The following is a 115,343-nucleotide window of genomic DNA, read 5'->3' as shown; positions in this document are numbered from 1 at the left end:
CGGATGGCTGGATTCGGTTGCACACCAACGCGCCGCACCATCGTCAGGCCGCACTCGCCGTGCTTAAAAACGCCCCCGAGCGCGACGCGGTCAGTCAGGCCGTGCTGCGCTGGCAGGCCAGTGATCTGGAAAGCGCGGTGGTCGCTCATCAAGGCTGTGCCGCGGCGATGGGCAGTGCGCAGGCCTGGCGCGATCATCCCCAGGGGCGCGCCGTGGCTGGCGAACCCTTGCTGCATCGCACGGATACGCCAGTGGGACCGGCTTCAGCCGGGAAGGTCTCAACTGCGTCAAGCCGTACACGACCCGAATGGATCGTCCCCCGCGAACGTCCCTTGCACGGAATCCGCGTGCTCGACCTCACGCGGATTCTGGCCGGCCCGGTGGCGACGCGTTTTCTCGCCGGTTTCGGCGCCGAGGTGTTGCGCATCGATCCCCCTGGCTGGGACGAGCCCGGCACCGTGCCCGAAGTGGTGCTCGGCAAACGTTGCGCGCGGCTGGACCTGCGCGACCCTGTCGATCGTGCGGTGCTGGAGCGCCTGATCAGCGAGGCCGACGTGATGATCCACGGTTACCGCGCCGACGCCCTCGCGCGCCTCGGCCTCAGCGCCGAACGCCGCCGCGCGCTCAATCCCGGTCTGGTGGATGTATCACTGAACGCCTACGGCTGGACCGGCCCATGGCGGGAGCGACGGGGTTTCGACAGCCTGGTGCAGATGAGTTGCGGCATCGCCGATGCCGGCAGGGTGGCCGCGGGAAGTGACAGGCCCGTGCCGCTGCCGGTGCAGGCGCTGGATCACGCCACCGGGTATTTGATGGCGGCCGCAGCGGTGCGCGGCCTGACCGAGCGACGGATCACCGGACAGGGCGTTCAGGTGCAGGCATCCCTGGCGCGCACCGCGTTATCGCTGATGTCGATTGCCCCGACCGAGGCTCAGCCTGCAGCGCTGCTACCGCTGAATTCGAGCGATTACTCCGCCGCCATCGAGCACACCGCCTGGGGCCCGGCGCTGCGCCTCAAACCCGCCGGGCAGATCGACCACACGCCGACCCACTGGGATTTACCGGCGAACGCACTGGGCAGTAGCGACGCGAAATGGCTGTAACGCGCGCTTGCTCCAACCCGTTTCACACACCCGCGATCATCAAATCCAGGTTCTGCACCGCCGCCCCGGCCGCGCCTTTGCCCAGGTTGTCGAACACGGCCGCCAGCAACACATGCCCGTCGTTCTCGAACACCATCAGCCGCAGGTTATCGGTGCCGTTCAACTGACGCGGGTCGATCCCGGTCAGCGCGCGCGATTGCTCCATCGGCATCACTTCAACAAACCCGCTGCCCTGATAATGCTCCGCCAGCGCGGCATGCAGCCTCGTGCCGGTGACGCCGTGGGGCAGCAGCCGTGTTTGCAGCGCGATGGTCAGCACGATGCCCTGACGAAACGCGCCATACGCCGGAACGAACATCGGCCGCTCGCTCAACCCGCTGTACTGCTGGATTTCCGGAACGTGCTTGTGCGCAAGGCTCAGACCGTAGACCTGAAACGGAATCGCCTGGGCAACATCCGGCCCCTCAAATTCGTCGACACCGGCGCGGCCTTTGCCCGAATAGCCCGACACCGCGTTGATGCTGATCGGGTAATCGCGCGGCAGCAGACCCGCCTCCAGCAACGGCCGCAACAAACCGATAGCCCCGGTGGGGTAGCAGCCCGGGTTGCTGACGCGGCGGGCGCTGGCGATGGTTTTTTTCTGGTCGTCGTTCATCTGCGCGAAGCCGTAGACCCAGTCGGGGTGAGTGCGGTGGGCAGAACTGGCGTCGATCACCCGCACGTTCGAGTTGGTGATGCTCGCGGCTGCGTCCCGGGCGGCGTCGTCGGGCAGGCACAGCACGGCGATGTCGCAGGCGTTGATCGCGGCGGCGCGGCTTTCCGGGTTCTTGCGATGCTCGGCGGGCAGCGTCACCACCTGCAGGTCGGTGCGGCCTTGCAGGCGCTGGTGAATTTGCAGGCCGGTGGTGCCTTGGTCGCCGTCGATAAAGATGATGGGCTGTGACATGGGTTTAGGTTTCCGCAGAAGGTCGTCAATGACCGCCATCTTCAAGTGCACTCGTTGATAGAGAAAGTTGAATTTATTGACGGTACACTGCAGTTTTTCTGAAGGAGAGGCCGATCCGTGCGAGAAATCAGTCTGGATCGTTTGCGCACCCTGGTGGCCATCGCCGATCACGGGTCGTTTGCCGAAGCGGCGCGGGTGCTCAATCTCGCGCCGCCGACCGTCAGCCTGCACATTGCCGACCTGGAGCAACGGGTGGGCGGCGTGTTGCTCTCGCGCACCCGCGGGCGGGTTCAACCTTCGGCCATCGGCGACACCCTGATCGAGCGCGCGCGGCGCCTGTTGGCCGATGCCGAGCAGGCGCTGGAAGACGTCGAGCGACAGGTCAAAGGTCTGGCCGGACGGGTGCGACTAGGGGCGTCAACCGGTGTCATCGCGCAATTGCTGCCCCAGGCGCTGGAAACCCTGGCGCAGTTGCACCCCGGCATCGACGTGCAGGTCGCGGTATTGACGTCGCAACAGACGTTGCAAAAGCTCGCGGATGGCAGCCTGGACATCGGCGTGATTGCGCTGCCCCAGGCGCCGGTCAAGGGCTTGTCGATTCAGCCCTGGCGGCGTGACCCGGTGATGGCGTTTCTGCCGGCGCGCTGGGACTGTCCGCTGGTCATCACGCCGACGTGGCTTGCCAGTCAGCCGCTGATTCTCAACGACGCCACCACGCGGCTGTCCCGCCAAGTGGCGGAGTGGTTTGCCGGCGAAGGGCCGCAGCCGACGCCGCGCATTCAGCTCAATTACAACGACGCGATCAAGAGTCTGGTGGGGGCGGGCTATGGCGCGACGTTGCTGCCCCATGAGGCGTCCACGCCGGTTCCGGAAAGCCGCATCGTCATGCGCCCGTTGCTGCCGGCGTTGTGGCGGGAATTGGGCATTGCGCACCGGGCCGGGAGCGTCGAACGCTCGACCGGGTATGTGCTGGAGGTGTTACAGGAGCTGGAGGCGTTGTAGCTCAACGGGATGTAAAAACAGACGTGTCGCCGACCGGCGCCTGACCCTCTCAGGCGCCTGGTCGGCTACATGTTGGAAGTCATGCCATCAGAATTTGAACGCCTGGCGCCCGATCAGCAGCCACTGGCCTTTCTGTTTCTGCCAGACCTGAAAGTTTTCGATCTCGGTCGGCACTACCTTGCCACTGTTCACGGCCTCGGCCGAGAAGTGGTTGCGCACCAGGGCGACGTCGCCATTCATGTTGATTTTCTGGTTTTTCATTTCCAGGGTGTTGAAGCCGCTGCGCCCGGTTTCGATGTCGGCGATGAACTCTTCCTTGTTCTGGACTTTGCCGCTGGAGTGTCCGTAGGTGACGTTGTCTGAAGTCAGCGCGCCCAGGGCCGCGACGTCTTTGTGCAGCATCGCCTGGGTCATTTTGTCGACAGCTTTGGCGACGTCTTGCTCATCGGCAGAGGGTGCGGCGGCGACGAAGCCTGAAAACAGGCACAAGAAGCCGAGGGTCAGTTTGAGTCTGGTCATGGGTGCATCCCTTTTTTATTGTTGATGGAGGCGTCAAGCAGAGGCCATTTTTCGATGAAAAGTGGCTTTGTACGTCGTCGTACAACTGCGCCGCTCAGGCTAGCCCACAACGGGCGTGTTGGAAAGGGAGCGTTTGAAAGTGGGGTGCTGTTGCAGCGCAGCTTGATACAGGCGGGCGAAATACTGCTTTACTGAGGGCTCGGCGCGGCACCTTCAGGCGGCGCTTTCGCGCCTGTGGCCGCTGAAACTCGATGAGGATGCGTACAGATGACCCGTCTCACCGCCAAAGACTTCGCCCCGGAACTGCTTGAGCTTTACGACTACTACGTTCACGGCAAGATCAATCGCCGGGAGTTTCTCGATCGCGCGGCAGTGTTCGCCGTGGGCGGGCTTGCCGCGACGACGATTCTGGCCTCGCTGAGCCCCAATTACGCGCTCGCCGAGCAGGTCGAGTTCACCGACCCGGACATCATTGCTGAATACATTTCCTACCCGTCGCCCAAAGGGCACGGCCAGGTGCGCGGGTATCTGGTGCGGCCGGCGAAGGCCGATGGCAAAGTCGCCTCGGTGATGGTGGTGCATGAGAATCGCGGTCTGAACCCTTACATCGAAGACGTCGCCCGCCGGGTGGCCAAGGCGGGTTTTATCGCGTTGGCGCCTGATGGTTTGTCCTCGGTCGGCGGCTATCCGGGCAACGACGATAAAGGCCGGGATCTGCAGGCGAAGGTCGATCCCGAGAAACTGATGAATGACTTTTTTGCGGGCATCGAGTGGCTGATGGCTCATCATGCTTCCACCGGCAAGGTCGGGATCACTGGGTTTTGTTATGGCGGGGGTGTCTGTAATGCTGCTGCCGTGGCTTATCCGGAGCTGGCGGCGGCGGTGCCGTTTTATGGTCGCCAGCCCAAGGCCGAAGATGTCAGCCGGATCAAGGCGCCGCTGTTGTTGCATTACGCCGAGCTGGACAAGCCGATCACCGATGGTTGGCCGGCGTATGAGGCGGCCTTGAAGGCGGCGGGGAAGACTTACGAGGCTCATATCTATAAAGGCGCCAACCACGGTTTTCATAAAGACTCTACGCCGCGGTATGACGACGCTGCGGCGACATTGGCGTGGAACCGGACGTTGGATTGGTTCAAGAAGTATCTGGTCTGAGGTGAGGCTGGGAGAAGATCAAGAGCGTCTGCCTGGGGGCAGACTGTTTCGCCTTCGGCGACTTACTTTTGAAAAGCACCAAAAGTAAGCAAAAGTGCCTGCTCCTGGTTGGGCCCGACTTCGTCGGGTTCCTTCACTCCGGTCTCTCTCCGTGGGCCCGCGCCGAACGGACATCCATGTCCTGACGGCGCTCTCGCCGCATCCATGCGGCTCGGCCCACTGCGCGAGACCTGCGTTCAGCCTGCACCCAAGTCGCGTTTGGCGGTGACTGGACTTTTTGCGTAGGAAGATCAAAAGCGCTTTTAAAGCAGATCAAAGGCTTCCCGGCTAAAGCCGGTCCTACAGTCGGAGCCGATCCCACTGGATGCACGCGATGCTTTTTGTGGGACCGGCTTTAGCCGGGAAGGGGCCAGTGTGTTCGCCATCACTTTTTTGATCGTTCCTCACGCTCCGCGTGGGAATGCATCCCCCTGACGCTCCGCGTCACCGGTCTGGCTGGAGGAACGCGCGCTCATTGTAGGACTGGTTTCAGCCGGGAAGAGGCCGGTGTGTTCGCCATCACTTTTGTGGTGTGCCGCCGAATGTCTTCCCGGCTGAAGCCGGCCTCACTGTGGGATCGCGGTGTGCGAGCCGGCACCAAAACCCTGCACGCGGTGCATCTTTGAGGCGCACGCGAACCTGCGAATTAAACCGCAAAATCCGTAATCCCCAAGCAATCCGGACCTTCCCCCCAATGGCCCGGCTTTTGCTTTTGTTGAATCCTAACTTGGATACAAGATGGATGCCTCCCATGCACGACCTCCAAAACCCTCATATCGGCTGGACCTTCAACGAGTGGCTGACGGCCTATCAGACCGGGCAGTTGTCGCCTGACGTGCTGCTGTCGCTCGCCAGCGCTTACCCGGAAACCGACACGGCGTGGATCGCCCGGGCCAGTCAGGCGCAGATCAGTGAGCAGCTCGATGCCCTGGCTGAGCGTCTTGCTGCAGTCAATGGCGACATCACCCAATTGCCGTTGTACGGCGTGCCGTTCGCGATCAAGGACAACATCGACGCAGCCGGCTGGCCGACGACGGCGGCGTGCCCGGAATTTGCCTACACAGCGAGCAAAGACGCGACCGTGGTTGCCCGACTGCGCGCAGCGGGGGCGATTTTGATGGGCAAGACTAATCTCGATCAGTTCGCCACCGGCCTGGTCGGCACCCGCTCGCCCCACGGCGCTGTGCCCAACAGCTTCAACCCCGATTACGTCAGCGGCGGTTCGAGCTCTGGCTCGGCGTCGGTGGTGGCGCGGGGGCTTGTTGCGTTTTCGTTGGGCACCGACACCGCTGGCTCGGGCCGGGTGCCGGCCGGGTTCAACAACATCGTTGGGCTGAAACCCACCAAGGGCCGCTTGCCGAATACCGGGCTGGTGCCGGCGTGCAAGACGGTGGACTGCATTTCCATCTTCGCGCTGACCGTAGCAGACGCCCAAACAGTCGCCGGCCTGGCCGAAGGCTTCGATGGCGATGACGCCTATTCCCGCCACAACCCGGGCACGGCGCCGGTGGGCTTCCGCGCCGCGATGAAGCTGGCCGTGCCGGATACGCTGGAGTTCTTCGGTGATGCGCAGAATCAAGCCGTGTTCGAGCAGGCACTGCATCGTTTGAGCGGCATGGGCGCCGAGATCACGCGCATTGACTTCGCCCCGTTCAAGGCCCTGGCCGAGCAGTTGTATTACGGCCCCTGGGTCGCCGAACGCACCGTCGCCCTGACCTCGATGCTGGAAACCAACCCCAACGCCATCAACCCGGTGGTGCGTGGCATCGTCGAAAGCGGCCTGGCTTACAGCGCCTGTGACGCCTACCGCGCCGAGTACCTGCGCGCCACGCTGAGCCGGCAGATCAACGACGCGCTGGCCGGGTTCGACGCTTTGGTCGTGCCCACTTCCGCGACCCTGCGCACCCAGGCGGAAATGGCCGCAGAGCCGGTGCTGTACAACTCGCAGTTCGGCTTCTACACCAACTTCACCAACCTGGCGGACCTCTCGGCCCTGGCATTGCCTGCCGGTATGCGCGCCGATGGCTTGCCGTCGGGGATCACGCTGATTGCGCCGGCCTGGCACGACACAGCGCTCGCTCAATTCGGCCAGCGATGGCAGGAAAGCGTCGGCTTGCCGATGGGCGCAACCGGCCGCGCAATGCCAGCGTGGCCAGCGCCGACAACTTCGTCAGCGACTGCACCGCGCGGTAGTGTTCGCGTTGCCGTGGTGGGCGCGCACCTCACCGGCATGCCGCTGAACGTCCAGCTGACCAGTCGCGATGCCGTGCTGGTCGAACAGACCCTGACGGCGGGCGATTACCGGCTCTACGCCTTGCCCGGGACCGTGCCGCCCAAACCGGGGCTGGTCAAATCCGCGGGCGGTACGTCGATCATCGTGGAGCTGTGGGACATCCCGCTGGCGCGCTTTGGCGAGTTCGTTGCCGAGATTCCCGCGCCGCTGGGCATCGGCAACCTGACGCTGAACGACGGTCGCAGCGTCAAGGGCTTCATCTGCGAACCCTGGGCAATTGATGGCGCGCTGGACATCACCGCTTTCGGCGGCTGGCGCGCGTACATCGCCAGCCTGAAACAAGCCTGACCCAACGCCTGACGCGGCCCCAGAACGCCGTCGCGTCAGGCGCACAGATCACCTGCCGGAGCACCCAGGCCATCATCCCTTCACAGACACCCAAACGGCGCCCGGACAACATGGCCGAGCGCATCTATCAGCAGCTCAAGGACGACATCTTCGCGTTCCGCCTGCTGCCGGGGGATCGCTTCAGCGAAGGCGAGGTGGCCGAGCGCGTGCAGGCCAGCCGCACGCCGGTGCGGCAGGCGCTGTATCGGCTGGAGCGCGAAGGCTATCTGGAGGTGTATTTCCGCAGCGGCTGGCGGGTGAGGGCGTTCGATTTCAATTATTTCGAAGAGCTTTACGACGTGCGCATCGTGCTGGAATGCGCGGCGCTGGCGCGTCTGGAGGCACTGGATCTGGAGCAACATTCGGTCATCGCCGAGCTGAAACGCACTTGGCTCGTCGCGCCTTTCGAACGCCTGCAAGACGCCCAGCAGGTGTCAGCGCTGGACGAGCGGTTCCATTGCGCGTTGCTGGAGGCGGCAGGCAACACCGAGATGGCGCGCCTGCACCTGGAGATCACCGAGAAGATCCGCATCATTCGCCGCCTGGATTTCACCCAGGCGGCGCGCATCGAGGCGACCTATGACGAGCACGGCGAGATTCTCGACGCCGTGCTCGATCGCCAGACCGGGCAGGCCCAGCAGTTGCTCACGCGGCACATCGAAATCAGCAAGCAGGAAGTGCGCAAGATCACGCTGCACCGGCTTCACGTCGCCCGGCCATGAGCTGACGGCTGCACCTCACATCAACGGCAGGCCAAAGAGCACTCAGCGCGGATTGCGTCGCTCCGCCACTTCGGCCAACACCGCCAGGTCCATCTCGCCCTGACCGTGGTCGATGGCGTCCTGCAAGTGGGCGCGAATCATCTCGGCGCTCGGCATCTGCACTGAAACCTGGCTGGCTGCGGCTAGCACCAGATCCACGTCCTTGAGCCCGAGCACCGCCTTGAACGCGGCCGGCTCGTACGTGCGTTCGCCGATCAACGCGCCATAACCGGCGTACACCGGGCCGGGGAAGATCGTTCCCGACGCCAGCTCCACCAGATCGGCGGATTTCAGACCGTGGCGGGTGACCAGCACGGCCGCCTCGCTCATCGCTTCGATGGCCGAGACCAGCATGAAATTCATGGCCAGTTTCATGGCGTTGGCGCTGGAGGGTTTGTCGCCGATGCGCCAGGTCTTGCTGCCGATCAGGTCGAACAACGGCTGCACCCGGTCGATGGCCTGGGCAGCGCCGGCGGCCATGATGTTCAGCTTCGCGGCGGCGGCCATGTTCGGGCGGCCCATCACCGGCGCGGCGATGTAGTCGATGCCCTGTGCGGCGTGCAGCTCGGCCAGCTCGTCGGCGAAGGTCACGGAAATGGTCGCCATGTTGATGTGGATCAGCGGACCCTTGAGTGGCTTGAGCAGACCGGAATCCAGCAGCACGGCGCGCAGGGCCTTGTCGTCGGCGAGCATGCTGAACACCACGTCGGCGGCGAATGCCTGCGCAGGCTCGGTGACTGCCGTGGCGCCTTGCTCGACCAGTGGCTGCGCGGCCTCGGGGGAACGGTTCCAGACCAGCAGTTCATGACCGCCTTTCAACAGATTGCCAGCCACGGCCTGACCCATATTGCCGAGGCCCAAAAAGCCGATTTTCATGGGGGTGCGCTCCAGTAGAAGGTGGGAGTGGGGCGCACACTCGTACCATCAAACCGGGAGCCATTCACTTAAATTCTTGGCCCGTATGTCGGAATTGATGCGCTGCAACTGGTGCAGATCAAGGGTGCCCAGTGGCTTATCTCCCGAGTACTCGGCCACTTGAGCCGCCATCTTCTGCATGAACATTGCAGTCTGCGATGCGTCCAGGTACTGGGCTTTTTCACTCCTCTGGGTCTTCACGCGCACCACCAGATCGGCGGGCAGGTCGACACCTTTGATGGCGCAGCCCAGGCAGACCGTGGCGAAATCATCCAGGCCTCGCACTTCCATCTCCTTCAACTTGCCGCCGTTTTCCGGGCTTCCCGACAACGGGTGCTCCTTGTTCTGATAGGAATATTGCTTGGTGTCGGAGGGGTACTGAATCGCATGGGTGGACAGGTTGTTGATCTTCTCGAAACCGAACACCAGCGGTACGACGCCGCCCTGATTCAGCAAGCTCAGGTACGGGGCTTTGCCATCTTCGAGGGAGCGCAGCAGCTCACTCGCGGCCTGGTGATAGAAACGGTTCAGGTCTTCCCCCCTTAGCTCATTACGCTGTCCGCCAGACCGCAAGGCGATGGAACCCGGCAATTTCAAGTCACCCACATGTTCATCGAGCGGCGCGCCGATGAACTTTCGCCCGACAGGCTTGAGGATGTAGTTGGCGTGTAGAAAACGCTGCAGCCATGCGGCACCTTCGGCAGGCACTTGCTCGGCATCGGCGACGTCGATTGATGGCGCCATGGCATTGGGCGGCAGCGCTTTGCCGGTGTTGAGGGCATGGAGGATGACCTGCGCCATGCGGTGTTGCAGCGCCCGTGATTGCGCGTTACTGGTGTTCACCCCTTTGCCCAATGCATAGGTGCGGGCCTTGCTGCGCAGGTTCGGCCGGGTGGTCGTGTCGGTCGAGCTCTCCCGGGTGCGATCAGAGAAAAACACTTTACCTTCCAGAGACTGGCTGCCTCCTTTTGCATCATTGACGCCGCCTTTGAGCGCCCCTGATTGCAGGATTTCCAGCCCCCACGGCGTTCCGTGCAGCGCTTCAGGCTTGGCATAGGCCAGGGGCGCCGTCGGGTTGAGTGACTGCAGCAACGCCATGCGCAAACCGGAGCGGCTGCGCTCGTCGATGTCGCGCATTTTGTCGAGCACATCCAGCGGTGAATGGCCTTCGGCGTTCAAGGTGTTGGCACGCTGGCCGTCCTTGCGCAGTCGCGCCAGAGCCTCGGCGTCGCGATTGGCAACGGCCGCGTGCAGCGTCGGGCTGGCCTCGGACGTTTCTGTGGTTGGCGAAGGGCTGGGCGGGATGAAAGGCGAAGAAGGTCGGATAGGGGTCATAAGGGCGCGCTTATGGTTAAAAACGCCTGAGTGGACCCTACGCGCCTAACGGTTCCACATCACCCGTGCTACGCCGCCTGCCGCGCCTCGCCGCGTATCACCAGACCGATGCCGACCCCCGAGACCGCCATGCCCAGGGCCATCAGCCAGGAAAGCGATTCGTCGAACATGGCCCAGGCCAGCAGCAGCGTCAGCGGCGGGCTCAGGTAAAGCACACTGGCGACCCGCGTTGGCGTGGCCCGGCGCAGGCACATCCAGTACAGGCCGTAACCGCCGACCGTCGACACCGACGTCCACAGCACACTCATCGCGAAGCCTGCATTGGGGACGGGCGCGAGACTTCCGTGCAGTCCGGCAATAAGGGTAAAAACGAAGGTCGAGACGAGGCACTGCACCCACAGGTTGGACAGCAGGCCCAGCGCCTGCGGGTCGGGGGAATGTTTTTGCCACAGCGTGGCGACCGCCAGCGACAGCATGCCCAGCACCGGCAGGGCGTAGGCCCACGGGGGTGCGCTGCCCCAGGCCAGCGCATCGTGAGTCGCCAGCATCACGCCCGCCAGGCCGATCAGCAACCCGACCCATACGCCGCGGGTCAGTCGCTGGCGCAGCACCATTGCCGCCAGCACGGCCATGCCGATCGGCAGCAGATCGGCGAACAGCGCCGCCAGCCCGGCGGGCACCCCAAGGGCAATGCCCTCGGTCACGCCGAACAGATAACCGGCCATGGCGAGCAGGCCGATGCCGGCGTTTTTCAGCAGCACGGCGGGTGGCGTCTGGCGCAGTCGCCGGGCAACAAAGGGGAAGAGAATCAGCGTAACCAGGAGGCTACGCCAGAACACCACCAACGATGCGGGCGCGTAATCGATGGAGAAGCGCGCACCAATGAAGCCCGAACTCCAGATGATCACCAGCCCGGCTTCCAGCAGCGGCAAGGGGATCGTCCGGCGTCGGGACGGAAGGGGAAAGGTCGCGTTGGTCAGTTCGTTTGAAGTGTTCATGGACCCAACGTACCCGTCCGCCGTAATCTAATAAATCAAAATAAACGACAGCAGTGCTTCGGGATCAGTAAACCATGAGCGCCATTCTGGATATCGAACAGGTCCGTACCTTTCACGCCGTGGCGCGCATCGGCAAGTTCAGCGCGGCGGCGCAACAGCTGCACAAAAGTCCGGCGGCGGTCAGCGTGCACGTGCAGCGGCTGGAAGCGCTGGCGGGCGGACGACTGCTCAATCGCGACAATCAGTCGGTGTCGCTGACGCCGCTGGGCAAGCGTTTTCTGACCTCCACCGCTGCGCTGCTGAGCACCCATGATCAAGTGTTGGCCGAACTGCAGGGCACGCAACTGGCGGGGCGCATCACGCTGGGCGTGTCGGACGAGTACGCGTCGCACCTGATTCGCGACGTGCTCCCGGCGTTTGTGGCGGCATGGCCGAACATCGTGCTTGAGCTGAAGACCGCGCCCAGCTACACCCTGCGCGATCAGGTGCAGCGGGGTCGTCTTCAAGTGGCGATCATCGCCCAGCTTAAAGACCAACTGGGCACTGATGATCAACTGCTGGTATCCACCACGCCGGTGTGGGTCGGCGCCGCGCATCAATCGGGGGAATTGCCGGATCCGTTGCCACTGGCCGTGCATGCCACCCAGTGCCCGTATCGGCACGCGATGATCGAGTCGCTCAAGCGCAGCGGTCATCGCCTGCGAATCGTACTGGAAAGCCCGTCCAATCAGGCGGTCAAGGCCTGCGTCGAAGCCGGGCTGGGGATCAGCCTCATCGACCGCGCCCGGGTCACCGACGGCATGCGCATTCTGGACGGCCTGCCGCGGATCGCCGACCACGACATCATCGTCGTACGCTCGTCAGCTTCTCACGGCGATGATGCAGTTGACCTGCTGCAGCGGGCCATCGGGCAGTATTTCCGCCTGTGACGACGGCGTCGTTCAGTCCTCGGAGCGCTCGCAGAACCGCAGGCGATTGCCGAACGGGTCGGCGATTTCCATGACCTTGCCCCAGTCCAGGTCCTGAATGCCGGGGCGTGAATAGCCGTAGTTTTTTGCCAGCAGTTCGCGCTGCAGTTCGGCGATGTCGCTGACCGGCACGAAGATCGTCGAGCCTGGTGTTGCGTCGCCGTGGTGTTCGGTCAGGTGGATGACGAGCTGGTCGCGGCGGGCCTGGGCATACAGCGGCAGGCCCTCCTCAAAGCGGTGCTCCCACTCCAGGCTGAAGCCGAGAAAATCGACGTAGAACTCTTTCGCCTTGGCTTCGGAAAAAATACGAATCAGCGGTATCGCCGGGGACATCTGCACAGGTGCTCACTCCTTGATGATCTGAGCGGGCGATTCTAGCCCAGACCTCAGAAGTGTGGTGCTCACACAGGCCACTTCCCGGCTGAAGCCGGTCCCACTGATGGATCGCGTGCACCTGTAGGACCGGCTTCAGCCGGGAAAACGTCGGATGCCACGCTGCAAAATTGAGGGTGTGTACACAGGCCTCTTCCCGGCTAAAGCCAGTCCCACTGATGGATCGCGTGCACCCGTAGGACAGGCTTCAGCCGGGAAGGCGTCGGATGCCACGCTGCAAAATTGAGGGTGTGTACACAGGCCTCTTCCCGGCTAAAGCCAGTCCCACTGATGGATCGCGTGCAACTTGTGGGACCGGCTTCAGCCGGGAAGGCGTCGGATGCAACGCTGCAAAATGGTGGGTGTTCACACGGGCCTCTTCCCGGCTGAAGCCGGTCCCACTGACGGATTGCGTGCACCTGTAGGACCGGCTTCAGCCGGGAAGACGTCGGATGCCACGCTGCAAAATTGAGGGTGTTCACACGGGCATCTTCCCGGCTAAAGCCGGTCCCACTAACGGATCGTGTGCACCTGTAGGACTGGCGTCAGCCGGGAAGGCGTCGGATGCCACGCTGCAAAAATTGATGGTGTGTACACAGGCCTCTTCCCGGCTGAAGCCGGTCCCACTAACGGACTGCGTGCACCTGTAGGACTGGCTTTAGCCGGGAAGGCGTCGGATGCCACGTTGCAAAAATTGATGGTGTGTACACAGGCCTCTTCCCGGCTAAAGCCGGTCCCACTAAGGCGATGCTTAGAGCCTGTCGCCCTCAGATGGCAAAGCGAACGCGAAACCGGTAGGAGCCGAATAGGTCATTGGGAGGGTAAGCGGTGCCAGGGGTTTGCGCGCTCTGAGGCAAGGCAAGAACGGCGCCGTGCTGAAGATCAGCCACGGCGCGCGTCAGGGAAGCGGGGGTTAAAGCGGATTAACTGCGCAGGTCTTTCTTGATTTCGTCTTCATCTTTGTGAGGCGCCGCTTTCGGCAGCTCGGCAGGGTAGAACTCACCCTTGAGATTCAGTGCAGCGATGCGTGCCTTGAGCTTTTCGATGACCAGGTCGATGTCCTTTTGATCATCGAGGTCGTCCACACGCAGCCACAGGTGCGGAAGGTTCTCAAAATACACGCCGTCGATTTCCACATCACCCGTCAGTTCGCGGTCCTGGCGCCACAGGCACTTGCGGTGAACCGTCGCCGGGTCCTGTGGCCAGGTTTCCGACGTGGTCAGCCAGACCTCGTGATAGTCCTGCAGATCAATTTCTTCAACTTTGTCCAGTGGGATAAAAGTATTCACATATCACCTGTCAGCCAAGGGGACCGGGCAAGGTCGTTGCGCTGCTGACTGCCCCTGGTCCAATACCGTTTCAAAAAGCGCACACCACTATGGCCGCCGTTTCGCTGACGAGTTCAACGCCCGCGCGCTATTGCCGCACGGCTAAGCCCCTCAACGCAGCGACGTTAATGCAGCGCTGGTTCGCGACTGAACGCGTCAACCGCCCGCACCAGCCCTTTGGCCGCCAACGCCACCAGCTCCGCGCCTTTTTCCGGAGTGGCCAGCGCAGGGTCTGAGCCCATGCGGCCATCGGGGAAGCGCGCACGAAAATCCTTCGCCTCGCGGATCGGCCCGGACGGTGCTATCTGTGGCGAGTAGTCCGCTGATTTGATGGACTCCGGATAGGCCCACTGGGTCACCGCGATCTCGGACGGCGTCGCGTGGGAGCCGTGGCCCACCGGAAACTGCCGGTGCGCCAATTCGCTAACGCCTTCCAGGTCCCACCAGTTGGTCAGCTTCAGCGCGAAGCCGGCAGAACGCCCGGCGAAACTGGCCTCGGCGTACAGCTCGGAAAATGCCGCCTCGATTGACGCGATATTGCCACCATGGCCATTGAGAAAGAGGATCTTTTCGAAGCCGTGGCCCGCCAGCGAGCGCGTCCAGTCACCGATGGCGGCGATGAACGTCGAGGGGCGCAGCGAGATCGTCCCGGGAAAGCCCAGATGGTGCTGCGCCATGCCGATGTTGAAGGTCGGCGCAATCAGGATATCGGCGCTCTTCTGCGCTTCGTGGGCGATGATCTGCGGGCACATCCAGTCGGTGCCGAGCAGGCCGGTGGGGCCATGTTGTTCGTTCGAGCCGATCGGCACGACGACCGTGCGGCTGCGCTTGAGAAACTGCTCGATCTCGATCCACGTGGACTGGTGCAGAAGCATGTCAGGTCCTCTCTTCAGGAAAATGGGTTAACAGCGAAAAATGAGTGTGTGCGAGGGCGCCAAAGGATGAACGAGCGCCGGACCCGGCAGCGGGCTCTCACGCTTGTGGCGCAGAAGGAAAACGCGCGATGAAGCAGGTGCCTAGCTTCTCCGATGAGCTCACGGTCAAGGTGCCGTCATGGGCAGTGGCGATCTGCGACGCGATGTACAGCCCCAAACCCAGGCCTTCTCCGCGCCCGCCCGCTTCGGAACGGGTGAACGGCTCGAACAGCAACGGCATCAGACGTGGCGAAATGGGCGCGCCGTGGTTCATGACGGAAATGATCACCTGGCCACACTCCTGCCGGACGTGAACTTGAATTGGCGTGGTGGTTGCCCCGTGGGTCACCGCGTTGCCCAGCAGATTGGACAACAACTGACTGATGCGCAGCGGGTCGCAGTAGACGCTCCCGGTGAGCTCGATGGCTTCGTTGAATGTTGCCTGAGGCTGGGAGGCGCGGATCTCGTCCACCGTCGCTTTCAATACGCCGGCGAGATCGTCGTTGGCTTGGCGCTTCACCGGAATCCCACCCCCCATACGGCCCCTGGCGAAATCCAGCACGTTCTCGATCAGCGCGCCCATGCGGATCGAACTCTGCCGTATGGCAGCGACCAGTCCCTGCGAGCGCTTGTCTTCGGTTTTGGTCGCCAGCAGGTCGGCGCTCATGCGGATCGCGCTCAACGGCGTGCGCAGGTCATGGCCCAGCACCGCCATGAATTGCTCGCGCAGTCGGCCGTTTTCATTGGCGTCGGTCAGCTCGGCGCGGGCGCTCTCCAGGTGACCCTGGGTGTCCAGGCTCATGGCGATCAATTGCGCGAACAGGGTCAGTGTCTTGACGATGGCGGGATCAGTGAGATCGGCCGGCACCGAATCGATCGCGCACAGCGTGCCGAAGAAGCGGCCATCGGCCAGAACGATCGGGATCGAGATGTAGCTTTCCAGGCCGTAGGTGAGCGCTGTGTGGTGGGTGGGGAGGTGCGGGTCGGCGCTGGCGTGGCCGAACACCACGGGCTGGTGATGCTGCCTGATCTCGTGGCAGATGGTCGATTCCAGCACCAGTTCACCGCCCGGCTTGAGGCCGAAGTTGATCGAGTCATCGACGGCGCAGGCCACCCAGTGACGCTCCGTGACCCTGGCGATCGCCGCGAAGCGCATGCCGGTCATGTGCTTGACCATACTCAGAATGACGGGCACTGCCGGGATCGCGCGGATCGCCTCAACATCCAAAGCAAACTCTGGGCGGGTCATCGGATCTGGCTCTGGGATAACGGGAAGGCAGCGTATCTAAAATCCGCCAGCATGGCTAACCCGTCGGCCCTGTGTCCGAGGTGTCGGCGCAGATTATTGAACCCTGACGCCCATGTCGGGGTCGTTTTAATGATGCCTCAAGGGCAAATGTCATTTGCGTCCCATGCGCTGTTTGTTGTCGTTCGACGTGGCGATACTTGTCAGCCTTATGTCCCTCGAAGCCTATGCTTCTCTGAGCTCTCTGTTTCTCAGCGCTTTTTAATTCTTAAAACAATGGGCCCATGGATGGCCGCCGCGAGGTTGAACGATGATTGCGATGCACCGATTTGCACTGCTGATGACCACTGCTGCGATGCTCAGTGCCTGTGGCGAAACCGCCAAGCTGCCGTTCCAGGCCGGCGTTGGCGCGCAGCCGCAACTGCCCGAGCCGAACAGCACGCTGATCCCGACCGTCAAGGTCTCAAAGGCCGTTGGCTGGAAGGGCACCGACACGCCCAAGGCTGCCGAAGGCTTCAAGGTCAGCGCACTGGCCGAGAACCTCGATCACCCGCGCTGGCTGTACAGCCTGCCCAACGGCGATATCCTGGTGGCGGAAAGCAACAAGCCGCCGAAGCCTGAAGGCGCGACGGACGGCGGGCCGGGGGTGATGGCGTGGATCAAGCGCACCGCCACCGGAATCGTCATGAGCCGGGTCGGCGCCGAAGCCGAAAGCGCCAACCGTATCAGCATCCTGCGCGATGCCGATGGCGATGGCCGCGCGGAAATGAAGAAGGTATTCATCAGCGGCCTGACGTCGCCGTTCGGCATGGTGCTGGTGGGCAATGACCTGTTCATCGCCAACGCCGACGCCGTGGTCAAGGTCCCGTACAACGACGGCCAGACTGAAAGCACCGCCACGCCGGTGAAAGTCACCGATTTGCCGGCGGGTATTAATCACCACTGGACCAAGAACATCATCGCCAACCGCGAAGGCACCAAGCTGTACGTCACCGTGGGCTCGAACAGCAACGTGGCCGAGAACGGTCTGGAAGCCGAAGAAGGCCGCGCGGCGGTCTGGGAAGTGGACGTCAAGACCGGGCAGAAACGCCTGTTCGCCAGCGGCCTGCGCAACCCCAACGGACTGGCCTGGAAGCCGGGCAGCAACGAGCTGTGGACGGTGGTCAACGAACGTGACGAAATCGGCAGCGACCTGGTGCCGGATTACCTGACCTCGGTCAAGGACGGCGCATTCTACGGCTGGCCGTGGAGCTACTACGGCAACCACGTCGACAGCCGTTTGCAGCCGCCGCGCCCGGACATGGTCGCCAAGGCTATCGCGCCGGATTACGCCCTCGGCACCCACGTCGCGCCGCTGGGCCTGACCTGGTCCGACCCGCGCGGCATGCCGGCCAAGTTTGCTGACGGCGTATTTGTCGGTGAGCACGGCTCGTGGAACCGCAATCCCCAGGCAGGCTACAAAGTCGTGTTCGTCGGCTTCCAAAACAGCCGGCCGACTGGCATGCCGGTGGACGTCCTGACCGGATTCCTCAATGCCGACGGCGACGCACAGGGCCGACCGGTCGGTGTGATCCTCGACAAGCAGGGCGCGTTGCTGGTCGCAGACGACGTGGGCAATAAAGTCTGGCGTGTCAGTCAGGCCAAGTGATGGCTTAGCGATGAAATGGAAAATGCCGGTGATGATCACCGGCATTTTTCGTTTGGGGGCAACTGGGCAAGTGGTTAGGGTCAGCGTGAAAACCGCCGCGCGCCCGCCACGCACGCGATCACCCCGACGGTCACCCCCAGCATGCCCACGCTGACGCTTTCATGCAGCAGCGTCGCGGCCAGGGTCAGGCCGAAAAAAGGCTGCAGCAACTGCAGTTGTCCTACCGCCGCGATTCCGCCCTGGGCGAGACCTCGATACCAGAACACGAAGCCGATCAACATGCTGAACAGCGACACGTAGCCGAGGCTCAGCCAGGCCGGCAAGCTGATTTGAGACAGCGCTGGCGGCGCGCTGAACAGGGTCAGGAGCAGCATCAGCGGCAACGCCAGCACCAGCGCCCAGCAGATGACTTGCCAGCCGCCGAGCGTTCGGGACAGCGTGGCGCCTTCGGCATAACCCAGGCCGCAGACGATAATCGCCAGCAACATCAGCAGATCGCCCGCCGGCGACGCCGACAGCCCTTGGGCACAGGCAAACCCCACCACCAGCGCACTGCCCAGCAACGAGAACGCCCAGAACACCGGACGTGGCCGCTCGCCGCCACGCAGCACGGCGAACACCGCGGTCGCCAACGGCAACAGGCCGACAAACACGATGGAGTGCGCCGACGTAACGTATTGCAGGGCCAGCGCGGTGAGCAGCGGGAAGCCGACCACCACGCCGCTGGCAACGATCAGCAGCGGCATCAGCTGGTTGCGCTGCGGGCGCTTCTCCCGCAACACGAGCAGCAGGCAGACCGCGACCAAACCGGCGATCGACGCTCTGGCGACGGTCAGAAACAGCGGCGTGAACTCCAGCACGGCGATGCGCGTGGCAGGCAGAGAGCCGCTGAAAATGATCACACCGATCAGGCCGTTCAGCCATCCCGCGCTGGAGGGTTTTGCATCAAGGGGCTCAGTCTCTAAAGAGATGTCCATGGGGTCGGGCTCCTGAGGTGCAAGGGTGGGACGCTTCTGCCAGTTGATGTTTTGTGGCCGATTGGCCGATTGCCGTCAGGGCAGCGTACGGCCCAGAATCAGCACAATCAAAAAATTGTCATGGATACAGCGCCTATGCCCCGCGCCCGCTACAAAACCCTCGTCGACCGATTCGCCGCGCAGATTGCAGCCGGTGAGTTACCGCCCGGGACGCGCCTGCCGACCCATCGTCAATTGGCAGCAGATGAAGGCCTGGCGCTGGTCACGGCGTCGCGGGTCTACGCCGAGCTGGAAGCCATGGGCCTGGTCAGCGGAGAAACCGGGCGTGGCACCTTCGTTCGGGAAATCGCCCTGCCGCTCAGCCATGGCGTCGATCAGCAGACCAGCGCGCCCGGTGTGCTCGACCTCAATTTCAACTACCCGACGCTGCCAGGGCAGGCCGAGCTGTTGCGCGACGGCCTTCGCCAATTGGCGTTGTCGGGTGATCTGGAAGCACTGCTGCGCTATCAACCCCATGCTGGCCGAAGCCATGAGCGCGCTTGCATCGCTCGGCACCTTGCTGCTCGGGGCTTAACCGTCGAGGCCGACGAGGTGGTGATTGTCAGTGGCGCGCAGCATGGCCTGGCGGTCACGGTGCTGGCGTTGCTCAAACCGGGCGATGTGGTGGCGGTGGATGCGCTGACCTATTCGGGCTTCAAAGTGCTGGCCGACGCGCACCGGCTGGAACTGGTTGCGATCCCCCATGGCGATGACGGCCCCGATCTGAACGCGCTTGAAAAGCTCTGCCAGCGCCGACGGATCAAGGCGGTCTACACCATGCCGACGCTGCACAACCCCATGGGCTGGGTGATGGACTTGCCGTGGCGCGAAGATCTGGTGCGCATCGCTCGGCAGCATGGGTTGCTGTTGATCGAAGACGCGGCGTACGCGTTTCTGGCTGATGACCCGCCGCCGCCGTTGAAGGCCCTGGCGCCGGAGCTGACCGTCTACGTCTCCGGGTTCTCGAAGAACGTCGCGACCGGGCTGCGGGTGGGTTACGTGGTGGCGCCGCTGCAATGGGTTTCGGCCATCGAGCGCGCGATCCGGGGGACGGTCTGGAACACGCCGGGGGTGATGACGGCGCTGGTCTGCGGCTGGATTGAGGACGGCACCGTCGCGCGTCTGGAGGCGGAAAAACGCATCGACGCGCAGGCCCGACAGACGCTCGCCCGAAAGGTGTTAACGGGGTTGAACGTCATCAGTCACCCGGCGTCCTATTTTTTGTGGGTGCAACTGCCGGAAGACGCCAGAGCCGATCAAGTGGCCATGGAGTTACTGGCGAACAAGGTCGCGGTCTCGACTGCCGAGCCTTTCGCCACGTCCAGCGTCGTGCCCCACGGAATTCGTCTGGCGCTGGGCTCCCTGGATCTGGATGCCTTGCGGGTTGCCTTGCAGGAAGTACGTCGGGCGGTCGGCCGCTTCGTGTATTGAAGGGTGGGAAAGGAGAGGGTGGCAGCAGGCTTTGTTGAGGCATCGGTAAAGGTGTTTCTCAGGCCGTCTACCATTCCTGAAATCGATAGTGACCATCACGGTAGGCGAGTTCTCTTTTTCTCGGAAGAGAGGAGGATGGCCCCATACCGAACTTGCTTGAGAAGGACGCCACGCGATGAAAATTTCAACCCTGCTGACCCTCGTCGCCGTGCTCTCCAGCGGGTTCTTCGCTACGGGTTCTGCTGTTGCAGCAGGCACCGTTTCAGCGGCGGACGCCGAGGCGTGCCATTTGCTGCCGGTGGTTGAAAGCCGTGTGGCGCTGCAGTCTTCTCAAAGCGTTGGCGTGCTGTACAGCGAAAACACCGTCAGCACCCTTGAATACCTTGAGCGTTACCACGCGGTGGCGCTGAAGGGCGTCAAGAACGGCGGGCTGGATTCGCGCATTCGCGCGGCGTTTGTCAGCAGCTCCGATCCGAAATTGGCGATGGATTGGCTGAAAGGGTCGTTGCAGAAGCAGTTCGCGTCGGTGACTGTGTACGACAACCTCGATGCGCTGATGCAGGCGCGGCCTGATGTGGTGGTCATGCTCGACACCTACAGCCGCCTGGTGTCCCAGCGCAACTCGCAGGTCGAAGCGCGCTTCATTGCGAAGTTCTACGACTCGAATCTGCAGTACATCGGCAAGGCCGAAGGCCTCGGCGCGAAAGAGCTGACGTCGGTGTGGGTCCACGACAAAGCCGCCCCGGAGATCGCCGCCCAGATCAACCAGCAGCGCGACTTGCAGATCAATGCCCTGAAGCAGTTCGATGCTTCGCTCAAAGCGCTGGTGACCACAGGTAACTCGGCGGAAGTGGCGAGTAACTGATCACCGGCGACAAGGTGAACGCGGTTCGATAGTAGGACCGGCTTTAGCCGGGAAGAGGCCCGCAGATACACCCTCAATTCCGGAGCGTGACATCCGACGCCTTCCCGGCTGAAGCCGGTCCTACAAGTTGAACGCGATTCGATAGTAGGACCGGCTTTAGCCGGGAGGCCAGTGTGTTCAATCTCGATTGTGCAGCGTGATATCCGACGCCTTCCCGGCTGAAGCCGGTCCTACAAGTTGAACGCGGTTCGATAGTGGGACCGGCTTTAGCCGGGAAGAGGCCTGTGTGTTCAACGTCGATTGTGCAGCGTGACATCCGACGCCTTCCCGGCTGAAGCCGGTCCCACAAGTTGAACGCGGTTCGATAGTGGGACCGGCTTTAGCCGGGAAGAGGCCTGTATGTTCAACGTCGATTGTGCAGCGTGACATCCGACGCCTTCCCGGCTGAAGCCGGTCCCACAAGTTGAACGCGATTCGATAGTAGGACCGGCTTTAGCCGGGAAGAGACCTGTGTGTTCAACGTCGATTGTGCAGCGTGACATCCGACGCCTTCCCGGCTGAAGCCGGTCCCACAAGTTGAACGCGGTTCGATAGTAGGACCGGCTTTAGCCGGGAAGGGGCCCGCAGATACACCCTCAATTCCGGAGCGTGACATCCGACGCCTTCCCGGCTGAAGCCGGTCCTACAAGGTGAATGTGCCGAGAACCTTTCCTCTGAGGCAATAAAAAACCGCTGCGCCCCTCATCAAGGCGTCAGCGGTTTTTTTGTGGGGGCGGTTACTTGCTGTCAGGCAGTGCGTAGGCAATCACGTAATCACCGCGATCCTTCGACTGACGTGCGCCGCCGGCGGTGATGACGATGTATTGCTTGCCGGTCTTCGGCGATACATACGTCATCGGGCCGCCCTGGCTGCCCACGGGCAAGCGGGCTTTCCAGGCTTCTTCGCCGTTGGCGCTGTTGAACGCACGCAGGTAGTAATCCTGGGTGCCGGCGATGAACACCAGACCGCCCTGGGTCGACAGCGTGCCACCCAGCGTCGGCATGCCGATCGGCAACGGCAGGTGCATTTTGATGCCCATCGGGCCGGTGTCCTGAACGGTGCCGACCGGCACCTGCCAGGCGATCTGTTGGGTCTTCATGTCGATGGCAGTCAAGGTGCCAAACGGCGGCGCCTGGCACGGGATGCCCGCCACGGACAGGAAGCGGTTTTTGTTCACGGCGTATGGCGTGCCTTTCAGCGGCACAGCGCCCATGCCGGTGTTCAATGCTTCACCGCCGGACCCCGCGATGGCGTCCTTCAGCTGCGGCACCATCTGAATCCACAAGCCCAGGCGCATGTCATTGACGAAGATGAAGCCGTGGACCGGATCGGTCGACAGGCCGCCCCAGTTCATCCCGCCCAGCGAGCCCGGAAAGCTCAGCGAAATATCGGTGCCCGGCGCGGTGAACAAACCGTCGTAACGCATCTTCTTGAACGAGATCCGGCACAGCAGCTGGTCGAACGGCGTGGCGCCCCACATGTCCGACTCGGTCAGGGTCTGCGCGCCGATCTGCGGCATGCCGACGGATTTTGGCTGGGTCAGCGAATAGGGTTCGTTGGGGATATTGGCCGGCTTGACCGGGACTTCCTTGACCTCGGTCAGCGGGTGGCCTGTGTGGCGATCGAGGACGAAAATCTGCCCGGACTTGGTGCCGATGACCAGCGCCGGCACCTTGCTGCCATCCGGTTTGGCGAAGTCGATCAGGCTCGGCTGCATCGGCAGGTCGAAATCCCAGAGGTCGTTATGGACCGTCTGATACACCCACTTTTGCACGCCGGTGGTGGCGTTCAATGCCAGCACCGAGGCGCCGTACGTGTGGTCGAGCTCGGTGCGCTTGACGCCATAGATGTCCGTGGACGAACTGCCCATCGGCAGGAACAGCGTGTTCATCGCCGGGTCGTAGGACATCGGCGCCCAGCTGTTCGGCGTGCTGCGCACATAGGTCTTGTCAGCGGTCGGCGCCTGTTTGTCGTCGGGATTGCCCGGATCGAACGCCCAGCGCATCTGCCCGGTGACCACGTCGAAACCACGGATCACCCCGCCCGGCATGTCGGCCTGCACGTTGTCGGCGACGCGACCGCCTACTACCACGGTGGTCCCGGCCATCAGCGGTGCCGATGACAGTTGATAGTAGGAATCGGGCACGTTGCCCAGTCCGGCTTTGAGATCGACCTGGCCGTTGTTGCCAAAGCCCCGGCAGAACTCGCCGGTGTCGGCGTCCACGGCAATCAGCCGCGCGTCGATGGTGTTGGTCAGCAGGCGACGCTGGCAGTTGGCGCCGGCAGGCACTGCGACCGACGCCGCTGGCGTGCTGCCATCGGTGGGTGGCGCGACGGCGGCGCTGGCATCGAAATAAGCCAGCCCGCGGCAGCGTTGCCACACGGCGGACTTGGCGTTGATGTCGTTCTTCCACAGCTGCTTGCCGGTGTCGGCGTCCAGCGCGATGACATTGTTGTGTGGCGTGCAGATGAACACCTTGTCGCCAACCTGCAACGGGGTCATCTGGTCTTCGGCGCCATTGCCGTCGCTGAGGGCGACGTCGCCGGTGTGGTAGGTCCAGGCCGGCACCAGCTTGCTGACGTTGTCGCGGTTGATCTGGTCCAGCGCGGCGAAGCGGCTGCCGCCTTCATCGTTGCCGTAGTGCGCCCAGTCTTTCTGCGCGTGGGCCGGGTCGACCTTGGTCATGGCCGGGCCATCGCCCGTCGGTGATACCGACGCATGGGGCTGAAACATCCCCCAGAATCCGGCGACTATCGCCACCGCCAGCACACCGCCAAGCACGTATCCGCCGCGACTGGCTGCCAGGCCATTGGCCTTGCGCAGGGAAGGGTAGATCAACGCGACCAGCAGGCTCAGCACGCCGAGCGCAAACAGGCGGGAGACCAGCGGCCAGAACACCAGCCCGGCGTCTACCAGTGCCCAGATCAGCGTCAGCAGCATCACCGCTGCAAACAGCCAGGCGCCTGAGACGCGCGCTCTGAACAGCTGAACGGCCGAGACCATGAGGCCCAGACCGGCCAGCAGGAAATACGCGCTCCCGCCCAGCGTGACGAGGTAGCCGCCGCCTGCCGCGAAGAGTAATCCGAAAACCAGCACGCCCAGCGCGACGACCCAAATGGGCCAGCGGCTGACGGCTGCCGAAGGTTGTGAGTTATTCATGAGGCATTCCTGCTGACGCGATGAGGGGTCGAGGGCGACCGATCAAGTTAAGTGAGGGCGAGGGTTTAACGCGTGGTCGTTGCCGAGTCGCCGGGTGTAGGGCACGACCCGCTGATAATTAACCAGTTAGTTAATTTTGGCGAAGATAGCAAAAAACCGTAGGCACTGCGTCAATTTGTCTCTGTTTGGGTGAGTCGGGGCGGGCGCCTTGCGGGGCTGGATGTGTCAGCGCTGCTGATCCATGAACGCGCGCAAACGGTGTTGCAGGCGGTCAACCGCGTTGTCCATCGCCAGAAACGCCTCGACCGTCATCACCTGCCAGCGCTGGCCTTCATCACCGAACACCACCTGATCGAACAAGCCCTCAGCCACTTCAGCGACAAAGAACCAGGTGTCGAGCCCGTTGACGCCCTGACCGGGGTAGGCCCGTTTGTGAATGAAAGAAGCGGGGTCGAGGACGATGCCGAATTCTTCCATCGTCTCCCGCACAGCGCATTCTTCTGGCGTCTCGTCGCCCTCGCGCCCGCCGCCGGGAAGGTCCCACAGATTCGGCCAGGGAATCTCCGGTTTGTCATCGCGTTGATAGGTGAGCAGCGTGCCGTGGCACAGCATCGCGACTTTCGCGCCGGAGAAAGGAGGGTGCCTGGACATGCGTGCGCCTTCATGGAGTCAGTGCGGCTAACCTAGCACTTCCTGGTTGTGGCATCGTCGTGCGCCAGCGCGACTGACACACCGCAGTCAACCAGTGGGACCGGCTTCAGCCGGGAATGCGTCATTAATCACACCACAAAATTGATGGTGCTCACGCTGGCCTTTTCCCGGCTAAAGCCGGTCCCACTAAAAGCATCGCGTGCATCCAGCGTCGCCGATGGTGTCCCAATGAAACTGACACACCGCAGTCACCGCGTAGGACCGGCTTCAGCCGGGAAGGCGTCAGTCGTCACACTGCAAAGTTGACGGTGTTCACGCTGGCCTTTTCCCGGCTAAAGCCGGTCCCACTAAAAGCATCGCGTGCATCCAGCGTCGCCGATGGTGTCCCAATGAAACTGACACACCGCAGTCACCGCGTAGGACCGGCTTCAGCCGGGAATGCGTCATTAATCACACCACAAAATTGATGGTGCTCACGCTGGCCTTTTCCCGGCTAAAGCCGGTCCCACTAAAAGCATCGCGTGCATCCAGCGTCGCCGATGGTGTCCCAATGAAACTGACACACCGCAGTCACCCCGTAGGACCGGCTTCAGCCGGGAAGGCGTCAGTGGTCACACTGCAAAGTTGACGGTGTTCACGCTGGCCTTTTCCCGGCTAAAGCCGGTCCCACTAAAAGCATCGCGTGCATCCAGCGTGACTGAGGGTGTCCCAATGAAACTGACACACCGCAGTCACCTCGTAGGACCGGCTTCAGCCGGGAAGGCGTCAGTGGTCACACTGCAAAGTTGACGGTGTTCACGCTGGCCTTTTCCCGGCTAAAGCCGGTCCCACTAAAAGCATCGCGTGCATCCAGCGTCGCCGATGGTGTCCCAATGAAACTGACACACCGCAGTCACCGCGTAGGACCGGCTTCAGCCGGGAAGGCGTCAGTCGTCACACTGCAAAGTTGACGGTGTTCACGCTGGCCTTTTCCCGGCTAAAGCCGGTCCCACTAACAGCCTCGCTTGCATCCAGCGTGACTGAGGGTGTCCCGATGAGCCTGACACAGCGCAGTCACCTCGTAGGACCGGCTTCAGCCGGGAAGGCGTCAGTGGTCACACTGCAAAATTGATGGTGTTCATGCTGGCCTCTTCCCGGCTAAAGACGGTCCTACAGAGCATTGCATGCATCCAGTGGTACTCACACTCATATGCGCCACCCCGGGAGAAACGATGAACAACCAGACACTCAAAGACGCCTACACCGGCTACATCGCCTGCCTCAATCGCCAGGACTGGCCTGCCTTGGGAGACTTCGTCGGCGAGGACGTGCATTACAACGGCGAGCGCATCGGTCTGGCCGGTTACCGGCAGATGCTGGAGCGGGATTTCCGCGCCATTCCTGACCTGCGCTTCGTCATCGATCTGCTGATCGCTGAGCCACCGCACATCGCCGCGCGGCTGAGGTTCGACTGCACGCCGGTGGGCGAGCTGTTCGAGGTGCCGGTGAACGGGAGGAGGGTGAGGTTTACGGAGAACGTGTTCTACACGTTTGAGGCAGGGCGTATCGTCAACGTCGAGTCGGTGATCGACAAGGCGGCGGTGGCGGCGCAGGTGCTTAAGCCCTGAGCCGCCCAATGGCCTGGCAGCACGGCTGACTCACACGAGAATCAGCCGCGCCTCCGCTCCATCAATGCAACGCGCTGGCGCGGTTTTTGGCGACGTCTTCGGCTTTGACCTCACCGTTGCTCTGACCGAACCGGCGCAGCACGAAGGTGCTCACGGCAGCCAGTTCAGCATCGCTGTAACTGCGGGCGAAGTCAGGCATGCGCTGATCGACCCGTGCCGCCGTCGGCGTGTGACCTTCCAGCAGGGTCGCCATCAGGTTGCGGCCTTTGGGGTCGTTGACGGTTTTCAAACCGGCCAACCCGCCCGCCGGTGATTGCCGGCCACTGCCGTCGATCTGGTGGCAGGCCACGCAGGTGTCGTTGAACAGCTTCTGGCCAAGACCCTTTTGCAGCGCGGCGTCGTTCATCACCAGGGTTGGGCGCGGGATGCCTTCGCTTCTGGCCGGCGTGCTCTTGAGGTAAACCGCGATGGCTTTCAGGTCGGCCGGGTCGAGGTAGCGCAGGCTGTGCTCGACGGCGTCACCCATGGGACCGCCCGCGCCGCCGAAACCGGCCGCGTAGCCCTTCGACAGGTAGCTGACGATCGCTTCTTCCGGCCATGCGCCGATGCCGTATTTAGCGTCGGAGCTGATGTTGTAGGCCATCCAGTTGCCCAGTTCTGCACCTGCCAGAGAGTTGCCGGTGCTCATCGCCTGGAAGATGTTGCGTGGCGTGTGGCACTCGCCGCAGTGGCCCGGGCCCTGCACCAGATACGCGCCGCGGTTCCATTCAGCCGATTGCTTGCTGTCCGGGACGAAGCGTTCGTTGGACGCGAAGATCGCGTTCCAGAACATCATTCCCCAGCGCTGATTGAACGGGAACGAGATCTTGTTTTCGGGCGGCATCTGCTTCACCGGCTCAAGGCTGAACAGGTAGCCCTTGATCGCCAGAATGTCCTCCCGGGACATCTGTGTGTAGGAGGTGTAAGGGAAGGCCGGGTAGTAATGCTTGCCGTCCTTGCCCACGCCTTTTTGCAGGGCATCGACGAATTCGTCGTCGGTCCAGTTGCCGATACCGGTTTCTTTGTCCGGGGTGATGTTGGGCGAATACAGGCTGCCGAACGGCAACTTGAATTCCAGCCCGCCGGCGTACGGCTTGCCGCCCGGCACGACGTGGCAGGCCACGCAATCAGCGGCACGGGTCAGGTATTCGCCCTTGCTCATGGCCGGGGTGTCGCTCGCGTAAACGGTGCTGGCCAGCAAACCGGCCACAAGTCCGAGCGCAGTGTTGAAAACGTTCATGACGCGCTCCTCAAACAGTGAAATAGCCAAAGCGGCTCAACGGCAAACGACGCTCGCGCACACCGGTCGCGGCGTACACGGCGTTGACCAGCGCGGCCGCAGCGGGCACGGCACCGGTTTCACCGACACCGCCAGGGGTCTCCACGCTGTCGACGATGTGCACTTCCACCGGTGGCGCGTCGCTCATGCGGATCTGCCGGTACTCGTGGAAGTTGGTCTGCTGCACCTGGCCCTTCTCGATCAGGATCTCGTTGAACAGCGCGGCGGACAGACCGAACAGCGTGCCGCCTTCCATCTGCGACGCCACGGACGTTGGGTTGGTGGCAAAGCCGCAGTCGATGACCGTTACCAGCCGTGTGATGCGCAGGCCTTTCTCGCCTTGCTTCTCCAGCTCGACGATGGTCGCGACAAAACTGCCGAACACCGCCGTCACTGCCACGCCACGGCCTGAACCGACAGGCAGCGGCTTGTCCCACTCCACCAGTTGCGCGGCCTTGGTCAGCACTGCCTGGGCGCGGGGTTGCGACTGCATCAGTGCCAGGCGGTATTTCACCGGATCGACCTTGGCGTTATGCGCCAGTTCGTCGATGAAGCACTCGATGGCATAAGTGCTGCGCAGCGGTCCGACGCCACGCCACCACGAAACCGGAATCACTTCCGGGTCGTGACGGATGTAGCGCACCTGCAGGTTGGGCAGGGTGTAGATCGGGTCCTTAGCCACTTCGACTGCATCGCCATCGACGCCGTCAGCCGGCAATGCGCCGATGTAGGCCGCGACCACCGAGGCACCGGCGATGCGATGCTCCCAGCCCACCGGACGCAGGTCTTTGTCCAAAGCTGCATTGAGGCGGTCGACGTAGTGCGGACGATAGCGGTCGTGGGTCATGTCCTCTTCACGGCTCCAGATCAGCTTGATCGGATAGCTCAGCTGGCGCGCGATGTCCACGGCCTGGAAGATGAAGTCGGACTCCAGACGACGGCCGAAACCGCCGCCAATCAACTGGTTGTGGATCACCACCTTTTCCACCGGCATGCCGCAGACTTTGGCAGCGCCCGCCTGGGCCATTCCCGGCGCCTGGCAGCCCACCCACAACTCGCAGGCGTCAGCACGCACGTGGGCGACGCAGGTCATCGGCTCCAGCGGGGAGTGGGACAGGAAGGGTTGTTCGTAGATGGCTTCGAAGCGGCTGGAAGCGTTTTTCAGCGCGCCGGCGATGTCACCGGACTGGTGCGCAAACACACCGTCGCCAGCGCTGGCGTCGAACAGCGATTTGTCCAGCTGGGCTGAGTCCAGACCCGCATGGGGGCCGAGGTCCCAGTCGATGTCCAGCGCCTTGAGCGCTTGCTGGCACGACCAGAAATTGCTCGCGGTCACTGCGACGGCGTTGTCCAGGCGCACGATATCGCGCACGCCGGGGATCTTGCGCGCAGCGTCTTCGTTCATCACGCCGCGCAGCTTGCCGCCGTGGACCGGGCAGGTGAGGGTGGAGGCAATCAGCATCCCCGGCACTTGCAGGTCGATGGTGAACTTCGCCGTGCCGTTAATCTTGTTCGGGGTGTCCAGTCGCTGGACCGGTTTGCCCAGCAGCTTGAATTCGCTGACGGCTTTGAGCGGGATGTCGGTCGGCAGCGGTAATTTCGCGGCGGCGTCGACCAGCTCGCCGTAACCGGCACTTTGACCGTTCGGGCCGATGACCCGGCCGTTTTCGGCGTGGCACTGGCTCGGCGCCACTTTCCAGCGCATGGCTGCGGCCTGGATCAGCACGATGCGCGCACCGGCGCCGGCTTTACGCAGGGGCTCCCAGCTGTAGCGGGTCGAGGTCGAGCCGCCGGTGGCCTGGAAGCTCAGCAGCGCGTCGGTGTACAGCGCTGCATTGGGCGGCGCCTCGGTGATGGTGATCTGGCTCAACGGCACTTCGAGCTCTTCGGCGACCATCATGGCGATGCCGGTCTGCACGCCCTGGCCCATTTCGATCTTCGGCGAAATCAGCGTGACGGCGCCGCTTTGATCAATGCGCACGAAAGCGCCATAGCCTTGCTCGGCGTTGTCACCGAGGCTGGCGCCCTGGACCACATCGGCAGCGAAGCTGCGGGTAATCGTCGCCGGCAGGTAGGTGCCGATGACCAGGCCGCCCAGCAGCGCACTGCCTTTGAGCAGCCCGCGACGCGAGAGCATCGCGGCAGGTGTTTGTGATTCGGACATGATGACTTCCTTCAGGCCTGGCTGACGCTTTTGATGGCGGCGCGAATGCGGGTGTAGGTGGCGCAGCGGCAGAGGTTGCCCGACATAGCGTTGACGATCTGTTCGTCGTTGGCTTTGGGGTGTTCCTGCAGCAGCGCGACGGCGGACATGATCTGCCCCGACTGGCAGTAGCCGCATTGCACGACTTCATGGTCCAGCCAGGCTTTCTGCACCGCCTGACCCACGGCCTGCTCACCGACCGCTTCAATGGTCGTGACCTTGCGGCCCGCCACGGCGCTGACCGGCAGCACGCATGAACGCACGGCCTGGCCGTCCAGGTGCACGGTGCACACGCCGCACTGGGCAATGCCGCAGCCATACTTGGTGCCGGTCAGGCCCATCACATCGCGCAAGACCCACAACAATGGCATGTCGTCGGCGACATCCAGGTCGTGCTCCTGGCCGTTAATCATCAATTTCTGCATCACACAACCTCAGACGGTCATCACGGTTGACGCACTGCGCCACGAGCAAGCTTGTGAGGCGGCATCAAGGCTTCGGTTTGTTTTAAAAAAATAGCGCCGTGCCAGTGGCCAGCGCTTTGCTTTATAGGGGATCTGCTCGACATCTTGGGGTCGGGACGAGTCAGCGGGACGAATGGTAGTACGTTCATCAATGGAAATGTCTGATTGCGCGGAAAATATTTCCCGAGGGACATTAAAAGACCCGCGACAACATGACGCGATCCGGGAAAGTGCAGCCCCCGGATCTGCCGCTCTGAAAAGAGTATTTGCGCAGCGCTCATCAGGCGCGCACAAAGTTGTGGATTAACAGGAAGCGCAAAGGTCTATTACCGAAGTTGATGTAATAAAATCGCGCATCAATGACAGTGATGGGTCTTATCAATTTTAAGTATTTATCATCTGCGTCGATCACGAACAGAATGGCCCCAGAAGCAAACGACACGCGCTTTGCTTAATGACTACTTAATGAACTTCTGGAGAATGACCATGAAAGTATTAGCCTTCGCTGCTCTGTCCCTCGTGAGTGTGTTTGCTGCTGCCGGCGAACTCCCAGCCACCCAGCAAAAGCCACTGACCCAGGTTGAACAATACAACCTTCACAAAGGGATCGACGTCGCTAAAGTGATCAGCATCAAGAACGCTCAGGACCCACAGAAAGTTGATGGCCCCGTGCAATCCACCATGGTTTATGTTGACCACGCTGGCGTGACCCACAGCCTTGACTACACCATCATGGGCTACGGTCGTCAAAATGGTTGATCGCCAGTGCCCTGGCGGCTTCAACTACAAACGCTATAAAAGAAACGCTGCATTTGAATGCAGCGTTTTTTTTTGCCTGATTATTGACCGGGAATACCAAGTCGTGTTGTTCGCCATGAACTTGCGCCGGCAGCTTATTTATTTAAAAGACACGATGACGCCTTGGCATCAATCAGCGTTACGCCTGCCGCTGGATGAAGTCCAGGAAGGCTCTCAACGGTGATGGCACATAGCGCCGCCCCGGGTAATACAGAAACGGACCGCTGAAACCTGGCCACCAGGGTTCGAGCACCGGCTCAAGCAAGCCGCTGTCCAGATGGGGGCGCAACCAGTCTTCGAACAACGTGACGATGCCCAGGCCGTCGATGGCGGTTTGCACGGAGAGGTCGACTGCGCCGCCAATCCGCACAGTCAAAGGGCCCGACGGGTCGACACGAACCACTTCGCCGTCGCGCTCGTATTCCCAAAGCGGCACGGAGCCGCTGGGGAATTTGCCGCGCAGGCAACTGTGGTTGAGCAGGTCCCGTGGATGCTCGGGCCGGCCCCGGGCGTCGAGGTACGCTGGCGATGCAGCGGTCGCGAAACGCTGAACGCGCGGGCCGATGGGCACGGCGATCATGTCCTGCTCCAGGCGGTCGTCGTAGCGGATGCCCGCGTCGCAGCCGGCAGCGAGCATGTCGACGAAGCTTTCCTCAGTGACCACTTCCATGCGGATGTCCGGGTGCGCTTGCAGGAATGGGGTGATGATCCCTGGCAATATCAACCGCGCGGCGCTGACCGGTACGTTGAGCTTTAGCGTGCCCGAAGGGCGGTCGCGGAAATCATTGACGACGTCCAGCGCCGATTCGACTTCCCCAAGCGCCGGGACAATCCGCTCCATCAGCCGCGCACCGGCTTCCGTCGGCACCACGCTGCGCGTGGTGCGGTTGAGCAAGCGCACGCCCAGGCGCGACTCCATGCGCCTGACGGCGTCGCTGAGGCTGGACGCCGACTTGCCGCTCAACCGTGCGCCCTCACGAAACCCGCCTGCGTCGACCACGGCCACGAAGGCCAGCAAATCCTGAATGTCTGTCGCCATTGTCCGCTCGCTCGTACAACCCGTGCCGATTGCACCTGATTATCAGCGCATCGGTCAACGCCTATAGTCGTCTCACATTCTTGATCACGAGGCGTAACCCATGAGCCAGGCCAGAAAAGCAGGACACTTTTCATTCGGCGGCCGTACTGTCAACCGCATGGGCTACGGTGCCATGCAATTGGCCGGACCGGGGGTCTACGGACCGCCGAAAGACCACGCTGCCGCAATCGCCGTGTTGCGTGAAGCGCTGGCGGCCGGGGTCAACCACATCGACACCGCTGACTTCTATGGCCCCCATGTCACCAATCGACTGATCCGCGAAGCCCTGCATCCGTATGCCGATGAGCTGCTGATCGTCACCAAGGTTGGCGCGTCGCGAGGCACCGACGCTTCATGGAATGCCGCCAACAGCCCGGCGGAGTTGGTGAGCGCGGTGCATGACAACCTGCGCAATCTCGGCCTGGAAGCGTTGCACGTGGTGAACTTCAGGGCGTGGGGCACCGGGCATTCGCCGGACGAGGCGTCGATAGCCGAGCAGTTCAGTGCGCTGGCCGAGTTGCAGCGCCAGGGTTTGATTCAGCGGCTGGGCCTGAGCAACGTCAGTGCGAAACAGGTCGCCGAGGCGCAGAGCATTGCCGAGGTGGTCTGCGTGCAGAACCACTACAACCTGGCGCATCGGGATGACGAGCACCTGATCGGCGAACTTGGCAAACAGGGCATTGCCTACGTTCCGTTCTTCCCGCTGGGTGGTTTTACGCCCTTGCAGTCCCAGACGCTGTCGGACGTCGCCAAACGCCTCGATACCTCGCCGATGTGCGTGGCATTGGCGTGGCTGCTGCAGCGCGCGCCAAACCTGCTGCTGATCCCGGGCACGTCCTCGGTGGCGCATCTGCACGAAAACCTCACCGCCGCCGAGCTGGTGATTCCGCAAGCGATGCTCGCCGAACTCGACGGGTAGAGCGCCTGATCCCGCAGGGTTTTAGTAGGACCGGCTTTAGCCGGGAAGAGGCCAGTTTGAACACCATCAGATTTGCAGTTTGGCGACTGACGCCTTCCCGGCTGAAGCCGGTCCCACAGGATGAATGCATGCTGTCAGTAGGACCGGCTTTAGCCGGGAAGAGGCCAGTTTGAACACCATCGGATTTCCGGTGTGGCGACTGACGCCTTCCCGGCTGAAGCCGGTCCCACAGGATGAATGCATGCTGTCAGTAGGACTGGCTTTAGCCGGGAAGAGGCCAGTTTGAACACTATCAGATGTGCAGTTTGGCGACTGACGCCTTCCCGGCTGAAGCCGGTCCCACAGGATGAATGCATGCTGTCAGTAGGACCGGCTTTAGCCGGGAAAAGGCCAGTTTGAACACCATCAGATTTGCGGCGTGACGATCGACGCTTCCCGGCTGAAGCCGGTCCCACAGGAGGAATGCGTGCTGTCAGTGGGACTGGCTTTAGCCGGGAAGAGGCCGGTGTGAACACCGTTAGATTTGCAGTTTGGCGACTGACGCCTTCCCGGCTGAAGCCGGTCCCACAGGATGAATGCATGCTGTCATTGGGACCGGCTTTAGCCTCACTAACGGCCAGGGATTTGCGTCAATCCAGATCCGACGCATCATGCCGTTCCGGTACCTGAGTGGCTTCATCGCCCCAGGTTCGGTTGACCCGCATGCCGCGAATCACGGCGGGCCGTTGTGCAATGGTTTCGGCCCAGCGCTGCACGTGGGTGTATTCGTGGGCGGCGAGGAATTCGGCGGCGCCGTACACGGTGTTGCGCACCACTTGCCCGTACCACGACCACACGGCGATGTCGGCGATGGTGTAGCTGTCGCCGGCCAGATAAGCGCTTTCGCTGAGGCGCCGATTCAACACGTCCAACTGACGCTTGGCTTCCATGGTGAAGCGGTCGATCGCGTATTCGAACTTCTCCGGCGCGTACACGTAAAAGTGCCCGAAGCCGCCGCCCAGATATGGCGCAGCGCCCATCTGCCAGAACAGCCAGTTCAGGGTTTCGGTGCGGCCGGCCAGATCCTTGGGCAGCAACTCGCCAAACTTCTCCGCCAGATACAGCAGGATCGAGCCGGATTCGAACACGCGAATGCCCGGCTCGACGCTGCGATCCAGCAGCGCAGGGATTTTCGAATTGGGGTTGATGTCGACGAAGCCGCTGCCGAATTGATCCCCTTCATTGATTCGGATCAGCCAGGCGTCGTACTCGGCGCCGCTGTGGCCGAGGGCAAGCAGCTCTTCCAGCAGTATCGTCACCTTGACGCCGTTGGGCGTGGCCAGTGAATACAGCTGCAACGGGTGCTTGCCGACCGGCAGGACCTTCTTGTGGGTCGGCCCGGCCGTGGGGCGGTTGATGCTGGCGAACTGGCCGCCGGAGGGCGCTTCGTGTTTCCACACGGTAGGCGGGACGTAGGGTGCCTTACTCATTGAACACATCTCCTGAGGGTCAGTTTTAGCGGGAAGGATCGAGCCGCATTGGCCCCGACCCTTTAACAATTTATCGAGTAGAAGACAGCGGTGGCGTGCGCGGTGGGATCAGGCGCTTGCTGCCGATGGATTCGAACGCCGAAGCGAAGCGCAGCAGCGCGGAATCGTCGTAAGCCCGGCCGGCGAAGGTCAGGCCCACGGGCATGCCAATGTCGGCCATCACGCCCATCGGCACGGTGACAGTGGGCACGCCGAGGTGGCGGATCGCGAGGTTGCCGTTGGCGACCCAGACGCCGTTGCTCCAGGCGATGTCGGCCGAGGCCGGGTTGACGTCGGCATCGGCCGGCGCCACGTCGGCGACGGTCGGAAACAGCACCGCATCCAGCCCGAGCTTCTGCATCCACTCTTCGAGGTCAATGCGGCGCGTATGTTCCAGCCCGCGCAGGCCGTCGGCCAATGTGTCGATCCGGTCCCACGGCGTGATGCCGCGCTGGGCCATCTTCACGTACTCGTCCATGCCGGCGGCGAGATCGCCCTCGCGGTTGGGCAGGGTGCCGGGGTCGTGGGGGAAGATCAGCGGGCCGTTGACGTCGGCCAGGCGGTTCAGTTTCGGGTCGCCGTTGGCCTGGAGAAAATCGTCGAACGCCCAGGCGGTGAGGTCCCACAGTTCGTGGTGCAGAAACTCTTTGGAGACGATGCCGCGGTTATACACCGTCGGCGCGCCGGGACGATCGCCCTCGCAGTTGGAGACCAGCGGGAAATCCACCTCGATGACTTCAGCGCCGTGGGCTTCGAGTGCCTGGCGCGCCTGTTCCCACAGGTCGATCACCGACGCGCGGGTAATGATGCGCTGGCCGGTAGGGCCGCCAATGCCCGGTGCTTCCGACGTACCGGCTTGCGGGTCGGCATTGATGTACATGCGCGGCACGCCGAAGCGTTTGCCCGCCAAGGCCTGCGGGCTGGCGGCGAGCTCGGCGTAGGACGCCGGGCGTACCGAGTCGACGGCGGGAATGGGCACCCACGGCTGCAAGCGCCACAGGTCGCCGCGTGTGTCGGGGTCTTCGGCGACCACCACGTCCAGCACTTCAAGCAGGTCGGCCATGGTCCGGGCGAAGGGCACGACCACGTCCATGGTCGGCGTCAGCGGCCAGTTGCCGCGCACCGAAATCACCCCGCGCGATGGCGTATAGGCGCAAAGGCCGTTGTTCGACGCAGGGCCACGGCCGCTCGACCAGGTCTCTTCAGCGAGCCCGAACGCCGCGAAGCTCGCTGCCGTTGCAGTGCCGGCGCCGTTGGACGATCCCGAAGCAAACGGTGCCGTCAGGAAGTCCGCGTTGTAGGGGCTTTCGGCGCGGCCATACACGCCGCGCTGCATGCCGCCGTTGGCCATCGGCGGCATGTTGGTCTTGCCCAGACAGATCGCGCCGGCCGCACGCAGCCGCTCGATGGTGAATGCATCACGGTGAGCGACCAGTTCGGCAAACGCCGGGCTGCCCGATGCAGCGGTCAGCCCTTTGACCAGATAGCTGTCTTTGGCGGTGTAAGGAATGCCGTCGAGGGGGCCGAGGGTTTCGCCTCGCGCGCGGCGGTCATCGGAAGCCTGCGCTTCGTCGAGGGCCTGGGGATTGCGCACGACCACGGCGTTGAGCGCGGTGGCGGTGTCGCTGCCGTCGTAAGCGTCAATTCGGGTGAGGTAGGCTTGAACCAGTTCGACGGCGGTGGTCTGGCCCGATTCAAGGGCAGCGCGCAGTTGCGCGATGGAGACTTCAGTGACTTCGATCATGACTGCGACGACCGTGAGCCGGGGAGTGGGCTTTCAAGCAGGCTTTTGAGTGAAAAGCAGGGGCATCTCGGAAGAAGAGTTGGCATATCGCTTCCCGTGGCGCGGCAGGGCCGGGCTGGTTTGAAGCCGACTGAGGCGTGGGTGTACAACGCGGGCTCAGCTCGGCAGGCGTATTCGTGTGGCGCACATTATGCCTTCGCCATGGCTTTGTCGCGAGGCTTGGGCAGGTACTCTTTCGATGGCACGTTCGAGAGCCGCCGGACACGTGCTATGGCGAAAGGCTTACACGACGTCGGGCAATGTCGCCCTGTACAGCGAAGCGCCACAAGCGCAACCTTGGATCCATCAACCGAGGCGCTGGATGTGTCTCGCTGGTCAAGGATGATCCACCATTTGCCGGGACGGCTACTGACAGGATGTTGGAATGGTGTTGATAGAAAAGAACCCGCTCAGGCGGGTTTTTTATTGCCCGCGATAAAGTGTGTGGGGCGTTTTAGCAAAGTGCCCGGGGCGCCGGGTCCGACTTCTGTGGTTAACTCCTGCGCATCTTTTTCGTGGCAGGCTTTGCAATGACTCCCCATCACGGCGCGCACCGGCAAGTCATCGGCATGTGGTTGATGGCGGGCGTGGCGCTGATGTTCGCCAGTCATGACGCGATTTCCAAGACGCTGATTTTTTCCCTTCCAGTGATCTTCGTCGCGTGGGCCCGCTACCTTGTTCACTCGACTTTGGTGACCACCGTGCTGCTGCGCAATGGCGGCGCAAACGTCTTCCACACCCGGCGGCCCTGGCTGCACCTGTTGCGGGCGGTGGTCCTGCTCGCCGACAGCCTGTCTTTCCTGTTCGGCCTGACCCACGTGCCCATCGCCGAATCCACTGCGCTGGTCTTCCTCGCGCCTGCTTTTGTGACGATCCTGTCGCCCCTGATCTTCGGCATCAAGGCGGACCGCTGGCAGTGGGGGTCGGTGGTGCTCGGCTTTATCGGCGTGCTGGTGATCATCAACCCGGCCAGCGATGCCTTCTCACTGTGGATGCTGTTTCCCCTGGCGACCGCGCTGTTCTTCGCGCTGTATCAACTGCTCACGCAACTGGCGGGGGAGACCGACAGCCCGTCGGTGTGCAGCTTCTACGTCGGCGTCTTTTGCACCCTGATCCTCAGTGCCATCGTGCCGTTCTACTGGGCCGAGCCCGATTGGCTGCAATTGGGGTTGCTGCTGGTGCTGGGCGGTCTGGGTTTGTGCGCGCACTTTCTGATGGCCAAGTCTTATCGCTATGCTTCTTCGTCCGTGCTCGCACCGTTGGGTTATCTGCAAATCATCTTCGCTGTGGCTTACGGGATTCTGCTGTTCGGCAACTACCCGGGCACCGCCTCGATGTTCGGCATTGGGCTTATCTTCCTGAGCGGCCTGATGGTCTACGCCAGACGCCAACCCGTGGCGCCTGCGAGCCAACTCTGATCAGGGTTAACAGGGCTTCACGCGTTTTCATTGCCGGGACGGGTGAAGGAAAAGCGGTGAATATCAACCCGCAACTGCCAGCCCTGATTCGCCCAATAGGTCGCTGCGGCCGGGTTGGTCTTGAGCACGTCGATGTGGCATTTGTGAATGCCTTCCGCTTCAAGTCTGACCAGACAGCGCTCCACCAGCGCCTGTCCGATTCCCTGCCGCCGATAGTCAGGTAGCACGAGCAGATGCTGCAAATACCCGCGCCGGCCGTCGTGGCCCGACATGACACAGCCGCAGAGGTGCGAACCGTCCTCCGCGACGAAGCTCAATCCGGGGTTGCGCAGCAGATACCGTTCGGTGGACTCGCGCGAGTCGGCGTCACGCAAAGAGATGCCGGGTGTGTCACGCATGAGTTGGGTGATGGCGTCGTAATCGTCCAGGGTCATGGGGCGGATGGTGGGCATGGTAGGCGCCTTGTTCAGATCAAGAGCGTCTGCCTAGGGGCAGACCGTTTCGCCTTCGGCGAGTTACTTTTGAAAAGCAGCAAAAGTAACCAAAACTGCCTGCTCCCGGTTTGGCCCCTCCTGCGTCGGGGTTCCTTCACTCCGGTCTCGCTCCGTGGGCCCGCGCCGAACGGACATCCCTGTCCTGACGGCGCTCTCGCCGCATCCATGCGGCTCGGCCCACTGCGCGAGACCTGCGTTCAGCCTGCACTCAAGTCGCGATTGGCGGTGAATGGGCTTTTTGCGCATGAAGATCAAAATCAACGGCAACGGCAACGGCTTCCCGGCTAAAGCCGGTCCTACGATGTGCGCGTTGTGTCAGAGATACTTGATCGTTCCCACGCTCCGCGTGGGAATGCATCCTGTGACGCTCCGCGTCACCTCCCCCAGCCTGAATGCACGTCGTCTGCGGGACGCGGAGCGTCCGGGGCGACGTTACCACGCGGAGCGGGGGAACGATCAGAGAGTCCTTCGGCGTGATGAAGATCCTCTGTAGGAGCGCGCTTGCCCGCGAATTGCGGTGGCTCAGCGGCATCTGTGTGGCTGACAGGACGCCATCGCGGGCAAGCGCGCTCCTACAGTGAATGTGCATGCGGTCAGTAGGACCGGCTTTAGCCGGGAAGCTTTTGATCTGCACTTGATTTTGATCTTCATACACAGCCAGCCCAGACACCGCCAATCGCGACTTGGGTGCAGGCTGAACGCAGACGACGCGCAGTGGGCCGAGCGGCATGGATGCCGCGAGAGCGCCGTCAGGACATGGATGTCCGTTCGGCGCGGGCCCACGGAGCGTCGTCGGAGTGAGGGAACCCGACGAAGTCGGGCCAAACCGAGAGCAGGCACTTTTGGTTACTTTTAGTGCTTTTAAAAGTAACTCGCCGAAGGCGAAACAATCTGCCGTTAGGCAGATGCTCTTGACCTAAACAACTGCCGCGACTCATCTGATCCGTATTTATAAGCCTTACCTGAATCTGTACTGAAACAGCAGCAACCCCCAAAATCACTTCACTCCCGGCAGACCGATCAAGCCGACCGGTCGCCATCTTCCGGCTCGAATCCCTAGTACTTCATACCTGCGTAGGAGAAACCCATGGCTAAGCTCGCAATCTTCCTGTTCGGCTTTCTCGCCCTGACACTCATGATCGGTGCGCTCGCTACAATCTCGCCGACCTGATCCTCGACCTGGTCACCCGCGCACCCCCGACAATCTGAAGGCAGACATAGCTCTGCCGTTTTCGCATCTGCCTGAACCCGCCAGCAAGATCGCCCATACGCCATTCATCCGCCAAGCCCCATCCCCACCCTTGACGCCTATTGGTAACGGGACAATACTCAGCGCAGATTCATATAGATGACTACATAAATACAACAGCGAAGCGCCTCCATGAACCGACTCTCCAGCGATGTCCGCTTGCCGCTCTACCAACGCCTGCGCGACCAACTCGCCGAACAGATCGCCAACAACCGCTGGCGGCCGGGCGAAGCCATCCCCACCGAAGCCGCGCTGTCCAGCGAGTACTGCCTCTCCACCGGCACCGTGCGCAAAGCCATCGACATGCTGGTCAACGAAAACATCCTCGAACGCCAGCAGGGCCGCGGCACCTTCATTCGCCGGCCGCAGTTCCAGTCCTCGCTGTTCCGCTTCTTCCGCTTTCAAAGCGTCTCCGGCCAACGCCAGGTGCCCGAAAGCCGCATTCTCTCAATCGAAGCCGTCACCGCGCCCTCGGCCGTTTCCCACGCCCTTGGTCTGCCGCTGGACGCGCCGGTGATTCGCCTGATCCGCCTGCGTCTGCTCGATGCCCAGCCTGTGCTCGCCGAAGAAATCTGGCTGCCCCAGGTTCAGTTTCAGACCCTGCTGGAAATCGACCTCAGCCGCCAGGGCCCGCTGCTCTATCCGATCTACGAAGAGCAATGCGGCCAGGTCGTGGCCTACGCCGAAGAGACCCTGACCGCCGAAGCCATCAACGAGACCCACGCCCGCTTGCTGCAAGTGCCGGTCAACAGCCCCGTGGTGGTGATCGAACGTCTGGCGCGCAATTACGCCGGCGAGCCGCTGGAATGGCGCCGCTCCCGAGGCCATGCCAGCCACTTCCGCTACAGCGTCGACATCCGCTGACCCACGACGTCGACAGCCCAATTCTGCACCCAAGCCCGTCACTCAGAACGGGCTCTAAAGCACCTGCCGCTTCACCCTTATAAGGACAAAAAACATGTTCAACTGGTATCGCCAAGTCACTCCTCGGGAGCGCAAGACGTTCTGGGCCTGTTTCGGCGGGTGGTCGCTGGACGCCCTGGAAGTTCAGATGTTCGGCCTGGCGATCCCGGCGCTGATCGCCGCGTTTGCCTTGAGCAAGGGCGACGCCGGCTTGATCAGTGGTGTGACGCTGATCACCTCGGCCCTGGGCGGCTGGGTCGGCGGCACGCTGTCGGACCGCTACGGCCGGGTGCGTACGCTGCAGTGGATGATCCTCTGGTTCTCGTTCTTCACCTTTCTGTCGGCGTTCGTCACCGGTTTCAGCTCTCTGCTCATCGTCAAGGCGCTGCAGGGCTTCGGCATCGGCGGCGAGTGGGCCGCAGGTGCGGTGTTGATGGCCGAGACCATCAACCCGAAATACCGTGGCAAGGTCATGGGCACCGTGCAGAGTGCGTGGGCGGTAGGCTGGGGCCTGGCCGTCGGCGTGTTTACCCTGATCTATTCGTTCGTGCCGCAGGACATGGCCTGGCGGGTGATGTTTCTGGTCGGCCTGCTGCCGTCGCTGCTGATCATCTGGGTGCGCCGCAACGTCGAGGAGCCGGACAGCTTCCAGCGCCTGCAAAAAGAAAACGCCATCCCGCAGCGTTTCTTCAAGTCACTGGCCGGCATCTTCCGCCCGGAACTGATCCGCGTGACGCTGCTCGGCGGTTTGCTCGGCCTCGGCGCCCACGGCGGTTATCACGCGGTGATGACCTGGCTGCCGACGTTCCTGAAAACCGAACGCAACCTGTCGGTGCTCAATTCCGGCGGCTACCTGGCGGTGATCATCGTCGCGTTCTGGTGCGGCTGCATCGCCAGCGGCTTTCTCATCGACCGCATCGGCCGTCGTTTGAACATCGTGCTGTTCGCCCTGTGCTGTGTGGTCACCGTGCAGTGCTACGTGTTCCTGCCGCTGACCAACACGCAGATGCTGTTCCTCGGTTTCCCGTTGGGCTTCTTTGCCGCCGGCATCCCTGCCAGTTTGGGTGCGTTGTTCAACGAGCTGTATCCCGCTGACGTCCGCGGGGCAGGGGTGGGCTTCTGCTACAACTTCGGCCGCGTGCTGTCCTCGGTCTTCCCGTTTCTGGTGGGCCACATGAGCGAATCAATGTCGCTGGGTTCGGCCATCGGCATCGACGCCGGGATCGCCTATGGCGTCGCCGTGATTGCCGCCTTGTGCCTGCCGGAAACCCGCGGCCGTAGTCTCGAAGGCAACCCCGCTGGCAGCGCCGTCGCCGACACACGCAGCGAAACCGCCAGCGCCTGATGTTTCCTTCAGCGCGACGCCCTTTGCGTCGCGCATCTTTTGACAGATGAGATCCATGTCCGACCTCTTTTGCGCCTCTCCCGCCTCGATCCTTGGCATCGACGGTCACGCACACGTCTTCAGCAGGGAGCTGGACCTGACATCGGCACGACGCTATTCACCCGACTACGACGCCACGCTGGCGATGTACCGCGATCAACTTCATCAGCACGGCCTGAGTCATGGCGTGCTGGTGCAACCGAGCTTTCTCGGCACCGATAACCGCTACTTGCTGGCCGCGCTCGAGCAAGCGCCAGAACACATGCGTGGCGTGGTGGTGGTCGAGCGCGACATCAGCCGTGCCGCGTTGGAGGAGATGGATCGACTGGGTGTCGTCGGCGTGCGTCTGAACCTGATGGGCAAGGTGCTGCCGGACTTTTCCGATCCGCAGTGGCAGGTGTTTTTCGGGCGCATCGCCGCGCTGGACTGGCACGTTGAAGTGCACCGCCAGGTCGCTGACATGCCGGCGCTGCTGGCCGGGCTGATGCCGTTCGGAATCAAGATCGTGATCGACCACTTCGGCCGGCCTGATGCTCGCCTGGGCCTCGATCAGCCGGGCTTTCGCCAGATGCTGGAGCTGGGCCGCAGCGGGCAACTGTGGATGAAGGTCTCGGGCATCTACCGTCTGGAAGGCAGCGCGCAAGAGAACCTCGATTTCGCCCGCGCCGCGCTGCCGTTGCTGGTCGATGCGTTCGGCCAGCAGCGGCTGGTCTGGGGCAGTGACTGGCCCCACACCCAGCATGAAAACGCGGTGTGTTTCGGCTCGGTGGTCGAGCAGTTGCACACCCTGGGCTGCAACACGCAATTGATGCGCTCCCTGCTGATTGATGCGCCTCAAGTGCTGTTTGATTTCGCGCCGATTGCAACCTGATCAAGCCCTGATCCCGGGAAATCAACGGGCTTTCTGCCTCGTTCAAGGTCGGCTGATGTGTGGCCGGTCAGGCTCGTCCCCGGGGCTGTGAATGCTGATCCGTCGGGCTTTGGCCCCTTGGGGTTCGACGCGTAGCAGGAAGACGATCAGCAAACCATTCTTGAAGGTCGCGCCCTGCACCTCGATGTGATCGGCCAGATGAAAGACCAGCCGGAACGGGCCATGGGCGATGCCCTGGTGCAGGTATGTCACACCGCCATCGGTGTGCGCCTCGCCCCCGCAAACGGTCAGCACGTTTTTTTCCAGAGTCAGGTCAAGATCGGCGGCGGCAAGTCCGGCCGTGGCGATCACGATTCGGTAATGATCGGTGCCGTATCGTTCGACGTTATGAGGAGGGCCGCTGGCGTTAACCCCGCTGTGCAGTGCTGACTCGAAAAAATCATTGAAGCGATCAAAGCCCACTGATTGCCGGAACAGCGGGGCCAGTGAAGCGGTGGTGGCCATGCCTGAATCTCCTGGAGATTGCCACGGTGATCAAGACGCCGGTCGACGCCGGCTCTGCACTTGATTCTGTATTTAGAGTTAGGCCCAAGTGCCAGAAAATACAAGCACCTCCGTTAAATACTTCGCTAACACAATCACTCTATCGTCGCCCAAACATTTGCCTATTAGACGGCAGGTCAGAGTCGGCTAATCTTGTGCGAGTGCTAGCCTGGGCTGTCTCGTTGATGGCCGAATACGTAATAAGTAAACAAGAAGGTGATTAGACCATGTCGACCGAATCGAAATGCCCGTTCAACCACGCAGCCGGAGGCGGGACGACAAACCGCGACTGGTGGCCGAACCAGTTGAACCTCAAGATCCTTCATCAGCACTCCTCGTTGTCTGACCCGATGGACGAGGGCTTCGATTACGCCAAAGCGTTCAAAAGCCTCGACGTTGCCGCCGTCAAACGCGACCTGCTGGAGGTGATGACACACTCTCAGGACTGGTGGCCTGCCGACTTCGGGCACTACGGTCCGCTTTTCATTCGCATGGCCTGGCACAGCGCCGGGACCTATCGCACCGGTGACGGTCGCGGTGGCGCAGGGGCAGGGCAACAGCGTTTTGCGCCGCTCAACAGCTGGCCGGACAACGTCAACCTCGACAAGGCACGCCGCCTGATCTGGCCGGTCAAGCAAAAATACGGCAGCAAGATTTCGTGGGCCGATCTGATCGTGCTCACCGGCAACGTTGCGCTGGAATCCATGGGCTTCAAGACCTTCGGTTTTTCCGGCGGGCGTGCCGATGTCTGGGAACCGGACGAGGACGTTTACTGGGGCGCCGAAACCACCTGGCTCGGCGGTGAAGACCGCTATGGTGCGCACAAAGACATGCAACAGCCGGGCGAAGGCACGCTGGTTGCCGAACCCGAGCACCACAGCGAAGAACAGACACGTACTGCCAACGGCGAACGCAATCTGGAAAACCCTCTGGCCGCCGTGCAGATGGGCCTGATCTACGTGAACCCGGAAGGTCCGGAAGGCGTCCCAGACCCTGCGGCCTCGGCGCGAGACATTCGCGAGACCTTCGGCCGCATGGCCATGAATGACGAAGAAACCGTCGCCCTGATCGCTGGCGGCCACGCCTTCGGCAAGACCCACGGTGCCGGCCCTGCCGACAACGTCGGCGCTGAGCCGGAAGCGGCAGGTCTTGAGGAACAAGGGTTTGGCTGGCGCAGCAGCTTCGGCTCGGGCAAGGCCGGCGACACCATCACCAGTGGTCTTGAGGTGACGTGGACGTCGACCCCGACCCGCTGGAGCAACGAGTACATGGAGAACCTGTTTGGCTTCGAGTGGGAGCTGACCAAGAGCCCGGCCGGCGCCCATCAGTGGAGGCCGAAGAATGGCGAGGGCGCGGGCAAGATTCCCCATGCCCACGACGCGACCAAGCGCCAGGAACCGCGCATGCTGACGTCTGACCTGGCCCTTCGCGTGGACTCTGCTTACGAGAAGATCTCCCGACGCTTCCTGGAAAACCCTGATCAGCTGGCCGACGCCTTCGCCCGCGCCTGGTTCAAGTTGACCCACCGTGACATGGGGCCACTGGCTCGTTATCTCGGCCCGGAAATGCCGGCCGAAGAGCTGCTCTGGCAGGACCCGATCCCCGAGGTCAACCATGCGCTGGTGGACGCCAGCGACATTGCTGCGCTGAAGGACAAAATCGTTGCCTCGGGCCTGTCGGTTTCGCAACTGGTCTCCACTGCCTGGGCCGCGGCGTCCACCTTCCGTGGCTCCGACAAGCGCGGCGGTGCCAACGGCGGTCGTCTGCGTCTGGCCCCGCAGAAAGACTGGGGGGTGAATCACCCGGCAGAGCTGACGACCGTGCTGCAGGCGCTGGAGCGCATTGGCAGTGAATTTAATGGCGCCCAGTCGGGCGGCAAGCAGATATCACTGGCTGACTTGATCGTCCTCGGCGGCAGCGTGGGTATCGAACAGGCGGCGAAAAATGCCGGGCATCACGTCACCGTACCGTTCACCCCAGGGCGCGCCGATGCTTCCCAAGAGCAGACCGACGTTGAGTCGTTCGGCTTCCTGGAACCCATCGCCGATGGTTTCCGTAACTACCTCAAGGGCCGCTACCGCGTCTCGGCGGAGAAGCTGCTGGTCGACAAAGCCCAACTGCTGACCCTGACGGCACCGCAGATGACCGTCCTGGTCGGCGGGCTGCGCGTGCTGGACATTAATGCCGGGCACACTCAGCACGGTGTCCTGACCCAGAAGCCAGGGGCGCTCACCAACGACTTCTTCAAGAACCTGTTGGACATGGGCGTGGAGTGGAAGGGCGTGTCGGGCGGCAACGAGCTGTTTGAAGCCCGTGATCGCACTACCGGCGAAGTTAAGTGGACCGGCACGCGCGTCGACCTGGTGTTCAGTTCACACGCCCAGTTGCGGGCAGTGGCTGAGGTGTATGCCAGTGCTGACGGGCAAGAGAAGTTCGTCGAGGACTTCGTCGCCGCATGGACCAAAGTGATGGAGCTGGACCGCTTTGATCTTGCCTGAGGTGCGTGCTTCATAGCCCTCAATCTGTAATACCCAACGCCTCCCTTGTGGAGGCGTTGTTTTTTGCGCTGATTCTGGGCGCTGTCGAGATCCACAGTCGGGGCCGGCTTGCTGGCGAACGCGGTGGGTCGGAACCGGAAGTGTCGACTGACGAAACCGGTTCGCCAGCAAGCCGGCTACAGGCTCTGTGTCCGCTGAAATCATGCTCGCTGCCGCAATCCACTGTAGCAGCGTGCTTGCCCGCGAAGACGTCGGTAGGGTTAGCCTCGTATTCACCTGACACATCGCGATTCGCGGGCAAGCGCGCTCCTACACTGCCTGCGGTTCGACGCGGCATCCCGATGGGCACAGGTTCACATTGCCGCTGGCTTGCTGCAGAACTGATCTTGTCTGGCCGCTACTTTGCGTTCGCCGCTGATGTTGGGCGCTGCCAGGGTCACTGTAGGAGCCGGCTTGCTGGCGAACGTGGCGTGTCAGTCACGTTGATGGCGGCGAGTAAATCTGGTTCGCCAGCAAGCCGGCTCAGATGTGTGGCGTTACCGATAACCTTTGTTCGCCCAGACATCTCCTTCGCAGATACAGCGTTGTGAATGCTCACCAGCGCATCCTGTTTCGTTTTGTGACGTCGGATAGGCGCAGTCCAAAACCTCGCGAATACTGCGCGGCGCTGGATAGTCGTGACTTCATAAAGGATGGGTGACTGTGGATACGGATGATCGACGGATTTCAGAAGAGGCTGTGGTGTTTGCCAAGGCTAATCGGAAGGAGATTGCGAGGAGGCTGACGGATCCTGCGGTATACCTATCAGAGGAATCGCCCGTATCGGTGTTTATGGCGGGCTCACATGGGGCAGGCAAAACTGAAGCATCTTTGGAGTTTCTTGCTCGATTCGGTGGGTCTGTACTGCGTATCGACCCGGATACCTATCGCGCCGAATTGCCTGGATACACAGGGAGTAATTCTTCGCTCTTTCAACGGGCGGTGTCTGTTTTAGTGTCCGCCGTTCATGATGAGGCGCTGCGGCTGCAGCAGTCTTTTCTGCTGGACGGCACGGCATCAAATTTCGACACGGTTTCACTCAACATCCGGCGTTCGCTCAAGCGGGGTCGGTTCGTGTTGGTGCTCTATGTTTATCAAAATCCCGAGAGAGCCTGGGAGTTTGTTCAGGCGCGAGAAAAAGTGGAGGGCCGGAATATCCCGATGCAGGGCTTCGTGGATCAATACTTTGCCGCTCGGGAAGTGGTGAATCGTTTGAAATACGAGTTCGGCCATGCAGTGACCGTCGATATTTTTATCAAGAACCATGATGGCTCTACCAAGGCTTACCGCCAGAATATCCAGCAAATTGACACTCACATACCCGAAACCTATGATCGGGCATCGCTTGAACGCAGGCTGAATTCCAGGAGGTACGAATAATGGCTGCTCCAAAAAAACTCAAAACAGTGAAGTCGACGCCGTTTTCCGACTTCGTCCGCAACGCCACTTTCGAGGAGAAGGAGCGGGTTTACCTGGAGGTCATGGAGAAAGCCTGGGCGCGGCAGGAAAAGATCATCGAGCAAGCCCGGAAAATGTAACGCCCCCCAATAAACAAAGCCGCCCTTGAGGCGGCTTTGTCGTTTTTGCCTGACGCTTGCAGCTTGCAGCTTGCAGCTTGCAGCTTGCAGCTTGCAGCTCAAAGCCCCACCCCTTCACCCCAATGCCAACACCCGCCTGCATTCCAGCACCAGACTCGCGCCGCCGGACGGGCTGCTGCCGATGCGCAGTTTGAAGCCGTGCAGGTTGACGATCGCGGCGACGATGGACAACCCCAGGCCGAAGCCGCTTTGCTGATTGCCGTTTTCGCTACGGTAGAAGCGCTTGAACACGGCCTCCCGCTCGGCGTCGGGGATGCCGGGGCCGGTGTCCTGGACTTCAATGAACGTGGTGTCACCTTCGGCGCGGGCGATGAGCAGCACTTGGCCGCCCGGCGGAGTGAATTTGATCGAGTTGCTCAGCAGGTTCGACAGCGCCTCGAACAGCAGCGCCCGGTCACCCACCAGCGGCGGCAGGTGTTCGCCGACTTTCAGTTGCAACGAAACGCGGCCTTCTTCGGCCAGCGGCAGGTAGAAATCGTGCAGCTCCTGCAGCAGCGGCTGCGGATCGAGCTGACCGAAGGCCGAGCGCCGCTGGTGATCTTCCAGTTCGGAAATCCGCAGCAATCCGCGAAAGCGCGCCATCAGCGTGTCGGCGTCGGCGATTACCTGGGCCATCTGCTCGCCCAGCGCCGAGTCTTCCGGCGACTGCTGCTGAATCCGGTAAAGCTGCGCCCGCAGGCGCGTGAGCGGAGTGCGCAGGTCGTGGGCGATGTTGTCGCAAACGCCCTTGACCTCGTTCATCAGGCGCTCGATGCGGTCGAGCATGGCGTTGACGATGTCGGCCAGCATGTCCAGCTCGTCGCGGCGGTCCGACACCGGAAGGCGGCGGGCCAGGTCGCCGGTGACGATTGCCTCGGCGCTGGCCTGGATCGCGCGGATGCGTCGCAGCGGGCGGCGTCCGAGCAAGTGCCAGCCGGCGATGCCCGGAATGATCGTCAGCGAAATACCCCACAGCAACGCGCGCAGAATCAGCGTGGTCACGGCGAACAGCGAACCGTTGTCGCGCACCAGAATCAGCCAGCGATCATCCAGCGTATGAATCGCCACGGCGTCGCAGCCCGAGCTGGGCAGGTCCGGGTCATCGGAATCGATGCAGGTGGCCAGCTCCTGGATTTCCCCGTTGAGCTTGAGGTCCTCGGGAATGCTCTGGATCGGGCCGCTGATGGGCTTCAGGTCTTTGTCGAACAGGCCGTAGGCGTCGACCGAGCGCATGTCGAATTTGTCGCTGGTGCGCAACGCATCGTCCAGTTGCGCGCCTTCAAAACGCGAAAACAATTGCTGGCGCTGCATCAGCGAGTGGCGGGCGAGGGTGTTGAGGTAACTGGTGACTTCCCAGTACAGCACCCCCATGAGGATGCTGCTCCAGGCCACAAACAGAAAACTGTACAGCGCCAGCAGCCGGCTGCTGGAGGAGCGCCAGCCCTTAGACGGGTTCGGCAATGACATAACCTGAGCCTCGAACGGTACGTATCAGCGGCGTCACGGTAGGGGGATCGATTTTCTTGCGCAAGCGACCGATGTGCACGTCGATCAGGTTGGTGCCGGGGTCGAAGTGGTAACCCCAGACTTCTTCGAAAATCATCATGCGGGTGATGATCTGCCCGCTGTTGCGCATCAGGAATTCCAGCAGCTTGTATTCGGTCGGCAGCAGGTTCAACGGCTGCCCGGCACGGCTGGCTTCACGGGTGATCAGATTGAGTTCGAGGTCGGCAACCTTGAGCATGGTCTCGGCCTGGGTCCCCGGATGACTGCGGCGCAGCAAGACTTCCACCCGCGCGGCCATCTCGTCGGAGGCGAAGGGCTTGGACAGGTAATCATCCCCACCGGCACGCAACCCGCGGACGCGTTCATCGACGTCCGACAGCGCGCTGATCATCAGGATCGGCGTGGCAATGCCCAGGGCGCGCATGGTGGTGACAATCGCCAGCCCGTCGACTTCCGGCAGCATGCGATCGAGGGTGATCAGGTCGTAATCGCCGCTGACCGCGCGGACGAGGCCCTCGCGACCGTTGTCGACCCAGTCCACTTGCAGGCCGTGGCTGCTCAGTTCGGCGACGATTTCCTTCGCGGTGACGGCATCGTCTTCGATTGTCAGAATTCGCGTCATGTGAGGTCGGGCCACGTGAGAGGACAGAAGGCTGCATTTTGCCTTTAAACGTAGTCGGGATTTCTTAAAAATAATTTAAGAAGGGCAGAACGGCTTGTTTGATGCTAGCCAGCGTGCCGAGAGGAGGGGACACGCTGGAGAATTCTGATCGTGCCGTGGGCCAGTAGGAGTGAGCTTGCTCGCGAATGCATTCTGTCAGGCGACCATGGTTTGTCTGGTCGGACGCTTCGCGAGCAAGGTGGAGCGCCACCCCGGTCACTCCTACCGGTGCTTCACACGCCTTTGCGATCGGATTCAGCTTTGGGCTCACGCAGCGCTTGCTTCAGCTTTTCGTCCAGCGCTTTCTTCTTGCCTTTCTTATCCGGCGTCTCGCCTTCGCTCCTGATCTGCGCATGGCTGATCAACGCGAAAATGAAGCTGCCGCCGATGATGTTGCCGGCCAGTGTCGGGCCGGCGAAGATCATCCAGAAATCCTTCCACGGCAGCTCACCCGCGAATACCAGATACGACACTTCTGCCGAGCCAACCACGATGTGGGTGAAATCCCCCAGCGCCATCAGGTAGGTGATCATCACGATGATGGCGACCTTGGCGGATTCCATGGACGGGATCATCCACACCATGGTGGCGATCATCCAGCCGGAAATGATGCCTTTGGAGAACATTTGCCAGGTGTCGTTCTCCATCACCTTGCGGCCGATTTCGAGGAAGGCCTGATCGGTCTTGGTGTCGAAGATCGGCAGGTGCAGCATGACGTAGGCCACCAGCAATGTGCCGCACAGGTTGCCCACCAGCACCACGGTCCACAACCGCAACAGACGCACGACATTGTTCAGCGTCGGCTTGCTCATCACCGGCAATACGGCGGTCAGGGTGTTTTCGGTGAACAGCTGCTGACGGGCAAGAATCACCGCCAGAAAGCCTGCGCAGTAGCCAAGGCTGGCTATGACCTTGAAGCCCTCGGCATCGGGCAGCCGCGAGTTCAACAACCCCATCGCCATCAGTGACAGGCCCATGGTCAACCCGGCTGCGAGGGCCGACCAGAACAGTGCAGCGACGTTACGCTCCAGTTCCTGATCGCCCTGCATGCGGATCGTTTCATGGAGGACGGCGGCACGGGGCGGCTGGTTTTCGTCGATGTCGCGTTCTTCTTCCGGCGTCAGGCCGGGGGTCTTGCCGTCTGGTTCGTGTTCCATGGCGATCCTTTGGATGGGTCAGTGCACGTCTAAGCGTGTTCTTTGTGAGAGTGCCCGGTAAAAGAGCGCTCGGGAGGCGGCGGTTCGCTTGTACATGCTTGCTGCGCGGCGCTGCTGCTTGAGACACAATCCGTTACCCGTCGTTCGCCAACGGCGGCAGCCTTTTCACTGACCTGGGAGAACCTCTTTTGACCCTTCACATTCGCGACGCCACCCGTGCCGACGCCGCCGTCATCCTGGGCTTCATCACCGAGCTTGCGATCTACGAAAAAGCCGAGCACGAGGTCAAGGCCAGTGTCGCCGACATCGAGCGCAGCCTGTTCGACGAAGCTTCGCCGGCCAAGGCGCTGATCTGCCTGCTGAACGGCCAGCCCATTGGCTTCGCCGTGTACTTCTTGAGCTACTCCACCTGGCTGGGCCGCAAGGGCCTGTACCTCGAAGATTTGTACGTGTCCGCCGCGCAACGGGGTGTCGGCGCGGGCAAGAAGCTGTTGCGCCATCTGGCCCGGATCGCCCACGACAGCGGCTGCGGCCGTCTTGAATGGAGCGTGCTGGACTGGAACCAGCCGGCGATCGATTTCTACAAATCCATCGGCGCCGAGCCCCAGGATGAATGGGTGCGCTACCGGATGGAAGGGGAAGGGCTGAAGCGCTTTGCGTTGGAAGAGGGTTGAGGCGTTTATGCAGGAGCACGCATCAAGCTTCGATCCCCGATATTGAACGGGACCAACTGTAGGAGCGCGCTTGCCCGCGAATGCGGAGTGTCAGCTGAATGGGTGTGACTGACCCACCGCAATTCGTCCGACTGCGGCCCAGACCAAGCGCGCTCCTACAGGGATTTGCGTTCAGTCAGGTAGATCTGCGCGGTTAATCCGTAGGGGTTTTACGTTCAGTCAGTGAGGTCTGCACTGTCTATCCGGTTGACTCCCGCCAGGGCCATGTCTTTCCAGGCTTGCTCCAGCGAGCCATTCAGGTCGATGGCCTTGCACGCATCGGCGATCACCCAGGTATTGAAACCCGCCGCCCGGGCGTCCAGCGCGGTCCAGGCCACGCAAAAATCCAGGGCCAGACCGACCACGAACACGCTGTCGATGCCGCGCTCGCTCAGGTAACCGGCCAGCCCGGTGCGCGTCGTGCGATCGGCTTCGACGAACGCTGAATAGCTGTCGATGCCTGCGTTGCAGCCCTTGCGCAGGATCAGCTGCCCCTGGCTTATGTCCAGATCCGCGTGCAACTGAGCACCGTGGCTGCCTTGCACACAGTGATCGGGCCACAGCGTCTGCGTGCCGTAGGGCAGGGTGATGCTGTCAAACGGCGCGCGCCCGGCGTGGCTCGACGCGAACGACACATGCCCGCGCGGGTGCCAGTCCTGGGCCATGACCACGTTGCGAAACTGCGCGCCGAGGCGGTTGATCAACGGCACCAGCGCATCGCCTTCGGCCACGGCCAGTGCGCCGCCGGGCATGAAGTCGTATTGCATGTCGATCACCAGCAACGCGGCGCGCGGGTCGGAGGGCAATCGGGAAAGCGGCGTGGTCATCATTTGAGTCCTTGATGCAGTGAGTCTTGGGGCAATGAGTCGGATCGCGGTCAGGCAAAAACGCGTATCGGCGCGCCGGCGTGCCAGGCCTGAATGTCCTCGATCATCTGGCTGAAGAACATCCGGTAGTTGTTCTCGGTGACGTAACCCACATGGGGCGTGGCCAGGACGTTGGGCAACGTGCGGAACGGATGATCGGCCGGCAACGGCTCGACGCTGTACACGTCCAGCGCGGCACCGGCGATTTTCTTCTGCCTGAGCACCTCGATCAGCGCGTCTTCGTCGACGATCGGCCCGCGCGCGGTGTTCACCAGATACGCCGTAGGCTTCATCCGGTTCAGCGACTCGGCGTCGACCAGCCCGCGACTGCGCTCGCTGAGCACCAGATTCACCGAGACCACGTCCGCTTGCTCGAACAGTGCCTGTTTGCTGACGTACGTCACGCCATGCTCGGCCGCGCGTTCAGCGGTGAGGTTCTCGCTCCAGGCAATCACCTTCATGTCGAAAGCCTTGCCGTAGCGGGCGATCTTTTGGCCGATGCTGCCCAGCCCGACGATGCCCAGGGTCTTGCCGTACAGGTCGCTGCCGATGCCAATTTGCCAATTCCCGGCGCGCAGGGAGTTTGCTTCGTCCACCAGATTGCGGGTGACGCCCATGATCAGCGCCCAGGTCAGCTCCGGCGCCGCGTATTTGTAGCTGTCGGTGCCGACCACGGTAATGCCCATGCGCGCGGCGGCCTTGAGGTCCAGCGCCGCGTTGCGCATGCCGCCGGTGACCAGCAGTTTCAGGTTCGGTAGCTGACTGAGCAGGGCGTCATCGAAAATCGTGCGTTCGCGCATCACGCAAATGACGTGAAAGTCTTTGAGGCGGGCGACCATGGCGTCGGTGTCCGCCGGATAGTCATGCAGAAAAGTGACCTCGCCGATCGGCTTCAACACGGTCCAGTCCACAACGTTTTCAGCGACCGATTGCCAGTCATCGAGTACGGCAATCTTCAGCCCGGAATCCTGAGTCATTGAGCGAGGCCTCGTTCAGCAGCGATGTTGGATTTGTGGCGCTCACAGTACGCTTGAGCGGCTTAATCTGGAACCCCGCACCCACTCTGCATACCCGCCTTGCCAGAGTTGACTGATTCAACTCGATCCGTAGGAGCCGGCGTGCTGGCGAACCGGTTTCGTCAGTCGACACTTCCGGCTGTGAACCACCGCGTTCGCCAGCAAGCCGGCTCCTACGGTTCTGCGTCTGATCACGATTTTTCACCCACCACAAACCGGTGCAGGAGCGCGCTTGGCCGCGAACGCTTTGCGCAATTGACTGATTCAACTCGATCCGTAGGAGCCGGCTTGCTGGCGAAGGCGTCGGGTCAGAGATGAAGAAACCGGATGACACCATGGGTTCGCTGGCAAGCCGGTCCCTGCGAGGGCGTCAGTTAAACAACCCTGCCGCGATGTTGATCGAGAAGCCCAGAATCGAGGTGTTGAACACAAACCCGATCAACGACTGCGCCAGCACCACCTTGCGCAGGCTGCGGGTGGCCACGCCGACGTCGGAGGTCTGCACGGCGACGCTCAACGTGAAGGAGAAGTACAGAAAGTCCCAGTAATCCGGATTCTCCTCTCCGTCGGCAAAGCGCAGCGCCGGCTTTTCGCCGTCCCAGGTGTAGAACACCCGCGCGTAATGCAGGCTGAAGACCACACCGATCAGCAGCCATGAACCGAGGATGGTGAAGCCGGTAAAAGCATAATGCAGTGCTTTGTCGGCGTCTTTCATGTCCTGGATGCCGGCAAGTTCGAGAATGATCGCCGCCAGGCTGGCAATGGCCGCCACACAGACGACGAACAGCACGACGCCGGCGTTCTCGTCCTCGATCTCGGCGACCCGGCGCACGTCTTCCGCGCTGGATTTGAAGGTGCGGCGCATGATCATCGCCATGTACAGCCACCCGGCGACGTTCCAGCCGATCAGGCATTTGCTGATCACCGAAATGTCGGGGGCGACGAAGGCGCAGGCGATACCGGCGGCGATGCCCACGAGGGTGGCAATGGTCAGGCGAGGGTGGGTCTTGGCAAGGCGGGACATGGAGGACTTCACGGCAGTGAGATGCGCGAACATTAGCACGCGGCCGCTGCAGCAGATGATGAAGAAAAACGGCGCGCAAGGGGTTACGCGCCGGTCGCCATTTGGCAGTTTAGGTGAAGCTTAAGCCGCCCGGCCTGGCGAGCTGTTCAATGGCAGGGGAGAGCGGTTCGAGTCAGTCGATCAGCGAACCAGACACGGCTGCTTGTTGTTGAATGTCCAGTTCGGCACCAGGAATTGCATCGCCACGCTGTCATCCCGCGCGCCGAGGCCCATGCCTTTGTACAGCTCGTGGGCCTTGGCCACCTGATCCATGTCGATCTCGACACCCAGCCCGGGCTTCTTCGGCACCTGCACGCTGCCGCCGATGATCTGCAGCGGCGCCTTGGTCAGGCGCTGGCCGTCCTGCCAGATCCAGTGGGTGTCGATGGCGGTGATATTGCCCGGCGCAGCGGCGGCCGCGTGGGTGAACATCGCCAGGGAAATATCGAAATGGTTGTTGGAGTGCGAGCCCCAGGTCAAACCCCATTCGTTGCACATCTGCGCCACGCGCACCGAACCCTGCATCGTCCAGAAGTGGGGATCGGCCAAGGGGATGTCCACCGATTGAAGCTGGATGGCATGACCCATTTCGCGCCAGTCGGTGGCGATCATGTTGGTCGCCGTGCGCAGGCCAGTGGCGCGACGGAATTCAGCCATGACTTCGCGGCCCGAGTAACCGTTTTCGGCGCCACAGGGGTCCTCGGCATAGGCCAGCACTTTGTGCTGATCGCGGCACAGGCGCACCGCTTCTTTCAGCGACCAGGCGCCGTTCGGGTCGAGGGTAATGCGCGCTTTCGGGAAGCGTTCGGCCAGTGCCGTCACCGCTTCGATTTCTGCATCGCCGCTGAGCACGCCGCCCTTGAGCTTGAAGTCCTCGAAACCGTATTGCGCGTAAGCCGCCTCGGCCAGACGCACGACTGCTTCCGGGGTCAGCGCTTCTTCGTGGCGCACGCGAAACCACTCGTTGTCGGCATCGGCTTCGGTGCGATAGGGCAGGTTGGTTTTGCTCTGGTCACCGACGTAGAAGAGGTAACCGAGCATTTTTACTTCGTCACGCTGCTGGCCTTCGCCAAGCAGTGCGGCGACCGGCACTTCCAGGTACTGGCCGAGCAAATCCAGCACGGCGGCTTCAATGCCGGTGACGGCGTGGATGGTGATGCGCAGGTCAAAGGTCTGCAGACCGCGACCGCCCGCATCGCGCTCGGCGAAAGTGCGGCGCACGTCGTTGAGGATCTTCTGGTAGTTGCCGATGCTGCTGCCGACCACCAGGGAGCGGGCGTCTTCGAGGGTCTGGCGGATCTTCTCGCCGCCGGGGATTTCACCCACGCCGGTGTGGCCGGCGTTGTCCTTGAGGATGACGATGTTGCGGGTGAAATACGGGCCGTGGGCGCCGCTGAGGTTGAGCAGCATGTCGTCGTGGCCGGCCACCGGAATGACCTGCATGTCGGTGATGACGGGGGTGCTGCCGGAATGCTGTGAAGTCATGGCTAAATCCTTGGTTCTCGCTGGCGCTGTGCGCGCTGTCTTTACGGGCTTCAGAGCTTTAGGCTCGGATCGCTTGGCTCAAGTGTGGCTGGGCGTCACGTCGACTTTGGCGATCGGCACCGCGCCGGTCTTGGGCGTGGTGCGCACGGTGAACACCAGAATGGCGGCGATGATCGAGGTCACGGTCAAGCCGTACAGGCCGCCCTGGATCGAACCGGTCTGCTGTTCGAGGATGCCGAAGGTGGTCGGCGCGACGAAGCCGCCGAGGTTGCCTACCGAGTTGATCAAGGCGATGACGCCGGCGGCGATCCGCGCATCCAGATAGCCTTGGGGGATCGGCCAGAACAGCGACGATGCCGACTTGAAGCCCATCGCCGCAAAGCAGATGGCAACGAAGGCGAACACCGGACCGCCCGTGGTCGACATGAACATCCCGGCTGCGGCGATCAACAAGGCCACGGCGACCCACGCCTGCTGGTGTTTCCATTTAGCTGACAGCGAGGCAAAACCGTACATGCAGACGATGGCGATGAACCACGGAATCGAGTTGAACAGGCCGACCTGAACATCGCTCAGGTCGCCCATTTTCTTGATGATGCTCGGCAGCCAGAACGTCGCCGCGTAGATCGTCAGCTGGATGAAGAAATACATCAGGCAGAACAGGATGATCTGCGGGTCCTTGAGCAATTTGCCGATGGACAGCTTGACCGGGTTGGCCGCTTCGCGGGCCTTCTGCTCGGCGTCGATGGTGTTGACCAGCGCGTCCTTCTCGGCCTCTGTCAGCCACTTGGCGTCGTGGGGTTTGGAGTCAAGCCAGAACCAGACGAAGAAGCACAGGCCGACGGAAAACATGCCTTCGATGAAGTACATCCACTGCCAGCCGTGGAAGCCCAGCGCGTCGATCTGCAACAGCAGCCCTGAGAGCGGCCCTGAAATCACCGAAGCGAACGCCGAGCCGCTGAGGAAGATGGCGATTGCCTTGCCACGCTCCACGCCGGGCAACCAGCGGGTGAAGTAGTAGATCACGCCGGGGAAGAACCCGGCTTCGGCCACGCCCAGCAAAAAGCGCAGGATGTAGAAGTGGGTTTCGGTCTGAATGAACGCCATGCAGGCGGCCACGATGCCCCAGGTCAGCATGATCCGGGTCAGCCAGATACGCGCGCCGACTTTTTGCAGGAGGATGTTGGAGGGGACTTCGAACATCGCATACGCGATGAAGAACAGGCCGGCACCGAAGCCGTAGGCGGCCGCGCCGATACCCAGGTCATGTTCCATGTGACTACGCACGAAGCCGATGTTGACCCGGTCGATGTAGTTGACGATGAACATGATGACGAACAGCGGCAGGATGTGTCGTTTGACTTTCGAGACCGCCGATTGCAGGACGGAATCGGAGGCGTCATCCGCCCGTGATGAGGATGTGTTCACTCTGGTAACTCCCACTGATTATTTTTATGCGGGTAATTAAGCAAGCTGTGTGTGACAAGGTGTGTAGCCCTGTTGCCAGTCATCATACAAGTAATGATCGTCATGGCAACCGGATTTACGGGGGTTGCGGGAAGTATTTCGTCGGGCTAGGCTCGCCTGTCTGACAAGTTGGATGAGTGGGCGCGTGCCGCTGTGCGGCTCTGTTTTCAGGGCTCCTGGCCGTTTTGCGATGGGTATCCAGCGAGTGGTTTGGTGCGTGCTTCAACCGTGGGCGGTCAGGAAAATACAAGTGGGCGGCAGGCGTTGGTCGCCGCCGCTCTTTCAGCACTTATAGGACGACCTCGTTTGAATAGCACCGGACCTTTGCCACCCAAGCGGCGCCAGCACAGCCTGGCGACGGACCTGGTCACTGACCTGAGTCAGCGGATTCTGATGGGCACCATTGCGCCGGGAGCCAAGTTGCCGTCGGAGAGTGAGATTGTCCGCGAGCATGGCGTAAGCCGTACGGTGGTGCGTGAGGCGATTTCCAAACTGCAGGCGTCCGGGCTGGTCGAGACCCATCAGGGCAAGGGCACTTACGTGCTGGCGCGTTCGGAGCAGAGCGGGCTGCACCTGAAGGTGGAAACCGCGTTCAGCGTGCGGCACATCATTGAGCTGCGCATGGGCCTGGAAACCCAGGCCGTCGCCTTGGCCGCACAACGCCGCAGTCAATCACAGCTCAAGGCGATGCGCGCCGCGCTGGATGATTATCAGGACCTGCTGGCCAAGGAAGACAGTTGCGTCGAAGCGGACCGACGCTTTCATCTGCTGATCGCGGAAGCCACCGGCAATCCTTATTTCGTGGAAATCCTGCAGAACCTCGGCATCGCCGTGATCCCCCGCAGCCGCATCGCCACCAGCGAACGGGCCGGGGCAAGCCTCACCCACAGTGCGTATCTGGCCAACCTCGAACACGAAGCCATCCTCGCCGCCATCCGCCGCCAGGACCCCGACGCCGCCCGCGCAGCGATGTGGACTCACCTGAGCAATAGCCGAGAGCGGCTAGCGCCGGTTGAGTAATGGGGGTGATGGGTTTGCAGCAAATGGGAATGCTGAGGCCAATAGTGGGACCGGCTTTAGCCGGGAAGGCATTTGGCGTCACACCTCAAAATTTGTGTTACTCACACCGGCCTCTTCCCGGCTGAAGCCGGTCTCACTATTTGAACGCAGTCATCCTGTGGGATCGGCTTTAGCCGGGAAGGCGTGGGGCGTCGCACCGCAGATCTGAGGGTGCTCAAGCTGACCTCTTCCCGGCTGAAGCCGGTCCTACGGTCGAAATACTTACACCCTGTAGGACCGGCTTTAGCCGGGAAGGCGTCGGGAGTCACACCACAAATCTGACGGTGCTCAGACTGGCCTCTTCCCGGCTGAAGCCGGTCCCACTATTTGAACGCAGTCATCCTGTGGGACCGGCTTTAGCCGGGAAGGCGTCGTGCGTCGCACCGCAAGTCCTAGGGTGTTCAAGCTGGCCTCTTCCCGGCTGAAGCCGGTCCTACCGTGAGTACGCAGTCATCCTGTAGGACTGCGCGTTTGACAAGCCAGGTTTATCGATTCGGCGGTGTATGCCCCAGAACCTCCATCATCACCCCCGACTGCCACTCGAAATAAGGATTGAACGTCAGCCGCGCGAAGACCTTGCCCGGTTCGCGATGGCCCCAATCGGAATACCACAGCGGCTCGGCATTCAGGCATTTCTGCATGTCGGCGGATGACTGCCCGTTCCAGCAGATCCGCTGGCTGCCATTCACCCCATACAAAGGGTTTGCAGGTGAGAACATCAGCCCCATGTGCGAGAACTGGGCGATGCGGTATTCCGGCAGGAAGTCGTTGCGCACCAACACCCTCGGGTTTTTCTGCGCCGCAGCCGGGTCGTTGCCATACCAGATCAGCCGGCTAAGCGGGTGGGTGAAGCGCGCATTGAAGGTATCCAGCACGTAACCGGTGTCCAGCACCGAATCGTGCTCGGTGATGGCGACAAACACCGGCTTGTCGTAGGCCGCTTTGGCGAGGTGCTTCTGGGCCAGCAGCGCGCTGCGGTAGAACTGGGCGAAACCGTTGGTGGGCACGTTCAGGTAGCGGACCGGCGTCTGCATCGGGCGCACGCCATCATCCGGCTTCGCCAGCCAGGGGCGAAACCAGCCGATGTATTGGGTGACCCAGGCGTAGGTGTTCGCAGGTTTGAAGGCCGGAGAGAACAGCACCAGGCCGGCGATATTCGGGTGCTCGTAGGCGTAATCGAGCACCAGATTCGCCCCGGTCGAAAACCCGCCCAGATACACCGTCGGCACCTCCCGCTCAAGAAGCTGCGTCTGCTCGCGCACCACTTGCTGCCACTGCTTGAGCGTCACCCCCAGCATGTCCGCCGGCTTGCTGCCATGCCCCGGCAGCAACACCGTGCGCACCAGAAACCCCTGCGTCGCCAGCGCCTCGCCGACGTCATTGAACGACCAGGGGGAGTCGCCGAGGCCATGGACCAACAAAATCCCCCGTGTGGCTGGCGCTTTAGGCCGCCATTCCCGAGGCGCATTCCACTCGATCTCGGCCGGGTGATCAGTCGTCTGAAAGGTGCGGTTCTCCTGCATCCAGTCGATGGTCTGCTGGCGATAGTCGGCGAAACTCGCCTGCCCCAACGGCGCCTCGGTTGAGGCGCAGGCCTGAAGGGTCAGGGCGGAAAGGAGGAGGGTGAGACGGTGTAGCTTTTTGACGGCGGTTCTCAACATAAGTAGGCATTGCTCGAGAGGGCCATAAAGGTATGGTCGCACTCTGCCACGGCCTCTCGCCGTTGGATATCGATGCACTCAGGACTGGCGCGAGAAGTCTTGGAAAAATTCAGGCAGACTCCCTCCACCCACAAAAACAAGACCTGATGTGTATGAACCCTCATTCCCTTCGCTGTGCAGACACCCCTCATGTTCGCCCTTGACCACGCCCTCGCCCAGGACATCGTCGACCGGGCGATGGCGATTTTGCCGTGCAACGTCAATGTCATGGATTACCTGGGCATCATCATTGGCAGCGGCGAGGCGGAGCGGTTGTACACCCGGCATGAAGGGGCGCAGCTGGTCCTCGCCAACAGCCGTGTCGTGGAGATCGATTCACACACCGCCCGGCAGCTCGACGGCGTGCGGCCGGGGGTGAATCTGCCGTTGATGCTGGATCAGAAACTGATCGGCGTGCTCGGCATTACCGGCGAGCCCGATGACGTGCGGGTCTACGCGGAGCTGGTGAAGATGACCGCCGAGATGCTCATGGAGCATCGACGCCAGCAGGACGATCAGGAGTGGCGGCATCAACGCAGTGAAGATTTGCTGTCGCGGATCTTGCTCGGCGACAGCGCTGCCCACCTGGTCGCCGAAGCCGAGCAGTTGGGTTTGCAGCCGCAGTTGCCCCGCCAGGCCGTGTTGCTCGAATTGCCTGAAGGCGCGACCTATGCCGGTGCGATGAGTGTGTGGCTGTTCGGCCGTTACGCCAACAGCTGGTGCCTGCCGTGCGAGCCGGGTTTGATTTACTGGTGCCGCGCAGTGGGCAAGGACCGAGACGACGCCGTGTTGCTGGCGCTTTTCGACGAACAAGGCTGGCCTGTACAACGCATGGCAACCGTCGAACCTTCGTCGGACCTGGCCTCCCTGCGCGCGGCTTGCACCGCTGCCCGCGACCTGCTCGATTACGCACGCCAGCTACGGCCCGACGTCAAACTGATGCGCCTGGCCAGCCACCGCGTCGCGCTGCTGTTCTGGCGCAACCGCCACGACTGGCTGGCCGAAGGCATCGCCGAGCCGATCAGACGCTTGCACGACAACACTCAACTGCTCGACACCCTGCGCGCCTGGTTCGACTACAGCGGCGAAAGCCAGGCCTGTGCCGAAGCGCTGGGCATCCATCGCAACAGCCTGCGTTACCGGCTTGAGAAAATCACCGAACTGACCGGTTGCGATCCCTACCGGACCGAAGACCTCCTGCGCCTGTACCTCGGCGCGCAGATGGTGGTCAAGTAAGAGGCTTTCGCGGCTTTGTTCGTTTGAACAACCCAAAGAGCCGCCTGTTGTGCAAGCGCAAGGCGGTAAAGTCGCCCCCACGGTGCGAAGATCGGCCATCAGACAAGGAGAGCAACAATGAAAATCGTCATCGCCCCGGACTCGTTCAAAGACAGCCTCAGCGCCCAAAGTGTTGCCCAGGCCATCGCCGCCGGGCTCATCGACGTCTGGCCTGATGCCCAGTTGGTTGAGTGCCCGATGGCCGATGGCGGGGAGGGCACCATCGAAGCCGTATTGGCGGCCTGCGATGGTGAATGGATGAGCAATCAGGTCAGCGGGCCCTTGGGTGGTGCAGTTCAGGGCGCTCAACCGGTGCAGGCGCAGTGGGGCTGGCTGGAGGAAACGCGCACGGCGATCATCGAAATGGCCATGGCCAGCGGTTTGCAGCTGCTGAGCCTGGAACAGCGTGACGCGACGGTCACCAGCACGTTCGGCACCGGCGAGCTGATCAAGGCCGCGCTGGACGCCGGCGCCGAGCGCGTGATTCTGGCCATCGGCGGTAGCGCGACCAATGATGCCGGCACCGGCATGCTCTCGGCGCTGGGCGCGCGCTTCCTCGACCGCGACGATCGACCCCTCGCGCCTGGTGGCCTGGCCCTGGCGCAACTGGCGCGCATCGACCTGACCGGGCTCGACCCACGCTTGAGCAGCGTGCAGTTCGAAGTGGCCGCCGACGTCAACAATCCCCTGTGCGGCGTGCAAGGCGCCTCGCACATCTTCGGCCCGCAGAAGGGCGCGTCGCCCGAACAGGTGCTGGCGCTGGACGCAGCGCTGGGGCATTTCGCCGAGCACTCAGCCCAGGCGCTAGGCCGCGACGAGAGCGAATACCCCGGCAGCGGCGCGGCAGGGGGTATGGGCTTCGCCGCCAAGGCCTATCTGAATGCGTCGTTCCGCCCCGGTGTGGAGGTGGTGGCCGACCTGACCGGACTGGCTGATGCGCTGGAGGGTGCAGACCTGGTGATCACCGGCGAGGGCCGCTTCGATGCCCAGACCCTGCGCGGCAAAACCCCCTTCGGCGTCGCCCGGATGGCTCAGCGCAAAAACGTGCCGGTCATTGTCCTGGCCGGGACACTGGGTGAGGGCTACGCCGACCTGTATGCCCACGGCATCAGCGCCGCCTTCGCCGTGACCAGCGGGCCAATGACGCTGGAGTTCGCCTGCGCCAACGCCGCGACCTTGCTCCACGACCGCGCGCGGGATCTGGCGCGGGTCTGGGCCCTCGCTGCCGGTTGAAGACCCGCCGGCGCAAGCGTGTGAATCAGGCGGTTTTCAGGTGCATCAGCGGAATCGGCTTGCGCATCAACGTGCCCACCAGCGCTGCCGCGAACAAGGCGATTACGCCCGACACCCACAACACCGAGCCGAAGCCCGAGACAAAGGCGTCCCTGGCGAGCGGCTGAATCATTCCCCGCGCGCCGGCATCGACCGTTTGCAGCGCAGCGTTCATGTCGCCGGCCACCACCCGTGAGGCGATGTGCTCGGCCTGATCGAGGAGCTTGGGTGCAACGGTCGCCAGTCTGTCTTTCAGCGAGCCCAGCGTGTGGCTGGCGAGCAGCGCGCCGTAGACGCCGATCGCCAGCATGATCGCGCTGAAACGCATGGTCGTGCTCATCCCCGACGCCATGCCGGTGCGTTCGCGGGGCACGCAGGCCATGATGTTTTTCTGCGTGTCTCCATTGAGCAACCCTGCGCCCGCACCGGTCACCGCCATTGCCGCGGCGAACGCCGGGTACCCGCCAATCCCAGTGGCCCAGGCGCACAGCAGGTTGCCGATGCCCACGAGGGTCAGGCCCAGGGCCATGATGGCGGACGGTGAAAGGTGGCGTGAGATCGTCGGCCCGAAGCGCGGCAACAACAACATGGTGATCGCGAACGGCAGCATGCCCAGTCCCGAATCAATAGCGCTGAAGCCCAGGCCGCTCTGCAGGTAAAACGGCAGCAGCGTCATCATCACCTGGGCGCAACCGGCGTAGGCGAACATGCCGAGCAGCGCGCCGATGAAACGCGGGTATGTGAACAACTGCAAATCCACCATCGGCCGACGTTGCACACGCTCGGCAATCACGAACAGCACGAGCAACACCGCGCCAGCGGCCAGGCGCATGGACGTCAGCGGTTGGTCCCAGCCGATCCGGTTGGCTTCGATCAGGCCCCAGATCAGGCTCAGCAGACTGGCGCTGAAAAACAGGCTGCCCCAAGGGTCGAGACGCGCCGACTGCTCGTTGCGCGACTCCTCGATGTTACGCATGACCATCACCAGCAGGCCCAAGCCCACCGGCAGGTTGAGGTAGAAAATCCAGCGCCAGCCGACCAGATCGGCGATCAGCCCGCCGACCGTGGGCGCGGCGGTCATGGCCACGCCCATGCACGCGCCCCAGAACGCCCAGGCCTTGGCGCGCTCGGCTTCATCATGGAAAACGTGGCCGATGGTCGCCAGCGCCGAGGTCAGCAGCAGCGCCGCGCCGACGCCCTTGATCGCCCGGGCAATGTCGAGGAACAGAATGTCCGGTGCTGCCCCACAGCCCAGCGACGCCAGGATGAACAGCACCAGCCCGGTAACCAGCATGCGCTTGCGTCCAAAGCGATCAGCCAGGCTGCCCGCGGGCAGCAACAGCGCGGCGAAGGCCAGCATGTAGGCGCTGACCACCCACTCGATGTCGGCAAAGCCGGCGCCCAGGTCGCGCGCGATGCTCGGCAGGGTCACGGCGACGATATTGGTGTCGAGCACGATCAAGGCGCACACGCCAGAGGCCGTTAGCAGGGTCATGCGGGGGCTGGGTCGAGACATGGATCTGGGCTCCGGCGGTTATTAGGTGCTGGCTAACGCCCATCGGTGAGAGGCGAGCGCGGTTGACCAGCGTGGGAACAGAGTAAGCGGATATGCCCTATGCTCTGTTACCCGCACCTCGCGTTTTCATTACCTGTCAGGTAACGCTTCATGGAAATCCGCCATTTTCGTTATTTTCTGGCCGTTGCCCGTCATCGGCATTTCACCCGCGCCGCCGAGCAACTGGGCATCGCGCCTCCCACGCTGACGCGACAGATTCAGGACCTGGAAAATGCCTTGGGCACCCGACTGTTTCTGCGTGAGCAGCGCGAGGTCAGGCTGACGGAAGCGGGGCGAGCGCTGCAGATCGAAGCTGAGCTGGCGGTGCGTCAGTTTGAAACCGCGCAATACAACGTTCAGCGCGCCGGCCGTGGCGAGGCCGGCAGGATCGAGTTGGGCTACGTTGCCTCAGCGGTATTTTCGGGGGTGTTGCAGCGCCACGTCAGTCAGTTTCGGCAGTGCTATGCCGAGGTGGAGTTCAGCATCAACGAGCACCTGATGCCGACGCTGCCGCGGCTGATCGAGGAGGGGCGACTGGACGTGGGTTTTATCCGCTCTCCCATGCAGCTACCCGATTCCGTCAACTCCGTGCAGCTGCTGACCGAGGGGTTTGCTCTGGCGCTTCCGGACAGTTCATGGCTGGGCAAGCTGAAGGTCATCCATGCGGTGAACCTGCAGAACGAGACGTTCATCCTGCCTGAGCAGATTTCCGGCACGCTGGAAGTAGCGGCCCACGGTGGCTTCGCGCCGACACTGGGTCCGCAGCCGGGAGGGCTGGTGTCGGTGATTGCGCTGGTGAGTCTCGGACAGGGGGTGGCGGTGGTGCCGGAGTCGGTGGTTGATCACATTCGTTTGCCGAATGTGGTGTATCGGCGGATTGAGGATTGTCTGCCGAACTCGTCGTTGTCGCTGATCCACCGACGCCACGAGAAGGCCCCGGCGGTGGTTAGGTTTGTTGAGTACGTCAAGGGCGCGGTGGCGCTCTAAAAAAGATCAAGAGCGTCTGCCTGGGGGCAGACTGTTTCGCCTTCGGCGAGTTACTTTTGAAAAGCACCAAAAGTAACCAAAAGTGCCTGCTCTTGGTTGGGCCCGACTTCGTCGGGTTCCTTCACTCCGGTCTCGCTCCGTGGGCCCGCGCCGAACGGACATCCATGTCCTGACGGCGCTCTCGCCGCATCCATGCGGCTCGGCCCACTGCGCGAGACCTGCGTTCAGCCTGCACCCAAGTCGCGACTTGTGGTGTCTGGACTTCTTGCGTACGAAGATCAAAAGCAGATCAGAAGCTTCCCGGCTGAAGCCGGTCCTACAGTTGAGGTCGCCGCCACTATCCCTGATCGTTCCCACGCTCCGCGTGGTAACGCAGCCCCGGACGCTCTGCGTCCCGCAGCAGACGCGCCTTCAGGCCGGCGAGGTGACGCGGAGCGTCACGGAATGCATTCCCACGCGGAGCGTGGGAACGATCAACTGACACCCCGCGCCTTGGTAGGACCGGCTTTAGCCGGGAAGCCTTTGATCTGCTGTAGATTTTGATCTTGATCTTCTTACGCGATAGGTCTAACACCGCAAATCGCGACTTGGGTGCAGGCCGAACGCAGACGACACGGAGTGGGCCGAGCGGCATGGATGCCGCGAGAGCGCCGCTAGGACATGGATGTCCGTTCGGCGCGGGCCCACGGAGCGTCGTCGGAGTGAGGGAACCCGACGAAGGCGGGCCAAACCGAGAGCAAGCACCTTTGGTTACTTGGGGTGCTTTTCCAAGTAACTCGCCGAAGGCGAAACCGAGGCCGTTAGGCCGACGCCCTTGATCTAATCAGGCCACGCCTAAGCTTTCGCAGCTTCAGGCACCCGCCCATACACATCGGTAAACCGCACGATGTCGTCTTCCCCCAAATACTCGCCGCTTTGCACCTCGATCATCACCAGATCAATCACCCCCGGGTTGACCAGCCGATGGGTGTGCCCGGGCTTGATGAACGTCGATTCGTTGGTATCGAGCATAAACTCATCTTCGCCATTGGTAACCCGCGCCATGCCGCTGACCACGATCCAGTGCTCGCTGCGGTGGTGATGCATCTGCAGCGACAACGAGGCCTGCGGCTTCACCACGATGCGCTTGATCTTGAAGCGCTTGCCTTCCTCCAGCACCGTGTAAGTGCCCCATGGCCGAGTGACCGTGTTGTGCAACAGGTACGCCGGATGCCCCTGACGCTTGAGCTCCTGGGCGATGATCTTGACCTCCTGACTGCGATCGGCGTCGGCGATCAGCAACGCGTCCGGGGTGTCGATGATGATCAGGTTGTCCAGGCCCACCCCACCCACCAGGCGCTTTTTCGAGTCGATGTAGCAGTTGGTCACGTCGTGCAGCACCACCTCGCCGTTGCATCGGTTGCCATTTTCATCGGCTGGACTCAGCTCGCGAATGGCCTGCCACGAACCGATATCGCTCCAGCCCATCTCGCAGGGCACCACCGCGACCCTCTGCGAATGCTCCATCAACGCGTAGTCGATGGAAATGTCCGGGGTCAGGGCGAAGGTCGTGCTGTCCAGCTCGATCTGCAACTCGTTGCGGCCTTCCTTGGTGTTGCACTGCACCAGGCAATGGCGCACCGCAGCCAGCACGTCCGGCGCGTGAAGTTCCAGTTCGGTCAGCAGCACATCGACGCGCATGCAGAACATCCCGGCATTCCACAAATGCAGACCGCCTGCGAGATAGTCCTGGGCGGTGACGGCATCGGGTTTCTCAACGAAGCGCGCGACCTGATAGGCCTCGCTGCTGAGGGCCTGGCCTTTCTCGATGTAGCCAAAACCTGTTTCGGCGCGGGAGGGGATCAGCCCGAACGTCACCAGCCATCCCTCGTCCGCCAGTTTGCGTGCGCTCTGCACGGCCTTCTCGAAGGCGGCAACGTCGGTGATCAACTGGTCCGCCGGCAGAATCAGCAGCTGTGCGTCATCACCGTAACGCGCCTGAACGTGCAGCGCCGCGGCGGCGATGGCGGGGGCGGTGTTGCGGCCGAACGGCTCGAGTAGAAACTCCAGCGCCAGCTGGTGCTTGTTCAGCAGCCGATAGTCATCGACGGTGCGGAAATACACTTCCCTGTTGGTGACGGTGAGAACGCTCTCGACGCCGTCCAGCTGGCTGGCGCGGTTGAACGTCTTCTGCAGCAGGCTTTCACCGTCCGGCAAGCGCATGAAAGGTTTGGGCATTGCCTCCCGTGAAACAGGCCACAGCCGGGTGCCGGCGCCGCCAGCAATAATGCAGGGAATCAGTTGCATGTGGTTTCTCGCCTCTTCGATCCGTGAATGAATGACTGGGCTGCATTTCAGGTCATCACGTTGAAAGTCAATTTAATGACTTTTCAGCGAGGCGCAGTCAAATTAGCCAATTATTTGTCGATTAGGCGCTTTCCTACGGTGCATTTCAAGGGGCTGTAACGCAGAATTAACGCCTCTCGTCCCCTATTTATGGGGCACCGACCCTATGCATGTTGGTGCTGCACGCAGGCGGCGAGCAAGGTCAACACGCGTAAGTCCTTGCCATTTAAGGCATTTAGCCATCACTTGGCGCGCTGACATCCCATTCCGGCCATGCCAGGATGAATTCGACAGCATCTCTTATCGAGGACGCCGGTTTAAAAGATTTTCCCCTTGGCGGGCTTTTTTTGCAGCGTCCGCGGTCAACACATCACGCATCAAATTGTGCAGATAGAAGGAAGGGATATGACAGCGCGCAGGGCATTACTGATTCTTCACGGCAAGCAGGCGCTCAATGAGGATGTCCGCGAGGCGGTGGGGCGTAAGCGCAAACATGGCTGGGAGCTGGACGTGCGTGTGACATGGGAAGCAGGCGATGCCCAGCGTCTGGTGCGTGAAGGGCTTGCCGCCGGTCATCGGCAGATCATCGCTGGTGGCGGCGATGGCACGTTGCGGGACGTGGCGGAGGCGCTGGCGCTGTCGAAGGTCGACGCCAGCCTCGTCATCATGCCGCTGGGCACCGCCAACGATTTTGCCCGTTCGGCGGGCGTGCCCCTGGAACCCGACCAGGCCCTCGACCTGCTGGACGTACCGGCGCGCCCCGTCGACATGGGTGCAGTGGGCGGCCAGATGTTCCTCAACATGGCCACCGGCGGGTTTGGCAGCCAGGTCACCGCCAACACTTCCGAAGACCTGAAGAAGATCCTCGGCGGTGCGGCCTATCTGTTCACCGGCCTCACACGCTTTAGTGAGTTGAAAGCCGCCTACGGCGAATTCACCGGCCCGGACTTTCACTGGAAGGGCGAGATGCTGGCGTTGGGGATCGGCAACGGTCGTCAGGCGGGTGGCGGCCATCCGTTGTGCCCTGAAGCCCTGGCCGACGACGGTCTGCTGGACATCAGTATTCTGCCGGCGCCCCAGGAGGTGGTGAGCACGCTGAGGAGCCTGCTCGAAGGCGGTCTTGGCCTGGACAACATGTTCGTCCGCGCGCGCCTGCCCTGGGTGGAGCTCAAGTCAGCGCAAGGCCTGAATATCAACCTCGACGGCGAACCGCTGAGCGGCGAAGCAACCCGTTTTGAAGCGCGAGCAGGTGCACTGCGCGTGCACCTGCCGTCGCATTCGCCGTTGCTGGGGCAGACGCGACAGCTCGCCTGAGCTTTGACAACCGTCAGATGAGCCGTGACCGCGCGCTCATCTGGCGCCGTCAGTCATCCACGCTGATGATTCGCTCTCTCACACAGAACAGCACAAGCCCGGGCACGTCGTAGATGTGCAGCCGTTTCATGATCTGCGCGCGATGGGTTTCCACGGTTTTGACGCTCAGGCCCAGGCCGGCGGCGATCTCACGCGTGGAGGTGCCCCTGACGACCAGCCGCAGGATCTCCAGCTGACGCGCGGTGAGGTTGTGACCCTCGACGGGTTCGGCAGGCGCCATCTGGCTACTGACCAACGCCTGACTGATGACCGTGTGAGCGATGGCCGGGCTCAGGTAGCGTTCGCCATCGCGCAGGGCGTTCAGTGCGTGCTCGATCTCACTGGCGGTCGCATCCTTGAGCAGGTAACCGTGGGCGCCGCACGCCAGGGCGCGCATGATCAGACGCGGTTCGGTGTGCATCGACAGAATCAACACCTTGCTGTGCGGCAGCGTCTGACGCAGGCGTTGCAGCGCGTCCAGCCCGTCGCTGTCGCCCATCGAGATGTCGAGCAAAATGATGTCGGGTTTCAGCTGCAGGCTCATTTCCAGCAAATGATGGCCATTGCTGGCCTCGCCAATGACGGCGTAACCCGGAATGTCCGACACCAGCGCACGGACGCCGGCGCGGATCAGCGCGTGGTCATCGACCAGCAGCACATTGCAGACGCTCACGGCTTGCTGCCATCGGCGCGTCCGCGAACACGCGGTGCCCACGGGAACACTGCCTGAATGCAGGTGCCTTGCCCCGGCTCGCTTGCGACGCTCAACTCTCCGCCCAACAGGCTGGCACGCTCCGCCATGCCGGCCATACCGCGTTGCCCTTGACCGGCGGGGCTCAGGGCAGGAGCGAATCCCTGACCATCATCGCGAATGCTCAGCGACAACCCTTCCGGGCGGCGCTGCAGTTGCACGCGCAGGTTGTGCGCCTGGGCATGGCGCAGCATGTTGGTCACGGCTTCCTGGGTAATCCGAAACGCCGCCACGGCGATTTCTTCGGGAATACCGTCCAGGCGCTGCTGGCATTCCAGGCTCCACTGCACGGATGTCGCCGACAGCGTGCGCAGCAAATGCGCGCGCAGGCTGGCTTCCAGTCCCAGGCTGGTCAGTTGGCGGGGGTTGAGGATGGCGGACACGTCGCGAACCTTCGCCAGGGTTTCATCGAGGGTGTTGATGAGCATCGTGCACTGCGCGTGCAACTCCTGCGGGGCGCGGCGCTGAAGCCATTCACTCTGCATTTTTGCTGCCGTGAGCATCTGGCCGATGTCGTCGTGCAGCTCGCGGCTCAGGCGATGACGCTCGGTTTCCTGAACCTGCAGCATGTGATCGGCGAGTTCCCTGGGCTGGAACTCAATAATCCGGTTTTGCCGGGCCATGCTGTAGCAGAGGCCTGCAAACGCGAGCCCGTTGATAAGCGCCAACCCCAACGGCAGAGCGCCGCTCGCCAGATAAGCGATCACATTGCAGCCCGTGGTCGCCAGGCACAGCAAGGCTGCCCAGCGAACGGTGCTGCCGGGCTTCATTCGCTGAACGCCAAGGAATTTGCTGCTGCCATGCATAGCGAATGAAGCCATCGATAATGGATGTCTACACCTGACGGATCTGCCAGGCCATTTGAAAGCGCACTGCGGAAAACACAAAGCTGAACTTCCTTTGTATGGGTACAAAGTGTCCGAGCGGCTATTCGAATGGGCAGAAAAAATGCTAATTCAAGCGTCCCTTCGAACGCGCCGATAGTACATTAATTGTCGGCGATATTAAGGGCTGAGGTTGAACACCGACTGGCATCAGTCACGCAGCCGATTGTTTGTTCGGTCAGCTGTTTACGTCGGGGACGAAGGTGCGGTTTGCGGCATCAGCAGGCATTCATCGCGCTTCACTGTGATCGGCGCACTCGGATGCGAGCAGGGTGCACTGCCCGGTGTTGACCGACCAGCCCGGGTTGATGGCGACGTTGCTCTCCTGAATGCCGACCCCGCACTGGCTGGCGAATGCGTCCAGCAAACCGCGCTGCTCGCTGTCGTCCAGCGCCAGCGATCCGGTGTGGGGGTCAATAAGCTCAAGCTGCCAGGCCATCAGTTCAAAGCAGCACTTGAGCGCATGCAATGCCTGGGGCTGCAACTGCCCGGCAGCGTTGGCGAAGTAAAGCAGGTAACGCAACTGCCGGGCGAAACCACAGACCGTTTCAATGCCATGGGCGTCTGCCTCGCCGGCAAGTTGCTGCAATGTGGAGAGCAGACATTCCATTGCGTCATGATCATCGCTGATCAATTCCAGATGGCTGAGGCATTCATCGGCACGGCACATGAGTGTCTGGGTGTCGCTGAGAAACTCGGCATGCAACTGCTGCCATTCATTGCCGTTCAGCATGTGCAATCTCCACTCTTCTCAAATGGCGACGTCAGGTCGCGTGGGGCGAGTGGCCCAAAGTTAATGTTGAAGGCACTGGAAAGTCTGTAGGGCGTTTCTGATTGTTGCGAATGGTCGGGGGAGGTGGCGTGATCGGCCGAAACGCGTGAAACGATCATCTGCGCACAGGCTCCGCGAGAACGGGCCTTTTCAAGGGTTCGGGCCAGCAGTGGGGAAACTTTCGCGAGCTCAACCGCATGCCTGACTCCATTCATTTACGAGAAGGGCATCACAGTAATGGCTATTGGAACGGCCGAATATCAGGTTCGCCCCGATTGCCCTTAAGGGTTCCCCCTACTCGCGGTGGCAAGCTGCAGCAGGTGTTGATCGGGCCGCGCATCCGAAAGCCGCGCCGTTCGCCGGTCTGCCAGCGCTCAGGTCTGTCGACCGGCTGATAGTGATGTTAATGTGACATCAATTACACGGCGCGTTGCTATCCCGATTAAGGTCTGCCATGGGGCTGCCGATACAGGGTAGGCGGACTTACTTGAACCCTGCTCCAGGAGCAACAGATGGCTGGCATTCTCGACACAGTAGACCAACGTACACAGCTGGTAGGTGAGAACCGCCTGGAAATCCTCATGTTCCGCCTGGCCGGCCGACAGTTGTTCGCGATCAACGTATTCAAGGTTCAGGAAGTCCTGCAACTGCCCAAGCTGACGCTCATGCCCCAGCGTCATCCGTTCGTGTGCGGCGTGGTCAACCTGCGCGGCCAGACCCTGCCGGTCATCGACCTGTCCCAGGCCATCGGCATGCGTCCGCTGGTGCCGGGCCCTTCGAGCACGATCATCGTCACCGAATACAACCGCTCGGTTCAGGCGTTTCTGGTAGGCGGCGTCGACCGCATCGTCAACATGAACTGGGAGGCGATCCTGCCGCCACCGACCAGCGCCGGGCGTCAGCACTACCTGACCGCCATCAGCAAGGTCGACGACCAGTTGGTGGAAATCATCGACGTGGAGAAAGTCCTCGCCGAAATCGTGCCGTACAGCGCCAAGGTCTCCCGCGACAAGCTGGACGACCCAGTCCTCGCCCAGGCCATTGGCCGCGAAGTGCTGCTGGTGGACGACTCCAACGTGGCGCTTTCGCAGTTGCGCGACACGCTGGGTCAGCTCGGCGTGAAGATGCACATCGCCCGTGACGGGCTGAAAGCCCTGAACCTGCTCAAGAGCTGGGCGGACGCCGGCGAGGTCATGACCGAAAAGCTGTTGATGGTCTTCACCGACGCCGAGATGCCGGAAATGGACGGCTACCGCCTGACCACGGAAATCCGCAACGACCCACGTCTGCGCGGCCTCTATGTGGTGCTGCATACCTCGCTGTCCGGGAGCTTCAACGAGTCCATGGTCAAGAAGGTCGGCTGCGACAACTTCCTCTCCAAATTCCAGCCGGACAAGCTGGTCGACGTGGTCCGCGAGCGGCTCATGCTCGACAACTGATCCGGTTCTGTTTCAAGCCCCTTGCTGTATGGAGGGGCTTTTTTGCATCTGTACCGCTTGGTTTCCCGGCGTCTCGTATAGAGTGGTGGCTTTCCGCTCTGGCATAAGGACGCGTACATGTTTCACCTCAGCGCACTGTATCGGTACCCCCTCAAATCCTGCATGGCCGAGTCGCTGCAGCAGGCCCGTTTCGATGAATTGGGCCTGAGTGGCGATCGTCGCTGGATGCTGGTGGATGAAGCCAGTGGGCGCTTTTACAGCCAGCGCGCGCTGCCGCAGATGGCGCAGCTGTCGGTGCTGTGGAAGGGTGACGGCGTAACGCTGTCGGCCCCGGGACTGGGCAGTCTGGATGTGCCGGTGCCGGTCGATGAAGAGGCCAATCTGCGCGGCATCACGATCTGGCGCGACAGTTTTCGGGTGCCGGACGCCGGCGAGGACGCGGCGCGTTGGGTCAGTGCCTTGGTGGGCAAGCCGACGCGGCTGGTGCATGTGCCGAAAGAGCGCGCCCGCGGGTTACCTTCCGGCTACGGGGCGATTGAAGACAGGGTCGGGTTTGCTGACGGTTTCCCATTGTTGTTGATCGGGCAGTCGTCGCTGGACGACTTATCCCAGAAGGTGGGGCGTCCGCTGGAGATGCTGCGGTTTCGCCCCAATCTGGTGGTCTCCGGTGCCGAGGCGTTCGCGGAGGATGGCTGGAAGCGGATTCGGATCGGCGACGTTGAATTGCGCGTGTTGAAGCCCTGCTCGCGGTGCATCCTGACGACGCTGGATCCGGCAACGGGTGAACGCAGCGCGGATCGTGAACCGATGACCACGCTGAAGACGTATCGGGAGCGGGAAGGGGAGATCTGGTTCGGGCAGAATCTGGTCAGCGACGGGCCAGGAGTGGTCGAGGTGGGAATGGAGGTTGAGGTGCTGGAATAGTTGAGCGCTTGCCACTACGCCTTCCCGGCTAAAGCCGGTCCTACTGGATGCACGCGATTCGCATAGTAGGACCGGCTTTAGCCGGGAAGAGGCCACCCGTCACACCGCAAAATCTACGCTGTCCACTGCTGCCCCTTCCCGGCTAAAGCCAGTCCCACTAAAACTGCGCGACCTTACAAATCATCAAAGAACCGTTCATGCCAGTCCACCAGCGGCTGCGGTGAATTGAGCTTCTGGCCGTAGATCACCGCATACGACAGCACGTTCTGCACGTACTGGCGGGTCTCGTCGAACGGAATGCTCTCGACCCAGACGTCGAAGGCCAGGTGATTGGCGCCTCGCAACCACTGCCGTACACGTCCCGGGCCTGCGTTATACGCCGCCGAAGCCAGTACCCGGTTGCCGTTGAACTGCGCATGGACCTGGCTCAGGTACGCGGCGCCGAGCTGGATGTTCTTGTCTGGATCGAGCACTTGCGCCGGCGAGGCGAGCGGAATGCTGAATTTGCGCGCGGTCTCTTTGGCGGTCGCAGGCATCAGTTGCATCAAGCCTGCGGCACCGACGCCGGAGCGGGCGTCGTCCATGAAGGCGCTTTCCTGTCGCGTGATCGCAAACACCCAGCTTGAATGCAGTCCGCGAATCTGTGCTTCACGCACCAGGGTGTCGCGGTGGGCCATCGGGAAACGGATGTCGAGGTCGTCCCAGTACTGTGCCTGGCTGATGGTGCGAATGGCCGGGAAGTACCAGTGCATGTCGTAGGCCAGCTTGGCCTGGGCAACCATTTCGTCCCGGCTGAAACGACGGGTGACGTGGTACCACTCGCGACGGCCGTCGACGATCTGCCCGCGGTCATAAAACTCCAGCGCGCGGCGCACGCCCGGGGTGTTGCGCACCTTGGTCATGAGCGCCTGACTCATCACCAGCGGCTTATTGTTGAGCATGTACGGCGTCTGAATGCGGTCAGCGGCGAGGAAACCGTAGAAATCGCGCTCCTTCGCCACCGCCTTGTACAACCCCGGCAGCAGCGGGCTATTGGGCTGGGCCAGTTCCAGGGAGCGGGCCTGCCAATAACGCCAGCGATTCGTGGTGGCGAGGTCCTGGGGCAGACGACGGGTCAGCTCATAGGCGTCACTCCAGCGACCCAGTCGCAGCAACAGGCGCAGGCGCCATTCGGTGACGGTGTTGTCGCGCAGGTCCGGGTCGTACTTGGTCATGACCTCAAGGGCGCGGCCGTCATAACTGCGGGCGAGGGTCAGGCCGATTTCCTTGGCGATCTGAACCTGTTCTTCGTGGGAGAAATGCAGCACCGGCGCGTAACTGTCGAGCAGTTCCATCGCCCGCTGCGGGTCCTGCTTGGCGAGGCGACGCAGGCCCAGCCCGACCACATCGGACATGGCCTCGTCGGCGGGCATGAACTGGCCCTGGTTATTGACCATCTCCGGCTTCTGCGCCACCGCAATCAGCAAACGGCCCTGGGGCGCCAGGGTGGTCATGCTGTTGACCAGTTGAGTGGCCAGCGCGTAGTTGCGCCCTTGCGCGGCGAGCTTGGCGCGCTGCCAGCGTTTCTGCTCGGTCAACTGACCTTCGACCGCCCACTGGGTGAAGAACGTATCGCAGGTCGCCGGCAGCGTCTTGCCGGTCATCCAGGTTTTCTCGGCGTTGGCATAGCCTTCAGCGCGCTGATTGTGGCTGAGCTGATACGAGCCGTACAGGCAGTCGAGTTCGACGAAATTCAGCTTGGGGTCGTAATACTTGACGAAGGGCTGCCAGTCACCGCGTGACGCCAGCAGTCGCAGCCAGCGCAACTTCATATAGTTGGCTTGCGGCAGGTCGCCATGCTCGGCGAAGAATTTCTCGACTTCCTCGTCACTCGCGCTGTTCAGGCGTGCGGTGAGTTCGTCGTAGGCCAGATACGGCTCAAGGGGATAATCCGCCAGCGCCGCGGCATAGGTGCGATAAGGGCCGCCGTCGCCCTTGGCCAAAGCCCGTTTGGCTTCATCGTAATACTGACGCTGGGTGGTGAGATCGACCGCTTGGACGGACTGGGCAGCGGTGGCCGACAGAAGCAGGCAGGACAAAAGGCTGAAGAAACGACTGCGCATGAGACTTCCGTGCAGATGCATCGTGAAAAGTGCGGCTAGCTTAGCCTGTTGCCCGCGCGGGTTGAAGCGCTGCCTCGCCCATCGTGATAGATGGAAACAAACCCCGGCCTACAATCGGCCCATCACCGGGTCCGGACGACGTCCTGTCATCGATTAGCCGCCCATCTGCCGGGTTATCTCAGGTAGAATGCGCGCCCGGTTTTTGGAGAAGCTCATGACCCTGCTCAAATTCAGCGATGTGTCCCTTGCGTTCGGCGCCATGCCGTTGTTGGACAAGGTGTCCTGGCAAATCGCCCGTGGTGAGCGGGTCTGCATCATCGGCCGCAACGGCACTGGCAAATCAAGCATGTTGAAGCTCGTCAAGGGCATTCAGATGCCCGACGACGGCAATGTCTGGCGCGCGCCCGGCCTGAAGATCGGCGAGTTGCCCCAGGAGTTGCCGGTCGCTGACGGCCGTACCGTTTTCGACGTCGTTGCCGAAGGCCTGGATGGCGTGGGCGAGCTGCTCGCTCAGTATCACCACCTGAGCCAGAACATCGTCACCGCCGAAGACCTCGACAAGCTGATGCACGTGCAGTCGGACCTCGAAGCCCGTGACGGCTGGCGCCTCCAGCAGTTGGTGGACAGCACCCTCAGCCGTTTGCAACTACCCGCCGACAAGACCCTCGCCGAACTGTCCGGCGGCTGGCGTCGCCGCGTGTTGCTGGCCCAGGCGCTGGTTTCCGAGCCTGATCTGCTGATGCTCGACGAACCGACCAACCACCTGGACATCGGCGCGATTGCCTGGCTCGAAGAAGCGTTGAAGGAATTCCAGGGCGCGGTGTTGTTCATCACCCACGACCGTTCCTTCCTGCAAAACCTTGCCACGCGCATTCTCGAGCTCGACCGAGGCGGCCTGATCGACTGGGACGGCGACTACGCCAGCTTCCTGGTGCACAAGGAAGCCATGCTTTCGGCGGAAGAAACCGCCAACGCGCTGTTTGACAAGCGTCTGGCCCAGGAAGAAGTGTGGATCCGTCAGGGCATCAAGGCCCGTCGTACCCGTAACGAAGGCCGCGTGCGCGCCCTGAAGGCATTGCGCGTCGAGCGCAGTGACCGTCGCGAGCGCACCGGCAAGGCCAACATCCAGCTCGACACGGCGGACAAATCCGGCAAGCAGGTGATGGTGCTCGACAACGTTAGCTTCGCTCACCCGGGCGGCCCGATGCTGATCAAGGACTTCTCCATGGTCCTGCAGCGCGAGGACCGTATCGGTCTGCTCGGCGCCAACGGTACCGGCAAGACCACGCTGCTCAAGCTGATGCTCGACAACCTCCAGCCCACCAGTGGCAAGGTGGAAGTCGGCACCCGTCTGGACGTCGCCTACTTCGACCAGTTGCGTCACCAGCTCGATCTGGAAAAGACCGTCATCGACAACGTGGCCGAAGGCCGTGACTTCATCGACATCGACGGTCAGAGCCGCCATGTCCTCAGCTACCTGGGCGATTTCCTGTTCAGCCCGCAGCGGGCGCGGACGCCGGTCAAGGCGTTGTCGGGCGGCGAGCGCGCACGTCTGCTGCTCGCCAAGCTGTTCAGCAAGCCGGCCAACCTGCTGGTCCTCGACGAACCGACCAACGATCTCGACGTCGAGACCCTCGAGCTGCTCGAAGAGGTGCTGTTGACCTTCAAGGGCACCGTGCTGATGGTCAGCCACGACCGGGCATTCCTCGACAACGTCGTCACCAGCACCCTGGTGTTCGAAGGCGAGGGCAAGGTTCGCGAATTCGTCGGTGGCTATCAGGACTGGATTCGTCAGGGCGGCTCGCCGCGTCTGCTGGGCGTCAGTGACAGCAAGTCCGGCAAGTCCGAACTGGCCAATGCCGTGGTTCAGGCAGCACCCGTCGCGGCGGCAGAAATGCCCGTCGCGAAAAAGAAGCTCAGCTATAAGCTGCAACGCGAGCTGGAAGCGCTGCCTGCGCAGATCGACAGCGTTGAAGTGCAAATGGCTGCACTCACTGCCGAAATGGCCGAGGCCGGTTTCTATCAGCGTCCTGCGGAGCAAACCACAGCCGTCATGGCGCAGCTGGAAAGCCTGCAAGGCGAACTGGATGGCCTGATGGAGCGTTGGGCCGAGCTGGACGAGTGATCGGTTACCGGCAGCCATAAAAAAGCCCGGCCCTTTTTCAAGGGCCGGGCTTTTGTTTTCAGGCCTGGATCAGTCCACGCGCTTGACCAGTCGTACGGCCAGTACGTCGCACGGTGCGCCGTGCAGCACGTCATTGGCGGTGGAGCCGAGCAGCAGAGACAGGCCATGACGGCCGTGGCTGCCGACAACGATCAAGTCGACACCGTATTCCTTCGCCAGGTTGTGGATTTCCTGACGCGGCTGGCCGTAGGTCAGATGGCTGTCGCCGGTTTTCACGTCAGGGTATTTCAGTTTCAGCTTTTCCAGTTTTTCCTTGGCCTGATCGAACTGCTGTTGCTGCAGCTGCGACAGGTCCATGGGAACATCGCCACCGAAGGCCATGGCCATGGGTTCGACGATGTGCACCAGCGAAAGCTTGGAGTGGCCGGCCAACGCCAGCGCCATGGCTTTTTTGATAACCGGATCGCACTCTTCAGTGAGGTCCACGGCTACCAGGATATGTTCATAGGACATGGGGTGTTCCTTCTGAGGTTTGCGATGGTTTCGATTATGGCTCTTTTCACGCGCCTCTGGCACGCCGATGTGGTCTGCCCGCCGCTTGCCGCCTCGGGGGGCGTACAAATATGACGGTGTGGATCATCCTGTCAATCATTGCGGTGGTTTTAAGTCCGCTGGTCTGGCTGCGCCCCTCACGCTCGCAGAGCGGCAGAATGGCCATGCGCATGCAGGCGCGGCGCATGGGGCTGGCGATGCAGCTCATCCCTCAGGAGTGGCCGCATTGGTTGCCCACCGAACCTCCGAGCCCGTGCCCGCAGTATCACCGGCCACGGACCGCGCGGGCGCCTGATGTCTGGGTGTATTGGCAGATGGAGCAGGGCGCGTGGGTCAACCAATGGCGCGAGCCGTGTGAGGACCCGCGTCTGCGAGAGCAGTTCAAGATGCTGCCGGCCGACGTCTACAAGGTCGAAGCGGGCAAGCAGCTGATTGCGGTGTACTGGGCCGAGCGCGGCGAGCCGGAAGTATTGCAGCACATTGCAGCAGTGCTGAAGGCTCTGGCGTAACCCGTCCCTGTGCCCGAATCGCGGGCATTAAAAAGCCCGATAACAACATCGGGCCGGGGTTGGCCAGGCAGGCCGTAATTCAGGTGCGGTGCGGTGCAATGCCGCGACCGTGGTCAATCGTGCCCTTCTGACGGTGGTCTTATGACCCGTCTTGATGCGCAGTGCGCTGAATGTAGACCTTAATGGTGCATTTGTCTGCTGCCCCATCGTTTATTTCATTCTTCGTTTTTAAGCGGTTTCCTGACGCGATGGTCGGCCATCGTCAGTTTGATACCCGCTCGATCATTGGCTTGAATGGCCCCGTATCAGGCGCGCGTTTTACCTGCGATTTGCCGGTTTTGCCCGCTGTCTGCTGAATTGACAATTGCTGGAATATGGCAGAAGGTAGCCGCACCCAAATCAAACGGGCGTATGAATTGAGCGTTTGCCGTAGAAATGCTCTGACAGACGCTCGAATCGCGTCGACGGGGTGACTGGCGTTTGGTGTTTAGTCTCGACGGCAACGTCGTGCAGAGCGCCGGATCTCAGCGTCTGATGCGTATTGTTCAGCTTCCATATCGTGGAGATCAGTTGATGATTTACGAAGGTAAAGCCATCACGGTTAAGGCTCTTGAAAGTGGCATCGTCGAACTGCAGTTCGACCTCAAGGGTGAGTCCGTCAACAAGTTCAATCGTCTCACCCTCAACGACCTCAGTCAGGCCATCGAAGCCATCAAGGCTGACAGCTCGATCAAGGGCGTCATGGTCACCAGCGGCAAGGACGTGTTCATCGTCGGCGCCGACATCACCGAATTCGTCGAGAACTTCAAACTGCCGGACGCTGAACTCGTCGCCGGCAACCTCGAAGCCAACAAAATCTTCAGCGCCTTCGAAGACCTCAATGTCCCGACCCTCGCCGCCATCAACGGCATCGCGCTGGGCGGCGGTCTGGAAATGTGCCTGGCGGCAGACTTCCGCGTGATGTCAGCCACCGCCAAGGTCGGCCTGCCTGAAGTCAAACTCGGCATTTACCCGGGCTTCGGCGGTACGGTTCGTCTGCCACGCCTGATCGGTGTCGACAACGCGGTCGAGTGGATCGCGTCGGGCAAAGACAACAGTGCTGAAGACGCACTGAAAGTGGGCGCCGTCGACGCAGTGGTCGCCCCTGGCAAGTTGCAGGAAGCGGCACTGGACCTGATCAAGCGCGCCATCTCCGGCGAGTTCGATTTCAAGGCCAAGCGTCAGCCCAAGCTGGACAAGCTCAAGCTTAACGCCATCGAGCAAATGATGGCCTTCGAAACCGCCAAGGGTTTCGTGGCAGGCCAGGCCGGCCCGAACTACCCGGCCCCGGTCGAAGCCATCAAGACCATCCAGAAGGCCGCCAATTTCGGTCGCGACAAAGCGCTGGAAGTGGAAGCTGCCGGTTTCGTGAAGATGGCCAAGACCTCGGCCGCCGCGAGCCTGATCGGTCTGTTCCTGAACGATCAGGAGCTGAAAAAGAAAGCCAAGGTCTACGATGAAGTGGCCAAGGACGTGAAGCAGGCCGCCGTATTGGGCGCCGGCATCATGGGCGGCGGCATCGCCTATCAGTCGGCAGTCAAAGGCACGCCGATCCTGATGAAGGACATCCGTGAAGAAGCCATCGCACTGGGCCTGGGCGAGGCGTCGAAGCTGCTGGGCAAGCGCGTCGAAAAAGGTCGTTTGACCACCGCGAAGATGGCCGAAGCGCTCAACGCGATTCGTCCTACGCTGTCCTACGGCGATTTCGGCACCGTCGACCTCGTCGTCGAAGCCGTGGTCGAGAACCCGAAGGTCAAGCAAGCCGTACTGGCCGAAGTGGAAGGGCAGGTGGGTGAAAACACCATTCTTGCGTCCAACACCTCGACGATCTCCATCAGCTTGCTGGCCAAGGCCCTCAAGCGTCCGGAGAACTTCGTCGGCATGCACTTCTTCAACCCGGTGCACATGATGCCGCTGGTTGAAGTCATCCGTGGCGAGAAGTCCAGCGAAGTCGCCGTGGCGACCACCGTTGCCTACGCCAAGAAAATGGGCAAGAACCCGATCGTGGTCAACGACTGCCCGGGCTTCCTGGTCAACCGCATCCTGTTCCCGTACTTCGGCGGCTTCGCCAAGCTGGTCAGCGCCGGTGTCGACTTCGTGCGCATCGACAAGGTCATGGAAAAATTCGGCTGGCCGATGGGCCCGGCGTACCTGATGGACGTGGTCGGCACCGACACCGGCCACCACGGTCGCGACGTCATGGCTGAAGGTTTCCCGGACCGCATGAAGGACGATCGCCGCACCGCCGTCGACGCCTTGTACGACGCCAATCGCCTGGGCCAGAAGAACGGCAAGGGCTTCTATGTCTACGAGACCGACAAGCAGGGCAAGCCGAAGAAAGTGGTCGACGCGTCTGTGCTGGAAGTGCTCAAGCCAGTGATCTACGAGCAGCGTGAAGTCAGCGACGAAGACATCATCAACTGGATGATGATCCCGCTGTGCCTTGAGACCGTGCGTTGCCTGGAAGACGGCATCGTCGACACGGCCGCCGAGGCCGACATGGGCCTGATCTATGGCATCGGTTTCCCTCCGTTCCGTGGCGGCGCGCTGCGTTACATCGACTCGATCGGTGTCGCTGAATTCGTTGCCCTGGCGGACAAATACGCTGATCTGGGCGCTCTGTACCACCCCACTGCGAAGCTGCGTGAAATGGCCAAGACCGGCCAGCGCTTCTTCGGCTAAGTGCCCAACGAACAGGTGAAGATATGAGCTTGAATCCGAGAGACGTCGTGATTGTCGACTTCGGTCGCACACCGATGGGCCGCTCCAAGGGTGGCATGCACCGCAATACCCGCGCCGAAGACATGTCGGCGCACCTGATCAGCAAACTGCTTGAGCGCAACAACAAGGTCGACCCGGCGGAAGTCGAGGACGTGATCTGGGGCTGCGTCAACCAGACCCTGGAGCAGGGCTGGAACATCGCGCGCATGGCGTCGCTGATGACCCAGATTCCGCACACTTCCGCTGCGCAGACGGTCAGCCGCCTGTGCGGTTCGTCGATGAGCGCGTTGCACACGGCGGCTCAGGCGATCATGAGCAACAACGGTCATGTCTTCGTCATCGGTGGTGTCGAGCACATGGGTCACGTCGGCATGATGCACGGTGTCGATCCGAACCCGCACATGTCGCTGTACGCGGCCAAAGCCTCGGGCATGATGGGCCTGACCGCCGAAATGCTGGGCAAGATGCACGGCATCACCCGTGAAGCGCAGGATGCGTTCGGTGTGCGCTCCCACAGGCTGGCGCAGAAGGCCACGCTGGAAGGGAAGTTCAAGGACGAAATCATCCCGATGCAGGGCTACGACGAGAACGGTTTCCTGAAGATGTTCGACTTCGACGAGACCATTCGTCCGGAGACGACGCTGGAAAGCCTGGCCGCCCTCAAGCCTGCGTTCAACCCGAAAGGCGGTACGGTCACGGCCGGCACCTCGTCACAAATCACTGACGGTGCTTCGTGCATGATCGTCATGTCCGGCCAGCGCGCCATGGACCTCGGCATCCAGCCGCTGGCGGTGATCCGCTCGATGGCAGTGGCCGGTGTCGACCCTGCAATCATGGGTTACGGACCGGTTCCGGCGACCCAGAAAGCGCTGAAGCGCGCAGGGCTGAGCATCGCCGATATCGACTACTTCGAGCTCAACGAAGCTTTCGCTGCACAGGCCCTGCCGGTGCTGAAAGATTTGAAAGTGCTCGACAAGATGGACGAGAAGGTTAACCTGCACGGCGGCGCCATCGCCCTGGGTCACCCGTTCGGTTGCTCGGGGGCGCGGATTTCCGGCACCTTGCTCAACGTGATGAAGCAGAATGGCGGCACCCTGGGTGTTGCCACCATGTGCATCGGTCTGGGTCAGGGCATCACCACCGTATTCGAACGCGTCTAAACGGTGTCAGTGTGCGAGCCGGGGCCTGGTGCCCCGGCTTTTGTTTTTTTCCGGAAATGTATTTTCGCCACTTTTTTTCTTGTCACACCCGAGGTCCCCCGCATGCCGCTACAGCCAGGTCTCTACCGTCACTACAAAGGCCCCGAATACCGTGTTTTCGGTGTCGCGCGGCATTCGGAGACCGAAGAAGAAGTGGTGTGCTATCAAGCGCTGTACGGCGAATACGGCCTGTGGGTACGCCCTTTGAGCATGTTTCTGCAGTCAGTTGAGGTTGACGGCGAGCAAGTGCCGCGCTTTGCTTTGGTTCAGGCTGAACCGGATCTTTTTCCCCGGCCCTGAGGCGGGTCCTTGCAGCAGCCATTGCTTGACCTCACCTTTCAGCCACTATATATAGCGGGGCCTCGACGGCTCTGACGTCTTTTTTCTCGCATTAGGAATTTTCCGATCCATGGGCAAATCGCTGGTCATTGTGGAATCCCCGGCTAAGGCCAAGACCATCAACAAGTACCTGGGCAACCAGTACGTGGTGAAGTCGAGTATCGGCCATATCCGAGACCTGCCCACCAGCGGTTCGGCTAGCGCCTCCAAAGAGCCTGCTGCCAAACGCGGCAAGGCCGTGGCCGAAGCGCCCGTGCTGTCGCCCAAGGAAAAGGCCAAGCGCCAGCTCGTGGCGCGGATGGGTGTCGATCCGGAGCACGGCTGGAAGGCCAAGTACGAAATCCTTCCCGGCAAAGAGAAGGTGATCGACGAGCTGCGCCGCCTGGCCAAAGACGCCGACACCATCTATCTCGCGACGGACTTGGACCGCGAAGGGGAGGCCATTGCCTGGCACCTGCGCGAAGCCATCGGCGGCGACGATTCGCGCTACAAGCGTGTGGTCTTCAACGAGATCACCAAGAAAGCCATTCAGGAAGCCTTCTCCAAACCGGGCGAGCTCGACATCGACCGCGTGAATGCCCAGCAGGCCCGCCGTTTCCTCGACCGCGTCGTCGGTTACATGGTGTCGCCGCTGCTGTGGCAGAAGATCGCCCGCGGTCTGTCGGCCGGCCGTGTGCAGTCCGTGGCCGTGAAGCTGGTGGTGGAGCGCGAGCGTGAAATCCGTGCGTTCAACCCGGAAGAGTACTGGGAGATCCACGCGGACCTCGGCACCGCCAAAGGCGCCAACGTTCGCTTTGAAGTCGCCCGTGAAAAAGGCGAAGCCTTCAAACCGCTGAACGAAGCGACCGCCATGGCGGCGCTGGAGAAGCTCAAGGCCTCGGCCTACAGCATCAGCAAGCGTGAAGACAAGCCGACCAGCAGCAAACCGTCGGCGCCCTTCATCACTTCCACGCTGCAACAGGCCGCGAGCAACCGCCTGGGCTACGGCGTGAAGAAAACCATGATGATGGCCCAGCGTCTGTACGAAGCCGGTTACATCACCTACATGCGTACGGACTCGACCAACCTGTCGGCTGACGCAGTGGCCATGGCCCGCACCTACATCGAAACCGAGTTCGGCAAGAAGTACCTGCCGGAATCGCCGATCGTCTACAGCAGCAAGGAAGGCGCGCAAGAGGCTCACGAAGCGATTCGTCCTTCCGATGTCAACACGCACCCAAGCAAGCTGACGGGGATGGAGCGTGACGCCGAGCGTCTGTACGAGCTGATCTGGCGCCAGTTCGTGGCCTGCCAGATGCCGCCTGCGCAATACCTGTCGACCACCGTGAGCGTCGCGGCTGGCGATTTCGAGCTGCGCGCCAAGGGCCGCATCCTCAAGTTCGACGGCTACACCCGCGTGTTGCCACAAATGAGCAAGCCGGGCGATGACGACGTACTGCCGGACATGGCACAGGGCGACAAGCTGAAGCTGATCAAGATCGATCCAAGCCAGCATTTCACCAAGCCGCCTGCGCGTTATTCGGAAGCGAGCCTGGTCAAGGAAATGGAAAAACGCGGCATCGGTCGTCCATCGACCTACGCCGCGATCATCTCGACCATCCAGGACCGTGGTTATGTGGCCCTGCACAACCGTCGTTTCTATTCGGAAAAGATGGGCGACATCGTCACCGAGCGTCTGTCCGAAAGCTTCTCGAACCTGATGGACTACGGCTTTACCGCCGGCATGGAAGAGAACCTCGACGACGTGGCCCACGGCCAACGCGACTGGAAGAACGTTCTTGACGAGTTCTACGGCGACTTCAAAAAGAAACTCGAAGTGGCCGAAGCGCCTGACAGCGGCATGCGCGCCAACCAGCCGGTGATGACGGACATCCCGTGCAAGGTCTGCGGTCGCCCGATGCAGATTCGTACCGCGTCCACCGGCGTGTTCCTCGGCTGCTCGGGCTACAGCCTGCCGCCGAAAGAGCGCTGCAAGGCCACGGTCAACCTCACGCCGGGCGACGAAATCGCCGACGACGATGAGGGTGAGTCCGAATCCCGTGTATTGCGTGGCAAGCACCGTTGCCCGATCTGCAGCACTGCGATGGATGCGTACCTGCTGGATGAGAAGCACAAGCTGCACATCTGCGGCAACAACCCGGACTGCTCGGGTTACGAGATCGAAGAGGGCACCTACCGCATCAAGGGCTACGAAGGCCCGAGCGTCGAGTGCGACAAGTGCGGCGGCGAAATGCAGCTCAAGACGGGCCGTTTCGGCAAGTTCTTCGGCTGCACCAACTGCAAGAACACCCGCAAGCTGCTGAAGAGCGGTGAAGCGGCGCCGCCGAAGATGGACCCGGTGAAGATGCCGGAGCTCAAGTGCGACAAGGTTGATGACACCTACATCCTGCGTGATGGTGCTTCGGGGTTGTTCCTGGCGGCCAGCCAGTTCCCGAAAAACCGCGAGACCCGTGCACCGCTGGTGATGGAGATCGCGCCGCACAAGGACGAGATCGATCCGAAGTATCACTTCCTGTGTGACGCGCCGAAGAAAGACCCCGACGGTCGTCCGGCGGTGATCCGGTACAGCCGCAAGTCCAAGGAGCAATACGTGCAGACCGAAGTGGAAGGTAAGCCTACCGGCTGGCGTGCGTTCTACGACGGCGGCAAGTGGAAGGTCGAGGACAAGCGTTAATCGTTTAACTCGATCCGACTGGTCAGCTCCGATGCTTTGCGTTAAAAGAATCCCTCGGCGTGCTCGTGCGCTCCGAGGGATTTTTTCGTCTGCGGCTGAGCCCTTACAGGCTGGCAGGCAGGCTGGCGATTCACTCATCTCTACCGAGGCCACCGTTATGGCTCACGAACTCTATACCCGCACCAACCAGAAGCTGTTCTTCGCAGGACTGGCGCTGGAAGCGATGGCAAAGGCCAGAGACAGCCGCGCGATGAACGCCCAGGGGCTTGAGCAGGCCGAGCGTGAATCGGCGATCTTTCATCTCTACGGCGCTTTGCTGGGGCTGTGTCACGAGATCGCCGGCTACTACCGGCTGCCAGACGCCAGCTCCCCCCGTGCCGAGGACCTGCTGTCGCCGAAGGTGCTGGAAGCCATCGCCATTCCGGAAATGAGCGAACTGGTCGAGCTCGCCCACAACCGCGAAACGTGGCTGGCGCAATTGCTGGCCTCCTACCAAGCGTTGTTCATGCCGCCAAGGGCGCCGCGCAAACCCAAGGGTGACGTCACTCAGCCGCTGATCATCGCAGTGGGGGGGACGAAGAGCCTGAGCAGGCATTGTCGCGCGAGGAGATGGAACATTGGCGCCAGCAGCTCAAAAGCCTGGCAATCCGGTTCAGAGAAGGCCTGAGCGAGAGCTGATACGGAGTGATCGATGGGCTAGGGACTGAGTCATCTGGCTGTTACAATGCCAGCCTTTCGTGGAGAACTGCACTGATGCCAACTTCGTTTCTGGAAATTGTTGAACTGCCTGACGGCCGCATCGAGCTGCGCCGCGCTGAAGATGAAGGATCCCTTGTTACCCTGAATTTTTCGGAAGACGCCAAGGCGTTCCTGCAGGGTCAGCACGTTGAAGTCGCCAAGGCGATGCTCAGCGTCGGTGTGCAGATGGCAGGCCGTCTGGCCGAAGGCGAATTGACCAAGGATGAAGAAGGGCCGCGCGTGCTGCATTGATCCTCGGGATCTGCAGCCCGTTCACACGCCATCCCGCTTCTCGATTCGCAAGAAGCGCCTTCACGCTCTACATACCCTGATTAGTTCTGCCGACGTGCTCAGCCCAGCCGGATGTTGAGGCTCTGCGCATCGCCGATACGTGCTGCGCCTGCCAGTTGCTGGCGCGCACTGCCTGAGATTGGATTGATCCAGCTGACCACCGTATGGCTGCGACCCAGGCGCAACGCTTCACGGGTCAGTTCCAGCGCACTCTGAGCCCCACGCGGGTGCATCAGAATAATGCGTTCCCGGTTCAGACCCGCGTCACGCAGCCACGCCTGAGTCACACTGGCGGGGGGTGCAACCAGCGTCAGCCAGCGATCATTGGTGTCCTGGCTCAACTCGCGCAGGATCGGCGCCAGTAGATTGAGGCAGTTCCCGGCAGCGCCGCGCAAAGACAATTCACTAAAGACTTCTGGTTCGTTGCTCCAGGGCGACTCGGCAATCTCTGCCAGCGTCGGGACCTGCAACAGTGGAACGTCGAGCATTGGCATGCCGGGCGCCATGAATGCTTCGAACAGCGGCAGTTGTGCATGTTGTTGCGGTGTCTGTGGGAGCTGCATCTACGTTCTCCTTATCGGCGTATCACGCCGACGCTCAAGCCTTCAATCACAAGATCCTGATCTTTGAGATTCACTTCGATCGGTGCGAAGTCGGCGTTCTCGGCCAAAAGCCAGACTTTGTTGCCCTCACGCTTGAAGCGTTTGACCGTGACCTCGTCACCGATTCGCGCCACAACGATCTGGCCGTTGCGTGCTTCGCGGGTGGTGTGGACGGCCAGCAGGTCGCCGTCGAGAATTCCGACGTCTTTCATGCTCATCCCGTGGACGCGCAGCAGGTAATCCGCGCTTGGGTGAAAGAAGGCCGGGTTGATTGCGAGAGATTCTTCGATGTGCTGCTGGGCCAGGATCGGCGCGCCAGCTGCGACGCGGCCAATGATGGGCAGGCCGCTGTCATCGGGTTTGGCTTCGAAGCCGGGGATGCGAATGCCACGGGAGGCGCCCGGGGTCATCTCGATGGCGCCTTTGCGGGCGAGGGCTTTCAAGTGTTCTTCGGCAGCATTGGGCGATTTGAAGCCCAGCTCCTGAGCGATCTCGGCGCGGGTCGGCGGGTAGCCGTTGTCTTCCAGGCAGCGCTTGATGAAGTCCAGAATCTCGGCTTGGCGTGACGTCAGTTTGATCATGTGCATCGCTCTGGCTTTTTATACAGTGACTGGGATTATATACAGTGCTTGGGTCTTGGCAATGGTCCTTTTCGCCACGCGTGCAGCCACCCCCTGCCATGAATGGCTACAGGCCCCGGTTTGTATGGTTAAATGCCCGTGACTGCATGGACAGAAAGCGGACGCTCAGGGTTGACAGTGTTGTGTATGAAACGTATGTTTCAAACACGTGTTTGTCAGGCGTTGAACCATGGCTCAGTCGGAAACAGTTGAACGAATTCTCGATGCAGCGGAGCAGCTGTTCGCCGAGAAGGGTTTTGCCGAAACCTCGTTGCGGCTGATCACCAGCAAGGCGTCAGTCAATCTGGCAGCGGTGAACTACCACTTCGGTTCCAAGAAGGCCCTCATCCAGGCGGTATTTTCCCGCTTCCTCGGGCCGTTCTGCGTCAGTCTCGACCGCGAGCTGGAGCGCCGCCAGGCCAAGCCTGAAACAAAACCGACCCTTGAAGAGTTGCTCGAAATCCTCGTCGAGCAGGCGTTGGTCGTGCAGCCGCGCAGCAACAATGACCTGTCCATCTTCATGCGCCTGCTGGGCCTGGCGTTCAGCCAGAGCCAGGGCCACTTGCGGCGTTATCTCGAAGACATGTACGGCAAGGTGTTCCGCCGTTACATGCTGCTGGTCAACGAAGCGGCGCCGCGCATTCCCCCCATCGAGCTGTTCTGGCGGGTCCACTTCATGCTGGGCGCTGCGGCCTTCAGCATGTCCGGCATCAAGGCGTTGCGTGCTATCGCTGAGACCGATTTTGGCGTCAATACGTCGATCGAGCAGGTCATGCGCCTGATGGTGCCGTTCCTGGCGGCCGGCATGCGCGCCGAAACGGGCGTCACCGACAACGCCATGCTCACCGCGCAACTTCGGCCTCGGACCAAAACCTCGGCACCGTTGCCCGCCAAGGTCTAAGCAGCGCCACCGGCTGGCGGTGGCGTAATTTGCATCACATCCTTCGATCCCTCACCATGCCGGCCTGAGCATTGGTTGTTGAAGGATCTTCCTATGAGTTCTGGCCTGCAAGGCTCCCTGATGGTGGACGTCGCCGGTACCTGGCTGACCTCCGAAGACCGTCAGTTTCTGCGTCAGCCCGAAGTGGGCGGCCTGATCATTTTCGCGCGAAACATCGAGAGCCCACGGCAAATTCGTGAGCTCTGTGCGTCCATTCGTGCCATTCGTCCCGAGTTGCTGCTCGCTGTCGATCAAGAGGGCGGCCGGGTGCAGCGCCTGCGCCAGGGTTTTGTGCGGCTGCCGGCGATGCGCGCCATTGCCGGTCATCCGAATGCAGAAAGCATCGCCGAGCATTGCGGCTGGCTGATGGCAACCGAAGTGTTGGCGGTAGGGCTGGACCTCAGCTTTGCGCCGGTGCTGGATCTGGACTACCAACGCAGTGCGGTCGTCGGCACCCGGTCGTTCGAAGGCGATCCTGAGCGGGCGGCGGTACTGGCGGGCGCGTTCATCCGCGGCATGAATGCGGCAGGCATGGCCGCCACGGGCAAGCATTTTCCCGGGCATGGCTGGGCCGAGGCTGACTCTCATGTGGCCATCCCCCATGACGAGCGCAGTCTGGAAACGATTCGCGCCAACGACCTGGTGCCTTTCCAGCGCTTGAGCAAACACCTGGCAGCGGTCATGCCTGCCCACGTGATCTATCCCCAGGTTGACTCGCAGCCGGCGGGGTTTTCCCGCCGCTGGCTGCAGGACATTCTGCGCGGCGAGCTGGGCTTCGATGGCGTGATCTTCAGCGATGACCTGTCGATGGCAGGCGCCCATGTCGTGGGTGACGCCGCCAGCCGTATCGAGGCGGCGCTTACCGCAGGTTGCGACATGGGATTGGTCTGTAACGACCGCGCTGCGGCCGAGCTGGCCTTGAGCGCGGCCCAGCGCTTGAAGGTTTTGCCTCCTGCGGCGCGGTTGCACAGAATGCGTGGCCAGGGCATTGCGTCCACCGAATACCGCCAGCATCCCCGCTGGCTGGCGGCGCTGACCGCCTTGCGCGCTGCTCATTTGATCGATTAAGGAATTCCCATGACTGTTTACGCGATTATCGGCGGCACCGGCCTGACCCAGCTCGAAGGGCTGACGATACGTCAGTCCCTGGCCGTGAATACCCCTTATGGCGCGCCGTCCGGCGAGATCCAGCTCGGCGAATACGCCGGCCGCGAGGTGATGTTTCTGGCTCGTCACGGGCACCCGCACCGCTTTCCGCCGCACAAGGTCAACTACCGCGCCAACATCTGGGCGCTGAAGCAGGCCGGGGCCGAAGCGATTCTGGCGGTCAACGCCGTGGGCGGGATTCACCCTGACATGGGCACCGGTCATTTCTGCGTGCCCCATGATTTGGTGGACTACACCAGCGGTCGCGAGCACACGTTCTTTGCCGATGACCTGGAGCACGTGACCCACATCGACTTCAGCTTCCCCTACAGCGCGCCATTGCGGGCTCGACTGATTGCAGCGCTGGCGGCCGAGGGGTGCGCCCACAGCGATTTCGGCGTCTATGCCTGCACCCAAGGACCGCGGCTGGAATCCGTGGCCGAGATTACGCGGCTGGAGCGTGACGGCTGCGACATCGTCGGCATGACCGGTATGCCGGAAGCCGCTCTGGCGCGTGAACTCGAACTGGAATATGCCTGCCTGGCGCTGGTGGTGAATCCGGCCGCCGGCAAGTCGGCGGCGGTGATCACGATGGCGGAAATCGAGCAGGCTTTGCACGATGGAATCGGCAAGGTCAAGGCGACATTGGCTCGAGTGCTCAGCGCCGCGTGAGGCCGGAAATCGTGGAATTGGAGGGCTTTCTCTCAACGCTGGCTAGGCCGGAAAGGGCAACAAAGTCAACGCTATATCGTTGAAATAGTTGTCCACGGAAAGCGTGAATATCTCTGTGGATAAGTTTCTGTAAGCCTGTAGTTGCATGGCTTTAGCGACAATGGTCGTTTAATGATCAGGTTTACCAATGGCGCCGATCCAGCGGGTTAATCGTCAGAATTCTCTTCGGATCAGGCTTGGAAGGGGCGGGGTAAAGCGAGGAGGAGATCAGGCGTCGGACTGCTCGGCAGCGCGTCGAGAATGACGCGCTGCCGAGGCCAATTTCCGCACGGGAAAAGTCAGGTGTCAGGTCAGCGAATAAGTCAGCAGAGCAAAGGGCCTGATCGGCTGATCAGGACTCGGCCCACTCGACGTCGGTCAAACCCAGTTGCTCGGCTTTGGGCTTGGTCACTTTCGGGACTCGGTCCGACCGGTATTTGGGAATCTGACCAAACCCGGCATCCACCGAAGCCCAGTGCCAGGCGGATGCGTTATCCATGACTTCGGCGCTGATGTAGAAGCTTTTGTAGCTCCCGTGCAGCAGGTAATCGATTCTGAAGTGCTTGTACTGTGCCACGCTTGCAAACCTCCCTATCAGTCACTCTCTGTGTAACTGAGTCGTCACCGCCAGGAAAATTCACTCGAAGTTACCGTTCTAAGCCAAATGGTTAGCTTTAGTACAGAACGATGAGTAAACGGTCAGCCACCCTTACAAATGAGTGGCAAACCCCCGGTTTTGAGCGGTTTCAGCGACGCGATGGCGGCATCAAGCACTGTCCGGTGCGGCAGTGACGACCTTTGCAGTCGTCCTGCCGCGCCGTTTTTACACTCAAACGGTCACTTGTTCAGGAATTTGAACACAGTGGTCTGGGTGTAGGCCTTGCCTGGGTCCAGGCGCGTGGAAGGGAAGGCTGGCTGGTTAGGCGAGTCCGGGTAGTGCTGGGTCTCCAGCGTGAATGCGCCCCAGTGCGGGTAGATCTTGCCGCCCTTGCCTTTGACAGTGCCGTCTAGGAAGTTGCCCGTGTACAGCTGAACGCCAGGCTCGGTGGTAAACAGCTGCAAACGGCGACCCGACTTAGGATCGACCACATCCGCCGCCAGATTCGACAGCTTGCCCTTGGTGTCGAGCACCCAGTTGTGGTCGTAGCCGCCTTGAGTCGCTTCTGCAAACTTCAGCTGTGCGTTGTCTTCACGGATGCGCTTGCCGAAGGCGACAGGCTTGAGGAAGTCAAAGGGTGTGCCGGCCACTGGCGGCAGCTCACCTGTCGGGATCAGCGTCTCGTTGACCGGCGTGTAGTGTGCGGCGTGCACTACGGCCACCTGGTCAAGGATGTCACCGTTGCCAGCGCCGGCCAGGTTGAAGTAGCTGTGGTTGGTGAGGTTGAGGACGGTCGGTTTGTCCGTCGTCGCGTGGTACTGAATGCGCAACTCGTTCTTGTCGTTCAGGCTGTAGGTGACCTCGGTTTTCAGCGTACCGGGGAAGCCCATCTCGCCATCGACCGAAACGTAGGTCAGCTTGACCCCGACCGAGCCTTTGTCCTTGACCTCCTGAGCCTTCCAGATCTGTTTGTCGAAGCCTTTCGGGCCGCCATGCAGTGAGTTGGTCTTGTCGTTCAGCGGCACCTGATAGCTCTTGCCATCCAGAGAGAACTTGCCGCCTGCCAGGCGATTGCCGAAGCGGCCGATGGTGGCGCCGAAAAATGCGGTGCCATTGACGTAACCGTCCACATCATCGAAGCCCAGGACCACGTCCTCAGCCTTGCCGTGCTTGTCCGGCACCAGCAGCGACTGCAGCGTGCCGCCGTAGGTGATCACGGTAGCCTGCATGCCCTGGCTATTGCGCAGGGTGTATTTCTCGACCGGGGTGCCATCGGCGAGTTTGCCGAACGCGCCGTGTTCGGTGGACAGTCCGGCAGCGTGCACTTGCAGGGCGGCGGCCATCAGCGACAGGCCCAGGGCAGGTATAAGCGTCTTTCTCATTGCGTCGATCCTTTTGTTTTTATGCGCACGTTTTTACGGGCGTTTTATGGATGTGCTCTGAAGTGAGCACCCTTGCTGCTCTGAGCGCTGCGACCGTCGCGACAGCGTGACGGCGCGGTGCTCGGTGATTGGTCATACTATTTGATCTGGATAGCCCTGATATTTCGAGTTATAGATCAAAATCACTCGCTTTAAAAATAAATTGTAATACTATTTGGCGAAAGGCAGTCTGCTGTCCGATGCGGGAAGGTCTAGCCCAGGATTGCCCGTCTGTACAGGCGGTTGACGCCTAATCGTATGATCATTAGCCTCTATTTGCGGAACACACCGCAAACAGGGGCGGATCAATGAGCAGCAGTTTTCACGCGTCGACGGTAAACCGCCTGGGAGCCTGGATTGCTCAAGGGAATGTGGTGCCGGGGCAGTCGCTGAAGGTTGAAGCGGCGTTGGGTGAAGAATTCGGGGTCAGCCGTACGGTGATTCGCGAGGCCATCAAAACACTGGTGGCCAAAGGGTTACTGGAGGTCGGGCCCAAGGTGGGCACGCGGGTATTGCCGGTGCGCAGCTGGAATCTGTTTGACCCACAAGTGGTGGGCTGGCTGGCGGCGAAGGGCCTGCCGGAAAGTTTTGTGCTGGACCTGCTGGATTTGAGACGCGCCATTGAACCGATGGCCGTGCGTTGGGCCTGTGAAAGGGCGACGCCGGAGCAGATTGCCAGGATCCAGGCCAATTATCAGGGGCTTGAGGCCAGTGTGGCGGACCTGGGTGATTACAACGCTGCGGATCAGCGCTTCCATGAAGCGGTGCTCGCGGCGAGCCATAACCAGTTCATTGAGCAGATGCTGCCGGCACTGGGCGCTTTGCTGGCGATCTCGTTTGAAGTGTCATCGGCGGTGCCCGGTGAGCTGGGCAGAACCTTGCCGTTGCACAAGGATCTGGCGGACGCCATCGCCAACCGGGATTCGGCGCGGGGTGTCTGGGCCTGCATGAGTTTGATTGAAAACGCCGGTGAAGTGATGGCCCGTTCTCGGGAACAACCGTTATCGCGCACTTGACGACTGGCCCAGTGTGATGTTTCGCAGGTGAGCTTTTTGAGTGGCTCACGGACCTACAATAATAAGCAGGAAATTTTCCATGAAATGGCTGCCGGTCTGCGACCAGCGTTTCAAATTGGCCGAAGGGCCGTTCTGGGACCCTGCCCACCAGGCGTTGTACTGGGTTGATATCGCTGGCTTCCGCGCGCTGCGCCTTCACGCCGGCAGGCTGTCCCACTGGCAGTTCAACGAGCCGGTTTCCGCCTTCATACCCACCACGAAAGGTGACGCGCTGGTCACCCTCGCCAGCGGCGTCCATCGTCTGGACCTCGATTCCGCGTCCCATCAACCTGTTATTTCTCTACTGTGTGCCGCCGATCCCGTGGCGGGCAACCGTGCCAACGAAGCCCGTTGCGACCGGCAGGGTCGGCTGTGGCTGGGGACCATGCAGAACAACCTTGACGAGGAGGGCGGCGACCTGCCGATCGAGCGCCGCTCGGGCGGGCTGTACCGCGTCGACGGCGATGGCTCGGTCGCGGCTTTGCTGAACGGGCAGGGCATCGTCAACACCCTGGTCTGGCCGGAAACCGATTCCGCCGTGCTTACCGCCGACACCCTGGACGGCGTGATCTATCGCTACCCGATCAACGACGATCACTCGTTGGGCGACCGCGAAGTCTGGGCCCATGAGCATTCCCGCGGCGCACCCGATGGTTCGGCGATGGACGAAGACGGTTTTGTCTGGAATGCCCGCTGGGGTGGCGGTTGCCTGATCCGCTTCGCCCCCGATGGCAGCGTTGATCGAATCGTCGAACTGCCGGTCAGTCACCCGACCAGCTGCGTGTTCGGCGGGCCGGACATGAGCACTTTGTTTGTGACCAGCGCGCGGCCTGCAGAGGGCGCGCTGGAGCTGGATGGGTCCGTAATTCAGATGGAAATCGGCGTCAAGGGTATGGCCTCGCACCGCTTTGCGGGGTGACCCAAACCCTGTGCCGGTGAGGTGTGACACTCGGTTACATAGGCTTCATTGATAATATGATATGACTGTTTTCAGTCGAGCGGCCTGCGCTGTTTTCACCTGCATACCGCCCCGACACTCACTGCTGAACGCTGTAGCTAGTCAATAAAAATAAGGAGTTAGCTATGTTGAGTCGCCACGGGATTCGTTCCCTGTGCTGTGCTGCTGTTGCCACCGCCATTCTTGGCATGAGCGCCGGTGTATCCGCCGCTGATGCCGACAAGGTCAAGATCGGTTTCCTGGTCAAGCAGGCTGAAGAGCCCTGGTTCCAGACCGAATGGCAGTTTGCCGAAAAGGCCGGTAAGGACCACGGTTTCGAAGTCATCAAGATTGCCGTTCCCGACGGTGAAAAAACCCTCTCTGCCATCGACAGCCTTGCCGCCAACGGCGCCAAAGGGTTTGTCATCTGCCCGCCCGACGTCTCCCTCGGCCCGTCCATCGTCGCCAAAGCCAAAGCCAATGGTCTGAAAGTCATGGCTGTCGATGACCGTTTCGTCGACGCCAAAGGCAAGTTCATGGAAGACGTGCCGTACCTGGGCATGGCGGCGTTTGAAGTCGGCCAGAAACAGGGCGCTGCCATGGCCGACGAAGCGAAGAATCGCAACTGGGACTGGAAAGAAACCTACGCGATCATCAACACCTACAATGAGTTGGACACCGGCAAGAAGCGCACCGACGGTTCGGTGGATGCGTTGAAGAAAGCCGGTTTGCCTGAGGATCACATCCTCTTCGCGCCGCAGAAAACCCTCGACGTGCCGGGCAGCATGGATTCCACCGGCGCTGCCCTTCCGAAACTGCCAAGCGGGGCGAAAAACCTCATCGTCGGCGGCATGAACGACAACACCGTTCTGGGCGGCGTGCGTGCCACAGCGGGCGCAGGCTTCGCGCCGGCCAACGTTATCGGCATCGGCATCAACGGTACTGACGCCATCGACGAGCTGAAGAAGAAGGAAAGCGGCTTCTTCGGGTCGATGCTGCCCAGCCCTGACAAAGAGGGCTACAACACCGCCCTGCAGATGTACGAGTGGGTCACCACCGGCAAAGAGCCTGCGAAATACACCGCGATGGACGACGTGACGCTGATCACCCGTGCCAACTTCAAGGAAGTGCTGACCAAGATCGGTCTGTACAAGTAAGCGCGGCAGTCGAGTCGGGACGCCTGGCTCTCAGGCGGATATCTGCAAGGCCCCGTTCCACCCGGCATGGGTGGGGCGGGGTGGAGGTGGTTCATGCAACAGGCATCGGTTCAGCAACAGGTTCAGCACGGCGGCAGCCTGCGCTTCAACGGGATCGGCAAAACCTTCCCCGGTGTGAAGGCGCTGTCGGACATCAATTTCGAAGCTCGGCCAGGCAGTGTTCACGCGCTGATGGGCGAGAACGGCGCGGGTAAATCGACGCTGCTGAAGATTCTCGGCGGCTCGTACCAGCCCAATAGTGGCGATCTGCAGATCGGCGATCAGCATCTGGCGTTCAAATCCACCGCTGACAGCATCGCGGCCGGCGTGGCAGTGATTCACCAGGAACTGCACCTGGTCCCGGAAATGTCGGTGGCGGAAAACCTGCTGCTCGGCCACATGCCCAATCGCTGGGGCATGATCAACCGTCGGGCCATGGTTCGCCGGGCGCGGGAACTGCTCAAAGGCCTGGCCGACGAGATCGACCCGAACACCCGCCTGGGTGATCTCTCCCTGGGGCAGCGGCAACTGGTGGAAATCGCCAAGGCCATGTCGCGTAACGCCCACGTCATCGCCTTTGACGAACCCACCAGTAGCCTGTCGGCGCGGGAGATTGATCGGCTGATGGCGATCATCACCCGGCTGCGTGACGAAGGTCGGGTCATCCTTTACGTTTCCCACCGCATGGAAGAAATCTTCCGCGTCTGTGACGCCGTGACCGTGTTCAAAGACGGGCGTTTCGTGCGCACTTTCGAAGACATGGCCGAGCTGGACCATGATCGCCTCGTGACCTGCATGGTCGGGCGCGACATTCAGGACATCTACAACTATCGGCCGCGTCAGCATCAGGGGTCGAGCCTGCGCGTGACCGGCCTGATGGGCCCCGGCCTGCAGGAGCCCGCCAGTTTTGCGGTGGAGAAGGGCGAGATCCTCGGCTTCTTCGGCCTGGTGGGCGCCGGTCGGACCGAAATGTTCCGCATGCTGTCGGGGCTGACGCGCAGTCAGGCCGGTACCTTGCAACTGGAAGGCAAACCGCTGAACCTGCGTTCACCCCGTGACGCCATCGACGCCGGCATTCTGCTGTGCCCGGAAGACCGCAAGAAAGAAGGCATCGTGCCGCTCTCCAGCGTCGCCGAGAACATCAACATTGGTGCGCGGCCTCGCCACGTCAGCCTCGGTTGCCTGATTCAGGGACGCTGGGAGCGGGACAACGCCAAACACCAGATCAAATCGATGAACGTCAAGACGCCTTCGCCCGAGCAGCAGATGCTGTTTCTGTCGGGCGGCAATCAGCAGAAGGCCATTCTGGGCCGCTGGCTGTCGATGCCGATGAAAGTGCTGCTGCTGGACGAGCCCACCCGTGGCATCGACATCGGCGCGAAATCAGAGATCTACCAGATCATCCACAACCTTGCCGCCGACGGCATCGCGGTCATCGTGGTGTCCAGCGACCTGATGGAGGTAATGGGCATTTCCGATCGCATTCTGGTCATGAGTGAAGGCGCCATCACCGGCGAGTTGTCCCGCGAAGAAGCCAACGAGCAGCGCCTGCTGCAGCTGGCATTGCCGCGTACCCGCGGCTAAACCCGGCTATGAACTTGGTTATCAAAACCTGGCTATGAAAAATAAGAACGAGGTGCGTATGTCTACCGAATCCAGCCTGACGGCTCCCCGCCAAGGCATGAACCTGCGTCGATTCGTCGACGACTGGGCCATGCTGATGGCCGCCCTGGGCATTTTTGTGCTCTGTGCCCTGCTGATCGACAACTTCATGTCGCCGCTGAACATGCGCGGCCTGGGCCTGGCGATTTCAACGGTCGGCATCGCCGCCTGCACCATGCTCTACTGCCTGGCATCCGGGCATTTTGACCTGTCGGTCGGTTCGGTGCTGGCGTGCTCCGGGGTGATCGCGGCCATCGTCATACGTGACACCGACAGCGTGTTTCTCGGCGTTTCGGCCGCGCTCGCCATGGGTTTGGTGGTGGGCCTGATCAACGGCATCGTCATCGCCAAGCTGCGCATCAATGCGTTGATCACGACGCTGGCGACCATGCAGATCGTGCGCGGACTGGCTTACATCTTCTCCAACGGCAAGGCCGTGGGTGTGGGTGACGAGGCGTTCTTTGTGTTCGGTAACGGCCAGCTGTTCGGGGTGCCGGTGCCGATTCTGATCACCATCGTCTGCTTTCTGTTCTTCGGCTGGCTGCTGAACTACACCACGTACGGCCGCAACACCCTGGCCATCGGCGGGAACCAGGAAGCCGCTTTGCTGGCTGGCGTACACGTCGACCGGACCAAGATCATTATCTTCGCTGTGCACGGCCTGATCGGCGCGCTGGCCGGTGTGGTGCTGGCCTCGCGCATGACCTCGGGTCAGCCAATGGTCGGTCAGGGTTTCGAACTGACGGTGATTTCCGCGTGCGTACTGGGCGGGGTGTCCCTGAGCGGCGGGATCGGCATGATTCGCCACGTCATCGCCGGTGTGTTGATCCTGGCGATCATTGAGAACGCCATGAACCTGAAGAACATCGACACCTTCTACCAGTACGTGATTCGCGGCACGATTCTGCTGCTGGCGGTGATCATCGACCGGTTGAAGCGTCGCTGAGGTTTACATCATGTGGGGCTGAGCTTGCTCAGGAAGACGGCGTTCCAGCCGCTAAACACTTGGCGGATGTATCGACCCCTTTTTAGCACGCCCAGCCCCACACATCGCAAGCCCCATACACCCTCCGCTCTGGCAACCAGCCGCATTACATGAGCCGCGACGTCTCGAAGATCAGCCGCATCGTCGCCTGGGCCAGCGACTGCGCTTCAATCCGTATCGTCTCCAGCTCCACTTTCGCTTCGTTGAACCGGGCGTCGTGGTTACGCACCTCGATGAGCTGCGTGAGCTGCAACGATGCATCGATCAGGCCGTATAGATTACGGTGCAGCTGATGGGTGACTTTCGTTATATGGGGGTATAGGTCCGGGTTGTCTTCAGGATCAGCCACCGGCGCCATCTTCATCGGGTCTGCAGCTGATCGGTTGCCACTCATGACGTAGTTCAGGTCGACACCGGCTTGCGCGATGCGGAGCAGATAATCGGCCTTCGGCGAGCGGGTGCCGTTCTCGTAATTGCCCTGAGCGTTCGTCTCGACGCCGCCGATTGCGCCCATTGCGCTCTGTGACAACTTCAGTCTGTTGCGTTCCTGCCTGAGTCGCAGGCCAATGCCTGTCATGTTCTCAACTCCATTTGACAATCCCTGACGTTAAGCAGCTGATTGCGAATTCATGAATCGACTCGGCGGTAGGATGAGCGGATCAACGCAAACGGGTGCGGCTTATGAGGTTTAATCTATTCATACCGGGCTAGACAATAACGTCATCCGGTGGGAATGTGGATCCCAAAATTTCGCGTTGTAGGAGTTTTCTCAAACAGTTGTACGATAACCATTCGAACGAAGTGGTTTGGTACAACTGTTGGCGTTTTGAATAGCGGCTTGAAAGAGGGGGCATGACGTGGAAAGGCCGGGCGCCTGAAGCCCCGGCGTCCATCCTGTCAGGAAGGGCAGCGGGCGTCGGCTTGGCGCGCCCATTGTGTGGCGGTGCGGGCGATGATATCGGCCAGCGTCGAAACGGCTTTCTGATGCGCAACCACCAGACCTTCCATGCCAATGCCGGCCGGTTGCCGAATGACGCTGCTGCAGGTAAGGCTCTGCCGCTTGGTGCCGGGCTCGGCTCCGCTGCCGCGCAGGCTCAGGTTCCAGACCACGTCGATCAGCGCGTATTGATCGAGCACCGACTCAAAGCGACGCACGTCGGTGCGCACCGACAGCACCGGCTGGTCGCTTTGTTTAGGCAAACCCGCCAGGTCGCGGGAGCCGAAGCGCCGCTCAAGCTGCCCGGTCAGCGCGTCATGGAACTCATCACCCAACGGCGCGCCCCAGCGTTCATTCTCCAGAATCGCCAGGCTGCCATTGCCCTGGCGGATGACCAGCGGCGGCTGATCGACCTGCACCGGCATGAGCACCGCCTGCATTTCAAACTGGAACGGCGCCTGACTCACATTGGCTGGCGCCGGAGTGGCCGGCGCTATCAGCGTGTAATAGTGGGTCGGTGTGGAGGCGCAGGCTGTCACACCCAGCACACAGGCCAGGGCAAGGAACGAGTTACGCAAGGTCATTGAGCAGGCTCCGGAGCGATTTCGCGGGAAGAGGATGATCCTTTGTATGAGCCGGGCGCCGCGTCGCCGGTGCGACCGCGAATCAGCGATTCAGGATGGCGGCTGAGGAAGTCGGTCAATACCCGCACCGAGCGCGCGGTGCGCTGCACTTCGTCCATGGCCTGACCCAGTTGCTGACGCGCAGGGGAGTCATCCGACAGCGCTTCGTTGGCCGTGCCCAGGGTTTTCTGCGCTTGCTGCAACGCGCCGCGCATCTGAGGCAAGACGTCGCTGTTGACCTGCTTCATGGTTTTCTGAAGTTCGATCAGGCTGCCATTGAGGTTCTTTGCCAGGTCGTCGAGGGGGATCTTGCCGAGTTTGTCGACGAACGCCTGCAACTGCTCCTGCAGTTTGTCGAAGCTGCCTGGCACCGTCGGGATCTCCATCGGCCGCGCTTTGGCGTTGTAGACAACTTTCGTTGCTTTGGGGTCGAAATCCATGGCGACGTACAACTGGCCGGTGAGCAAGTTACCGGTGCGCACCTGTGCTCGCAGGCCGCGCTCGACGAATTGGCCGAGAATTCGAGACGTCTGCTCTTCCTCGTCACCACCGCCCGCTTGCTGTTTCAGCTTGTCATTCGCTGCACCCAGACGTTGCGGATAGATCACGGCGCCCACGATGCCGGGGAACGTTCCCGTCGCCGCGTCGTAGTCGAGGTCTACAGACACCACGCGGCCCACGTTAACGCCAAGGAAGTCCACCGGCGCGTTGACCACCAGGCCGCGCAACGACTGGTTGAAACGCATGCGGATGTATTTGGGCTCGCCATCGGGCGGCGCCAGTGCTGTGGCCTGGTCTTCGAACAGTTTGAATTCAGCGTTGCCATTGGCCGGCTTGGCATCCGGGCTGTATTTGGGTTCGCGGAAGGCAATGCCGCCGGACAGGATCGAGGCCATGGACTGCGTCGACACTTTCAGTCCCGAGGCGCCGAGGGTGACGTCGACGCCGCTGGCGTTCCAGAAGCGTGAATCGTCGAGGACGAACTGATCGTTGGGCGCGCCGACGAAAATCTCGACGTCGACGCCCTTGCCGTCCTTCGCCAGTTCGTAGGCCACGACCTGGCCCACCTGGATGCGGCGGAAGTACACCGGCGAGCCGATGTCCAGCGAGCCGAGGTCGTCGGTGTGCAGAATGAAGCGCTTGCCTTTCTCGCCGAAGGTCACGGCCGGCGGGGTTTCAAGACCGGTGAAGTCTTTTTTGGTTTCTTCCGAGCTGCCGGCATCGGCGCCGATGAACGCACCCGACAACAGGGTGTCGACGCCGGTCACGCCGTGGGCACCGATGCGCGGACGCACCACCCAGTACTGCGTGTCGGCGCGGGTGAACGGCGCTGCCGACTGATTGAGGTCAATGCTTGCCAGCACGTGGGTGCGGTCATCGCTGAGCTCGATGTCGGTGACCATGCCGATGACGACGTTCTTGTACTTGACCTGGGTTTTCTTGGCTTCCAGACCCTCGGCCGTGAGGAAGCTGACCACCACTTTGGGGCCGACGTTGAGGAAGTCATGAACCACCATCGACAGGCCGATCAGCGCCGCGACGATCGGCACCAGCCAGACCAGCGAAACGCGGACCTTGCGGGCCTTGACCTGCGGTCGGGTCGGCGGGGAGGGGGGTAGGGTGTTATCGGACATCTTCAACCTCTGCGTCCCAGATTAGCCGGGGATCGAACGTCATGGCGGCAAGCATGGTCATCACCACCACCAAACCAAAAAACAGAATGCCAAGGCGCGGCTCGATGGTGCTGAGCCCGCGAAACTGAACCAGCGCGGCCACCATCGCGACCACTAGCACGTCGAGCATGGACCAATAGCCGATCAACTCAATGAAACGAAACAGCCGCGAACGTTCGCGCATCGCCCAGGTGCTGCGGCGCTGGCATGTCACCAGCAGCAGGCCCAGCACCAGGAACTTGATGCAGGGCACGACCACGCTGGCGATGAAAATCAGAATGGCGATGTCCCACGAGCCGCTTTCGGCAAACTCGATGACCCCGCTCATGATGGTGTTCTCGCTGCTGCTGCCGAGCATCGTCGTGTACATCACCGGCAACAGGTTGGCCGGGATGTAAAAGATCAGCCCCGCAATCAGAAAGGCCCAGGTGCGCGTCAGGCTGTTGGGCTTGCGCCGATGCACCGGCGAATCGCAGCGCGGGCATTCATGGGCGTCTTCCGGGCAGACGTAGCTGCAGACGTGGCACAGGGTGACCTTGTACTCGCGGGCGTAGGGAATGCCGTTCATTCAGGCCCGACTCCCAGTTCGTCCCACAGCCGGCGGATGTCCTTGCCGGCAATCAGCACAATCAGCACCATCAGCATGGCCATGGCCCAGAGGCCGACGCCCGCGTGCACGTCCAGCATGCCCCCGAGTTTGACGATGGCCACCAGAACCCCCAGCAGGCACACCTCCAGCATGCTCCAGGGCCGCAGGTGTTCGAGGGTGCGCATGCACATTTTGAAACCGGGGGCGATCTCGCCGCGGTTGGCGTGGGCCAGCACCCAGAACAGCAAGGCGATCTGCAGCGCCGGCGCAAGAATGATAGCCAGTCCTGCGACCAGCGCGATCAGGGTGATCTGCCCCTGGGCCAGCGCCTGAACCGAACCCCACAGGGTCACCTCGTTGTGCAGGCCCTGCATGCTGATGCTGATGACCGGGAATACGTTGGCGAAGATGAACAGAACGCAGGCGGCGATGCTCAGTGCCAGCAACTGCTCGATGGTCAGCCGATGATTGCGACGCAGAATCGCAGCGCAGCGCAGGCAATAGGCGGCCTCGCCCTTGTTCAGGGGCATGGCCTCATAGACCGAGTCGCAGTGCTCGCAGATGATCCACTGATCGGCGCGCGTCTGTGCGATCGCCGGGGCAGGCGGCTGCTCGGATGCATGAGCCTGGCGGTGAGAACGGTCAGTCATCGGCGCGGGCGTCGCTGAAGTCATGGGTGTGTTCACGATAGATCGGGTTTCGTCGATTGCGCGCCTGGGTGGCGGGCGGGCAACGATACCCTGTCAGCCGAGCGCAGGCTCGCATTAGTTGAGGTGAATGTCATGAAAGACGCGCCTGCGAAAAGACTTGAGAGATTGACCACAGTGCCATCATTGGGTTCGGCCTAATGTGTAACGGTGGCGGCAATCTTCTCAGATCGTTGTGACTGGAGAGTTTTGGGGCGCGGTTCAGCGCTGTTGTCGAGCGGTTTAGCGGCTGGGCGTAACAACTCGCCTCCTCATGCGATGGTAGACTCCCGCCACTTCAAACGAGGAGCAACAGACGTGCGCAAGATGGCAATGATGGTGGCGGTGCTGATACTGGCGGGTTGTGATGGCGGCAAGGCAGCGACGCCCGCCCAGGTTCCGAGCACTGATTCGACCGCTGAAGCACCGACGCCGGCGTCGCAGCAATGGACCATTCGTGTCCATTTGAAGGAAGCGCTGAGCGACATGACCTATTGGCTGGTCGAGCACCATTACCCGTCTTACGTGGTCAAGGTCGATGGCAGGGAAGTGGTGATGATCGGGCCGTTCGAGTCTCAGGCAGACGCCGAGAAGGCGAAGACGGAGATCGATGGCGCGATGGTCAAAGGCCATCGTTTGTCACAGCTGGAAGTGATCGCGCCGCGGTCATAAAGATTTTTTGAGGGGCTTGTCGGCTAAAGCCGGTCCTACCAAGCGGATTACGCCGTCGCAGGACCGGCTTCAGCCGGGAAGAGGCCAGCTCAAGCACCCTCAAAATCAGAGTCGATGCCTGATACTTCCCGACTGAAACCTATCCGTAAGCCGTTCAAACGTCGTTAATCAACGACGGCCCAGCAACAGACCTACCACCAGACCGAAACCCGCAGAGACCGCCACGGTCTGCCATGGGTGGCCGCCGATGTAGTTTTCGGTGGCATCAACGGCTGGCTTGGCGCGTTCGCGCACGCTGCCTACCGAGTCCAGTGCCTGCTTGAGCTTCTGGCTCAGCTGGGCGCGCATGGTGTCGGCTTCTTCGCCTACCAGTGAGGCGCTGTCCTTGAGCAGTTTGTCGGACTCTTCAATGAGGGCGGCCAGTTCGCTGAACGCTTGATCCTTGATCTGTTCGACAGCGGCGTTCTGGGCAGCAGTTTTACGAGCCATGGCAAATTTCCTTTCAGTGGTTATGGCAGTGTGCAATGGAGTTTTGAGCGCTTGAAAAGTTGCAGCTCAATTACGCGAGCGTCCAAAAAGTACAACGAATGGGGTCGGGATTCACCGTCGGCGGGTGTAAGATGCTGACGTTTTTCGAGCCTGTCACCGGCTCCGTTCAAGCGTTTCGTTTTGCACATCGAGGTACTGATCATGAGCTACAACCTGGCCAATAAAACCCTTCCGGAACGCGCCGCCATCGAGGACGAAAAGTCTCGTCTGTTCGATCTGTGGCAGAGCAATCTGGGCAAGGCCAAGAGCGACGCCGCCCGGCTGATGGGCGAACGGGCCAAGCGCAAGGGCAAATGGTCGGAGTGGGTGCGCGGCGAACTCGATGCCATGTCGCCGCCGGAGTACGCCAACATGGTGCGCGCCGAGGTCAATCGCCAGGTGGCGGCGGCGCGGGGCTGAGGCAGTCAATCCCGCCCATTTGTGTGACCGGCTTTAGCCGGTAAGAGGCCAGTCGTGGGGACGTCATTTTTGCCGGATTTCTGCGGTGTGGCGCCTGCCGCTTTTCCGGCTAAGGCCGGTCCCATTAAAAGCGTGAAGCCGGTGATGCAGTTTGCTATCACCAACTGCCGCCAGCCGGCTTCGGCAGGCTCAGCGTGCCGCTGTCCTCAAAGCGCATAGTCCCGAACAGTCCGCCGGCCAGCTTGCCGTGAAGCTCGTAGGGCAGGTTGTCCAGGCGCTGCTGATCGGCGAGGCCCACCGCCTGGCGCAGGGCGGCAAAGGCTGAAACGGTGACCGGCACCGTCAGCACGCCTTCGGAGAACCGGCCGATCGTGCCTTTCTGGTCACTGACGCCTGAGGCCAGCAAGCGGCCGTTGACGTCCAGATTCAACGCCACGCCGTCGTACTGGATGTCGGTGTCATTGGGGTTCTGCAGGCGCAGCTTCACGGCGAAGCGGATTTCCAGATCCTGGCCGGGCAGGGGATCGATGCCGACCACGTTGATGTTCAGCGGGTCGCGATTGGGAAACAGCGCACAGGCACTTAGCGCCAGCACCATGGTCAGGCCGGCGAGGAGGGTGCGGATCGTGCGTAGCGGCATCGGTGACTCCCGTGGCAGGCAGTTGGGGCGCAACACGCCCCTTGAACCATCCTGACGATTCAACTGTGCGACCTCGCGCGCCGGGAGAGGTTCTGCGTCAGGTTCCGTATCGGGCTCGGCGTCAGGGCTGTGAGGGTGGATCCTGCAGCACCTTGAAGGTCGCCGCTTCCGGATCGAATTCGGTGAGCTCCGGCTCCTGATAGTCTTCCGGCAGAAAGATATTGAGGATGATTGCGCAAAACGCGCCGACGGTGATAGGCGATTCGAAAATGTTGTGCAGCGCCTTGGGCAGCTCGCGCAAGACTTCCGGCACGGCAGCAACGCCCAGGCCCATGCCCAGGGAAATCGCCACGATCAGCATGTTGCGCCGATGCAGGCCGGCTTCCGAGAGGATCTTGATGCCCGCCACCGCGACGGTGCCGAACATGATCAGCGTCGCGCCACCCAGCACCGGCTTCGGCATCAATTGCAGCACAGCGCCGATGATCGGGAACAGGCCCAGCAGCACCAAAATCCCGGCGATGAAAAACGCGACGTAGCGGCTGGCCACGCCCGTCAGCTGAATGACCCCATTGTTTTGCGCGAAGGTCACCATGGGCAGGCTGTTGAACGTCGCGGCCAGCACCGAATTCAGCCCGTCTGCCAGCAGACCCGACTTGATCCGCCGGATGTACAGCGGCCCGGTCACTGGCTGCCGGGAAATCATCGAGTTGGCGGTGAGGTCCCCGGCGGCCTCCAGCGGCGACACGAGAAAGATCACCGCGATGGGGATGAACGCCAGCAGGTCGAAGGAAAACCCGTATTTAAAGGGCACCGGAAGGCTCATCATCGGTACGTGGGGCATCTGCGCAAAATCCACCCGTCCCATGAACCACGCGACGGCGAAGCCCAGGGTCAGGGCGATGATGATCGCGCTCAGGCGCAGTAGCGGGATATTGAAGCGGTTAAGCACCACGATGGTCATCAGCACCAGGCCGGCCAGGCCCATGTTCGCCGCCGAACCCAGGTCGCTCGCGCCGAAGCCGCCGGCCATGTCGGTCATCGCCACTTTCAACAGTGACAGGCCCATCAGGGTAATGATCGTGCCCGTGACCACCGGGGTGATCAGCTTGCGCAATTTACCGATGAACTGGCTGAGGGCGACTTCGACGAACGCTGCGCAGAAACACACGCCGAAGATCGTCGAGAGGATTTCGTTGGTGCCGCCGCCGCGACTCTTGACCAGAAACCCGGCGCTGAGAATTACGCTGAGGAAGGAAAAGCTGGTGCCCTGCAGGCACAGCAGGCCTGAGCCGATCGGGCCGAAGCGTTTGGCCTGAATGAAGGTGCCCAGCCCCGAGACGAACAGCGCCATGCTGATCAGGTAGGGCACTTCGCTGTCGAGCCCGAGCACGCTGCCGACGATGAGGGTAGGGGTGATGATGCCGACGAAACTGGCCAGCACGTGCTGCACCGCCGCGAAGACAGCGGCGGTGAGATGCGGCCGGTCATCGAGTCCGTAAATAAGGTCAGTGGATGCTGGCATGGCAATCGGCCGTGGGAAAAAGGGCGCGCAGAATGCCAGAAAACACTTCGCAGGTCAGCGGCAAAGGTCAGGTGATTTGCAGGGTAATTCTCCCGACGATGAACCATCCGTCGCCGCGAGCCTCCATAATGGTGATCGCCATCAGGGGTGACCGTCATCGGTCTGTCGGATTGGCACTGCAGTATCTCTGGACAAGGAGGTTTTTACTGAGGCGTCACGATCATCATGAGCACGGCACAGCAGTTTCCGTTAAGTGACTCGCAATTCGCATTGATAGCCCGGGCGCTGGCTGACAGCCGCCGCTTCCGGATCCTGGTCCAGATCGGCGACAGCGAACAGGCGCTGGCATGCGCCGAAGTGCTGAAGGTCCATCCGGTCAGCGCCGCCACCGTTTCCCACCACACCAAAGAGCTCGAACGCGCCGGCCTGATCGCCACCCTGCGCGACGGCAAATACGCCAGCTTCATGATCCAGCGCGAGGTGCTCCACGCCTACGCCCGGCAGTTAATGCAGATCTAGCGCGCTCCGCGTGGTCTGAAGGACGCGGAGCGTCCGGGGCGGTGTAACCACGCGGAGCGTGGGAACAATCAAGATTTATGGTGAACCCACCGGCGCCTTCCCGGCTAAAGCCGGTCCTACAGACCGCATGCAGCCGACAGACCGCATGCAATTTGTAGGACCGGCTTCAGCCGGGAAGCCCTTGATCTGCTCTTGATCTTCGTACACAAAAAGCCCAGACACCGCAAAACGCGACTTGGGTGCAGGCTGAACGCAGGTCTCGCTCCGTGGGCCGAGCCGCATGGATGCGGCGAGAGCTGCCCCCCGCCATGGATGGCGGATGGCAGCGGGCCCACGGAGCGAGACCGGAGTGAAGGAACCCTGACGAAGGAAGGGCCCAACCAGGAGCAGGCAGTTTTGGTTACTTTTGCTGCTTTTCAAAAGTAACTCGCCGAAGGCGAAACAGTCGGCCCCCAGGCCGACGCCCTTGATCTCCTTCAGCCCCATTGAAAATAGCCCTGACCACCCCTATTTCTTGAAACGTCCCGCATCCGGAGTTCCCCATGTACCCAGACGTTCAACTGTTCATCGATGGCCAATGGCGCGCCAGTGCAGACGGCCGCACCCTCAGCGTCATCAACCCGGCCGACGGCGAAACCCTCGGCACCGTGGCCCACGCCGACATCGCCGACCTGGACCAGGCACTGGCAGCGGCCGAGCGCGGCTTCGACACCTGGCGCAGCACCCCGGCCTACGACCGCTACAAAATCATGCAAAAGGCCGCCAATCTGCTGCGCGACCGCGTCGATCACATCGCCAACATCATGACCCAGGAACAGGGCAAGCCGCTGGCCGAAGCGCGCATGGAAACCCTGTCTGCCGCCGACATCATCGACTGGCTGGCCGAAGAAGGCCGCCGCGCCTATGGCCGCCTGGTGCCATCGCGCAATGTTTCGGTTGAGCAGAAAGTCATCAAGGAACCGGTCGGTCCGGTGGCGGCATTCACACCGTGGAACTTCCCGATCAACCAGGTGGTGCGCAAGCTGTCCTCGGCGCTGGCGGCCGGCTGCTCGATCATCGTCAAGGCCCCGGAAGAAACCCCGGCGTCGCCTGCCGAACTGGTCCGCGCCTTCGTTGATGCCGGCGTTCCGGCGGGCGTCATCGGCCTGGTTTACGGCGACCCTGCGCAGATTTCCAGCTACCTGATTGCCCACCCGACCATCAAGAAAGTCACCTTCACCGGCTCCACCCCGGTGGGCAAGCAGCTGGCAGCGTTGGCCGGTCAGCACATGAAGCGCGCCACCATGGAGCTCGGCGGCCACGCCCCGGCGCTGGTGTTCGACGACGCGGACATCGACCTGGCGGCGCGCACCCTGGCAACTGCCAAGTTCCGCAACGCCGGGCAGGTCTGCGTGTCACCCACGCGGATTCTGGTTCAGCGCGGCGTGTTCGATGAATTCGTCGAGAAGTTCGTCGGCCACACCCACGAGTTGAAGGTCGGTAACGGCCTGGAGCAGGGCGTGACCATGGGCCCGGTGGCCAACGAGCGACGCATTCCGGCGTTGAACGCATTGGTCAAGGACGCCAGCGACAAGGGCGCCAAGGTCCACGTCGGCGGCAAGGCCATCGAAGGGCCGGGCTACTTCTTCCAGCCCACGGTCATCAGCGGCCTGACCACCGAAATGCGCATCATGAACGAAGAACCGTTTGGCCCGGTGGCGCTGCTGGTGCCGTTCGACACAGTGGAGGATGCCGTCAAGGAATCCAACCGCGTGCCATTTGGCCTGGCGTCATATGCGTTCACCTCGTCGATGAAAACCACCCACATCCTCAGCACCCGCATCGAAGCCGGCATGCTGTCGATCAACCACCAGGGCATTGGTCTGGTTGAAGTGCCATTCGGCGGCATCAAGGATTCCGGCTACGGGTCCGAGGGAGGCACCGAGGCGATCGAGGCCTACCTGAACACCAAGCTGGTGACGGTGTTTAACGTTTAACGCCTACTGTAGGAGCCGGCTTGCTGGCGAACCGTGACGGCCAGCCACCCTTGAGGCGACTGCCCCAGCGCATTCGCCAGCAAGCCGGCTCGGGTGTTGAGTGCGGCTGAACTCCCACGCCCCCCGCGAACTCTGAACCCACAGATCACTTACGATCCACGGGGACGACTCATGGCCATCAGCAGCGTTCAGGCAGTAGCGGCAGACCCCAAAGGCGCAGTGTTTGAAACGGACCTGCCGGCCCGGCTCGATCGTCTGCCGTGGGGGCGGTTTCATACGTTGCTGGTGTTTGCGCTGGGCATCACCTGGCTGCTCGACGGGCTGGAGGTCACGCTGGCCGGCTCGGTGTCCGGGGCGTTGAAAGACAGCCCGGTCCTGCACCTGACCAACGCCGACATCGGCCTTGCCGGCGGCGCCTATATCTGCGGCGCGGTGCTGGGGGCGTTGTTCTTTGGCTGGCTGACCGACCGTCTGGGCCGGCGCAAACTGTTCTTCATCACCCTCGCGCTGTACATCACCGCGACCGCCGCCACGGCGTTCTCCTTCAGCCTCTGGAGCTTTTTGCTGTTCCGGTTCCTCACCGGGATGGGCATCGGTGGCGAGTACACGGCGATCAACTCGACCATTCAGGAATTCACCCCGGCGAGGTTTCGCGGCTGGGTGGATCTGACCATCAACGGCACCTTCTGGAACGGCGCAGCCTTGGGCGCGGTCGGCTCCATCGTGCTGCTGGACGCCCCGTGGGTCGGCGCGGACATGGGCTGGCGCCTGTGTTTCGGCATCGGCGCGGTGCTGGGTCTGATCATTCTGTTGATGCGCCTGTGGCTGCCGGAAAGCCCGCGCTGGCTGTTGATTCATGGCCAGGGCGAGGAGGCGAGGGTGATTGTGGAAGGGATTGAAGACCGCCGGCGCCGCCAAGGGCACGAGCTTTCCGCGCCAACGGGCTCGCCATTACGTTTGCACGCGCGGGATCACACGCCGCTGAAAGAGATCTTCCACACGCTGTTCAACACCTACCGCCGTCGCGCCTTGGTGGGCCTGACGTTGCTGACCGCCCAGGCGTTCTTTTACAACGCGATCTTCTTCACCTACGCGCTGGTGCTCACCGAGTTCTATCAAGTGCCGTCGGCCTCGATCGGCTGGTACGTGCTGCCCCTCGCGTTAGGTAATTTCTGCGGCCCTTTGCTGTTGGGGCGGCTGTTCGATGTGGTGGGGCGGCGGGTGATGATCAGCCTGACCTACGCCGTCTCCGGGGTCCTGCTGACCATCAGCGGCTATCTGTTCCAGCAGGGCGTTCTGGATGTCACGCAACAGGCCATCGCCTGGATGATCATTTTCTTCTTCGCATCGGCAGCGGCCAGTTCGGCCTACCTGACCGTCGCCGAAACCTTCCCGCTGGAAATTCGCGCCCTGGCGATTGCTGTGTTCTATGCGTTCGGCACGGCGCTGGGTGGCATTGTCGGCCCGACGCTGTTCGGCGAGTTGATCGACACCCACGAGCGCGGCCCGGTGTTCTTCGGCTACCTGATCGGCGCCGCGTTGATGTTGCTGGCCGCCGTGGTGCAGGCGATCTGGGGCGTGGCCTCGGAAGGCAAATCCCTTGAAGAAGTGGCGCGGCCCCTGTCCCAAGCCCACGACTGACCCAGCCCCACGACTGACTCCAGCACGCGGTCGGCGATTGGTCAGTTTTGTTCAATCGCCCACCCGGCCGCGCTTCGTACACTCACCCCACAGTCAATGAAGGGTGAGACGTGCAATGAACCTGATGATTTCCATGGCGGCGTTCGCACTGGCCGCGTCCATATCGCCGGGGCCGGTGAACGTGGTGGCGCTCAGCTCGGGCGCGCAGTTCGGCCTGATCGCCAGCTTGCGCCATGTGCTCGGCGCAACCGTCGGCTTTGTGGTGCTGCTGATGTTCACCGGGTTTGGCCTGCATGAAGTGCTGCAGCGCTACCCGATGCTGACCGAGATGATTCGCTGGGCCGGGGTGGCGTTTCTGCTGTATCTGGCGTGGAAGCTGGCGATGGATAACGGACACCTGGACGTCGCCAAACCGACCCGCCAGCCGTCCTTTCTTCATGGGGCAGCGATGCAGTGGCTGAACCCGAAAGCCTGGCTGGCGGCGGTGGCAGGGATGGGGGCGTTCGTGGCCGATGGCGAGGCGCGACTGATCGGTCTATTTGCGCTGATCTACTTCGTCGTGTGCTACCTGTCGGTGGGTTGCTGGGCTTACGCCGGTGCCTTTCTCGGCCCATACTTGCGCAGCCCTCGGCGCATCCGCGTGTTCAACCGCAGCATGGCGGCGCTGTTGGCAGGCTGCGCGGTGTCGCTGTTTTACGTCTGAGCCTCGCTGGCGAGCAGCAGCAGCCGATCAGGGCTTGTACTGGCCCGGCGTTGCCGCCAGATGCTTTTTGAACGCCCGCTGAAAGTGCGCCTGATCGGCAAAACCACTCTGCTGGGCGATGTCGGCGATGGGCTCGCCGCTGCGCAATTGCGCCTGGCCGTGCTGGATGCGCCGGTTGACCAGCCAGGCGTGCGGGGTCATGTGGTAATGCTGCTCGAACGCACGAATCAGGTAGGCCTCGGACAGATTCGCCACCGCGCATAAGTCCTCCAGCTGAATCGGTTGCAGATAATGCGCATCAAGGTACCGCGCCGCGCGTTCGACCTTGGGATTGGCCCGTCTGGGCGTCAGCGTCGAGCCGCCCAGGCGCTGCTCGACCAAGGTGAAAAACCCGACAGCGGCTTCTTGTTTGGCCAGTGTTTCCAGTCGCGCATCCACCAGCCGCCGATGCAGCGCCAGCAGCCCGTCGAACAACAGCGGGTCACGACTGTGGGTCGCCGGATACCCCCGAAACACGCCCCCGTTGCTCACCCCGCAATCGCGCTGAAGCGCGCCCAGCCACTGCGCGTTCACGTACAGCATCAGGTAGGACCAGGGCTGATCATCGATGGGATTGCAGGCGTGGACCTCGCCGGGGTTCATCACCACAACGGTGCCGGTGGTGATGGTTTGGGTGGTTTTCTCGTGCAGATAGGTGCTTTGGCCGGCGGTGATCGCGCCGATGGAAAACACTTCATGGGAATGGCGGGAATAACAGACCTTGCGGCCGTCTTCGATGGAGCGCGCCTCAATGAAGGGCAACTGCGCGTCCCGCCAGAACACCGGTTTATCACGCTGTTTCACCGGGTCATGGCAGGTCATTTCAGCTCATCCCTTCGCGCGCGTGCAGCTGTGAAAGAGGTCCAGCACCGGCTGGTATTCCATGGTGGTGACGCCGAGCAAGCCTAGCACCGAATGAAACAGGTAGTCATGGCTCAGGTCCGGCTGGTCTTGCCTGGCAGCCAGACAATGGCGATCAACGCCGGCGTCTTCCAGGGTCGAGTGGCCGAACCACATCACCATCGGCACGTGGGTCTGCGCCGTAGGGGCGATGGCGTAGGGCGCGGCGTGAAGGTAGATGCCGTTTTCGCCCAAAGACTCGCCGTGGTCCGAGACATAGATCATCGAGGCATCGACCTTGTCCTGGTTGCGCTTGAGCAGCTCGATGGTCTGCGACAGAAAATGATCGGTGTAGAGAATGGTGTTGTCGTAGACGTTTTTCAGCTCGTCGGACGTGCAACTGCCCAGCTGATTGGTGCGGCAGACGGGCGTGAAACGCTCAAGGGTCTTGGGGTAGCGATCGTAGTATTCCGGGCCGTGGCTGCCATCGGAATGGAGGACGATGATTGCATTGTCCTGCAGCGAGTCGATGTAGTCCTGCAAGCCCACCAGCAGCGATTCGTCCAGGCAAATCTTACCGTCGCAGAACGGGCTCGGCTGGTTTTTCGGAACGTCACGGTGGGGTACGCGCAGGCAGGTGCCTTTGCAATCGCTGTTGTTGTCCAGCCACACCACCTTCAAACCGGCGCGCTGGAGCATGTCCAGCAGGCCCTCGTAGGTCTTGCCCTTTTTGTCGCTGTAGTCGGTGCGCGGGAACCTGGAAAACATGCACGGCACCGAGACGGCCGTAGAGGTGCCGCACGAGGCCACGTGGGTGAAATTGAGAATGTCCTGCTGCTTCAGCTCCGGGTTGGTCTCCCGCCCGTAACCGTTGAGGGAGAAGTGGTCCGCCCGGGCGGTTTCGCCAACGACAAAGATCATCAGGCTCTTTTTCGGCCGCTGTTGGGCTTGCGGGCTGAGCGCCGCATCGGCACCAACGGTCTGGATTTTCAGCGTCTCTTTGATGGCGACGGTCTGCTTGGTCAGCTTGCCGATGGCGTAAATGTAATTGGTCGGGTTGATGAAGTGGGTGAGCTTGTCTTCATCGCGAAAGATCGGTGCGTAGGTCGAGTAAAAGGGCCCGACGGCAGCGGCGATTACCAGCACACAGCCGACGCACACCAGCACTTTGTTGACCAGCCCGGGCAGCACGCGGCGATAGGTCACCGGCAGCCACCAGATCAGCGCGATCGGCAGCACGCCCAGTAGGCTCAGGTAGAGAAACAGCTTACCGCTCAACAAGGCCTGGGCCTCGCCGGGGTTGGTCTCGAGCACGTTCTGCATCATCGTCGTGTCGATGCTGATGCCGTAGGTGTTCATGAAATACGCGGCGGCGGCCGAGCACAGCGCGACCAGGCTCAGCACCGGCTTGAGCGTCGGGCGAAACGAGAAGGGCGTGAGCAGCAGAGTGATCGCGGCCCACAAAAGGAAGGCAAACGACATATAGAACGCGATGGCTTTGACGCCCTGTAACTGCGCCAGATCCATCAGCGCGCGCCAGGTCGCCAGGTTATAAAACACCACCAGAAACAGGGAAAACAGCATCACCAGACGGGTAGACGTGACCGGTTTGACCATCGAATTCATTTCCATATAAGGGGCCATGCAGTGCCTGGGTTACGGGTGCATCAGGCATTTCCATCCTTGGGGCCGAGACGTCGGGTGAGTCAGTCAATGGCTGCCGGAAGGGTAGGCGGGACAGGCCGCGCGGAGTTTTCCAAAACGATTGTGAAGGATTTGTGAAAGCGTGAAGGCGCCGAATTGCTCTGGTTCAAAACAGTTTTTGCAGAATGTCAGGCGCGGGTGTTTATTGCCCCGCGATGACCTTGTCCACCGTGCCGTCCTGCTTGAGCCGGGCGAACGCCGCGGCGATTCGTTGCACTGTCTCCTCCGGGGTGCTGGCGCTGACGGCGACGTAGAGACCTTTGGACAGTTCGTCGAGGGTGAAGACGCTTTCCAGTTCCTCGAACGCGATGTGCAGATCGGCGCACTGCTCCCGGGCCTCGCGCTCGGGCATGGGGATCAACTCGACCTGGCCGCTGATCAGTTTGCGCAGATTGTCGAGATTATTGGGCGAGACCACCATCCGGCTGAAACCCTTACCCCCCAGGTACTGCTGCCGCGAATCATCACGCACCACCCCGACGGTGTAATGGCTGGCGTCCTGCAAGTCCTTGACCAGCACATCGCGGCGCTCGCGAAGTTTGTAAAACGA

General features: G+C 61.8%; 99 protein-coding genes and 1 pseudogene (2 of these 100 cut by a window edge). 49 read left to right on the top strand and 51 right to left on the bottom strand.

Annotated features, from left to right (window positions below; all coding sequences use genetic code 11):
* Positions 1-1,103: the 3' portion of a CoA transferase gene (locus OKW98_RS20160; RefSeq protein WP_265386356.1), read on the top strand. The gene continues 328 nt to the left of window position 1, outside the view; 1,103 of the gene's 1,431 nt are visible here — the last part of the coding sequence; the start codon falls outside the window, past its left edge; its stop codon occupies positions 1,101-1,103.
* Between the two features lie 22 nt (positions 1,104-1,125).
* Here OKW98_RS20160 and argC read toward each other — a convergent pair whose 3' ends face one another.
* The gene (gene argC, locus OKW98_RS20155; RefSeq protein ID WP_265386355.1) at positions 1,126-2,049 is read right to left on the bottom strand and encodes an N-acetyl-gamma-glutamyl-phosphate reductase; all 924 of its coding nucleotides are present in this window, start codon (positions 2,047-2,049) and stop codon (positions 1,126-1,128) included.
* A gap of 117 nt (positions 2,050-2,166) precedes the next feature.
* Between argC and OKW98_RS20150 the strand changes: the two genes are divergently transcribed.
* Positions 2,167-3,051, top strand: coding sequence for a LysR family transcriptional regulator (locus tag OKW98_RS20150; protein WP_265386354.1), 885 nt, complete (start codon positions 2,167-2,169; stop codon positions 3,049-3,051).
* 87 nt (positions 3,052-3,138) lie between these two features.
* Here the strand turns inward: OKW98_RS20150 and OKW98_RS20145 are convergent, their stop codons facing one another.
* A complete protein-coding gene (locus OKW98_RS20145) occupies positions 3,139-3,570 on the bottom strand; it encodes a nuclear transport factor 2 family protein (protein WP_265386353.1) in 432 nt (143 codons plus the stop codon).
* Between the two features lie 267 nt (positions 3,571-3,837).
* Here OKW98_RS20145 and yghX point away from each other — a divergent pair, with 267 nt between their 5' ends.
* From yghX to OKW98_RS20130, 3 genes are all read left to right on the top strand, one after another.
* A complete protein-coding gene (gene yghX / locus OKW98_RS20140) occupies positions 3,838-4,725 on the top strand; it encodes a YghX family hydrolase (protein ID WP_265386352.1) in 888 nt (295 codons plus the stop codon).
* Between the two features lie 781 nt (positions 4,726-5,506).
* Entirely contained in the window at positions 5,507-7,345 is a 1,839-nt protein-coding gene (gene atzF, locus OKW98_RS20135) for an allophanate hydrolase (RefSeq protein ID WP_416147447.1), read from the top strand.
* Between the two features lie 110 nt (positions 7,346-7,455).
* Positions 7,456-8,106, top strand: coding sequence for a GntR family transcriptional regulator (locus OKW98_RS20130; protein ID WP_265386350.1), 651 nt, complete (start codon positions 7,456-7,458; stop codon positions 8,104-8,106).
* A gap of 42 nt (positions 8,107-8,148) precedes the next feature.
* Here the strand turns inward: OKW98_RS20130 and OKW98_RS20125 are convergent, their stop codons facing one another.
* The 3 genes from OKW98_RS20125 to OKW98_RS20115 all read right to left on the bottom strand — a co-directional run bounded on the left by OKW98_RS20125 (position 8,149) and on the right by OKW98_RS20115 (position 11,393).
* Complete coding sequence (locus OKW98_RS20125) at positions 8,149-9,021, bottom strand: NAD(P)-dependent oxidoreductase (protein WP_265386349.1); 873 nt, start codon at positions 9,019-9,021, stop codon at positions 8,149-8,151.
* Positions 9,022-9,069: 48 nt separating this feature from the next.
* Positions 9,070-10,395, bottom strand: a complete 1,326-nt coding sequence (locus OKW98_RS20120) for an ankyrin repeat domain-containing protein (RefSeq protein ID WP_265386348.1) — start codon at positions 10,393-10,395, stop codon at positions 9,070-9,072.
* Between the two features lie 68 nt (positions 10,396-10,463).
* Entirely contained in the window at positions 10,464-11,393 is a 930-nt protein-coding gene (locus tag OKW98_RS20115) for a DMT family transporter (RefSeq protein ID WP_265386347.1), read from the bottom strand.
* Positions 11,394-11,467: 74 nt separating this feature from the next.
* Here OKW98_RS20115 and OKW98_RS20110 point away from each other — a divergent pair, with 74 nt between their 5' ends.
* Entirely contained in the window at positions 11,468-12,322 is an 855-nt protein-coding gene (locus OKW98_RS20110) for a LysR family transcriptional regulator (protein WP_265386346.1), read from the top strand.
* Between the two features lie 12 nt (positions 12,323-12,334).
* Here OKW98_RS20110 and OKW98_RS20105 read toward each other — a convergent pair whose 3' ends face one another.
* From OKW98_RS20105 to OKW98_RS20090, 4 genes are all read right to left on the bottom strand, one after another.
* Positions 12,335-12,700 carry a glyoxalase superfamily protein gene (locus OKW98_RS20105; protein WP_265386345.1) on the bottom strand — a complete coding sequence of 122 codons (366 nt, stop codon included), beginning with the start codon at positions 12,698-12,700 and terminating at the stop codon, positions 12,335-12,337.
* 956 nt (positions 12,701-13,656) lie between these two features.
* Positions 13,657-14,022 (bottom strand): hypothetical protein, encoded by a 366-nt coding sequence (locus OKW98_RS20100; protein ID WP_265386344.1) that lies wholly within the window; start codon positions 14,020-14,022, stop codon positions 13,657-13,659.
* Between the two features lie 164 nt (positions 14,023-14,186).
* The gene (locus OKW98_RS20095) at positions 14,187-14,936 is read right to left on the bottom strand and encodes a creatininase family protein (RefSeq protein ID WP_265386343.1); all 750 of its coding nucleotides are present in this window, start codon (positions 14,934-14,936) and stop codon (positions 14,187-14,189) included.
* 97 nt (positions 14,937-15,033) lie between these two features.
* A complete protein-coding gene (locus tag OKW98_RS20090) occupies positions 15,034-16,224 on the bottom strand; it encodes a GAF domain-containing sensor histidine kinase (protein ID WP_265386342.1) in 1,191 nt (396 codons plus the stop codon).
* A 307-nt stretch (positions 16,225-16,531) separates the two neighbouring features.
* Here OKW98_RS20090 and OKW98_RS20085 point away from each other — a divergent pair, with 307 nt between their 5' ends.
* Positions 16,532-17,869: a PQQ-dependent sugar dehydrogenase gene (locus OKW98_RS20085; protein ID WP_265386341.1), complete on the top strand. Its 1,338-nt coding sequence runs from the start codon at positions 16,532-16,534 to the stop codon at positions 17,867-17,869.
* A gap of 80 nt (positions 17,870-17,949) precedes the next feature.
* Here the strand turns inward: OKW98_RS20085 and OKW98_RS20080 are convergent, their stop codons facing one another.
* The gene (locus tag OKW98_RS20080; RefSeq protein WP_265386340.1) at positions 17,950-18,846 is read right to left on the bottom strand and encodes a DMT family transporter; all 897 of its coding nucleotides are present in this window, start codon (positions 18,844-18,846) and stop codon (positions 17,950-17,952) included.
* Positions 18,847-18,981: 135 nt separating this feature from the next.
* Here OKW98_RS20080 and OKW98_RS20075 point away from each other — a divergent pair, with 135 nt between their 5' ends.
* Positions 18,982-20,316, top strand: coding sequence for a PLP-dependent aminotransferase family protein (locus OKW98_RS20075; RefSeq protein WP_265386339.1), 1,335 nt, complete (start codon positions 18,982-18,984; stop codon positions 20,314-20,316).
* Between the two features lie 175 nt (positions 20,317-20,491).
* Positions 20,492-21,181: an ATPase gene (locus tag OKW98_RS20070; RefSeq protein WP_265386338.1), complete on the top strand. Its 690-nt coding sequence runs from the start codon at positions 20,492-20,494 to the stop codon at positions 21,179-21,181.
* A gap of 776 nt (positions 21,182-21,957) precedes the next feature.
* On the opposite strand, the gene OKW98_RS20065 is transcribed toward OKW98_RS20070, so the two are convergent.
* Both OKW98_RS20065 and OKW98_RS20060 read right to left on the bottom strand, forming a co-directional pair.
* On the bottom strand, positions 21,958-24,381 hold the full coding sequence (locus tag OKW98_RS20065) for a glucose/quinate/shikimate family membrane-bound PQQ-dependent dehydrogenase (protein WP_265386337.1): 2,424 nt from the start codon (positions 24,379-24,381) through the stop codon (positions 21,958-21,960).
* Between the two features lie 225 nt (positions 24,382-24,606).
* On the bottom strand, positions 24,607-25,032 hold the full coding sequence (locus tag OKW98_RS20060; protein ID WP_265386336.1) for an NUDIX hydrolase: 426 nt from the start codon (positions 25,030-25,032) through the stop codon (positions 24,607-24,609).
* Between the two features lie 1,211 nt (positions 25,033-26,243).
* Here OKW98_RS20060 and OKW98_RS20055 point away from each other — a divergent pair.
* Positions 26,244-26,639, top strand: coding sequence for an ester cyclase (locus OKW98_RS20055; protein ID WP_265386335.1), 396 nt, complete (start codon positions 26,244-26,246; stop codon positions 26,637-26,639).
* Between the two features lie 61 nt (positions 26,640-26,700).
* On the opposite strand, the gene OKW98_RS20050 is transcribed toward OKW98_RS20055, so the two are convergent.
* From OKW98_RS20050 to OKW98_RS20040, 3 genes are read right to left on the bottom strand one after another with little or no spacing between them, the layout of a single operon-like run.
* Positions 26,701-27,918 (bottom strand): c-type cytochrome, encoded by a 1,218-nt coding sequence (locus OKW98_RS20050; protein ID WP_416147440.1) that lies wholly within the window; start codon positions 27,916-27,918, stop codon positions 26,701-26,703.
* Between the two features lie 10 nt (positions 27,919-27,928).
* The gene (locus tag OKW98_RS20045; RefSeq protein WP_265386334.1) at positions 27,929-30,121 is read right to left on the bottom strand and encodes a xanthine dehydrogenase family protein molybdopterin-binding subunit; all 2,193 of its coding nucleotides are present in this window, start codon (positions 30,119-30,121) and stop codon (positions 27,929-27,931) included.
* Between the two features lie 11 nt (positions 30,122-30,132).
* The gene (locus tag OKW98_RS20040) at positions 30,133-30,585 is read right to left on the bottom strand and encodes a (2Fe-2S)-binding protein (RefSeq protein ID WP_074893339.1); all 453 of its coding nucleotides are present in this window, start codon (positions 30,583-30,585) and stop codon (positions 30,133-30,135) included.
* Between the two features lie 525 nt (positions 30,586-31,110).
* Here OKW98_RS20040 and OKW98_RS20035 point away from each other — a divergent pair.
* A complete protein-coding gene (locus tag OKW98_RS20035) occupies positions 31,111-31,383 on the top strand; it encodes a DUF2790 domain-containing protein (RefSeq protein ID WP_265386333.1) in 273 nt (90 codons plus the stop codon).
* A 178-nt stretch (positions 31,384-31,561) separates the two neighbouring features.
* Here OKW98_RS20035 and OKW98_RS20030 read toward each other — a convergent pair whose 3' ends face one another.
* Positions 31,562-32,461 (bottom strand): LysR family transcriptional regulator, encoded by a 900-nt coding sequence (locus OKW98_RS20030; RefSeq protein WP_265386332.1) that lies wholly within the window; start codon positions 32,459-32,461, stop codon positions 31,562-31,564.
* A 100-nt stretch (positions 32,462-32,561) separates the two neighbouring features.
* Here OKW98_RS20030 and OKW98_RS20025 point away from each other — a divergent pair, with 100 nt between their 5' ends.
* Positions 32,562-33,419, top strand: coding sequence for an aldo/keto reductase family oxidoreductase (locus OKW98_RS20025; protein ID WP_265386331.1), 858 nt, complete (start codon positions 32,562-32,564; stop codon positions 33,417-33,419).
* 629 nt (positions 33,420-34,048) lie between these two features.
* On the opposite strand, the gene yghU is transcribed toward OKW98_RS20025, so the two are convergent.
* Positions 34,049-34,888 (bottom strand): glutathione-dependent disulfide-bond oxidoreductase, encoded by an 840-nt coding sequence (gene yghU, locus OKW98_RS20020; protein ID WP_265386330.1) that lies wholly within the window; start codon positions 34,886-34,888, stop codon positions 34,049-34,051.
* A 70-nt stretch (positions 34,889-34,958) separates the two neighbouring features.
* Positions 34,959-36,671 (bottom strand): amidase, encoded by a 1,713-nt coding sequence (locus OKW98_RS20015; RefSeq protein WP_265386329.1) that lies wholly within the window; start codon positions 36,669-36,671, stop codon positions 34,959-34,961.
* A gap of 569 nt (positions 36,672-37,240) precedes the next feature.
* Here OKW98_RS20015 and OKW98_RS20010 point away from each other — a divergent pair.
* Positions 37,241-38,128 carry a DMT family transporter gene (locus OKW98_RS20010; protein WP_265386328.1) on the top strand — a complete coding sequence of 296 codons (888 nt, stop codon included), beginning with the start codon at positions 37,241-37,243 and terminating at the stop codon, positions 38,126-38,128.
* A gap of 17 nt (positions 38,129-38,145) precedes the next feature.
* Here OKW98_RS20010 and OKW98_RS20005 read toward each other — a convergent pair whose 3' ends face one another.
* Complete coding sequence (locus tag OKW98_RS20005; protein WP_265386327.1) at positions 38,146-38,580, bottom strand: GNAT family N-acetyltransferase; 435 nt, start codon at positions 38,578-38,580, stop codon at positions 38,146-38,148.
* Between the two features lie 1,423 nt (positions 38,581-40,003).
* Between OKW98_RS20005 and OKW98_RS20000 the strand changes: the two genes are divergently transcribed.
* From OKW98_RS20000 to OKW98_RS19990, 3 genes are all read left to right on the top strand, one after another.
* Positions 40,004-40,735, top strand: coding sequence for a GntR family transcriptional regulator (locus OKW98_RS20000; protein WP_265386326.1), 732 nt, complete (start codon positions 40,004-40,006; stop codon positions 40,733-40,735).
* Positions 40,736-40,829: 94 nt separating this feature from the next.
* On the top strand, positions 40,830-42,119 hold the full coding sequence (locus tag OKW98_RS19995; protein ID WP_265386325.1) for an MFS transporter: 1,290 nt from the start codon (positions 40,830-40,832) through the stop codon (positions 42,117-42,119).
* A gap of 55 nt (positions 42,120-42,174) precedes the next feature.
* Positions 42,175-43,029 carry an amidohydrolase family protein gene (locus OKW98_RS19990; RefSeq protein ID WP_265386324.1) on the top strand — a complete coding sequence of 285 codons (855 nt, stop codon included), beginning with the start codon at positions 42,175-42,177 and terminating at the stop codon, positions 43,027-43,029.
* 42 nt (positions 43,030-43,071) lie between these two features.
* Here the strand turns inward: OKW98_RS19990 and OKW98_RS19985 are convergent, their stop codons facing one another.
* Positions 43,072-43,533 (bottom strand): Hsp20 family protein, encoded by a 462-nt coding sequence (locus OKW98_RS19985; protein ID WP_265386323.1) that lies wholly within the window; start codon positions 43,531-43,533, stop codon positions 43,072-43,074.
* A 266-nt stretch (positions 43,534-43,799) separates the two neighbouring features.
* Here OKW98_RS19985 and katG point away from each other — a divergent pair, with 266 nt between their 5' ends.
* The 3 genes from katG to OKW98_RS19970 all read left to right on the top strand — a co-directional run bounded on the left by katG (position 43,800) and on the right by OKW98_RS19970 (position 47,647).
* The gene (gene katG, locus OKW98_RS19980; RefSeq protein WP_265386322.1) at positions 43,800-46,070 is read left to right on the top strand and encodes a catalase/peroxidase HPI; all 2,271 of its coding nucleotides are present in this window, start codon (positions 43,800-43,802) and stop codon (positions 46,068-46,070) included.
* A gap of 702 nt (positions 46,071-46,772) precedes the next feature.
* The gene (locus OKW98_RS19975; protein WP_322114154.1) at positions 46,773-47,489 is read left to right on the top strand and encodes a zeta toxin family protein; all 717 of its coding nucleotides are present in this window, start codon (positions 46,773-46,775) and stop codon (positions 47,487-47,489) included.
* On the top strand, positions 47,489-47,647 hold the full coding sequence (locus tag OKW98_RS19970; RefSeq protein WP_265386320.1) for a hypothetical protein: 159 nt from the start codon (positions 47,489-47,491) through the stop codon (positions 47,645-47,647). Before OKW98_RS19975 ends, OKW98_RS19970 begins: the two co-directional genes overlap by 1 nt.
* 114 nt (positions 47,648-47,761) lie before the next feature.
* On the opposite strand, the gene OKW98_RS19965 is transcribed toward OKW98_RS19970, so the two are convergent.
* The 3 genes from OKW98_RS19965 to OKW98_RS19955 all read right to left on the bottom strand — a co-directional run bounded on the left by OKW98_RS19965 (position 47,762) and on the right by OKW98_RS19955 (position 51,010).
* Positions 47,762-49,153, bottom strand: coding sequence for a sensor histidine kinase (locus OKW98_RS19965; RefSeq protein ID WP_265386319.1), 1,392 nt, complete (start codon positions 49,151-49,153; stop codon positions 47,762-47,764).
* Positions 49,131-49,814, bottom strand: a complete 684-nt coding sequence (locus tag OKW98_RS19960; protein WP_265386318.1) for a response regulator transcription factor — start codon at positions 49,812-49,814, stop codon at positions 49,131-49,133. Before OKW98_RS19960 ends, OKW98_RS19965 begins: the two co-directional genes overlap by 23 nt.
* 272 nt (positions 49,815-50,086) lie before the next feature.
* Positions 50,087-51,010 (bottom strand): formate/nitrite transporter family protein, encoded by a 924-nt coding sequence (locus OKW98_RS19955; protein ID WP_265386317.1) that lies wholly within the window; start codon positions 51,008-51,010, stop codon positions 50,087-50,089.
* Between the two features lie 188 nt (positions 51,011-51,198).
* Here OKW98_RS19955 and OKW98_RS19950 point away from each other — a divergent pair, with 188 nt between their 5' ends.
* A complete protein-coding gene (locus tag OKW98_RS19950) occupies positions 51,199-51,684 on the top strand; it encodes a GNAT family N-acetyltransferase (RefSeq protein ID WP_265386316.1) in 486 nt (161 codons plus the stop codon).
* A gap of 215 nt (positions 51,685-51,899) precedes the next feature.
* On the opposite strand, the gene pncA is transcribed toward OKW98_RS19950, so the two are convergent.
* From pncA to OKW98_RS19925, 5 genes are all read right to left on the bottom strand, one after another.
* On the bottom strand, positions 51,900-52,550 hold the full coding sequence (gene pncA / locus OKW98_RS19945; protein ID WP_265386315.1) for a bifunctional nicotinamidase/pyrazinamidase: 651 nt from the start codon (positions 52,548-52,550) through the stop codon (positions 51,900-51,902).
* Positions 52,551-52,600: 50 nt separating this feature from the next.
* Positions 52,601-53,566: a D-2-hydroxyacid dehydrogenase family protein gene (locus tag OKW98_RS19940; RefSeq protein ID WP_265386314.1), complete on the bottom strand. Its 966-nt coding sequence runs from the start codon at positions 53,564-53,566 to the stop codon at positions 52,601-52,603.
* Between the two features lie 409 nt (positions 53,567-53,975).
* The gene (locus OKW98_RS19935; RefSeq protein WP_265386313.1) at positions 53,976-54,629 is read right to left on the bottom strand and encodes a DUF1345 domain-containing protein; all 654 of its coding nucleotides are present in this window, start codon (positions 54,627-54,629) and stop codon (positions 53,976-53,978) included.
* A 180-nt stretch (positions 54,630-54,809) separates the two neighbouring features.
* A complete protein-coding gene (gudD, locus tag OKW98_RS19930) occupies positions 54,810-56,153 on the bottom strand; it encodes a glucarate dehydratase (RefSeq protein WP_265386312.1) in 1,344 nt (447 codons plus the stop codon).
* 78 nt (positions 56,154-56,231) lie between these two features.
* Entirely contained in the window at positions 56,232-57,581 is a 1,350-nt protein-coding gene (locus tag OKW98_RS19925) for an MFS transporter (protein ID WP_265386311.1), read from the bottom strand.
* Between the two features lie 345 nt (positions 57,582-57,926).
* Here OKW98_RS19925 and OKW98_RS19920 point away from each other — a divergent pair, with 345 nt between their 5' ends.
* Positions 57,927-58,640 (top strand): FadR/GntR family transcriptional regulator, encoded by a 714-nt coding sequence (locus OKW98_RS19920; protein WP_265386310.1) that lies wholly within the window; start codon positions 57,927-57,929, stop codon positions 58,638-58,640.
* Positions 58,641-59,164: 524 nt separating this feature from the next.
* Here OKW98_RS19920 and OKW98_RS19915 read toward each other — a convergent pair.
* Positions 59,165-60,340 carry an alpha/beta fold hydrolase gene (locus tag OKW98_RS19915; protein ID WP_265386309.1) on the bottom strand — a complete coding sequence of 392 codons (1,176 nt, stop codon included), beginning with the start codon at positions 60,338-60,340 and terminating at the stop codon, positions 59,165-59,167.
* Positions 60,341-60,529: 189 nt separating this feature from the next.
* On the opposite strand from OKW98_RS19915, the gene OKW98_RS19910 reads away from it, so the two are divergent.
* Positions 60,530-61,615 (top strand): sugar diacid recognition domain-containing protein, encoded by a 1,086-nt coding sequence (locus OKW98_RS19910; protein ID WP_265386308.1) that lies wholly within the window; start codon positions 60,530-60,532, stop codon positions 61,613-61,615.
* Positions 61,616-61,732: 117 nt separating this feature from the next.
* Positions 61,733-62,887: a glycerate kinase gene (locus OKW98_RS19905; RefSeq protein WP_265386307.1), complete on the top strand. Its 1,155-nt coding sequence runs from the start codon at positions 61,733-61,735 to the stop codon at positions 62,885-62,887.
* Between the two features lie 25 nt (positions 62,888-62,912).
* On the opposite strand, the gene OKW98_RS19900 is transcribed toward OKW98_RS19905, so the two are convergent.
* Positions 62,913-64,442 (bottom strand): MFS transporter, encoded by a 1,530-nt coding sequence (locus OKW98_RS19900; protein WP_265386306.1) that lies wholly within the window; start codon positions 64,440-64,442, stop codon positions 62,913-62,915.
* A 150-nt stretch (positions 64,443-64,592) separates the two neighbouring features.
* Here OKW98_RS19900 and OKW98_RS19895 point away from each other — a divergent pair, with 150 nt between their 5' ends.
* On the top strand, positions 64,593-65,468 hold the full coding sequence (locus OKW98_RS19895; protein WP_265386305.1) for a LysR family transcriptional regulator: 876 nt from the start codon (positions 64,593-64,595) through the stop codon (positions 65,466-65,468).
* 834 nt (positions 65,469-66,302) lie between these two features.
* Here the strand turns inward: OKW98_RS19895 and OKW98_RS19890 are convergent.
* Positions 66,303-67,754 (bottom strand): mannose-1-phosphate guanylyltransferase/mannose-6-phosphate isomerase, encoded by a 1,452-nt coding sequence (locus tag OKW98_RS19890; protein WP_265386304.1) that lies wholly within the window; start codon positions 67,752-67,754, stop codon positions 66,303-66,305.
* A 444-nt stretch (positions 67,755-68,198) separates the two neighbouring features.
* Here OKW98_RS19890 and yegS point away from each other — a divergent pair, with 444 nt between their 5' ends.
* Entirely contained in the window at positions 68,199-69,107 is a 909-nt protein-coding gene (yegS, locus tag OKW98_RS19885; protein WP_265386303.1) for a lipid kinase YegS, read from the top strand.
* A gap of 49 nt (positions 69,108-69,156) precedes the next feature.
* On the opposite strand, the gene OKW98_RS19880 is transcribed toward yegS, so the two are convergent.
* The 3 genes from OKW98_RS19880 to OKW98_RS19870 all read right to left on the bottom strand — a co-directional run bounded on the left by OKW98_RS19880 (position 69,157) and on the right by OKW98_RS19870 (position 71,514).
* Positions 69,157-69,819 carry a response regulator transcription factor gene (locus tag OKW98_RS19880; RefSeq protein ID WP_265386302.1) on the bottom strand — a complete coding sequence of 221 codons (663 nt, stop codon included), beginning with the start codon at positions 69,817-69,819 and terminating at the stop codon, positions 69,157-69,159.
* A complete protein-coding gene (locus OKW98_RS19875) occupies positions 69,816-70,718 on the bottom strand; it encodes a sensor histidine kinase (RefSeq protein WP_416147428.1) in 903 nt (300 codons plus the stop codon). The genes OKW98_RS19880 and OKW98_RS19875 overlap by 4 nt, the downstream gene beginning before the upstream one ends.
* A 292-nt stretch (positions 70,719-71,010) precedes the next feature.
* Positions 71,011-71,514 carry a hypothetical protein gene (locus tag OKW98_RS19870; RefSeq protein ID WP_265386301.1) on the bottom strand — a complete coding sequence of 168 codons (504 nt, stop codon included), beginning with the start codon at positions 71,512-71,514 and terminating at the stop codon, positions 71,011-71,013.
* Positions 71,515-72,065: 551 nt separating this feature from the next.
* Here OKW98_RS19870 and OKW98_RS19865 point away from each other — a divergent pair.
* Entirely contained in the window at positions 72,066-72,992 is a 927-nt protein-coding gene (locus OKW98_RS19865; RefSeq protein ID WP_265386300.1) for a chemotaxis protein CheV, read from the top strand.
* Positions 72,993-73,109: 117 nt separating this feature from the next.
* Positions 73,110-73,916: an MOSC domain-containing protein gene (locus OKW98_RS19860; RefSeq protein WP_265386299.1), complete on the top strand. Its 807-nt coding sequence runs from the start codon at positions 73,110-73,112 to the stop codon at positions 73,914-73,916.
* Positions 73,917-74,089: 173 nt separating this feature from the next.
* Here the strand turns inward: OKW98_RS19860 and OKW98_RS19855 are convergent, their stop codons facing one another.
* Entirely contained in the window at positions 74,090-76,018 is a 1,929-nt protein-coding gene (locus OKW98_RS19855) for a transglycosylase SLT domain-containing protein (RefSeq protein ID WP_265386298.1), read from the bottom strand.
* Between the two features lie 214 nt (positions 76,019-76,232).
* On the opposite strand from OKW98_RS19855, the gene OKW98_RS19850 reads away from it, so the two are divergent.
* Complete coding sequence (locus tag OKW98_RS19850; protein WP_265386297.1) at positions 76,233-78,143, top strand: ATP-binding cassette domain-containing protein; 1,911 nt, start codon at positions 76,233-76,235, stop codon at positions 78,141-78,143.
* 69 nt (positions 78,144-78,212) lie between these two features.
* Here OKW98_RS19850 and OKW98_RS19845 read toward each other — a convergent pair whose 3' ends face one another.
* A complete protein-coding gene (locus OKW98_RS19845) occupies positions 78,213-78,656 on the bottom strand; it encodes a universal stress protein (protein WP_265386296.1) in 444 nt (147 codons plus the stop codon).
* 110 nt (positions 78,657-78,766) lie between these two features.
* On the opposite strand from OKW98_RS19845, the gene OKW98_RS19840 reads away from it, so the two are divergent.
* The 7 genes and pseudogenes from OKW98_RS19840 (at position 78,767) to OKW98_RS19810 (ending at position 87,166) form a co-directional block, all read left to right on the top strand.
* On the top strand, positions 78,767-79,204 hold the full coding sequence (locus OKW98_RS19840) for a hypothetical protein (protein WP_265386295.1): 438 nt from the start codon (positions 78,767-78,769) through the stop codon (positions 79,202-79,204).
* A 573-nt stretch (positions 79,205-79,777) separates the two neighbouring features.
* Complete coding sequence (gene fadB, locus OKW98_RS19835; RefSeq protein ID WP_265386294.1) at positions 79,778-81,925, top strand: fatty acid oxidation complex subunit alpha FadB; 2,148 nt, start codon at positions 79,778-79,780, stop codon at positions 81,923-81,925.
* Positions 81,926-81,948: 23 nt separating this feature from the next.
* The gene (fadA, locus tag OKW98_RS19830) at positions 81,949-83,124 is read left to right on the top strand and encodes an acetyl-CoA C-acyltransferase FadA (protein WP_265386293.1); all 1,176 of its coding nucleotides are present in this window, start codon (positions 81,949-81,951) and stop codon (positions 83,122-83,124) included.
* A gap of 102 nt (positions 83,125-83,226) precedes the next feature.
* Positions 83,227-83,463 (top strand): DUF1653 domain-containing protein, encoded by a 237-nt coding sequence (locus tag OKW98_RS19825; RefSeq protein ID WP_237251298.1) that lies wholly within the window; start codon positions 83,227-83,229, stop codon positions 83,461-83,463.
* A 109-nt stretch (positions 83,464-83,572) separates the two neighbouring features.
* Complete coding sequence (gene topA / locus OKW98_RS19820; RefSeq protein WP_265386292.1) at positions 83,573-86,176, top strand: type I DNA topoisomerase; 2,604 nt, start codon at positions 83,573-83,575, stop codon at positions 86,174-86,176.
* Positions 86,177-86,333: 157 nt separating this feature from the next.
* Positions 86,334-86,854 (top strand): annotated as a pseudogene (locus tag OKW98_RS19815) (DUF6586 family protein).
* Between the two features lie 75 nt (positions 86,855-86,929).
* The gene (locus OKW98_RS19810) at positions 86,930-87,166 is read left to right on the top strand and encodes a hypothetical protein (protein ID WP_037011193.1); all 237 of its coding nucleotides are present in this window, start codon (positions 86,930-86,932) and stop codon (positions 87,164-87,166) included.
* A gap of 98 nt (positions 87,167-87,264) precedes the next feature.
* Here the strand turns inward: OKW98_RS19810 and sulA are convergent, their stop codons facing one another.
* Together sulA and lexA are read right to left on the bottom strand one after the other, a co-directional pair.
* Positions 87,265-87,768: an SOS-induced cell division inhibitor SulA gene (sulA, locus tag OKW98_RS19805; RefSeq protein WP_265386291.1), complete on the bottom strand. Its 504-nt coding sequence runs from the start codon at positions 87,766-87,768 to the stop codon at positions 87,265-87,267.
* A gap of 11 nt (positions 87,769-87,779) precedes the next feature.
* Positions 87,780-88,388, bottom strand: a complete 609-nt coding sequence (gene lexA / locus OKW98_RS19800; RefSeq protein WP_065988571.1) for a transcriptional repressor LexA — start codon at positions 88,386-88,388, stop codon at positions 87,780-87,782.
* Positions 88,389-88,617: 229 nt separating this feature from the next.
* On the opposite strand from lexA, the gene OKW98_RS19795 reads away from it, so the two are divergent.
* From OKW98_RS19795 to OKW98_RS19785, 3 genes are all read left to right on the top strand, one after another.
* Positions 88,618-89,328: a TetR/AcrR family transcriptional regulator gene (locus OKW98_RS19795; RefSeq protein WP_265386290.1), complete on the top strand. Its 711-nt coding sequence runs from the start codon at positions 88,618-88,620 to the stop codon at positions 89,326-89,328.
* 105 nt (positions 89,329-89,433) lie between these two features.
* On the top strand, positions 89,434-90,435 hold the full coding sequence (nagZ, locus tag OKW98_RS19790; RefSeq protein WP_265389789.1) for a beta-N-acetylhexosaminidase: 1,002 nt from the start codon (positions 89,434-89,436) through the stop codon (positions 90,433-90,435).
* Positions 90,436-90,444: 9 nt separating this feature from the next.
* Positions 90,445-91,185 (top strand): S-methyl-5'-thioinosine phosphorylase, encoded by a 741-nt coding sequence (locus tag OKW98_RS19785; RefSeq protein ID WP_265386289.1) that lies wholly within the window; start codon positions 90,445-90,447, stop codon positions 91,183-91,185.
* Between the two features lie 391 nt (positions 91,186-91,576).
* Here the strand turns inward: OKW98_RS19785 and OKW98_RS19780 are convergent, their stop codons facing one another.
* On the bottom strand, positions 91,577-91,801 hold the full coding sequence (locus OKW98_RS19780; protein WP_265386288.1) for a DUF6555 family protein: 225 nt from the start codon (positions 91,799-91,801) through the stop codon (positions 91,577-91,579).
* Between the two features lie 260 nt (positions 91,802-92,061).
* The gene (locus OKW98_RS19775) at positions 92,062-93,204 is read right to left on the bottom strand and encodes an aldose epimerase family protein (protein WP_265386287.1); all 1,143 of its coding nucleotides are present in this window, start codon (positions 93,202-93,204) and stop codon (positions 92,062-92,064) included.
* Positions 93,205-93,551: 347 nt separating this feature from the next.
* On the opposite strand from OKW98_RS19775, the gene OKW98_RS19770 reads away from it, so the two are divergent.
* The 5 genes from OKW98_RS19770 (at position 93,552) to araH (ending at position 99,039) form a co-directional block, all read left to right on the top strand.
* Positions 93,552-94,259, top strand: coding sequence for a FadR/GntR family transcriptional regulator (locus OKW98_RS19770; RefSeq protein ID WP_265386286.1), 708 nt, complete (start codon positions 93,552-93,554; stop codon positions 94,257-94,259).
* A 79-nt stretch (positions 94,260-94,338) separates the two neighbouring features.
* Entirely contained in the window at positions 94,339-95,217 is an 879-nt protein-coding gene (locus OKW98_RS19765) for an SMP-30/gluconolactonase/LRE family protein (RefSeq protein WP_265386285.1), read from the top strand.
* Positions 95,218-95,381: 164 nt separating this feature from the next.
* Positions 95,382-96,392 (top strand): substrate-binding domain-containing protein, encoded by a 1,011-nt coding sequence (locus OKW98_RS19760; protein WP_265386284.1) that lies wholly within the window; start codon positions 95,382-95,384, stop codon positions 96,390-96,392.
* A 93-nt stretch (positions 96,393-96,485) separates the two neighbouring features.
* The gene (gene araG / locus OKW98_RS19755; RefSeq protein ID WP_265386283.1) at positions 96,486-98,015 is read left to right on the top strand and encodes an L-arabinose ABC transporter ATP-binding protein AraG; all 1,530 of its coding nucleotides are present in this window, start codon (positions 96,486-96,488) and stop codon (positions 98,013-98,015) included.
* A 58-nt stretch (positions 98,016-98,073) separates the two neighbouring features.
* Entirely contained in the window at positions 98,074-99,039 is a 966-nt protein-coding gene (gene araH, locus OKW98_RS19750; protein ID WP_265386282.1) for an L-arabinose ABC transporter permease AraH, read from the top strand.
* Between the two features lie 145 nt (positions 99,040-99,184).
* Here the strand turns inward: araH and OKW98_RS19745 are convergent, their stop codons facing one another.
* The 5 genes from OKW98_RS19745 to OKW98_RS19725 all read right to left on the bottom strand — a co-directional run bounded on the left by OKW98_RS19745 (position 99,185) and on the right by OKW98_RS19725 (position 103,430).
* Positions 99,185-99,655 carry a helix-turn-helix domain-containing protein gene (locus OKW98_RS19745; RefSeq protein WP_265386281.1) on the bottom strand — a complete coding sequence of 157 codons (471 nt, stop codon included), beginning with the start codon at positions 99,653-99,655 and terminating at the stop codon, positions 99,185-99,187.
* Between the two features lie 320 nt (positions 99,656-99,975).
* A complete protein-coding gene (locus OKW98_RS19740) occupies positions 99,976-100,599 on the bottom strand; it encodes a PqiC family protein (protein WP_265386280.1) in 624 nt (207 codons plus the stop codon).
* Positions 100,596-102,272 carry an intermembrane transport protein PqiB gene (locus OKW98_RS19735; protein ID WP_265386279.1) on the bottom strand — a complete coding sequence of 559 codons (1,677 nt, stop codon included), beginning with the start codon at positions 102,270-102,272 and terminating at the stop codon, positions 100,596-100,598. Before OKW98_RS19735 ends, OKW98_RS19740 begins: the two co-directional genes overlap by 4 nt.
* Positions 102,262-102,879 (bottom strand): paraquat-inducible protein A, encoded by a 618-nt coding sequence (locus OKW98_RS19730; RefSeq protein ID WP_265386278.1) that lies wholly within the window; start codon positions 102,877-102,879, stop codon positions 102,262-102,264. The genes OKW98_RS19735 and OKW98_RS19730 overlap by 11 nt, the downstream gene beginning before the upstream one ends.
* On the bottom strand, positions 102,876-103,430 hold the full coding sequence (locus tag OKW98_RS19725; protein WP_265389788.1) for a paraquat-inducible protein A: 555 nt from the start codon (positions 103,428-103,430) through the stop codon (positions 102,876-102,878). The genes OKW98_RS19730 and OKW98_RS19725 overlap by 4 nt, the downstream gene beginning before the upstream one ends.
* 474 nt (positions 103,431-103,904) lie before the next feature.
* Between OKW98_RS19725 and OKW98_RS19720 the strand changes: the two genes are divergently transcribed.
* On the top strand, positions 103,905-104,258 hold the full coding sequence (locus OKW98_RS19720) for an SPOR domain-containing protein (RefSeq protein ID WP_265386277.1): 354 nt from the start codon (positions 103,905-103,907) through the stop codon (positions 104,256-104,258).
* Between the two features lie 168 nt (positions 104,259-104,426).
* On the opposite strand, the gene OKW98_RS19715 is transcribed toward OKW98_RS19720, so the two are convergent.
* Positions 104,427-104,747 carry a DUF883 family protein gene (locus tag OKW98_RS19715; RefSeq protein WP_265386276.1) on the bottom strand — a complete coding sequence of 107 codons (321 nt, stop codon included), beginning with the start codon at positions 104,745-104,747 and terminating at the stop codon, positions 104,427-104,429.
* Positions 104,748-104,948: 201 nt separating this feature from the next.
* Here OKW98_RS19715 and OKW98_RS19710 point away from each other — a divergent pair, with 201 nt between their 5' ends.
* A complete protein-coding gene (locus tag OKW98_RS19710; protein ID WP_265386275.1) occupies positions 104,949-105,206 on the top strand; it encodes a hypothetical protein in 258 nt (85 codons plus the stop codon).
* Positions 105,207-105,363: 157 nt separating this feature from the next.
* On the opposite strand, the gene OKW98_RS19705 is transcribed toward OKW98_RS19710, so the two are convergent.
* Both OKW98_RS19705 and OKW98_RS19700 read right to left on the bottom strand, forming a co-directional pair.
* On the bottom strand, positions 105,364-105,846 hold the full coding sequence (locus tag OKW98_RS19705) for an LEA type 2 family protein (RefSeq protein WP_265386274.1): 483 nt from the start codon (positions 105,844-105,846) through the stop codon (positions 105,364-105,366).
* A 121-nt stretch (positions 105,847-105,967) separates the two neighbouring features.
* Complete coding sequence (locus tag OKW98_RS19700; RefSeq protein ID WP_265386273.1) at positions 105,968-107,371, bottom strand: nucleobase:cation symporter-2 family protein; 1,404 nt, start codon at positions 107,369-107,371, stop codon at positions 105,968-105,970.
* Positions 107,372-107,596: 225 nt separating this feature from the next.
* Between OKW98_RS19700 and OKW98_RS19695 the strand changes: the two genes are divergently transcribed.
* The 4 genes from OKW98_RS19695 (at position 107,597) to OKW98_RS19680 (ending at position 112,210) form a co-directional block, all read left to right on the top strand.
* Complete coding sequence (locus OKW98_RS19695) at positions 107,597-107,890, top strand: ArsR/SmtB family transcription factor (protein ID WP_265386272.1); 294 nt, start codon at positions 107,597-107,599, stop codon at positions 107,888-107,890.
* A 542-nt stretch (positions 107,891-108,432) separates the two neighbouring features.
* Positions 108,433-109,866, top strand: coding sequence for an NAD-dependent succinate-semialdehyde dehydrogenase (locus OKW98_RS19690; RefSeq protein WP_265386271.1), 1,434 nt, complete (start codon positions 108,433-108,435; stop codon positions 109,864-109,866).
* Between the two features lie 171 nt (positions 109,867-110,037).
* A complete protein-coding gene (locus tag OKW98_RS19685) occupies positions 110,038-111,507 on the top strand; it encodes an MFS transporter (protein ID WP_265386270.1) in 1,470 nt (489 codons plus the stop codon).
* Positions 111,508-111,622: 115 nt separating this feature from the next.
* Positions 111,623-112,210, top strand: coding sequence for a LysE family translocator (locus OKW98_RS19680; RefSeq protein WP_265386269.1), 588 nt, complete (start codon positions 111,623-111,625; stop codon positions 112,208-112,210).
* Positions 112,211-112,237: 27 nt separating this feature from the next.
* Here the strand turns inward: OKW98_RS19680 and OKW98_RS19675 are convergent, their stop codons facing one another.
* The 3 genes from OKW98_RS19675 to OKW98_RS19665 form a co-directional block, all read right to left on the bottom strand.
* Entirely contained in the window at positions 112,238-113,071 is an 834-nt protein-coding gene (locus OKW98_RS19675; RefSeq protein WP_265386268.1) for an AraC family transcriptional regulator, read from the bottom strand.
* A gap of 6 nt (positions 113,072-113,077) precedes the next feature.
* Positions 113,078-114,733, bottom strand: coding sequence for a phosphoethanolamine transferase (locus OKW98_RS19670; RefSeq protein ID WP_416147414.1), 1,656 nt, complete (start codon positions 114,731-114,733; stop codon positions 113,078-113,080).
* Positions 114,734-114,935: 202 nt separating this feature from the next.
* On the bottom strand, positions 114,936-115,343 hold the 3' portion of the coding sequence (locus OKW98_RS19665) for a substrate-binding periplasmic protein (RefSeq protein ID WP_265386267.1). The gene runs 333 nt beyond the window's last position; 408 of the gene's 741 nt are visible here — the last part of the coding sequence; the start codon falls outside the window, past its right edge; the stop codon is at positions 114,936-114,938.

This window comes from Pseudomonas sp. KU26590 (genome assembly GCF_026153515.1).
Taxonomy (GTDB): domain Bacteria; phylum Pseudomonadota; class Gammaproteobacteria; order Pseudomonadales; family Pseudomonadaceae; genus Aquipseudomonas.
This window is presented reverse-complemented; position numbering and strand designations above follow the sequence as displayed.

Coding starts and splice junctions, on each gene's coding strand:
- OKW98_RS20015 (WP_265386329.1), bottom strand. CDS start 36,671: ATGATCGAAGTCACTGAAGTCTCCATCGCGCAACTGCGCGCTGCCCTT.
- OKW98_RS19680 (WP_265386269.1), top strand. CDS start 111,623: ATGAACCTGATGATTTCCATGGCGGCGTTCGCACTGGCCGCGTCCATA.
- OKW98_RS20095 (WP_265386343.1), bottom strand. CDS start 14,936: ATGCTTCTGCACCAGTCCACGTGGATCGAGATCGAGCAGTTTCTCAAG.
- OKW98_RS20000 (WP_265386326.1), top strand. CDS start 40,004: ATGAACCGACTCTCCAGCGATGTCCGCTTGCCGCTCTACCAACGCCTG.
- sulA (WP_265386291.1), bottom strand. CDS start 87,768: ATGCAGCTCCCACAGACACCGCAACAACATGCACAACTGCCGCTGTTC.
- OKW98_RS19890 (WP_265386304.1), bottom strand. CDS start 67,754: ATGCAACTGATTCCCTGCATTATTGCTGGCGGCGCCGGCACCCGGCTG.
- pncA (WP_265386315.1), bottom strand. CDS start 52,550: ATGACCACGCCGCTTTCCCGATTGCCCTCCGACCCGCGCGCCGCGTTG.
- OKW98_RS19840 (WP_265386295.1), top strand. CDS start 78,767: ATGACGGTGTGGATCATCCTGTCAATCATTGCGGTGGTTTTAAGTCCG.
- araH (WP_265386282.1), top strand. CDS start 98,074: ATGTCTACCGAATCCAGCCTGACGGCTCCCCGCCAAGGCATGAACCTG.
- OKW98_RS19675 (WP_265386268.1), bottom strand. CDS start 113,071: ATGACCTGCCATGACCCGGTGAAACAGCGTGATAAACCGGTGTTCTGG.
- yegS (WP_265386303.1), top strand. CDS start 68,199: ATGACAGCGCGCAGGGCATTACTGATTCTTCACGGCAAGCAGGCGCTC.
- OKW98_RS20055 (WP_265386335.1), top strand. CDS start 26,244: ATGAACAACCAGACACTCAAAGACGCCTACACCGGCTACATCGCCTGC.
- OKW98_RS19900 (WP_265386306.1), bottom strand. CDS start 64,442: ATGTCTCGACCCAGCCCCCGCATGACCCTGCTAACGGCCTCTGGCGTG.
- OKW98_RS20035 (WP_265386333.1), top strand. CDS start 31,111: ATGAAAGTATTAGCCTTCGCTGCTCTGTCCCTCGTGAGTGTGTTTGCT.
- OKW98_RS19990 (WP_265386324.1), top strand. CDS start 42,175: ATGTCCGACCTCTTTTGCGCCTCTCCCGCCTCGATCCTTGGCATCGAC.
- OKW98_RS20110 (WP_265386346.1), top strand. CDS start 11,468: ATGAGCGCCATTCTGGATATCGAACAGGTCCGTACCTTTCACGCCGTG.
- OKW98_RS19690 (WP_265386271.1), top strand. CDS start 108,433: ATGTACCCAGACGTTCAACTGTTCATCGATGGCCAATGGCGCGCCAGT.
- OKW98_RS20120 (WP_265386348.1), bottom strand. CDS start 10,395: ATGACCCCTATCCGACCTTCTTCGCCTTTCATCCCGCCCAGCCCTTCG.
- OKW98_RS19700 (WP_265386273.1), bottom strand. CDS start 107,371: ATGCCAGCATCCACTGACCTTATTTACGGACTCGATGACCGGCCGCAT.
- OKW98_RS19795 (WP_265386290.1), top strand. CDS start 88,618: ATGGCTCAGTCGGAAACAGTTGAACGAATTCTCGATGCAGCGGAGCAG.
- lexA (WP_065988571.1), bottom strand. CDS start 88,388: ATGATCAAACTGACGTCACGCCAAGCCGAGATTCTGGACTTCATCAAG.
- OKW98_RS19725 (WP_265389788.1), bottom strand. CDS start 103,430: ATGCCCCTGAACAAGGGCGAGGCCGCCTATTGCCTGCGCTGCGCTGCG.
- OKW98_RS20030 (WP_265386332.1), bottom strand. CDS start 32,461: ATGGCGACAGACATTCAGGATTTGCTGGCCTTCGTGGCCGTGGTCGAC.
- OKW98_RS19985 (WP_265386323.1), bottom strand. CDS start 43,533: ATGGCCACCACCGCTTCACTGGCCCCGCTGTTCCGGCAATCAGTGGGC.
- atzF (WP_416147447.1), top strand. CDS start 5,507: ATGCCTCCCATGCACGACCTCCAAAACCCTCATATCGGCTGGACCTTC.
- OKW98_RS19910 (WP_265386308.1), top strand. CDS start 60,530: ATGTTCGCCCTTGACCACGCCCTCGCCCAGGACATCGTCGACCGGGCG.
- OKW98_RS19875 (WP_416147428.1), bottom strand. CDS start 70,718: ATGGCTTCATTCGCTATGCATGGCAGCAGCAAATTCCTTGGCGTTCAG.
- OKW98_RS19965 (WP_265386319.1), bottom strand. CDS start 49,153: ATGTCATTGCCGAACCCGTCTAAGGGCTGGCGCTCCTCCAGCAGCCGG.
- OKW98_RS19825 (WP_237251298.1), top strand. CDS start 83,227: ATGCCGCTACAGCCAGGTCTCTACCGTCACTACAAAGGCCCCGAATAC.
- OKW98_RS20045 (WP_265386334.1), bottom strand. CDS start 30,121: ATGTCCGAATCACAAACACCTGCCGCGATGCTCTCGCGTCGCGGGCTG.
- fadA (WP_265386293.1), top strand. CDS start 81,949: ATGAGCTTGAATCCGAGAGACGTCGTGATTGTCGACTTCGGTCGCACA.
- OKW98_RS20025 (WP_265386331.1), top strand. CDS start 32,562: ATGAGCCAGGCCAGAAAAGCAGGACACTTTTCATTCGGCGGCCGTACT.
- OKW98_RS19710 (WP_265386275.1), top strand. CDS start 104,949: ATGAGCTACAACCTGGCCAATAAAACCCTTCCGGAACGCGCCGCCATC.
- OKW98_RS19745 (WP_265386281.1), bottom strand. CDS start 99,655: ATGACAGGCATTGGCCTGCGACTCAGGCAGGAACGCAACAGACTGAAG.
- OKW98_RS19695 (WP_265386272.1), top strand. CDS start 107,597: ATGAGCACGGCACAGCAGTTTCCGTTAAGTGACTCGCAATTCGCATTG.
- OKW98_RS19785 (WP_265386289.1), top strand. CDS start 90,445: ATGACTGTTTACGCGATTATCGGCGGCACCGGCCTGACCCAGCTCGAA.
- OKW98_RS20070 (WP_265386338.1), top strand. CDS start 20,492: ATGAAAATTTCAACCCTGCTGACCCTCGTCGCCGTGCTCTCCAGCGGG.
- OKW98_RS20065 (WP_265386337.1), bottom strand. CDS start 24,381: ATGAATAACTCACAACCTTCGGCAGCCGTCAGCCGCTGGCCCATTTGG.
- OKW98_RS20125 (WP_265386349.1), bottom strand. CDS start 9,021: ATGAAAATCGGCTTTTTGGGCCTCGGCAATATGGGTCAGGCCGTGGCT.
- OKW98_RS19995 (WP_265386325.1), top strand. CDS start 40,830: ATGTTCAACTGGTATCGCCAAGTCACTCCTCGGGAGCGCAAGACGTTC.
- OKW98_RS19845 (WP_265386296.1), bottom strand. CDS start 78,656: ATGTCCTATGAACATATCCTGGTAGCCGTGGACCTCACTGAAGAGTGC.
- OKW98_RS20060 (WP_265386336.1), bottom strand. CDS start 25,032: ATGTCCAGGCACCCTCCTTTCTCCGGCGCGAAAGTCGCGATGCTGTGC.
- OKW98_RS20050 (WP_416147440.1), bottom strand. CDS start 27,918: ATGAACGTTTTCAACACTGCGCTCGGACTTGTGGCCGGTTTGCTGGCC.
- argC (WP_265386355.1), bottom strand. CDS start 2,049: ATGTCACAGCCCATCATCTTTATCGACGGCGACCAAGGCACCACCGGC.
- OKW98_RS19855 (WP_265386298.1), bottom strand. CDS start 76,018: ATGCGCAGTCGTTTCTTCAGCCTTTTGTCCTGCCTGCTTCTGTCGGCC.
- OKW98_RS19715 (WP_265386276.1), bottom strand. CDS start 104,747: ATGGCTCGTAAAACTGCTGCCCAGAACGCCGCTGTCGAACAGATCAAG.
- OKW98_RS20085 (WP_265386341.1), top strand. CDS start 16,532: ATGATTGCGATGCACCGATTTGCACTGCTGATGACCACTGCTGCGATG.
- OKW98_RS19935 (WP_265386313.1), bottom strand. CDS start 54,629: ATGTCCCGCCTTGCCAAGACCCACCCTCGCCTGACCATTGCCACCCTC.
- OKW98_RS19970 (WP_265386320.1), top strand. CDS start 47,489: ATGGCTGCTCCAAAAAAACTCAAAACAGTGAAGTCGACGCCGTTTTCC.
- yghU (WP_265386330.1), bottom strand. CDS start 34,888: ATGAGTAAGGCACCCTACGTCCCGCCTACCGTGTGGAAACACGAAGCG.
- OKW98_RS19730 (WP_265386278.1), bottom strand. CDS start 102,879: ATGAACGGCATTCCCTACGCCCGCGAGTACAAGGTCACCCTGTGCCAC.
- OKW98_RS20115 (WP_265386347.1), bottom strand. CDS start 11,393: ATGAACACTTCAAACGAACTGACCAACGCGACCTTTCCCCTTCCGTCC.
- OKW98_RS19895 (WP_265386305.1), top strand. CDS start 64,593: ATGGAAATCCGCCATTTTCGTTATTTTCTGGCCGTTGCCCGTCATCGG.
- katG (WP_265386322.1), top strand. CDS start 43,800: ATGTCGACCGAATCGAAATGCCCGTTCAACCACGCAGCCGGAGGCGGG.
- OKW98_RS19955 (WP_265386317.1), bottom strand. CDS start 51,010: ATGGAACACGAACCAGACGGCAAGACCCCCGGCCTGACGCCGGAAGAA.
- topA (WP_265386292.1), top strand. CDS start 83,573: ATGGGCAAATCGCTGGTCATTGTGGAATCCCCGGCTAAGGCCAAGACC.
- OKW98_RS20090 (WP_265386342.1), bottom strand. CDS start 16,224: ATGACCCGCCCAGAGTTTGCTTTGGATGTTGAGGCGATCCGCGCGATC.
- OKW98_RS19670 (WP_416147414.1), bottom strand. CDS start 114,733: ATGGCCCCTTATATGGAAATGAATTCGATGGTCAAACCGGTCACGTCT.
- OKW98_RS19705 (WP_265386274.1), bottom strand. CDS start 105,846: ATGCCGCTACGCACGATCCGCACCCTCCTCGCCGGCCTGACCATGGTG.
- OKW98_RS19960 (WP_265386318.1), bottom strand. CDS start 49,814: ATGACGCGAATTCTGACAATCGAAGACGATGCCGTCACCGCGAAGGAA.
- OKW98_RS20080 (WP_265386340.1), bottom strand. CDS start 18,846: ATGGACATCTCTTTAGAGACTGAGCCCCTTGATGCAAAACCCTCCAGC.
- OKW98_RS19865 (WP_265386300.1), top strand. CDS start 72,066: ATGGCTGGCATTCTCGACACAGTAGACCAACGTACACAGCTGGTAGGT.
- OKW98_RS19685 (WP_265386270.1), top strand. CDS start 110,038: ATGGCCATCAGCAGCGTTCAGGCAGTAGCGGCAGACCCCAAAGGCGCA.
- OKW98_RS20075 (WP_265386339.1), top strand. CDS start 18,982: ATGCCCCGCGCCCGCTACAAAACCCTCGTCGACCGATTCGCCGCGCAG.
- OKW98_RS19860 (WP_265386299.1), top strand. CDS start 73,110: ATGTTTCACCTCAGCGCACTGTATCGGTACCCCCTCAAATCCTGCATG.
- OKW98_RS20145 (WP_265386353.1), bottom strand. CDS start 3,570: ATGACCAGACTCAAACTGACCCTCGGCTTCTTGTGCCTGTTTTCAGGC.
- OKW98_RS19870 (WP_265386301.1), bottom strand. CDS start 71,514: ATGCTGAACGGCAATGAATGGCAGCAGTTGCATGCCGAGTTTCTCAGC.
- OKW98_RS20130 (WP_265386350.1), top strand. CDS start 7,456: ATGGCCGAGCGCATCTATCAGCAGCTCAAGGACGACATCTTCGCGTTC.
- OKW98_RS19735 (WP_265386279.1), bottom strand. CDS start 102,272: ATGTCCGATAACACCCTACCCCCCTCCCCGCCGACCCGACCGCAGGTC.
- OKW98_RS19850 (WP_265386297.1), top strand. CDS start 76,233: ATGACCCTGCTCAAATTCAGCGATGTGTCCCTTGCGTTCGGCGCCATG.
- OKW98_RS19810 (WP_037011193.1), top strand. CDS start 86,930: ATGCCAACTTCGTTTCTGGAAATTGTTGAACTGCCTGACGGCCGCATC.
- OKW98_RS19905 (WP_265386307.1), top strand. CDS start 61,733: ATGAAAATCGTCATCGCCCCGGACTCGTTCAAAGACAGCCTCAGCGCC.
- fadB (WP_265386294.1), top strand. CDS start 79,778: ATGATTTACGAAGGTAAAGCCATCACGGTTAAGGCTCTTGAAAGTGGC.
- OKW98_RS19765 (WP_265386285.1), top strand. CDS start 94,339: ATGAAATGGCTGCCGGTCTGCGACCAGCGTTTCAAATTGGCCGAAGGG.
- yghX (WP_265386352.1), top strand. CDS start 3,838: ATGACCCGTCTCACCGCCAAAGACTTCGCCCCGGAACTGCTTGAGCTT.
- gudD (WP_265386312.1), bottom strand. CDS start 56,153: ATGACTTCACAGCATTCCGGCAGCACCCCCGTCATCACCGACATGCAG.
- OKW98_RS20005 (WP_265386327.1), bottom strand. CDS start 38,580: ATGCCCACCATCCGCCCCATGACCCTGGACGATTACGACGCCATCACC.
- OKW98_RS20010 (WP_265386328.1), top strand. CDS start 37,241: ATGACTCCCCATCACGGCGCGCACCGGCAAGTCATCGGCATGTGGTTG.
- OKW98_RS20040 (WP_074893339.1), bottom strand. CDS start 30,585: ATGCAGAAATTGATGATTAACGGCCAGGAGCACGACCTGGATGTCGCC.
- OKW98_RS19940 (WP_265386314.1), bottom strand. CDS start 53,566: ATGACTCAGGATTCCGGGCTGAAGATTGCCGTACTCGATGACTGGCAA.
- OKW98_RS19740 (WP_265386280.1), bottom strand. CDS start 100,599: ATGACCTTGCGTAACTCGTTCCTTGCCCTGGCCTGTGTGCTGGGTGTG.
- OKW98_RS19915 (WP_265386309.1), bottom strand. CDS start 60,340: ATGTTGAGAACCGCCGTCAAAAAGCTACACCGTCTCACCCTCCTCCTT.
- araG (WP_265386283.1), top strand. CDS start 96,486: ATGCAACAGGCATCGGTTCAGCAACAGGTTCAGCACGGCGGCAGCCTG.
- OKW98_RS19760 (WP_265386284.1), top strand. CDS start 95,382: ATGTTGAGTCGCCACGGGATTCGTTCCCTGTGCTGTGCTGCTGTTGCC.
- OKW98_RS19775 (WP_265386287.1), bottom strand. CDS start 93,204: ATGAGAAAGACGCTTATACCTGCCCTGGGCCTGTCGCTGATGGCCGCC.
- OKW98_RS19770 (WP_265386286.1), top strand. CDS start 93,552: ATGAGCAGCAGTTTTCACGCGTCGACGGTAAACCGCCTGGGAGCCTGG.